This window comes from Chloroflexaceae bacterium, from assembly GCA_025057155.1.
Lineage (GTDB): Bacteria > Chloroflexota > Chloroflexia > Chloroflexales > Chloroflexaceae > JACAEO01.
In genome coordinates this window covers 1-115,343 of sequence record JANWYD010000013.1, presented here as the reverse complement: position 1 = coordinate 115,343, position 115,343 = coordinate 1, and the positions used below count along the sequence as shown (strand labels likewise).

Here is a 115,343-nt window from a genome sequence, read left to right as displayed (position 1 = left end):
TCGCGAGGCGGCGACACCGGCTGCTGCGGGGGAGCGGTAGGTGGTTGTGTGGAGGTGTGGACGTGTGGAGGTGTGGAGAAACGGCAAAGCCGGATGCGCCTGACGATCCGGGTTTCACCTCCACAGCTCTACATCTCTACACCTCCACAAGCTGAAGCGCCCCGATCCGCAACACGCTTTAACCATGGATCTCCACCGGAGCTATGCGCCGTCCCCAGCGGCCCGGCTGCGGCTCGAAGCGCCCCGGAAGCGCGGCCCCGCACTGCTTGCAGCGGCCCTGCCGGTCGAGGTTCCAGCGGCCAGGACGGTACCAGTCGCGCTCGATGAGCAGCGCGCCACACGTGGCGCAGTACGTCGCTTCTCCGGCGGGATTGCGGACGTTCCCGGTGTAGACGTAGCGCAACCCCGCGGCCAGGGCCTGTTCACGCGCCCGGATCAGCGTGGCCGCGGGGGTGGGCGGCACATCGCGCATGCGGTAGTCGGGATGGAATGCGCTGAAGTGCAGCGGCACATCCGGCCCCAGGTTCTCGACAAACCACTCGCACAGCCGGGCCACCTGATCGGGAGCGTCATTATAGCCAGGGATAAGCAAATTGGTTACTTCAAGCCAGACCGCGGTCTCATGACGGATGTAGCGCAGCGTATCGAGGACCGGCGCCAGGTGAGCCAGGCAGATCTTGCGGTAGAAGTCTTCGTCAAAGGCCTTGAGATCAATGTTGGCGGCGTCCATGGAGGCGAAGAACGCTTCGCGGGCCGCGGGACTGATGTAGCCGGCCGACACCGCCACCGTGCGCAGGCCGCGGGCGCGGGCCGCTTCAGCGCAATCAATGGCGTACTCGGCGAAAATCACCGGGTCATTGTAGGTGAAGGCCACGCTGTGGCACCCGGCGGCCACCGCGGCATCGGCCACGGCTCCAGGAGAGGCCCGGGCGCTGAGCCAATCCGGCGAGCGGGCCTTCGAGATGTTCCAGTTCTGGCAGAAGCGGCAACCCAGGTTGCAGCCGACAGTGCCAAACGAGAGCACGGCGGTGCCGGGGTAAAAATGATAGAGCGGCTTCTTCTCGATCGGGTCAACACAGAACCCCGAGGCGCGCCCGTAGCTCGTGAGGGCGATGCCACCATTGCGGGCCTGGCGCACGAAGCAAAAGCCCCGCTGCCCCTCCCGCAGGGCGCAGCCCCGAGGGCACAGGTCGCACCGCACGCGCCCATCGTCCAGGCGATGCCACCACTCGCCGACAATCACGCCTGGCTCAAGAAACGTTCGTTCCGGCATCGTATGGCCCCTCACGCCTGGGAAACCGTTCTTCTTTACCACTCAGGCGCGGCCAGTTCGCGCAACTGGCGGGCGAAGTCGGCCACCCTGGGCTGCGCCAGGCGCGCGAAGTCGGCGTAGGCCATCCCGATCGTCTCAGTATGCGTGCCGGCCTGGAAGATGATGCGCTCCTGGGCCGTCAGTTCTGGAGCGACGTAGACCGGAACGCCATACAGGTTCCCGAAGGGCGGCATCGCGCCAACCTGACAATCGGGGAAGATCTGGGCAAGCTCCCGTTCCTCGGCCAGACGCAGATCATAGACCCCCAGCGCTGCGCTGAGCAACTCCATATCAACATGGTGCGTCGCGGGCAACACCAACATGATCGGCGACTCGTTAGCCATCACAATGACCACCTTGGCCATCATGAACTCGGGCAGGTGCTCGCTGGCGGCGACCTCCCGGGCGGTGAAGGCCAGCGGGTGCTGCTGGAGCACAAAATCAACCTGCTGGTCGCGCAAATACGCGGTAAGCTTATCGAGGCATGCCATGACGCCACCTCCAGTGCTACAGGCGCGGGTACGCACTATCACTACCGGCCCTGGGCCGGAGCACAACCAGCACACGGCACAACGCGGGGCGGGCATGGAAGAAACACAACATCGCGGGAAGCAGCGCCGCGGCCCGCGTAGCATAAGTATACGTTCCCGAGCCGCGTTTGTGCGCGAAGAAGACTTCACGCCGAGAGAAGGTCGGGCTACGCTTGCCGCAGGGGGAACGGAGTTAGGGCAACCCCTGCGTGGCGACAGGGCCCTTCCTGAGCAACCCTTGTTTCTCCCACAAACGGAGAAGGCGCGGGAGAGCGAAGCTCTCCCACATCAGGACTTTGCCATCACTTCTTGAGCGGCTGCCCGGTGTAGGGGTCATACTGCCACTCGCCGGTCGGATCGATGCTGGTCTGCTGGGAGGCAGGCGCGTTCGCGGGCCCCTGCGTGCCTTCCAGGGGCATGATGATCCACAGAATGACGTAGATGAGCGGGCTGAGGCCGCTCAGCACCGCCAGTACAAACACCAGCCGGACGATGGTGGCGTCAATGCCGAAGTAGCGGGCCAGGCCGCCGCATACGCCGCCGAGGATGCGATCGCTCTTGCTGCGCGCCAGTCGATTCGCCATAGAGGTTCTCCTTCTGGTCTATGGGCCGCGTCTGGCGGCCCTGGTTGTTTTCCTGCCCATAAGACGACCGACGCACGGGATTGTTGCGGGATGCCCGCCGCAGCTTTCACAGGAGTCCCACGCCGTCTTCACATCCGGTTCACAGGCGCCGGCTAGACTGAGGGCGTCGGTCCGCCTGGACGGACGACCCGCGCGCGAAGTCAGCGCGCGGCAGGAGAATATGTACAGGAGGTCAAGGTCTATGCGAGGTATGCTACGCTCGGCGCTCACCCGTCTCGGTCTCATCACGGTCCTGGCCCTCACCCTTCTCGTGGCCATTCCCTTTGTCGTTCAGGCTGCGCCCGCGCCGACCGGCTCCCCGGTCGCGGCGCAGCAGGAGTTCTCCCGCCGCGGCGGCGGGCTGGCTGCGGCGCTGATCCGCGCCACCAGCGATCTGACCGGCCTGACCGGCGAGCAAGTACTCAGCGAACTGCGCGCCGGTAAGAGCCTGGCCCAGATCGCCGCCGCCAACGGCAGCAGCGGCGACGCCGTGGTCCAGGCGGTTGTGACGAAGGTCAAAGAGCGCCTGGATCGCCTGGTGGCCGAGGGGCGCCTGACCCGGCAGCAGGCTGACCAGCGTCTGGCCAGCGTGACCGCTCAGGCGACTGAGATGGTTAACGACACGACACTGGGCCAGAAGATTGACACCCGCATCGGGAACCGCCAGGAGCGGGCAGTTATGGCGGCTCTGGTGCAAGCCGCCAGTGAGGCGACCAGGCTGAGCGTGAGCGACATCGTCGCGCGTCTACGCAATGGCGAGAGCCTGGAGCAGATCGTGCGCTCGGCCGGCGGTGATCCGGCAGCGGTGATCAATGCCGCCACGGCAGCCTTTCGCGCTGCCGCCGAGAGCGCGATGACCGCCACACGCCAGGCCCCCTGAGAAGGATGTCCTGGGAGGACGAAGCCCTCCCGGACCCTCCTGCGGAACGCGGGGAACCCGCGGGTTCTCCGTGTTCATAGGTTATGACCCTGAAGGGCCTGGCCCTGCCGGAGCAGGGGCGCGGGAAACCGGGCGTCCCTGTTTTCACGTTGACACATACATTTACAGCCTCTAGCATTTCATGCCATCAAAGAGACATGAAACCAGAAAATGTGTTACAATACCGTCAGTGTTCTGACCAGCAGATGAGGAACCGCGATGGCCAGCGTGGAGCCGCCCGCACCCGCGACCCCCGACGGCGCGAATGCGGGGTCCGAGCCCTCGGTGCGCTTGCGACGCGAGGCGTTTCTGGAGGCGCTTGACGGACTGTGGGCCAGCCCGGATTTGCCCGCCCTGCATGCGGCGCTGGGCGCCCTGTGCGCAGATGTGGCGCCCGGAGGCTGTCTGCGAGCCGCCGACCATGAGGAGGCGGTGGTCTTTCCCGAAGCCTTGCTCCGCTCCGAGCTGGCGCAGATCGGCGCGGCCCTGACCCTGGAACGCGCCCGTTACTACGCCGCACGGCTATGCAAGGCGGCCCGCGGCGCGCGCATGGCGGCAATCAATGAAATTGACCTGAACCGCTGGAAGTCATACGGCGATATTTTCACCGATAGTCTCTGGCTCATTGAACGCCGCGATGGCAGCGGCGTGCACCGCGCGGATTACTGGGGCAATTTCGTTCCACAGATTCCCAACCAGTTGATGCGTCGCTACACGCGCCGTGGGGAGTGGGTGCTTGACCCGTTCGTCGGCGCCGGCACCACCCTGATCGAGGGGCAGCGCCTTGGGCGGCACGTGCTGGGGGTCGAGTTGCAGCCTGCCCTGGTCGAACGGGCGCGCAGGCTGGTGGCCGCCGAGCCGAACCCCTTCGCGGTGGCGCTGCCGGTTATTCCGGGCGACAGCGCTACGCTCGATTTTCGCGCCCTGCTGGCCGAGCACGGGGCCGCCTCCGCCCAGCTTGCCATTCTGCATCCGCCCTATCACGATATTATCCGCTTCAGCGAGGATCCGCGCGATCTCTCCAACGCTCCTTCCCTCGATATCTTCCTGAGCCTGCTGGGGCGAGTGGTGGAGGGGGTTGCCGCCGCGCTTGACCGGGGGCGCTACCTGGCGCTGGTGATCGGCGACAAGTACGCTCGCGGCGAATGGGTGCCCCTGGGCTTCCTGGCGATGCAGGCCGTGCAGCAGCGCGGCTTCGCTCTTAAGAGCATCGTGGTCAAGGACATCCACGGCACTGCAGGCAAGCGGGCGCAGCAGGAGCTGTGGCGTTACCGCGCCCTTGTCGGCGGCTTCTACGTCTTTCGCCACGAGTATGTGTTCGTGTTTCGCAAGCGCTAGGGCCGAAGGATTGGCTGCACCAATCCTTCGGCCCTGCCGCGCGACACGTCCTGGGTCGGGACCAGACGGTTTCTTCCGATATTGGCGCAGCCAATCCTTCGGCCCTGCCGCGCGACGGCGCCCTCAGGTCCCATCAGGCGTCCGCATCGGGGAAGGCGGCGCTGACCAGGGCGGGCAGCAGTTCGCCGGAACGGGCGTGGACGTACATGCGGCGCTCCTCGACGGCGCTGGTCACATCGAGGTTGATCACCGCCACCGTCGCGCCGCTGGCGTAGGCCGCGCGCGGCAGCGAGGCGGCCGGCTCCACCAGCCCTGAGGTGCCAATCGAGAGAAACAGGTCGCAGGTGGTGGCGGCGCGCCATGCCTGCTCCAGGGCCTCCGGCGGCAACATTTCCCCGAACCAGACCACGTCGGGACGGAGGGGCGCGCCGCAGGCCGGGCACGGCGGCGGCGGATCGGCCACCTCGGGCCAGGTGGTGTAGACCGTGCCATCCCTCGAACAACGCACCCGTAGCAGGTTGCCGTGCAGTTCGATCACCGATGCGCTCCCCGCCCGCTGGTGCAGCCCGTCAACGTTCTGGGTGATCAGGGTGAAGCGCGGCGCCAACCGCTCCAGCCGCGCCAGGGCCAGGTGTCCGGGGTTCGGGGCCGCCGCGCTGACCAGTTGCCGCCGCCAGGCATACCATTCCCAGACCAGGCGCGGGTTGCGGCGAAAGGCCTCGGGCGTCGCCAGTTCCTCGGGGTTATAGCGCGCCCAGAGGCCGGTCCGCGCGTCGCGGAAGGTGGGGATGCCGCTCTCGGCGCTCACCCCTGCCCCGGTGAGCGCCACAACGTACCGCGCCTGACGCAGCGCCGCGACCAGTTCCGGGGGAAGAGCATCAGCAGTCGTCATGGCATGGCTCCCGGCTCGCCCAACTCTGTCAGAATCTCTTCTACTCAGAATGCCACATCATCCAGTTCAACTCTGACTATCTCCCACACCACATCCAGGCTGACTCCAAAATAGTGATGGATGAGCCTGTCCCGAACTCGGGCCTTGCTTTTCCAGGGAATGGATGGGCGCTTCTCGCGAACCTCAACCGATACGCTCTTCGTCGCTTCACCGATGATTTCCACGTTGCGCACTACTGTGTCTATGACGGCTTAAACACCAGTTCAAACCGGCGGGTGTAGGCATCGAGGAAGTGCACGTGCCAGATGCCACAGGTGGGGGCGGGGTTGCCGCCGCTGTACACGTGCCGGCTGAGGTCAATCTTGTCGTTGCTCAGTTCCAGCAGCGCGGCGCGAATCGGCGAGCCGTGCGTGACGATCCCGATGCGCGCATAGGGCGAGTCTTCGGCGGCGCTGAGCAACTCGCGGACGCGCTGGCGCACCTGCGCAAAGGATTCGCCCGGCGCATGCTCCTGCACCAGCGCGGTGAACGTCACCGGCAGGCCCAGACGCTCCGCCAGCACCTCGGCCGTCTGGCTGGTGCGGACAAATGGCGAAGCAAACAGATGCTCTAGCTCCCGGCTTGCCAGAAACTCGGCTGCCCTGATGGCCTCGTTGCGCCCGTGCTCCGAGAGTGCCGGACCGGGAGGGGTATGGTAGGGAATGCGCGGATCGTGAACCGGCTGACCATGGCGGATCAAAAACAGATCGCTGAGCACGTAACGCTCCTTGTAAATGGCTCATCGCGCCGGCAGGGTACCACACGGCCCGCCGTCCTGTCAACGGTTTGACGCGCCGTAGCGCAAGAATTACAATGCTAGTGCGTCTACCTCGCGGCGCCTTGCGCGGGTCGTTGCGGGCGCCTGCGCGACAGGGCTTTACGCGCCAGCAGCCATATGCTTTACTCCGGCCGGCGTGACCGGCAGTGCGACTCTAGCAAAAGGAACTCGGACGATGCGGCTGATCCTCTACCTCGGCAAAGGCGGCGTCGGAAAAACCACTACCTCGGCGGCAACAGCCGTGCGCGCGGCGGAACTCGGCTATCGGACGCTGGTCGTCAGCACCGATGTGGCCCACAGTCTCGCCGATGCCCTCGATGCGCCCCTCGGCTCCCTCCCTACGCCGCTCACCGACCGGTTGTGGGGCCAGGAGATCAATGTGCTCGATGAGGTGCGCGAGCACTGGGGCGAGTTGCGTGGCTACCTCTCCACCCTGCTCCGCCGCCGTGGCGTGGATGATGTCGCCGCCGAGGAGCTGGCGATTATTCCGGGCATGGAAGAGGTCGTCAGCCTGTTGCACATCCGCCGCCAGGCCAAGACGGGCGAATTCGACGTTGTTGTCGTTGACGCCGCGCCTACCGGCGAAACGGTGCGCCTGCTGACCATGCCCGAGACCTTCCAGTGGTATGCCGCCCGCGTGATGGACTGGGAACCGACGACGCTCAAGGCCGCCCGCCCGCTGGTCAAACAACTTATGCCTGCCGCGGATGTGTTCGCCACCCTTGAGCGCCTCACCAAGGGCGTTGAGGCCCTCCGCGAGACGCTCACCGACCCGGAGGTGAGTTCGTACCGCCTGGTGGTCAATCCGGAACGGATCGTCATCAAGGAAGCCCAGCGGGCGGCGACCTACCTCTCGCTCTTTGGCTATCCTATTGACGGCGTGGTGCTCAACCGGGTGCTGCCGGCGGACGCCGCAGAGGGCTCGTTTATGCAGGAACTGGCCCGCATCCAGCAGCGCTACCGCCAGATGGTGTACGATCTTTTCCGGCCGCTGCCGATCTGGGAGTGTCCGTACTACGCCCGCGATCTGGCCGGCCTGGACGATCTCGCCCGCGTGGGCCGCGATATCTTTGGCGATATTGACCCGGTACAGGTGCAGTTCCGCGGCAAGACCCAGGAGATTGTGCGCGAAGGCGACGAGTATGTGATGCGCCTGCCTCTGCCGCATGTGGAGGTCGGCAAAATCTCGATGACCAAGCGCGGCGATGAGTTGTTTATCGAGATCGGCAACTTCCGCCGCGATATGATCCTCCCGCTGACCCTGGCCGAGCGCCCCGCGACGCGCGCCGTCTTCCGCAATGGCGTGCTGGAGGTGCGCTTCGGCGCGCCAGACACGTTGCCCCTCGACTCGCCTAATGGAAGCGACGCCGCTTCCTGAACGCCGCCGGCAACCTGCCAGAGGGGAACCTTCACGGTATGGACCCGACGGTCGCCATTATCGGCGTGCCCATTGACCTCGGCGCCGGGCGCCGGGGGGTGGATATGGGGCCGAGCGCGATGCGTTATGCTGGCCTGCGCGCGCGCCTCGAGACGCTGGGTTACCATGTGCGCGACCTGGGCAACCTGCCTGTGCCCATGGTCGAGACCAGCCCGACTCCACCCCCCGAAGCTAAACTGCGCTACCTGGAACCAATCGCGACAGTCTGCGCCGACCTTGCCGAAACCGTGGCCGATATGGTCGCGCAGGGCCACCTTCCACTCATTCTGGGCGGCGACCACAGTCTGGCCATCGGCGCAGTCAGCGGCAGCGCCCGTGGGCGCAGCCTGGGCCTGATCTGGTTCGACGCCCACGCCGACTTTAATACCGCCGAGACCACCCCCAGCGGCAACATCCACGGCATGGGCCTGGCGGCCCTGATCGGTCGCGGGCATCCCCTGCTTACCGGCCTGGCCCGCCGCATTCCCGCCGTGCCCTCCGAGCGTGTGGCCCTCATCGGCGTGCGCGACCTCGACCCCCTGGAGCGCGCCGCGTTGCGCGCCTCGGATCTGCACGTATTTACGATGCACGAGATTGACCGGCGGGGGATGGCCGCCGTGATTGAAGAGGCCGTGCACCACGCCTCGCAGGACGTCGCCGGGTTCCACGTCAGCCTCGACCTCGATGTGGTTGATCCGCGCGAGGCTCCTGGCGTGGGTACGCCGGTCTTCGGAGGCATCTCCCGCCGCGAAGCTCACCTGGCGATGGAACTGCTGGCCCTGAGCGGCGGGGTGCGTAGCCTCGATGTGGTGGAGGTCAATCCCATCCTCGACGAACGCAACACCACTGCGGAACTGGCGGTCGAACTGGTCCTGTCAATCCTGGGGAAACGCATTCTCTGAGGTGAACGTCGCCCCCCAAGCGAGGAGGAGGTAGCCACTCCAGAGACATCCTGGCCCTTTATTAGTTGTAACGTCTGGGGCAAAACCCGGTTTCCCCCTTGCCCCTGCCCGCTGGGAGCAACGCCATGATCCCTACCCGGCTCACGCTCGCCAACTTCATGTGCTATCGCGCCGCGAGCGACACCGAGGCGCCGACGCTGTGTTTCGATGGGCTGCACGTGGTCTGCCTCTCCGGCGAAAACGGCGCCGGCAAATCGGCCCTGCTCGATGCCATCACCTGGGCGCTGTGGGGCGAGGCCCGTGTACCTGACGATGACCTGATCTCCCAGGGCGCCAGCGAAATGTTTGTGGATCTGGAGTTTTGCCTGGGGCCGCAACGCTACCGCGTGCGCCGCGCCCGCCAGCGCGGCGGGGTGGGCAGGCGCGGCGGCCAGACCCCCGGCAAAAGCCAGCTCGATCTGTTCGTGCACGATGGCGAACGCTGGCGCCCTGTCGGCGAGCATGGCGTGCGCGAAACGCAGCAGCAGATCAACACGCTGCTGCGTATGTCGTACCAGACCTTCATCAACGCCTCATTCTTGCTCCAGGGTCGCGCCGATGAGTTTACCGCCCGCACTCCCGCCGAACGCAAGCAAGTGCTTGCGGATATCCTCGATCTCGGCGAGTACGCCGCGCTGGAAACACGGGCCAGGGAACGCGCCAGGGCCATTGACGATCAATTGAAGGGTCTCCGGGGACGCATCAGCCACCTCAGCGCGCAGGCCGATCAGGCGCCCTTCTGGGAAGAGCAGGTGCTGGCCGCGGAGACGCACGTCGCCCGGGTCGAGGAGCGTTACGCCCGGACACGCGATGAGCACGCCGCCGCCGCCGAGCGTCTGCGTCTCCTGGAGACGCGCGCTGAACGGCGTAAGGAAGTGCAGCGTCTCCTGGCCGAACGCCGCGCCGATCTGACGCGGCGCGAGCAGGACCTGGCCGCATTGCGCGCCCGCATCGCCAGCGCCGAGACGCTGCTCGCCCGGAGCGATGAGATCCACGCCGGCCTGCGCGCTCTGGCCGCTGCCCGCGCCGAGGTCGAACGGCAGGATGTCCTGCGCGAGCGCTATGAGGAGTTGTCACGGCGCCACGCCGATCTGCGCCAGCAGTTCGCCGAGGAAAAGGCGAAGCTGCGCGAACGCCTGCACGCTGCCCAGGCCCGGCGGGAGGATCTCGCTCGCAAGGCGATGCGCCGCGAAATGCTCCTTGCCGAACTTGATGGCCTCGCCAGGACCCTCGACGCTCTTGCGCCCCTCGTCGCCGAACGCGCCCGCTGTGCCGGCGAGGCCGAGAGCCTGGCCCGGCAGGCGGCGCAGATCGACGATTTGCTGCGCCGCCGCGTGAGCCTCACCGCGACCCTTCAGGCCCGCCGCGAGGCCCTGCAAACCGCTTGCGACACTCGTCGCGTTGAGCTGGAACGCCTTGAGGCTCAACTGGTTCAGGCGGAGCGCTGGCGGGCCGAGCTGGCGGCGGCTCGCGCCGACCAGACCGCTCTGGACGAAGCCGGTGATCGTCTCGTCACTCTGAGGGCTGCCGCGCAGACCGCGCTTGAGCGCCTCAGCGCCCTGCGCGCCGCCGCGCAGGCCGCCCGGAATGAGCGCGAAAAGCTCGAACGCAACCAGGCCCTCCTCGACGAAGGCGCCGGGGTCTGCCCGGTCTGTGGCTCGACCCTGGGAGCCGAGGGCATCGCCGAGGCCCGCCGCCACTACGAGGCCGAGTTGGAACGCCTGCGGGAAGCCGAAGCCGTTGCGCGCCGCGACGGGCGGCAGGCAGAGACGGAGCTTGCCGCCGCCCGTGACACCATCGCCGAGCTTGAAGCGAAGATGAACAGCCTCCGCGCCTCGGCGGCGCGCGTCGAGAGCCTGGAGCGGCAACTGGAAGCCGTTCCCGCCTGGCGCGCCGAAGCCGCCGCGCGCCGCGCCGAACTGGATGAGCTGCGCGCCAACCTCGCTGCCGATGCGATTGACCCCCCCACCCAGGCCGAGCTGGCGGCCATCGCCGCCGACCTCGACCTGCTGGGCGATCCGCAGGAACTGGCCCAGATGCGCCGCATGCTCGACGAACGCCTGGCGGAACTCGACCGGCAACTCCACAGCCGCGGGCAACTCGAAGGTCGCCAGGAGGCCTATCGCGAGGAACTGCGGCACATCGAGGCCGAACTGAAGGACCTGCCGGCGCTGACCGCCGAGGTTGCCGAACTACAGCGCGTGATTGACACCAACGACTTCGCCCACGCGGTGCGCGACGAGGGTCTGGCCGTGCGCGCCGAGATCGAAGCCCTGGGCTACGACCCGGAGGCCCACGCCGCCGCTCGCGAGCAGGCCCGCGCCCTCCGCCGCTGGGAGGACGAAGAGCGCGCCCTGGTCGTCGCCCAGGAGGGCCTCAATCGCGACCGCGCCATCCTCCTTCAGAACGAAGAACTGCGCGCCCGCGACGCCGCCGATGTTGAGCGTCTGACCCGCGAAGATGCCCTGCTGGAACAGGAGTTGCGCGAATTGCCCCGCACGCAGTCGCAGCTGGCCGAACTCCGGCAGGCCCTGAGCGCCACCGACCGCGAGTTGCAGGCCGCCCGGCGTGATCACGCCGAGAAAAGCTCCTACCTGCGCCAGGCTCGCGCCGCCGCCGCTGAGCTGGAGCAGGCCCGCTCCGAAGAACGCGCCCTGCAGGAACGCTACAGCCTCTTCGCTGAACTCGCCGAAGCGTTTGGCAAAAAAGGCGTGCAGGCCATGCTCATCGAAACCGCCATCCCCCAGATCGAAGATGAAGCCAATCGCCTCCTCGGTCGCATGACCGATAACCAGATGCACGTCAGCTTCGAGATGCAGCGCGACACCAAAAAGGGCGACACTGTCGAGACCCTGGAGATCCGCATCGCTGACGCCCTCGGCACGCGGGTCTACGACGCCTTCAGCGGCGGCGAAGCCATGCGCGCCAACTTCGCCATCCGCATCGCCCTCTCGCGCCTCCTTGCCCGCCGCGCTGGCGCTCGCCTCGAAACCCTGGTGATTGACGAGGGCTTCGGCGTCCTCGACGCTGTCGGGCGCGAACGCATGGTCGAGGCCATCACCAGCGTGCAAGAGGACTTCAAGCGCATCATCGTGATCACCCATATTGATGACCTGAAGGACCGTTTTCCAACCCATATCGAGGTGACCAAGACCCCGCGCGGTTCGCGCTGGGAGATCCGCTAAGGCCATTCTGGATGTTGATTCTGGATTTTCGATTACCGTACTTTGAGGGCTCTGCGCGCATTACGGTCTTATTAGTCTGTAAATGAAGTTTCCTGGCAATTCCGCCCCCCTCCCAACCTCCCCCCGTTGGGGGGAGGCGCCCGGCTCCCTCCTCCAGCGGGGGAGAGTTGGGGAGGGGGCGGGGTTGAGCGAAAAACTTTGTTCACAGACTACATTATGGCGACCCGGCCCAAAAACCTCACCTTCTGGCAGGGGCGCGGGGGGAAACCTGGTTTCCCCAGGTTGCCATCAGGTTCTCCTGAGGTGCATGCGAGGAAAGCGCCATCGCTTCCGGCCGCCGCCGGTGGTACCATCAAGGCGCATCGCGGCTTCCTTCCGCTCGCAAATCTCGGCGCGCTGAAGGGGTCTTGACCGCAGGAGGCCCGTATGTGCCACCGCATGCTTCGCATCGCCGTCATCCTGTCGCTGGCCCTCGTGCTGCTGGCGACCCTGACCGCCGCCGTCCCCGCGCGGGCCCTGGCACGCACCCGCTGCTTCCCCGAAACCGGCTACTGCGTCTCTGGACGTATCCTCGACTACTGGGAGCGTAATGGCGGCCTGGCCGTGTTCGGGTATCCGATCAGCGAGCAACGCATCGAAACCGTTGAGGGCATCTGGACCGGCCCGGTCCAGTGGTTTGAACGCGACCGTCTGGAGGACCACAGCAATGAGGGCCTGGGCGTCCTGGCCGGGCGCCTGGGGGCCCGCATTCTGGAGTTGCAGGCCCGCCCCTGGCAGACCCTGCCCGGCCCTGTCGGTCCGACGCACGGTTGCCGCTTCTTCCCCGCAACCGGCCACAGTCTCTGCGGCCTCTTCCTGCGTTACTGGGAACGCAACGGCGGCCTGATGCGCTTCGGGTACCCCATCAGCGAGCCGCGCGTCGAAACTCTGGAGAGCTGGACAGGAACGGTGCAGTACTTTGAGCGCCGGCGCATGGAGCACCATACCGAACTGGCCGGCACGCCCTACGAAGTGCTGCTGGGGTTGCTTGGACGCGACCTCCTCAATGCACGTAACGTGCCCTCCTGCGCCGACCCCATTCGTCCAGTGGCCTTCGGCCTGGAGGTGCGGATTGCCGAGAGTCGCTTCCGTAACTCGTTGTTTTGCCCTGATCGGGCCTATGCTGGCATCCCGGCGGCCTTTCAACCCTTCCAGCACGGCGCGATGATCTGGCTCGATCTGGGCGAAGGGCGCCGTGTGATCGTCGTGATCAAAGACGCTGGACGTCCTGCGCCTGAACCGTCGTATTTCCTTACCGACGACAGGTATCAGGAAGGCGAACCGCTGCCTCCCGCCGCCGATCCGCCTCCTGGACTGTACGTGCCCGTGCGGGGCTTCTACAAGATCTGGTACGGCAGCCGGGGCCAGGGCCAGTGGATCGGCTATGGCACCGCTCCCGAACGCGCCGAACGCGCCAACGTGCAATTCTTTGGCGGCGGAGGGCTTGTAGTGCACCTGCTGGAAACCAACCAGGTCTGGGTCTTCGGGTCACACTACAGCTACTGGGAACAGCGTTAAGTTCAGAGGCTGCCTTCGTGGCATAACTGCTGCCTTCCACTTCACATAACCGCTTTGTAGAAGTGTAGAGGTGTGGAACTGCCGGGATGAAAACCGGATGGTCCTGCGAGGTGGAACCAGGCCCCCGGCAGAGCGCCTATCGGCTGATCGAGCGCTCTACTGCTCCACACCTGCATACCTCCACACCTCCACACCTCCACACCTCTACACCTCGGGATGGCTCTAGCGCCTGCCGCCGGGCCGTGCTACAATAGGCCACATCGCACTCCTTACATAGCGCGTGTATGCGCCTGTCAGGCGCCTGGTTCGGAGCCTGTATGTACACCCTCGCCCTGATTGTCCGCTATGGCTTCCTTGTCGCTCTGGCCATCGAGGCCATTTTGATTGCGCGGGCGTTCCTGGGCCTTATGCGGGAGAAGGCTACGGCCGCGGCGACGCCGCCCGCCGAGGAGTAGCGCGTGCGCCACCGGATCCTGCACGTCTCGGACCTCCACGCCGGCCCGCCATTTCACCATGCAATCGCCGAGTGTTTGATCCGTCAGGCGCCGACCCTGAAACCGGACCTGGTGGTTATCTCCGGCGACCTGGTGCAGCGCGCCGATATTGCTACTCATTGGCTCGTCGCCAGAGCCTTGCGCGCGGCTCTGCCCGGCCCGCAACTCGTTGTGCCGGGCAATCACGATGTGCCGCTCTACAACCTGCACCTCCGGCTGTTCGACCCCCTTGGGCGGTACCGCCGCCATATTAGCGGCGACCTCAACCCGGTCTTCGAGCGCCCTGGACTCGTCGTAGTTGGCGCCTGCACCGCCCATGGCCTGACATCCGATGGGGGGAGACTCAGCCGCAGCCAGGCAGACGCGCTGCGGCAGCGGCTTCGCGGCTATCCGCCTGAGGTGTGCAAAGTGGTGGTCTGGCACCACCCGGTCGTCAACCCGCCTGGCCAGCGCCGCAACCGGGTGATAAGCAACCCTCGCTCTGCCGTGCGCCTGCTCGACGAACTGGGCGCAGAATTGCTGCTGTGCGGCCACGTTCACGTCGCCTACGTCGGCCATACCCGTGACGTCAGTCCTGATCTGCGCCGGGGGACGATCATCTGCCAGAGCGGCACCACCACCTCGCGACGCGGCAAGGGTCGCGAGCATGGCAAGAACTCCTGCAACCTGATTGACATCGATACTGGGAGCATTCGTATTACCCAACTGTTGTACCAGGCTGGCGCCGATGCCTTTGTGCCTGTGGCAAGCTATAGCTTTCCTCGTCGCAACGGCGATCCCGCCACGCTCCGGCAGATCGTTGATGAAATGGAAGATGTTCGCTCATCCTGGCCGGGACGCGGGGAGAGCCGCTTTTCTTACCCGCCTCCGTCTGGCGCCTGGGGTTATCCCCCTATAACTTCAGGGACGGACAGGTAGGGGCGACCGGCCGGTCGCCCCTGCTATGCCCTGGTAGACGGAAGGAGCGATGTGCAGGAGGCGCCCGTCCCGCTACGAACAAACCGCTCTCCGAGCAGATGTTCTGACCGTCCCGGCGCTCGCGGCGGATAAGGGGCAAACGGCAACCTGGTTTCCCTTCGTGCTTCACGCCGAGGTAGCCATATCTGAGCCATGGCTCATCTGGAGCAACAAATAGACGCGCTGCGCCGGGCGATGGTCGATCCGGCGCCGGTCGCTATCGAAGAACTGCTCATTCTGCGCGATCTCAGTGGCGCTATCATCCGGCCCATGCATCCTCCCCCTGGCGTGACGCCGCGCGAAGCGGCCGTGCTTGTGCTGTTCTACCCGAGCGAAGGCGAACTGTGGATGCCCCTCACGGTCCGCTCTGCCCGCCTGACTACCCACCGCGGCGAGGTCTCGCTGCCGGGGGGCGGCACCGATCCTGATGATGGCGGACCGGTCGGCACGGCGCTGCGCGAAGCCTGGGAGGAACTGGGCGTCCGGCCATCGAATGTCGAGGTGCTGGGCACGCTCACATCCTTTTACATTCCGCCCAGCAACAACCGGCTTACCCCGGTGGTTGGCCTCAGCAGCAGCGAACTCGATCTGCGTCCCGATCCCGATGAGGTTGAGGCGGCCTTCAGTGTGCCGCTGCGCATCCTGCTCGACCCGGCGACCGTTCAGGAAGAGGTCTGGGAACGGCGTGGCCTGCGCATGCGGGTGCCCTTTTTCGCCCTCGAGGGCTACAAGGTCTGGGGCGCCACCGCGCTGCTGCTCAGCGAACTGGTGGCCCGCCTGCGCCGCGCCGGGTTGTGATTGCGCCATGCTCAGTACGTTCCATCTCCGCACATTTCTCGCCGTGGTTGACACGGGGAATTACTCCGCCGCCGCTGCGGCCCTGCATATGACCCAGCCCGCGGTGAGCCAGCAGATCCGCGCGCTGGAGGAGCAACTGGGCGGCATCCGCCTCTTTCGGCGTGTGGGCCAGCGGATGGTGCTTACCCATGCCGGTGAGGAGTTGCTGGCCAGCGCCCGCGAGCTGGTGCGCCTCGCCGAACGGGCTGAAGAGACGCTGATGGCGCTCAAAGGGCAGGTGGCCGGGCGTGTGGTGCTTGGCTGTACACCGGGCGGCGGCGAGCGGCTGCTCCCGCGCCTGCTGGCCGGCTTTCACGAGCAGTTTCCGGGTGTCGGCCTGGAACTCGTGGTTGCCTCCACTGAAGCCTTGCTGGACGGTCTTGCCAACCGCAGTCTGAACCTGGCGCTGCTCCAGGAGCCGCAGCGCCGCCGCGGTCTCGAATCGACCCTCCTCGCCACCGAACCGCTGATCCTGGCGGCCCCGGCGGGCCATCCCCTGCTCAGGCAAGAGCAGCTTCCTCCTGCCACATTGTGTGAGCATCCCCTCATCCTGCCCCGTAGCGGCACGGCCCTGCGCCGGGCGATCGAGGATCTCCTCCGGCGCCGCGGCGTGAATGTGGCTGATCTGCGCCCGTGCCTGGAAACCGACAGCGCCACCGCCCAGTTGCAGGCCGTGCGCGCCGGTCTCGGGCTGGCTTTCTTGCCCCGAAGCTGCGCGCCGATCCGCGGCGAGGGCGTGGGGCACGTCGATCTCGCCGGCGCGTCCCTCAATCTGGGCTGGTTCATCGTTCGCGTTCGCGAGCGTAGCGGCCCCGGACCCGCCCAGTCGCTGTTCACCTTTCTCACCGGGTCCCCGGGTCGGGCGATCATCGCCCGCGCCGGCCTGCAACCAGCCTCCGGGGAAGCCGAGCGCCAGGCGCTGCCGGTGCACGCCGACGGTGCCTGATACGTTGATTTCGCCGCGAGCAGCCGCGAGGGCGCAGGGCCTGACCTTGATAACTCTGTCGTGGTATGGACCGGCTATTGTGGAGCTGTAGAGGTGTAGAGCTGTGGAGGTGTAGAGCATCTTTCAATAGGGAGCATGTCAAATTGGCTCGACATCTAGTTGACACCTCTACATCTCCACAGCTCCACACCTCCACACCTCTACAGACCGGATATGTGGAGCGACGGAGAGACGTTGGAGCATCCGCCCCTGAACCATACCCTGTTACGTCATGATCTACGATACCCTCATCATCGGCGCGGGCGTCGCTGGCCTGGCCGCCGCTCGCGCACTTCAAGCCGCTGGTCAACACATCTGCGTGCTGGAAGCCCGCGAGCGCGTCGGCGGGCGCATCGCCACCGACCGCACCTACGGTCCGGTTGAACTTGGCGCCGAGTTTGTTCACGGCGATCGCGCCTGCACCTGGACGGAGATCCGGGCTGCCGGGCTGCGTACCCGGCCCTGGGGAACCAGTCGCCGCTTTGCTCGCGGCGGGCGCCTGCTGTCGCCCGACGATCCGGCCATTGCCCGCACCTACGAGCTTTTTGAGCTTGTCAACACCTACGATGGCCCCGAGGTCAGCGTGGCCGAACTGATTGCTCGCCACACGACACCTGGCGATCCCGCCGGTGAATTTGTGCTGCGCTGGCTCGCCAACCTCGAAGCGGCCGATCCGGCCCGTCTCAGCGCCGTAGCTATCGCTCGCGAACGTGCCGAGAGCCAGAATGGTTCCGGCAACTTCCACCTCCTCGACGGCTACGATTGCCTTACCAACCACATGGCCGCCGGCCTGCCCATCCGTCTCGGCGCGCCCGTCGCGCGTCTGGTGTGGCGGCCCGGGGCCGTGGTCGCGCGCCTGGCCCGCGGCGAGGCCCTGACCGCCCGCCGCGCGCTGATCACGGCGCCCGCTGGCGTGCTTCGCGCCGGGCGCCCGGCCTTCGACCCGCCGTTGCCAGCCGAACGCCTGGCCGCGCTCCATGCTATCGGCGTCGGGCACGTGACCAAACTGATCCTCTGGTTTGACCGCCAGCTCTGGCCCGAGTTCACTGTGCTCAGCACCGACGGGCAGGTGGTCACCTGGTGGCCCGCGCCCGGCGCCGCCACGCCCACCCTGATGGGCTACGCGGGCGGCCCGGCAGCCCTCAGGCTGGCCGCTCGCGGCGAAGCCGGCGCTATCGCCACCGGCCTGGCCGAACTGACGGCGCTCTTCGGCGCCGATGCGCGCGCCGCCTGCCTGGGGGGGCGTCTCGCTGACTGGTCGCGCGATCCGTGGAGCCTCGGAGCCTATACCTACAGCCCCGTGAGCATGGGCGACGCCCGCGCCATCCTCGCCGCTCCCCTGGCCGAAACCCTCTACTTCGCCGGGGAAGCCACCGTCACCGGCGGCCATCTCGCCACCGTCCACGGCGCCATCGAGAGCGGCTATCGGGCGGCGGCCGAAATCCTCGCCAGCGGCGCGATTCCAACAATCTTCTAACGCACCGCTAGTGTGTAGCAAGTAAAAACCCGTTACACTACCCTCAGCCAGAGTGTGTGGAACCTTCCACGTCTCAAAGAGGAGGAAGTGAAAGTATGGGAAAGATTGTTGGCATTGACCTGGGTACCACGAACTCGGTAGTCGCGGTGATGGAAGGCGGCGACGCGGTGGTGATCCCCAACGCTGAGGGTAATCGCACCACCCCTTCGATGGTCGCCTTCGCCAAGAATGGCGAGCGCCTCGTTGGTCTGACGGCCAAGCGCCAGGCCACCATCAACCCCGATAATACGATCTTCTCGGTCAAGCGCCTCATCGGACGCGATTTCGATGAGACCGAGACCGAGCGCAAGATGCTGCCCTTCAAGATCGTCAAGGGTCCCCGGGGCGATGTGCGTATTTATGTGCCGCAGACGGGCAAGGAGTACGCGCCGCAGGAGATCTCGGCCATGGTGCTGCAGAAGCTCAAGACCGACGCCGAGGCCTACCTGGGCGAGCCGGTGACCCAGGCGGTCATTACCGTGCCGGCCTACTTCAACGATAGCCAGCGCCAGGCCACCAAGGACGCCGGCAAGATCGCCGGGCTGGAGGTGTTGCGTATCATCAATGAGCCGACAGCGGCCGCCCTGGCCTATGGCCTCGACAAGAAGGCCAATGAGACCATTCTGGTCTTCGACCTTGGCGGCGGCACCTTCGACGTGTCCATCCTTGAGGTGGGCGATGGCGTGGTCGAGGTCAAGGCGACCAGCGGCGACACGCACCTGGGTGGCGATGACTATGACGCCGCGGTGGTGAACTGGATCATCGAAGAGTTTCGCAAGGATCAGGGTATCGATCTGAGCAAGGATCGCCAGGCTCTCCAGCGGCTCAAGGAGGCCGCCGAGAAGGCCAAGATGGAGCTGTCGAGCCTGACCGAGACGGAGATCAACCTGCCCTTCATCACCGCCGACGCCAGCGGGCCGAAGCACCTGCAGATGCGCCTGAGCCGGGCGAAGTTCGAGCAACTGACCAATCACCTGACCGAGCGCCTGCGTGGCCCGGTGACCCAGGCCCTCAAGGATGCCGGTCTCCAGGCCAGCCAGATTGACGAGGTGGTGCTGGTCGGCGGCTCGACGCGCATGCCTGTAGTGCAGGACCTGGTGCGGAAGATGATCGGCAAGGAGCCGAACAAGTCGGTCAACCCTGACGAGGTGGTGGCGATTGGCGCGGCCATCCAGGCCGGCGTGCTCGGCGGCGATGTGAAGGGCGTGGTGCTGCTCGACGTGACCCCGCTGTCGCTGGGCGTGGAGACCCTTGGCGGCGTGATGACCCGGCTGATCGAGCGCAACACAACCATTCCCACCCAGAAGACCGAGATCTTCTCGACCGCCGCCGATGGCCAGACCGCGGTGGACATCCACATCCTGCAGGGTGAGCGCGAGATGGCCGCCGACAACATGACCCTGGGCCGCTTCCGCCTGGAGGGCATCCCGCCGGCGCCGCGCGGCGTGCCGCAGATCGAGGTGACGTTCGACATTGACGCCAACGGCATTCTCAATGTGAGCGCGCGCGATAAGGCCACCGGCAAGGAGCAGCGCATCACCATCACTGCCAGCACCAACCTCAGCAAAGAGGAGGTGGAGCGCATGGTGCGCGAGGCCCAGATCCACGCCGCCGAAGACCGGGCGCGACGCGAACTGGTCGAACTCAAGAACCAGGCCGACAGCCTGGCCTACCAGAGCGAGAAGACCCTGGGCGAACTCGGCGACAAGGTGGACAGCGTTGAGCGCGGGCGCATCGAGGGCCTGATCAAGGATCTGCGCGATGTGATCGCCCAGGAGAACAAGGAGCGCATCCGGAGCCTGATGAACGAACTGCAACAGGCGATGTACCGCGTCTCGCAGAGCGTCTACGGCGATGGCGCGACCTCCGGGCAGAAAGGCCCCGGCGGCGGTCGGCGCGATGAGGGCGTCGTCGAGGGCGAGTACACCGTCGAGTAAGGAAGAGGGGCGTGGGGAACTCTGAGTTCCTCACGCCCCTTCGCTTCAGGCAGGAGGTGGGGAAACCCGGTTTCTTCAGCTAGCCGCCTCAAGGCAGCCATTGGCCAGGTTCCAGTGCCCTGCGGCCCGCGAATGGTAATCGAAGTTGCGCGCCAGAAAGTGTTGACCAGATCGTTGCCGCTGATGCTCAGCGTCACCAGGCTGACCACTTCTCAGGTGCAGGGTTTTCCGGCGCATGCTCGCGTCGCATGCGCCATCCGGGGCGTTGGGGCGGCGGGGTGAGGATCGTAAGCGCATTGGAATGTCGAAAACCCCTTCTCGCTCGGAAAAACCCTGCACCTGAGAAGGGTTGACCTTTCTGGCGCGCATCTCCACGCCTCCACACCTCCACACCTCCGCGGACCGGCGACGTGGCGCGACGGAGCGACGGTCAAGCAGGCAGGCCGGGATCTGAACTATTCCTGTCCTGCGGCCTGTCCTATGCCGATCCCTGTTGAATCCGGGGCTGGCCATCATCGCCAGGTCTCGCCAGCAACCCATATCCAGCAATCCAAAATCCCAAATCCAAAATCGCACTACGCTCGCACGCGCCGGAGCACATCAGTCGCCCGCGCCCAGAACCCCGGATAGACGTGGCGTTCGCGCCGGCGCAGCGCGCGCACCAGACGGGCCATGACCACTTCGGGGTCGCCGACGACCACGCCGGGCAGACGCCAGGGCCGCCTGCCGAAGTGGGGGCTATCGAGGATCGCCGTTCGGGTAAAGAAGGGGTAGATCCCGGTCACATCAATGCCCAGAGGGGCCAGATCGCCAGCGAGGGCCTCGGTGAAGCCCCGCAGGCCAAACTTGCTGGCGTTGTAGACGCTCATGCCCGCCACGCCAACCAGCCCCGCCGCCGAACTGATATTGACGATGTGCCCGCTGCGCCGGGCGATCATCTGCGGCAGAAAGAGGTGGGTCAGGCGCATCGGCGCCAGCAGGTTGATTTCCATCAACCGCTCCCAGTGGTCACGGGGGATCTGGTCGAAGCGCCCGTAGACAGCGATGCCGGCGTTGTTCACCAGGATATCAATGCGCGAGCTGATGCGCGTCACGTCGGCGTAGAGCCGCGTCGCCCCCGTTGCCTGGCTCAGATCGGCCTCGACGAAGCCCAGGACGCGCCCCGGTGCCTCTTTCGCCGTCTGTGCCGCCGCCGTGGCGCTCTCCAGCAGCGACGCGCGCTGCACATCGCTCAGGATCAGCAGGCAGCCCTCGCGCAAAAGCAGGCGCGTTAACGCGCGCCCGAAGCCCCCGCCCGCCCCGGTGATCAGGACAACCTGTTCCTTGAGTGATTTCATGCCTGTTCCTTCTGGCATGGTGAGCATGCCCTATCAGAGGGATGTGGGTCAGGCCGTTCCCGATGCCCTGACGGCCCTTTGCACTCTTGTCATCCACGCGCAAGGCGCTGTTTAGGCGGCGTTGAGGTGCACGATGGTATAATTGCTTCTGGCGATCGCTTTGACTGAAGGGAGCGGCATGTCGCAGCCGAGGCGTCTGGCGCTGATTGATGGACACGCTCTTGCCTTTCGCGCATTTCATGCGTTAAAGGACGCCGACCTGCGCTCGTCGCGCGGCGAGCCGACTTATGCGGTGTTCGGCTTTGCCCAGATGCTTCTAACAATGCTCCAGGAACAGCAGCCGGAGTATGTGGCCGTGGCCTTCGACGTGGGCCGCACCTTCCGCGATGAACTCTACGCTGAGTATAAGGCCGGTCGCGCCGAAACGCCGGAGGAGTTTGAGCCGCAACTGGAACGCATCAAACAGCTCGTTCGGGCGCTTAACATTCCGATCTACACCGCCGAGGGCTACGAGGCCGACGATGTGATCGGCGCCCTGGCCCGGCAGGCCACCGCCCAGGGGCTTGAAACGCTCATCCTCACCGGCGATACCGATACCCTGCAACTGGTGGATGAGCACGTCCGCGTGATCCTGGCCAATCCCTACGGCGCCCGCACCACCACTACGCTCTACGATCTGGCGAAGGTGCGCGAGCGCTACGATGGCCTGCTTCCGGCCCAACTGGCCGACCTGCGCGGTCTGAAGGGCGATGCGAGCGACAACATTCCCGGCGTCAGGGGCATCGGCGAGAAGGGCGCCATCACTCTGCTCAAGCAGTTTGGCTCGATTGAGAACCTCTTCGACCATCTCGACGAAGCGCCGAATCGCTACAAGAAGGTGCTGGAGGGCCAGCGCGAGGTGGCCGAGTTCAGTAAGCGCCTGGCGACGATTGTTTGTGACGCGCCGGTGACGCTCGACCTGAAGGCGGCGGCGGTGCACGACTACGACCGCGCAGCGGTGATACGCCTGTTTCAGGAGCTGGAAATCGGCGCCAGTTCCGGTCTGATTAAGAAGTTGCCGCCGTCCTCGGGGCCGGCCGCCGCGCTTGCGGCGCCCGCCGCCAACGGCGCCGACGAGCCGGCGGTCGTCCAGCAAGACATGTTCTCTGCGACGCTGCCCGCGACGCTGTCGCCTGGGCCGGCGGAGCATGGCGGTGTGGAGCAGTTAGCGCTCTTTGAAACCGAACGGCCCGCGCTGGCCACCGCCCCGGCCCCGGTCAGTTCTGGCGATTACCGGCTGATCGCCACCGAGGCCGACCTGGCCGACCTGGTGACGCGCCTCACCGCCGCGCCGGCGTTCGCCTTCGACACCGAGGCCACCGGCCTGCGGCCCTTCGATGGCGAACTGGTGGGCATTTCGCTCGCCATCGCGCCCGGCGCGGCGGTGTATGTTCCTGTCGGCCATCACAGCGGCCCGCAGTTGCCTCGCGCGCAGGTGCTCGCGGCCCTGCGCCCGTTCTTTGAAGATCCCGCCAGGGCCAAGTACGCCCACAACGCCAAGTTCGACCTTGAGATGCTAATGACGGAAGGGATCGCGGTGCGCGGGCTGGCCTTCGACACCATGATCGCGGCAGCGCTGCTCGGCAAGCAGCGCGTCGGGCTGAAGGAACTGGCCTTTTTCGAGTTGCGCCTCCCCGAACCGCCCACCTCAATCGAGGAATTGATTGGCCGGGGGCGCGATCAGCGCAGCTTCGCCGAGGTGCCGGTGGAACGGGCCGCCCCCTATGCCGCCGCCGACGCCGATCTCACCCTGCGGCTCAAGGCGGTGCTGGAGGCGGAGCTGGCGCGCTACGACCGCCTTGGCGAACTCTTCACCCGCCTCGAGTTGCCCCTGATCCCCGTCCTGGCCGATATGGAACGGGCCGGTATTTTACTCGACGTGGACTACATGCGCCAGTTGGCCGCCAGGTTGGAGGCGCGCATCGCGGCGCTGGAAGAGGAGATCTACGCCCAGGCCGGCGAGCGGTTCAATATCAACTCGGGGCAGCAACTCAACCAGGTGCTCTTCGAGAGCGGCAAGTTCGGGCTCGACCCGAAGGCCCTCGGTCTGAGCCGCCTGAAGACAGGCGGCTACTCGATCACCGCCGAGGTGCTGGAGCAGCTTGCGCCCCTGGCGCCTATCGCCGAGAGCATTCTACGCTATCGCCAACTGACGAAGCTGAAGAGCACCTACGTTGACGCCCTGCCGGCCCTGGTCAACCCGCGCACCGGGCGCATCCATACCTCGTATAACCAGATCGGCACGGCCACCGGCCGCCTCTCCTCCGATTCGCCGAACCTGCAGAACATCCCTGTGCGCACCGAGGAGGGCCGCGAGATCCGCCGCGGTTTCGTGGCCGCGCCCGGCCACCGGTTCATTGCCGCCGATTATTCGCAGATCGAACTGCGCGTGCTGGCCCACATCACCCGCGATCCGGCCCTGCTCGAAACCTTTCGCGCCGGACGCGACATCCACGCTGCCACCGCCGCTTTCCTCTTCGGCGTCCCGCAAGACCGGGTGGATAAAAACCAGCGCCGGATCGCCAAGACGGTGGTCTTTGGCATTATCTACGGGATCAGCGCCTTTGGCCTGGCCCAGCGCCTGGGGATCGAACGCGCCGAGGCCCAGACGCTGATTGACGGAGTGTTCGCCAGTTTTCCGGGGATACGCGCCTATATTGACGCGACCCTGGAACACGCCCGCCGCACCGGCTATGTGAGCACCCTGTTTGGCCGCCGGCGCCATTTCCCTGAATTGATGCGCGAGGCGAAAGGCCCCCGCGCCCAGGCAGCCATGCGTGAGGCCATCAACGCCCCTATCCAGGGCACCGCTGCCGACCTGATGAAGATCGCTATGATCAACGTCCACCGGCAACTGCAAGAGCGCGGGTTGGCGACCCGCCTCTTGCTCCAGGTGCACGACGAACTGATCCTCGAAGCCCCCGAAGGAGAAGTAGAGACCGCCGCGCATCTCGTGGCCGAGGTAATGGAACAGGTGTACGCGCTTGAAGTGCCTCTCGCGGTGGAAGTCGAAAGCGGTCCCAACTGGGACGAACTGCGGCCGCTCGCCATCGCCCGCCGCTGAGGGGGCATCGGAGGCGCCGGGCGGCTTCGCCGCACACGAGGTGTGGGGGCGCAGCCCTCTGCCCTTTCACGAGTACGAAATAAGGTCGCGCCGCGAAATCTTGTTCCACTTCAGGTTGGAGGAAAGACTGTTATGGCATTGGTCGCCGAAATGGCCCCCGAACCCCAGCTTGTGACGGAGCCTGGCCCGCCCACCTTCTCGGTGGTGGCCCCGGTGTTTAACGAAGAGGCGCTGATTGAAGAGTTTTGCCAGCGCACCATCGCCGCCCTCGAACCCCTCGGCGAGCCGTTTGAACTGGTGCTGGTCAACGATGGGAGCCGTGACCGCACAGGGGTGATCCTGCGGGCGATCCACGAGCGTGACCCGCGCGTCCGGGTGATCAACTTCTCGCGCAATTTCGGCCATCAACTCGCCATTACGGCCGGAACGGATTACGCCCAGGGCCGCGCGGTGATCGTAATTGACTCGGACCTCCAGGACCCGCCGGAGGTCATCCCCGAGTTGATCGCCAGGTGGCGCGAGGGCTACGAAGTGGTCTACGCCGTGCGCGAGGAACGCGAGGGCGAGACATGGTTCAAGCGTGCGACCGCCTCGGCCTTCTACCGTCTAATTGCCAGAATTACCAACGTCGAACTGCCGGTTGACGCGGGCGACTTTCGCCTGATGGACCGCAAGGTGGTGGATGCGTTGAACCGCATCCGCGAGCATCATCGCTTTATGCGCGGGCTGTCGGTGTGGGTCGGCTTCCGCAGCACGGGGGTCAGCTATAGGCGCCATGCGCGCAAAGCCGGCAGCACCAAATACCCATTCCGCAAGATGCTCAAGTTCGCCCTGGATGGCATTACCAGCTTTTCCTACCTGCCGTTGCAACTGGCCACCTATATGGGCTTTATCGTGGCTGCCATGAGCCTGATCTTCATCCTGGTGGTGTTTGTCATGCGTCTCGGCAGCGCCACGCCCCAGGACGCGGCCTTCTACGGTCAGGCTTCGACGCTGGCCAGCGTGCTGTTCATCGGCGCGGTGCAGCTTATCTCCCTCGGCATCATTGGCGAGTATGTGGGGCGGATCTACGACGAAGTGAAAGGGCGCCCGCTGTACATTGTCGCCGAGACCCTTGGCTTCTCCGAAGCCGAGCGCGCGCGCGTCGAACGTCTGCAACATTGACCCTGAACTCCGTCCGTTTTGCCATCGCGCCTGCCACGCGCGTGGCAGGCGCCTGTCTTCCCCCGGTACGATAGAACCCAGGTTGCTCGCCCTCGCTCGGACTGGCACGGGACTTCCGGAATGTCCGTCTCCAGCAATGGGCGTGGAGCGGCGCGCCGTCTCACAGGGGAGGTTCGGTGATCCTGGCGACGCTGCCAGAATCACCGAACCTCCGCCCGGAGTTCGGGACTTGCCTCAGGTTGGGTAAGCTCTGCAACGGAGGCGTATGAATGACCGTTCGTTGCACCTGATACATATAATAAATAGCGCGCCACGAAGCGCGAAGCACGGAACGGTTCCAGGAGCGCACAGCTTTCCGAGAACCAGAACGCCACGTCGCGCGACCGGAAGGTAGAGGAGGATTGGGAAGGGCGACACCCTCTCAAGCGCTCCATACTACCGCGGGTGCTCTGCGCCTCATGCGCGGCGCCCGTCAACCAGGGTTCAACATTGCGTAACGAAGGAGCCAGAACATGAGCGCAAAGCAGGGTGGAGCGCGCGGTTCGCGCGCATGGACGGGTCTGGTCGGTGTGTTGCTGCTCATCCTGATTGTGGCGGGGCTTGGTCTCTCCACCATGAAATTTGCGCAGATCAACGAAGGCGAACGGGGCATCATTGTGACCCAGGGTCGTGTTGAGGGCATTCAAGAGCCGGGGATCTTTTTCCGGCCCTTCGCTCCCTTCACGACAATCGAGGTCGTGAATGTCCGCCGGCAGACCCGCACCATCTCACAGAACGTTGCCAGCAGTGACAAACAACTCTACGACATTGACATTCAGGTGGACTACAGCCGGCTCACCAGTCCTGATGCGTTACGGGCCAGTTACGGCGAGATCGGCGTGCTCGATGAGCAGTTAATTGTGCCGCTCGATGGTTATATCAACGATGCGCTCAAGAGCGCCAGCACGCAGTTTACCCTCGACCAGGCCCTCTCTGATCGAGGCGGTTTCGCCGCCCGCATTCGCCAGTTTTTGACGACGGGTGAAGCTGGCCGGCGCAGCCCCAGCGAGCAACTCTACATTCAGATCTACGATGTGAAAGTGCTCGATATCAAGGTTGGCGAAGAGTATGCGCGCCTGCTGGCCGAGAAGGCTAATCTGGAGGTGCAGATCGAAACCGAGCAGAAGCGGCGGGAGCAGATCGAGGCCCAGCAGGCCAATAATCTGTTCCAGGCCGAGCAGGAGGCCCAGGTCGCTCTGACCCGCGAACGCGGCAAGACTGCGGCGGCTCTGGAAGCGGCCAATCGCGAGGCCCAGGTGCGGGCCATTGAGGGGCGCTACTGGCGCGAGAATCCTGAATTGTTCGAGTTGCGCAAACGCGAACTGATGGTCCAGATGCTGGATAATGGCAACATCTGGTTTATCGATCCGAATACCGATCTAACTTTGTTGCTCAACCAGATGGGCGAGACCTCGACAGTAGTCACGCCGCCCGCGCGGCCCGATGCGCAGCCGTCTCCCTCAGCGCCCTGACATGACAACGAGATGAAGTTTCGACGGGGCGTGCGGAGGGATGCAGCCAAAACCCGAGTTCTCCGCCCTCGTTCGTGCCGGCATAGGGCCTGTGCGACGTCTGCGTCTCCAGGGCTGGGCCGTGGGTCGGTCCAGCTGCTGCTCGAGGGTTTTGGCGGCCGCGCCGCCAAAACCCTCGAACCAACCAGGTTTTGGGGCTTGCCCCGAAGACGTTGCATAAGCCTTGCTAAACCGGGTGTCTTGACGCAACCTCGCGACGGCGTATAATGAACGGTGGTATACGGGGAGATGACGGAGTGGTTGAACGTGCTCGTCTCGAAAACGAGTAGGGTGTAAAAAGCCCTCGCGAGTTCGAATCTCGCTCTCCCCGCCACGCACGGCGCGCCCTTCCTGAGTCCGGCAGGCGGGGCGCTTTTGTTTAGCGCCCGTCCGGATAACCCGGTTATCCGGTTACGGTCTGGAAGGACTACGCCCTCCCGAACCCTGCGCGCAACCTGGAGGATGACGCTACCGCGGCAGGGTCGTGGGGAAACCTGGTTTCCCCACCCTCCTCCCACCGTTTGGCGAGGGTGCGGAGGACTATGCCTCCCTTTGTCCCTCCAGGACGGCAATGCAGGTATGGACCATATCATAGGAGCGCCATAGAGATGTCTCCCGAAGAACGCATCGCCGAACTGGAACGCCTCAACGCCTGGCTGCAGGAGCAACTGGAGCGCCAGCGGCAGATGAATAGCGAGTTGCGGCGGGCCGTGGCCGACCTTGCCCGCACCTTTCAGGAGTCGCTGGCGGCAGCTTACGAGGCCGGCGAACGCGGCGACATTGAGGCTGTGCGCCGGATCACCCGCGCCAATCAGGCCAACTGGCAGCAGTATCTGCAACGGATCGTGGCTGCCGCCAGCAAGCCGCCGCCAGTGGCCGGAGAACCGTCCGAGTGATGGACGAAGGTTCTCCTGGAAGCGCCGCGCTAACGACCGTCAGGCTGCGCGGTGCGCTGCACCCTGAATGGCAAAGGCGCGGAGAGGTGCGCGTTCATGCCAGGCCCATGAGCACGTCGCGCAGGGCCGCCCGGACGGCCTCGGCAGCGGGACTCCCGTCGGTGTAGATCGCCCCGGCCGCTTCTCTCCGGGCCTGGAAGCGCGTAAAGGCGGGGTTGTGCGCCAGGGTCGCTGTCGACTCCCCACCGGCTACGGCAAGATGTTCCACCGCGGTCAGGCTGTTGGAAAAGACCACATAGTGGTGGATGAGGGCGAAGACAGCGATGGGGCGGGACGCGCCGCCTTCGGCGTAGTAGATCGTTGCCCCTTGCCGCTCGAGGGCGGCGATGGTTTCGCCGCGCGCTTCGCGGGCGGCGCGGTGCCTCTCGAGGAAGGCCAGGGCCTGGGGGTCGTTCTTGGATGCGAAGAGGAACAGCACCTCAGCGTGCTCTAACAAGGACGCGCCGGGATCGGCGCCGCGGAGGCGCGCCGGGTCGGCGCCGCGCACCGCCACGGCGACTTCGCTGCCCAGCCAGGGCGCAATGTGCTCGCGCACGCTTACTCCGAGCAGGGTTTCGATCGGCGCGATCAGGGCGGCGGGTTCGGGCACGCCAAGCCCGTCCTGGAGAACGCTGCGGAGTTGGGCGACTTCGACCACGCCGCCGATATTTGGAGTCGTGGCGGCATAGAGTTGCACGTCGCCAGGGAGCAGTTCCGGGGCGCTCGGGCCGCGTGTGGCCAGCAACAGCCATCCAAAGAGTAGTCCCCCTATTACCACGGCGATGGCGGTGATCGCCAGGCCGCCCGCCAGAGCGTAGCCCAGGCCCCGCTCGCGAGGGGCAGGCGGTGTGACAGTAGACGCGGCAGGCATAGGGAGCTCCGATGAAGGGACAGGCGCCATCTACGTTTCAGGTGTATGGTACCATAATGAAAGCCGCGCCAGTTGCAGTCGGTTCGCAACAGGGCGTCGGGACGCGCCGGAGGGAGCCGAAAAGCGACTACTATGCCCACACGCGCGCTGCCGGTACGCTACGAGTACCACGTGGCGGTCATTCACCCTCAGGATGACAGGTTGCTCCTCCTGCCGGGCGTGGAGGGCTGGCGTCTGCCATACTTTGCCCAGGGCGAGCGCCGGGTCTGGCAAGACGTAGCCCCCGTCAACCAGGGGCTGCGCGAGGTGCTGGGACTCTCCGCGACCACGCTGCGCTGCCTGGCGATTGATTATCAGCGCGAGGCGGAGGTGGTCTCAAAGCTCTACGCAGCGGTCCCTCGCGATCCCTCCTGGCGCCCGCCGCCGGGGGGGCGCTGGGTGGCCCGCGAGGAGATCGGCATCCTGCCGCTGGAGGTGGAAGGCCACCGTCGCCCCCTCACCGAGTGGTTCACCTGGTACGCGGGCGCGCCCCGGCAACGCGCGCCCTGGTATCTGCCGGGCTGGCACGAAGCCGCGACCCGCTGGGCCGCCGCACAGTTGACCAGCGCAGGCATGCCGCCAACGGGACCGGCGGAGCAGTTGCGCTCGTGGCAGCGTTCGGCGATCCTGCGCCTGCCGACCGGAGAAGGCCCGGTGTACCTCAAAGCCGTGCCGCCGATCTTCGCCCACGAACCGGCTCTGACAGCGGCGCTGGCCGCCGCTGACCCCGACCGGTTTCCCCGGCCGGTGGCAGTGGATCCCGCCCGCGGCTGGCTGCTCATGCGCGAATTGCGGGGGCCAACTCTCGATACGCGCTGCGATGATGTGGAGCTGTGGGAACGGGCGCTCGCCGGCTTCGCCGAGGTGCAGATCGCCAGCGCCGCACGGCTGCCGGTCCTGCGCGCCGCCGGGGTTCCTGAACGGCCCCTCGCCACCCTCGCCGCGCGCCTGGCGCCGTTACTGGCCGATCCCGCCGCGGCCATGCCCGCCAGCCCCGCCGGTCTCTCGGCCGATGAGCGCCGCCGCCTGCATGGCCTGGCCGCCCGTCTGGAAGCCCTGACTGCGCGCCTCGCCGCCTATGGCCTGCCCGCGACCCTCGAGCACGGCGACTTCTGGGCCGGGCAGGTGGTGGTGACCGGCGCGGGCTTCGCCTTCCTCGACTGGTCCGATAGCTCGATCAGCCACCCCTTCTTCAGCCCGCTGCTCTTCCTGGTGGAAATCGAAGACTTCTTCCCCCGCCTGCCCGGCGTGCGCGAGCGTTTGCGCGACGCCTACCTGCGCCCCTGGGCCGCCGCGTTCCCCGACCGCGACCTGGTGGCGGCATTTGAACTGGCCCAGCCCCTGGCCGCCCTGCATCACGCCAGCACCTACTACGGCGTGGTGCTGCCCAATATCGAGCTGAAGTGGGAGATGGAGTTGATGCTGCCCTTCTACCTCAAGATGGCCCTGCGCCTGGCGGAGCCGTTGCTGGGAGAAGGGTAAACTCACTCCTCCCCCAGAGTGTCGCGGGCGTCGGGAAAGGTGCTGCTGCGCCGCGGGCGCTGAACGGTGGCGCGGTACAGGGCCAGGCTGGCCTGCATGCGCGCAATGTGCTCGAACTCCTCGGCGTCCTCGATGGCCTGCTCCCGCTCCTTGAGCCGGCTGATGCGCGCCTCAATCTGGCCCAGGCGCAACTTGCGGGCGCACGCCTCGGCCTCGTGGCGGTAGCGCAGCGTCTGGGGGCGTTGCCCGGCCACGGCGAGCAGCCGCAGCGCCGTTTCCCGGAAAGGTTCGTCCTGTCCCTCAGCCCAGGCTTGCACCTCCTCCGGGGTGGCGGGACGCCACGCTGGCGGCAGGGTTGTGAAGTGGCGCCAGAGTTCCCGGTGCAACGGCTCTTCCAGCAGATCTTCAAGCCCGCCTCCAAAGAGACCGCGCATCGAGGGATGGCGCGCCAGACCGGCTTCGAGATAGGCTTCCACCGCGGCGTCCACGCTTGGATGGTAGAGGGCCAGGGCCAGCAGATAGGCTTCGGTGGCTCGCCGGGCGTCAAGGGCAGGGTGCGGGGAAGCGGCGGGCGCGGCGCCGTCCCCGGCAGGGTGGGGAGCCTCGTCGGGGGGCGGCGGGGCGGCGGGGCGCTTCTCGTCGAGCCGGGAGCGGCCTTTGCCCTCGCGGAGGACTGGCCGGCGCGCAGCCGGGTTGCCGCGCAGCAGGTCGAGGATCAGTTCAGCGCGGACGCCGATCACCTGTTCCAGGCGCGACAGATAGACCCGCTGCTGGGTCGCGTCGAGTTCAGCCACCAGCGGCAACAGCCGGTCGAGGGCCAGCCGTTGCTCCTCGGGGCGGCTGAGGTCGAGACCGGCGGTGTAGGCGCTCAGATAGAACTCCATCACCGGCGCGGCCTCGGCCACCAGGCGCTGCCACAGTTTCGGGTCGGCGCGGATCACCTCGTCGGGGTCGCGGCCCTCGGGCATACGGATGATGCGCAGGGCCACGTCGCTCTCCAGGCGCACAATGCCCTGGGCCGTGGCGACCATCCGCCCGTCGGCTTCGGCGCTCTCGCGCAGGGCGTCCAGCCCCTTGAGGGTGGCGCGCTGGCCTGCGGCGTCGGCGTCGAGGGCCAGCAGGACGTTGTGCGACAAACGCTTGAGCAGCGCGACGTGGCCGCGGGTCAGAGCTGTGCCCAGCGGCGCAACCACGTTGCGAAAGCCGTGCTGGTGGGCGCTGATCACGTCAAAGTAGCCTTCGACGACGATCGTGCGGTCCTCGGTGCGGATGGCCTCGCGGGCCAGGTCGAGACCATAGAGCAACTCGCCCTTTTTGAAGACCGGAGTTTCGGGCGAGTTGAGATACTTGGGCTGCCCATCGCCGATGATCCGCCCGCCGAAGCCTACCGTCTCGCCCTTCGCGTTACGGATGGGGAAGATCAGGCGGCTCCGAAAGCGGTCGTAGAATCGCCCGCTCTCATGGCGCACCGCCAGTCCGGCGGCTTCAACCTCTTCGGGCGTGTAACCTTTCTTCTCGGTCAGGTATTCGAGCAGGAAACGCCGCTCATCGGGCGCGTAGCCCAGTTGGAAGGCGTCAACCATCTCCGCGTTGACCTGCCGTTGCTCTAGATAGGCGCGACCCGGTTCGCCCCGCCGGGTAGCCAGCAGGATGTGGTTGAAGACCCGCGCTGCCAGGGCGTTGAGTTCGAGCAGCCGCGCGCGCCGGGCGTCCTCCTGGCGCGCGCTGTCGCTCCGCGGGGCGAGGGTGACGCCCGCGCGGGCGGCCAGCAACTCCAGCGCCCCGCGGAAGTCGAGACCTTGCTTGCGCATCACGAAGTCGAAGACCGTGCCCGAGGCGTGGCAGCCAAAACAGTAGAAGCTCTGCGTTTCAGGGTACACCGTGAAGGCCGGGGTGCGGGTGTTGGGGTGGAAGGGGCAGAAGCCCACGTAGCTGCGCCCCGTGCGGCGCAGCCCCACGCCCATCGAGGTGATCAGTTCCACGATGTCGGTGCGGTTGCGAACGTCGTCAATCTGGTTCATAGCGGTTGGAGGGGGATGAGCAGACCAAGGTTCTTCACCCCCCGCCTGACGGAAGTTTCTCGCCGCTACCCGCCCCAGGTCCGGGGAATAAATACCCGCTTGAAGGTCTCAATCGCGTACCGGTCGGTCATGCTGGCAATGTGGTCAACGACCATGCGCTCGACCGGTTCGCTGCGCTGCTGGTTGATGCGCTGCAATTCTTCGGGGATCTCGTCAGGATGTTTGACATAATATTCGTAGAGCGTTTCGATAATAAAGCGCGCCTTCTCGCTCTCGGCCCTGGCGCGCCGATCCTGGTAGACGGCGCGGAACATAAAATCGCGCAACTGGTTGGTGGCGGCAAGCACGGCTGGACTCATGCCGATCAGTGGCGGGTCAGGCGGGTTCGCCTCGCCGGTGGCCCACCAGTTGAACTGGATCAGGTCGCCGACCATGGTATTGATGCGCTCGCGGTGGCTGCGTCCCAGCACCGCGATGGCCTCGGCGGGCAGATCCTCCTCGCGCAGCACCCCGGCGCGAATAGCGTCGTCAATGTCGTGGTTAATGTAGGCCACGCTATCGCAGATCTTGATCAATTGGCCCTCGAGCGTGCTGGCCGTGCCCCAGGCGGTTGTCATAATGTCGCGACGGGCCTTGGAGTGCAGGTAGATCCCCTCGCGGACGGCGTAGGTCAGGTTGAGACCCTGACCGCCGTGTTCGAGCACCTCAACGATGCGTCGCGACTGTTCGTTGTGGCGGAAGTGGTCGGGGTAGATGCGCGTCAGGGCGGTTTCGCCAGCGTGCCCGAAGGGCGCGTGCCCCAGGTCGTGCCCCAGACCGATGGCCTCGGTCAGATCCTCGTTGAGGCGCAGGGCGCGTGCGACCGTGCGGGCGATCTGCGTCACCTCCAGGGTGTGGGTCAGACGGGTTCGGTAGTGGTCGCCCGGGGGGGCGATGAACACCTGCGTCTTGTGTTTGAGGCGGCGGAAGGATTTGGAGTGCAGGATGCGGTCGCGGTCACGCTGGTAGGCCGGGCGCACCGCGCAGGGCGGCTCGGGGTAGTCACGCACGGCGGCGCTGCTGCGGGCGGCGAAGGTCGAGAGCACCCGGGCTTCGAGGTCTTCCTGGTACTCGCGGGGTGTGCGGATCATGATGCCAGACGTTTTGGGGCCCTGGTCAGCTTCCTGAACGCGAGTTTCTGCGAGAGCGAAGCCCTCCCAGAAACTCTCTTCTCCGACCGCTTGCTCAGGGGAAGATGCCAGATGCGCCACGTATCAGGTCGCAACTGAATTATAGCAAACCCGAATTGGAGGGAGGTGGAGAAACCTGGTTTCCACACGCCCCTGCCTCATGGGAGCGTTCGGGAGGGCAAAGCTCTCCCGGAGGCGCGCCTATCCCGCCTCCGCGGACACAGACGCTGGTGCGAGGGCGCGCCAGAGGCTCAGGCCGGCGCCCGTCAGGGCGTGGATCACCAGCATGGTGGTGAAGTAGAAGCTATGCCCGCTGGCCCGCGCCTCTTCCAGGGTAAAGAAGAGCGTCTCGATGCGCTGGGCGACAAAGAAGGCGAAAAAGTAGAGACAGAAGCAGCAGAACGCCGCCAGCCCCGCTTCCTGCCGGCGGGCGATGATCCAGCCGATGAACAGGGCCGCAGGTGTGGCAAACACCGTCCAGACCAGGGGGCGCACGGCAGCATCGTTGCGCGCGCCACCCGTCGAGGCGAAGTTAAAGGCGGCCCAGCTCACGCCAATGGTGAGAGCCGCGAGCATGATCAACAGCGTGCGGAAATCAAGACGATTGCTCATCGTGTCGTTTCAGGCGACCAGGCAAAGCATCAGCGCAACCTTACCGCTTCCCGGCTGCGCCAGGTCGCAATCCAAAATCCAAAATCGTATCATCCTCGCAAGATTCGCGCGGCCTGCTCCTCCAGGCGCGCGATCTCTGCGCGCTGGCCCGCCTCATCTTCGGCGAGCGCGGCCAGGCGGTTCTCCAGTTCGTTGAGCGTGGCGACGTAGCGCTGGCGCAGGACGCCTTCCTCGCCCTCGCGGCCCAGCGGCTCCAGATTGCTGCGGATCTGCCGCTGGCGTTTGTAGATCTCGTCGCGCTGAAGGCCGAGTTGCTGGAGCTTTTCCCGGGCGGCGTTGATCTGCTGGTAGATCCTGAGCACCGCACCGAGGGCCTTGACAGTAGCCACATCGAGGAGCCGGTCAGCAAGAAACTCGCGCAACTGCTCGCCGGTAAGGCCGCGAACAGACTCGAAGCGGCTCAGCAGCCGTCGCTCGGTCACCGTGAAGCGAATGCGCGCGCGGGGTTCACAGGGCACGCGCCAGCGGGCGAACCCGGCACGCTCCTCCTCAGGCGGGCGCGGCCCGACCACCTCAAAGGCCGGGTTGCGGGCGTGTTCCAGAGTTACCACCACGGCGCGATCAAGGGCGCTGACGAGTTCATAATCGGTGATGCTCGATTCGTGCTCCTCGATCCGCAGATACTCGCCTTCCAGCCTGACGCTGGCGGTACGGCGCTCGCCGCGCCGTTCTTCGGTGACTTCTATCCCCAGCTCCACGGCGTAGGGCACGATGAGTTCATCTCCGGCGCGGGTAAAGGGCAGCACCGCCTCACCAGCGTAATCGCCATTTTCGAGCACTGTCACCGGACCGCGTTCAAGGGTCAGGCCGGTAACGTTGCTGAAGCGCAAAGCGGCAACTGGATGGCGGGGGTGCTTCGCGCCGCTGTAGAGCAATTCGCGCCGGGCGGGCAGGCGCCGGCTGACAATCGGAACCATCGCCGACTGGCCGCGGGCGACGCTCACCGGGTGGGTGATGTGATAGGCAAAGAGCGCGCCGCGCTCGTCGCCGCTGGCGCTCGCGGGTATACCTTCCTCCAGGCGACGGGTCGCCAGGCGCACGGTGGGGGCGAGCGAGGCCGCGTCGGCTTCGGCGTTGCTCTTTGCCATTATCCCCGCGGCCAGCTCCGGCGCGGGGGGCGGCGCTCTGTCAAAGAACAGCGGTCCGGCTACCGTGCGCTCCTCGTCCTCAACCAGCGGGCGCTCGGGGGTGTGGGGCAATGCGAGCCGGTAGCGAAAGGAGATAGGCATACCCGCCATGAGCGTCAACTCGACCTCGCAGAGATCCTCGTCGAGTTGATTATCGAACAGCCCCCAGCCCTGCAACAGCACTTCCGCGGGTGGCGGGGCCGAAGCAGGCTGGTTCAGCCGCTCCTCCTCGTAGAGCAGGCGATAACTCACTCGCCAGGCGGGCGCAGGCGCGATGTAGGCCAGCAGCAGGTCGTGCTCGCCGGGCGAAAGGCGCAGCATGGCGCTCTGGCGCTGCTCTTCGCCGCGAGCGACGCGCAGTGCGTAGCGCAGGTCGCTATCCGCCTGATCGTCGAGCAGATCCAGGTGCGCGAGCTGAACGACCGGCAACACGCGCACCTGCCGCGTTTCGGGCTGGTAGATTGCCAGCGTGGCCCGGCGCAGCGTCATCTCCGGTTCATAGTCCACCCCCAGGAGCAGACCCTCGACCACGCTCTCAGGTCGCTTGTTGCCGCCGTTGAGCGCCACTCGCACGGCGCGGCCGCGCAGATCGCGCAGTAGATCGAGCAAGCGGCGCTCCTCTGAGAGACCGATGCTGACCCGGCCCAGACGCGCCGCCCGATCCTCGGGCGTCTCGAAGTCCACACCGAGTACATAGCCACGGTTGTCAAGCACGATCAGGCTCTTGAGCACATCGTCCGTAGCCTCGCGCGGGAAGCTCAACTCCAGGCGTTCTCCCTGGAAGGATCCGCGGCGCTCAATGTAGCCTACTCCATGCTTGAAGAGCACCAGGCGTGTAATCGGCAATACGGCCATCGGTTGATCCTGCCTGCCGGCAAAGGCTGCTTGCTGCGTTTCCGGGCGACGACTCTCTCAGTTCAATTCCGCCCCACCGGCAGGCGGGCGGAGAAGTCTGGTGTGCCCGCTCTCTTCCACCCGCCTATCAAGGCGCACGGGGTTGTAGGCGGTGTAGGCCAGGCGCGAAAACGCGGCCACGACCGGCGCCATCAGTTCATCGGGCCAGAAGTGCCGCCCCGGAGGCAGAGGCCGGTAGATGTAGATGGCGATGGCATAGGCGCCGTTGGGCGAGCGCACAATGCCCGCGTCAGCCTGCATATCTTCAATCCAGCCGCTCTTATGCTCCACCCTGACCCCTGGCGGCACCCCTGCGACGAGCCGCGTCTGGTCATCGTTGGCGGCGAGATAATCGAGCATCTCCTGGCAGCGAGCGGCGGTCAGGCGCTCGAAGCGTTCCAGAAGCAACCCCTCGTTCGCGGCGCACTGGTCAATCAACTGGTAAAGCCGGGCCATCGAGGCCGGCTCGGCGCGGAGGCAATTCCCATGCTCCGTGTAGGGTTTTTCACCCACGGGGCCCTTCGGCCCGCAGCGAAACTTCGGCTTATACAGCCTGATATAATCTGTCGCCTCGAAGGGGATATACAGATAGGTATGCTTCAGGCCAAGCTTCTCCTGCAGCATGATGCTCATCGCGTCGGCCCCAACGAAAGCGTACTCGGTTCCCCGGCCCCCCGCAGCGGCGGCCAGCAGGTCGTTCGCAGCCAGATTGTCGCTCTCGCCGATCATCTTTGCGAGCAACTCCTGCTCACGCTCGCCGATATCGTCGAGATTGACATACGTGTTGAGCATGATCGCCGTTTTGATGGTGCTGGCCCCGGCAAACACCGTGTGCTCATGGAAGCCGACGCTGGCCCCGGTTTGCAGATCGATGAGCTGAAAGCCAACTACACCCGGCCACTCAGCGGCCAGCGCCTCAACCTCCTCGCGGAGCTGGATCAGTGGCGCCCGCGGCGGCGTCGCGTCCTCGCTCAGCGTCAGAGTGAAGGGGCCCGCGTCGCCGGCGGCAAGACCCTGGCCGATCCGGGCCACGGCAGCGTCAACTTCGAGGATGCGTCCGGGGGTAAACCCGAAGCTCCGTGAGAGCGCCTCGGTGGAGGTGATGACGTGAATAGTCGGCGGCACGGCGACTTCGGCGGCCAGCGCCGCGATCTCCCTGCGGAGGGCCGCCTGATCGTAGTCGAAGGCTGCCGAAACCGTGACGGGCGTTGAGCCGGCCAGGGCCGGCGCGGCGCGGGTGAGCAGTTCTTCTACCGGCACTGTCAGCCCGATCAGCTCTGCGCCAAGCGACCGACGCAGCGATCCTACCCGCACCTCGATTTCCGGCGGGACGCTGAGCGCCGCGCGGAGGCGCCGCTCGGCCTGGTCCAACGTCAGACCGGCCACGGTGATCCCCGCGACGGTGGTTCCGGTGGCGAAGACGGGGGTTGGCGTGGGAGCAGAGGCTTTCAAGACGGCAACGGCCGTCCCAGGCTGGCCGGCAGGTGCAGAGGGGTCCCGCTGCGACGCAACAGGGGCGCAGTTTGCGACCAGCGCCAGACAGAGCAAACTGATCGCGGCGAAACGTGGCCAGGTCATGCGTAATCCCCGGTGGTAAAGGTCAGGTGTCAGGCTCCAGGTAGAACGTCAGCGGGTAACCGGCCTCCCGAGCGGCATGGTGGGCGTTGTACACTCGTTCCCGCGCCTCTTCATACGGCAAGGTCGCCACATGGGCTCGCCCTTCGTAATGAGCTGTCAGCATCACCACTACCGCCCGGTTGAAGCTCAGTCCGAAAAAGACGCGGAGGACGGTGACGACGAAATCCATCGGCGTCACATCATCGTTCTCGATAATCACCCGGTAGGGTTTCTCCAGGTCCTCGCGCTCGGCGACTTTGAAGGTAAGATTGGGGATGACGTGAACGTCCGGGTCCTGTGTGGTCACGTCAACACCTCCGTGGGCGCCGGCCCTTGCGGCGAATATCGCCACGTAGTATAGCATATCCCTTACCACTTTACCGGGAACAGGGCTGATGCAAAGTCTGCCTCCAGCGGAGGGATCGGGCCGGCGTAATCGCTCGATACGGCCATTTCTCGTTGATTCTGGCAGCTACGCCGCCAGAGCCAACGAAAACCTGGGGTTTGGGGCAGGCTCCGGAGACTCTGCACCAGCCGTTTTACCGGGAAGGTCTCCTCTTGCACAAAGCGCCGGCTGCGTATATCATTCACGGCGTTACAGACCGAATGGCGCGTGACGACGTGGTGCCGCGCCGGCGCCGATGATGGGAGGTGAAAACCGTGGACCGTTTTGAATTGCTTGCCGCGCTTGAGGAAGGATTGAAGAACGGGCGTATTTCGCCCCAGACCGCCGCCTACATTGCCGCCGAATTGTTTGGTGTTGACGCCTACGAAACGGGCTATCACGAATGGGACACGCTTTCTCCGCCGTCTGAGGAGCCCGAGCCGGCCCTGTCCGCCGATTAGTTCCGTTGCCTCCACCGGTGAGGATGCCGTGTGGCGGCCAGACTCCCTACCTTACCTGGGATGATTCTGCGGTGGCAAGAACAGGCGACCGGAGGCTGATTGGAGGCGCCATAGTGTCAGGGGCGCAACGTGCGCTCCCCCCTATCAGCAGGAGTTATGCGCACAGCGCCGCAGACGGCCTGCGGTTGATTGTTGAGGGCATAGAGTGCGTCAGGGACTGGCCTGGCCTCTGTGCCCTTTTCGTGTTCTGGATACAAGGGGGTTCCGGGTGACTATTCTCGACCTGGTGCGACTGAACCTGCTCTCGCCGATGGTGCTTGCGTTCGTGCTGGGGGGAATCGCCACGCTGGTCCACAGCGATCTCAAGTTTCCCGAGGAGTTGTATGTCGGTCTATCAATTTACCTCTTGCTGGCCATTGGCTTGAAGGGCGGCGCGGCTCTCTCCGAGACGCCGTTCTCCGTCATCCTATGGCCGGCTCTGGCAACCCTGGCCCTGGGATTGATCATTCCGGTAGTGGCCTATGTCATACTCCGCCGCCTGGGCCGCTTTGAGATCGCCGATGCGGCGGCCCTGGCCGCTCATTACGGCTCGGTCTCCGCAGTGACCTTCGCCGCTGTGCAAACCTTCCTGGAAGCGCTGAAGGTGCCGTATGAAGGCTTTACTCCCACCCTGGTCGCGATACTGGAGGTGCCGGCGATTGTTGTGGCCCTGCTGATCGCCCGCGTAGCGATGGGACATGGAGGCGGTTGGGGCGAGGTATTCCGTGAACTGCTGGCCGGTAAGAGCATTCTCTTGCTTCTGGGCGGGCTGGTAATAGGCCTTCTCTCTGGACAGACGGGTTTGAAGCAGGTTGCGCCTCTGTTTGTGGATCCCTTCAAAGGTGCGTTGACGCTCTTCCTGCTCGAAATGGGCATGGTCGCCGCGCGACGGTTGAGTGATCTGCGCAAGGTAGGCTTGTTTCTGGTAGCCTTTGGCATTCTGATGCCAATTGCTTCGGGCATCGCCGGCATCTGGCTCGGCAGTCTGACCGGTCTCTCGCCCGGAGGTGCGGTGGTGCTGGGCACCCTCGCGGCCAGCGCCTCCTACATCGCCGCCCCCGCCGCCGTGCGTATCGCCTTGCCTCAGGCCAACCCGAGCTATTACCTGACCGCCTCGCTGGCGATCACCTTTCCGTTTAATCTGGCCTTCGGCATTCCGCTCTACTACAGCTTATCAAACCTGTTCTATTAGTGCTACAATGAAAACCATCCCCTGAGGGGCGCTTCGGAGGGGCGAAGTCCCTCTGAACGCCTCGTTTCAGGCGACGTCTCGTTGCACAATTGCTGCTGCGGTGAGGCTTCGCTCGCGAAGGGGAGGCGCGGAGGGGGCCGGCCTCTCCTGAAAGCCCGTTCCGTACCATCGTGGAGGAGGCGCCCGGTGCACAAACTTAAGCTGGTAACCATCGTCGCTGAGGCGCTGCTGGAAGAGCGCCTGTTACGCGAACTTCGGCAACTCGGCGCCAGAGGCTACACGCTGGTGATGGCCCGTGGCGAGGGAACGCGAGGCGTGCACGCCAGCAGTTGGGAAGGTCCCAATCTGCGTATCGAGACCCTGGTCTCGCCCGAGGTCGCCGAGCGGATCATGACCTACGTGGCCGATCACTACTTTGCCGATTATGCTGTCATCGTCTATTGTATGGATGCCGAGGTGATCCGTGGCGAGAAGTATCTCTGAGGCGGCTAAAAACGCCCCCGCAGACACTCTGCGGGGGCGCCGTCCGATCGGCAAACCCGCCTCGGGCGAGGCGGGTCGCCTGGCTGAACAAACTGTCATGATGCCCTGTCGCCCACCGTCGTCGCCGGTGTGGGGTTTGCGGCAGACTGGTCGCCTTCAGGCCTCGTCCCTGTCCGGGTGATTGACAATTGCTCATCTGCCAGGGTGTATGGATGACCAGTCATTGCATTGACGTTTCTCCCCCTGGCGCATACCATGAGCGCAAATGACAAAAGTTGATAGAGATGGTTCGCGTTCCTTGTTGGATTGATAGAACGCGAACCAGTTTTTTTGCCCCACGGGGAAACCCGGTTTTCCTGCCTGCCAATCCGGATCAGGGCGGATGGCGCCCGCCGGAGCGGGGGCAGCGGGCGACCTGTTGGTCCTCCTCCTGCAACCGGCCGCGTTCAATAGGGAAAAAAGTCAGCAGGAAGCAGATGCGCGCCGGACAGGTCCGCGCGCACGGATGTAGCGTCGCGGATGACCGAGCTAATAACGGCCTCGATCCACCGGTCGCCGGCCCGCCAGCGCACAATGTCCCCTGGTCGGAGATCGTAGTGTTCGGGGCGGGTAAAGCTCTCGCTGCAGTCAATCAGCAGTCCCGAGGTTTCGAGCCGGTCCACTGGCAGATCGGTGTAGCGATAGCCGTAGTTGCGCCGGTAGACGCTTACCGTGATCAAGGAAGGCGGTGACATGACATCGTGTGAACGATGGTTGATCGGGCTCCCTCCACCGCCATACGGCAATGGAGATTGGCAAACCTCACCCGGAGAGACAGCATCGCGGAGGGCGTAGCCCTCCGCGCCTGGATAACCTTGCCTGGTAGCCGGGTTGCCAGCCGCCGAGCAGACCGTGCACCGGCGCCCATTGCTCGTGTACCTTCCCCCTCGCAGGTGATACGTTACTTCCCGACGCCGCTTTGTTCCTTGTTCGTACTGATGCCAAAAACGGAGTATAAAGGGCAGAAGCCTACGGCGGCGGTGGTGAGCATCGCCAGCGCCAGCAGCGCCGGTATGATCTGCCAGACGCCCGCGGAAGGGGCAAACAGGGCTATCAGCCCGAACACCGCTGTGAGCACCAGACGGATGTCGCGGTCGGACGTGCCGAGGTTCTGGGGCATAGAAGCGCTCCTTGTGCATGACTTCACGATTTTGTGTCACACGAGGATACCACGGATAGTCGCTGGTGAAAGGTAAAGGACTGCTACGTTGTGTAAAGAGGTGACTACGCGGCAGGCGTCTGCGTTCCTCTGCGCCCCCTCCGGTGCGCAGGAGGCCGGCAGCTCTCAGCGCGATCGTCAGTCAGCCAGCGGGGAAGAGAAGGGTGCAGCCCTCGCGTGCCCGCCCTGCCGCGCTGCGGCAATTCTATGCTACAATAGGGGCGTTTCCGCACCACAGAGGCTCTGGCCAAAGCGATGAGCAACGTAATGTCTGATCGCCCTGACACCAGTTCCGATGTTTTCGGGCTTGATGCCGTGCGCGAAGTGCTGCGCCTGATCCACGAGACGGATATCTCAGAGTTGTTGATCGAGCGTGGCGACGCCAAACTGCACGTCAAGCGCGGCGTGCCTCCGCAGCCGTCCCAGTCTTTTCCTGTGGCGCCGATCCTGCCGACGACGCTGCCTTCGCCCCTGCCGAGTGCGCCGCTACAGCCGGTGTTCCAGTCCGCCCCGGCGCCGGAAGGTCCGCCCGTCGAGACGCCCGCGGGGCATACGGTGCTCGCGCCGATGGTTGGCACGTTCTACGCCGCGCCCTCGCCTAAGGATGCGCCTTTCGTTCAGGAGGGTGATGAAGTGCGCATCGGGGATACGATCGGCATCATCGAAGCCATGAAGATGATGAATGAGATCGAAGCCGATGCCGCCGGCCGTATCGCGCGGATCCTGGTGAAAAACGGCCAGCCGGTTGAGTATGGCCAGCCGCTTATGGTTATCGAGCCGCTCTAAGCCGCACACGGGTCGCCCATGACAGATGTGTGCGGCACGCATCCGGTATCGGTCGCCCGGCCCCCCGCATGTACCAGGCCCTTTCCGTCAGCGAGTTGAACAATTACCTCCGTGAACTGCTCGAAACCAACCCGCTCCTTAGCGATGTGTGGGTCGAGGGCGAAATCTCGGAGTTCAAGCGGCATGCCGCTTCCGGTCACTGCTATTTTAGCCTCAAAGACTCGCAGGCGCTGCTCCGCGCGGTCATGTGGCGCTCGGCCGCCGCGCGTCTCGGCGCCCTGCCGCAACCCGGCGAGGCCGTCCTGGTGCATGGCTATGTGTCAATCTATCCCCAACGCGGCGATCTGCAACTGTACGCCGACATGCTCCTGCCTGCGGGCGTCGGCGTCCTCCATGCCCGCTTTGAAGAATTGAAGGCCCGTCTTGCCGCCGAGGGCCTCTTCAATCTCGAGCGCAAGCGCCCCTTGCCCGCTCGTCCTCGCCGCATCGGCATCGTGACCGCCCCCCAGAGCGCGGCGTTGCACGATATGCTCACCATCCTCGGCCGCCGTTGTCCGCTGGTCGAAGTGCTGGTGGCGCCCTGTCTGGTCCAGGGCGAACGGGCGCCGGACAGTATCGTCGCGGCCCTTACCAGCCTGTTTCAGGCTGAAGTGGACGTGATCATTGTGGCGCGGGGCGGCGGTTCGCTCGAAGATCTGTGGTCGTTCAACGATGAGGCCGTGGCGCGTGCCGTGTTCGCCAGTCCCGTGCCGGTCATCACCGGCGTCGGGCACGAGACCGATACGACCATTGTTGACCTGGTCGCGGATCGGCGCGCTCCGACCCCATCCGCCGCCGCCGAACTGGTCGTGCCCGACCTGCCGGAACTCCTCGCTGAAGTGGCCGGCGCCCGCGCGCGCCTCGATGCGGCCGTAAGCGCCATCCTGGCCCTCCGCCGTAGTCAGGTGGCCGAAGCCTCCCGCTTCGTCGAGCGCCATGCCCCTCTCCGGAGACTGGATCGCGAGCGTCAACAGGTGGACGACCTGCTTCGCCGACTGGAACGCTCCGTAAGCGCCGCCGTTCAGTTGCGGAGCGTCGCCCTCGCCGGTCTCGCCGGACGACTCCAGATCCTCAGTCCCCGCGCCACCCTGGCCCGTGGCTACGCCGTGGCGCGCCGTGCCGATACCGGCCAGGTGCTTACCGATCCGCTCCAGGCCCCTCCCACCACACCGTTGACGATAACCCTGCGCGATGGTGAGTTGCGCGCTACGGCAGATGAGGCAGGTTAATAGTACAATGAGATTTCCCCGTAGGGAGTCTCGGGGGTTAAACTCCCGCCGCAAGCCTCTTTCCGGTGTGGCGCGGAGAAGCCACGCCGCACCGGCAAGGGAAATCGTATGGGGGCTTGTGACCCCCGCATCCCTCGCCGAAGGGCGTTGCGCTCCTGATCTCTGGCAGCAATGCGGAGCAGTGCATGAACGCGCAAACACCGATGGAAACCTATGAGACCCTCTACGCGCGCCTCCAGCAGGTGGTCGCGCGGCTCGAAGCGGGTGAACTCCCCCTTGAAGAGACCCTGGAACTGTACGAGCAGGGTGTTCGCCTTGCCGCCGAGTGCCAGCGCCTGCTCGACGCCGCCGAGTTGCGCGTGCGCCAGTTGCAACTCGCGGAACCGAGTCCTGATCTACTGGCCTGAGAGTCACGGTGCGTATCCAAGAACGCTATCATCGCTATCCGCGCCTCGTCACTGCCGCGATTGCCTGGCTCTCGGCGCTGCTGGTCGTGTTCGCGATGGTGAATCTCGGCGCGACGCTCCTGCGTGGCCTGTGGGGCATCTATGGTCGTAATGATGCCTGGCTCGCCACCGTTCCCTGGTTGCGACCGGTGGTGACCTGGATCGCCAGCGGCTCCGGCGCTCCCGTGACGAGTATCTGGGACCTGGCGCCCACTCTGTTCGGGCCACTGGTCTGGGCGGCGCTGGCCCTGTTTGTGGCACTGATGCTCCGCAATGCCTTTCCGGCTATACGCACCAGTCACCAGGGCTTGCTCGTAGAGTTCGCCGGTAGCTGGCTGCCCGTCCCCTGGGAACATCTGGCTACGCTAAAGGTCACCAGTGATCTGGCCGGTGAACGCTTCGTCGTCCTCGTCGAAACCAGCCCGCGCGATCTGACCGCCTGGCATCGCCTCTACAGCTTCCTGTACCGTTTCAGCTGGCAACCAGGGTTCTACATAACCTCCAATATCAACGAGTTCGAGACCCTGATCAAGACCATCCTCGATGAGAACCGTCGCGTGGCTCGAGCCATCGAAGGCGTTCAGGAAGTGCGTCTCCAGGAAGAGGCGCGATCGCCCCTTTTTCAACTGATCCTCGGTCCCGGGGCCTTTTTCAGCCGCCCGGAAACGCTCCCCGCAGAGCAGCCGCCCCCGCCGGGCGCTCCGGTGCGCGCGGTCTACCCCTTGCGCGTGACAGCCGTCCTCACCACGGTCGTCGCGCTGTTTGCCGCCGGGGCGATCTGGAGCTATCTGGGCTACTGGGTGCGCTTCCTGGCGCTCATGCTGCCCCCGGTGCGGAACATCCCCCCCTTCCGCTGGACCTACGGCGATGCGGGCTATGTCGAGCTGTACAATGCCTACCGGACGCGCGCCGTTCCGCTGTTTGGCGTCGAGGGGCGCCCCGATCTCCCGGCGCCCTGGTGGGTGCTGGTCGCCGCCCATCTGATGCTGCTGGTTGCCATCCCGCTGATCCTGTGGCTCCTTGGTCTCCTGCCGGATCTCGAGTCACGCGAAGAGGGCTTGCTGATCCATCCTCGCTTCCGTCGTCCCTGGCGACTCATCCCCTGGAGCCGTGTGCTGGCCTTCAAGGCGACGGAAGTGTCGGAACAGAGTGCGGTGCTGCTGCTCCAGGTTCGCGGCCGTCCGGGCAGCCGTTTGACCAGTCTGCTCTACGATGGCACTCTGGCGCCAGGCACGCTGATCACGTCGGCCATAGGGATGTTCCGGCCCCTCGTGAGCGATATGTTGCAGCGTCTCGTGCGCCTCGAGCAGGCTGGCGGCACGCCCATCCTGCAACAGGAAGCGCGCTCATGGCTCTTCTGGCTGGCCCTGGGCCGCCGTCCCGCTCTTGATGCGCTGGTGGTCGAAGCCCGGGCCGACGCGACAACGAAGCAGCTCGCGGCTTCGTGGTTGTGGCCCGCTGCCCGCGCCATGGCCATCCTGGCGCTGATGCCCGCCCTGTTGCTGCTGATGCATGGCCTCCTGGGCGATCGGGTTCCCACACCTGGATTGGCGCTGGGCGTGCTGGCGCTCTGGGTGCTGGGAGTCGCGGAGTGGCCGCTGGTGGCTCTCGCCACCATCCTGCTCGACGAGCGCACTGGCGGCGGCGAAGAGGACTATCGCGCCCTGGCGCTCTATCCCCGTAGCCAGATGCCACGCGTCCTGCCCCTGCTGGGCGCGTTTCTGCTGCTTGTTGTCGGCGCGCCGGTACTGCCAGTGCTCGCCTGGGTCGGCGCTATTGTCTGGGCCTACTGGCTCACCGCCGGGCTGTGCGAGGCGCTCTATGAGTGGCGCGGAAGCCAGGCGCTGTTGGGCGGGTTGCTCCCCGTTCTCTGGCAGTTGCTGCTGCTAATCGCCTTCCTCGTCCTCACCAGGTAAGCACGGCCCCCATGCTATAATGCCGCCGCCAATCCGCATGAGGAGGTGATCCATGCAGCGGACCGTAATTAGCACCGAGCGCGCCCCGGCCGCCATCGGCCCCTACTCGCAGGCCATTGTAGCGGGCAACCTGATTTTTCTGTCGGGACAATTACCGATCAATAGCTCTACGGGGGAATTGATCGATGGCGATATTGCTGCGATGACGCGCCAGATCTTTCGCAATATCGAAACGGTCCTCGCCGCTGCCGGCAGCACCCTGAGCAAGGTAGTCAAGGTGACGGTGTTCATGACTGATTTGAACGATTTCCAGGAAATGAACGCGGCCTACAGCGAGTTCTTTCCGCACGATCCGCCCGCGCGCTCGACGGTGCAGGTCGCGCGTCTGCCCCGTGACGCGCGGATTGAGATTGAGGTCATCGCGCTGGTGTAATCGCCAGCCAGCGGACCTGATCTTCCCGCGGCCCGGCAGGCCGGGCCGCAACTCTGTGCGTCCTCCCACGGTACAGAGGTGGAACCCTTTGACCGGAGGCGTGGCGATGACCAGCGGCAGACCCTTGCGGGCCGCGTTGCTGATCGGTATGGCTCTGCTGCTGACCCTGGCGGGCTCGGCCTGGTTCCAGCGACCCGATGGGCGCCTGCGACTGACTGTCTTGCCCGTGCCCGGCGATGCGCTGCTGATCCGCACGCCCGCAGGCCGGTATGTGCTGATTGATGGCGGTCGCGACCCGGGGTTGCTGGCGTTGCTCCTGGGTCGCTCGATGCCGTACTGGCAGCGCGACTTGGAGGCGGCGATCCTTACGCGCGGCGACGGGCGGCGCTTGCCTGGCCAGGTGGCCGCCCTGTCCCGTTACCAGGCCGCTCTGGCTCTGGCGCCGCCCGATCTTGAGGATGACGGCACAGCCGGACAGTGGCGACGCCTGACGCGGGCAATGGGCGCCCGCGTCGCCTCCCTTCGCGCCGGACAACGGCTGAACCTCGACGGCGCGACGTTGGAGGTCCTGGCGGCTAACCCTGGCAAGCACGGCGGCGCCGTTTTACTCTTACGCTACGGTCGCACGCGGGCGCTCCTCCATACCGGCGGCCCTGAGGGCGACGCTGCCGTCCAACAAGTCGCAGCGGCGCTGGCGCCGCTCGACCTGCTGGTGTACCCGTGGCAGCGGCCTCTGGATACGCCGCTGATCGCCGCCCTGCGGCCGCAAGCGATCGTGTTCAGCGCGGCCTATGAAGCGCCGGCGCCCGCCCTGCTCAGTTACGCCGACCGGCGGCGCTACGCCCCCCGGCTCTACCACCCGGAGAACGATGGCGCAGTAAGCCTGATCAGTAATGGGTCCACCGCCTGGATCGAAACCGCGGCGTCTCTTGCTGCTCGCCGCCGGGATGCGCCGTATCTGATGCGCAATCTGCAATCCGCCATCGCGCGAGGAAATCGGGTTGCTCGCCCGGGGCAACCCGGTTTCCTCGCGCCCCTGCCTCTCAGGGAATACGGAACAGGAACGTGAGCCTCCTCTGGCTAATCGGCGGGCTGCTTGGCCTGCTGGCGCTTACCGGCGCCGGCCTGTGGGCCTGGCGATGGTTCTATCGCGACACCCCCGCAAACACCGCTCGCCGCGTCTTCAAAAACAGCGCCGTCACTCTTGCGATGCGCATGGTGGTCAGAGCGCTGGACATGGTGATCTTCTTTATCCTGGCCGGGAGCTTTGATGTCGCGACGTTTGGCGACTATCTATTCGCCATTCTGCTGGTTGGCCAGTATCTGACCATTTTTACCGAATTTGGCCTGGGAGTGCTGCTCACCCGCGAGGTCGCCCGCGATCCCGCTTCGGCGCGGCGGCTCTTCGGCGCTACCCTGGTGTTGCGCCTGGTGCTGATCGGTGCCATCGCGCTGCCGGTCGCCCTGCTGGTGATTGGCGGCTATGCGGTGCTCGGGCAGCCGATCTCGGTGGCGGGCCAGCAGACGATGTTTATCTTGCTGCTAACCCTGATCCCGAGCGCCTTCTCCGGGGCGGTGACCGCGCTATACAATGCCAGTGAGCGCATGGAGGTGCCGGCGCTGATGGAGGTGGTTACTGCGACGCTCAACTTCCTGGCCCGCCTGGGGGTAATGATCCTGGGCCTGGGCATTCTGGGGCTGGCCTGGGCCGCGGTGGCGGTCACCGCCATTACCGCGCTCATCTTCGCCGCGTTGCAATGCCGCGATTTCTTCCCGCCACGTGTTGAATGGGACCTGGCGAGCATGCGCTGGCTGGCGCTTACGGCGCTTCCCCTGATGCTCAACAACATGCTCAGCGCGGTGTTCTTCCGGTTCGATGTCTTTGTCGTGCGCGCCTTCGGCGGCCCGGCTGCCGAGCGGCTGGTAGGGCAGTACAATATGCCCTATACGCTCCTCAACATCGCCATGATCATCCCCCCGGCAGTGACCTTCGCCGTGTTTCCGCTGCTGTCGCGGCGGGCGGGCGGCGATCGGGCCGGCCTGGCCGCGGCGCAGAACCGCACGCTCCAGGTGTTGCTGCTGCTGGCCTTTCCGCTGGCGATGGGCCTGTCGGTGCTGTCCCACGACCTGATTCAGCTCTTTACGCGGCGGCAGTTCCCCGATTATCAGCCTTCGATCACGGTGCTGGCCATTCTCGCCTGGTTCCTGCCATTGTCCTTTGTCAACGGCCTGATCCAGTACGTGCTCATTGCCGTGAACCGGCAGGCGGCAATTACTCGCGCCTTTGTGATCGGCGCCGCCTTTAATCTCCTGGCCAATCTGACGACCATGCCCCTTGCCGCCTACGGTCTTGGCCAGCCGGTCTGGGGCCTATACGCTGCGGCGGTCATCACCATCCTCTCGGAGGTGGTGCTGTACCTGGTGTTCCTCCCGCTACTGCGGAGCGAAGCGCTGGTTCCGCCCTTGCTGGCGCTTGCCTGGCGCCCGCTACTGGCGGCGCTGGCGATGGGCGTCGTAATGCTGAGCGTGATCGCGGCGCTCCCTGAGCACGCCGGGGCCGTCGTCCCTGGATGGCCGGGCAGTCTCGCAGCGGCGCTGCTGGCGCCGCTGGCCTACGGCGTCGCGCTATGGGCCGTGGGCGGCATTGGGGCCGCCGAACGTGATCTGGCGCGGCGGATTTTCAGCAGAGGCGATGCGTGAGAACCTCATTTCCCCGGTCAGGCGCGTTGCAACCTCGTCTCGAGAGTCTTGCCCGCACCTCCACACCTTCACACCTCCACACCTCCACACCTCTACAGGCTGGTCTACTCCAGCACGTAGATCAACGGCTCGCAGCCGTCTTGCATGAGCAACACGACCGCCTCGCGGCTCGGGTCGTAGGTGGCGAGCACTTCGTCAAGGTTCGGCGGCCAGTCATCGCTGCCGGCGTCGGCAGGAAAGTAGGCGATGGGAGCGTGACCTGTCGCAGTGCGGAGATCAATGCCGCGCAGGTCAAGCTCGATCACGCCGCGCCCGTCCCGCGAGTAGGCCAGCCGGGCGAAGTGGAGCAACTGCTCGCTGATCACGCTCACGTAGCTCTCGGCGATGTCGGTGAGGGGCGCGGTTGGATCGTTAAGGAGATGACGCAGTCGCGCGAGGGCCTGTTGCTGCTGATTCATACTGGCGCTCCTGAGGTGTAGCAAACCCTGTTGGCCAATGTGATAAGAGGAGAAGCCGTTTCCCTGCCTGACAGGAAACACTGTGGCGTAATCCTCCGCATTGTGCCCGCAGTTTCCCCACACCGCTATCCGACGGGAGGGTCTGGGAGGACGAAACGCTTCCGGGACCGGTGGTACAGGGCCGTTTTGTTCCTTGCGCTCTATGATACCAGAGGGTCACGCGCTATGCGATGACAGGCTGATCATTGGCAGGGCTGATGCACGGTCTCTGGAGCAAGCTCCACGGACTTTGCATCAGCCCTGAATGGCTTGACGAAGCAACCACCGGTGGAAGGGCTGATGCCAATTCCTCGCGCCCCGTCTGATACCAATTCCTACAGAGTGCATGCCGATCATCGCCCGGTCTCATATACGGCGCTCGAAAATCCAAAATCCATAATCCAAAATCGTATGAGCGTCCCGTAGACCGCCTCTCATACACCTGTCAGCCGCTGGCGATCCCCCGCGCATGGTCCGAACATTCACGCTGCGTTCCCTCCGTCCTACACTGGAAGCAGCACGCAACGCCTGGACAGGGCGGCGCCAGCCCTCTGCGCGGGTGTTGCGCCCTTTCAGCGTTGAAAGGAGGGCCCTATGGCTGGCATCTGGCTTTATCGTCGCGGCGCGCGCCTGATCGCCGCGCTGCTGGTCGGCATCCTGGCGTTCAGCGTCGTCCCCGGCGTCAGCGCCGCCCCCTTCGATGGCAGGCGCGAGCGTTTCGCCGATGAACGCTTTGCCCGCGTCTGGAGTCGCACCGACTCCGAGCTGGTCCGTACCGGGCGTAGCTGGTACTGGGGGCCGGGCCCGTGGTTCGACTACGCCGAGTTCTACCGGCAGGGTGCGAATGGTTTACGCACGGTTCAGTATTTTGACAAGGCCCGCATGGAGCTGAACAACCCCGCGGACCGCTCCGGGCCGAACCAGGGTGTGACCAATGGCCTGCTGGTGAAGGAACTGGTGAGTGGGCGGGTGCAACTCGGCAACGACCCCTTCGATGTCGAGCAACGCGCTCCGGCTGACGTTCCCGTGGCGGGCAACCCGCGCGATGCCAATCTGAGCGCGCCGGGTTATAGCGCCTTTGCCGGGGTTGCCACGCTCGACAACGGCTACCGCGACCCGATGCGTCTCGGGGAGCGTATCGCGACCACAATTGATCGGAGCGGTACGCTCAGTTTGCGTCCAGAACTGGCAACTCCGGAGACCGAGATTGTCCAGTACAACACCATCACCGGTCACAACATCCCCCGCGTCTTCTGGCAGTTTATGAACCAGCAGGGGCCAATCTTCGACGGGGTGGTGCGACGCAGCCCGGTGGTTGACTGGTTGTTCACAATGGGCCTGCCGATTACCGACGCGTACTGGACGCGGGCGGTGATCGGCTTCAGCGAGCGCGATGTCCTGGTGCAACTCTTCGAGCGGCGGGTGCTGACATATGTGCCGGATAACCCGCCCGGCTACAAGGTGGAAATGGGCAACGCGGGCCAGCACTACTTCCAGTGGCGTTACCCCCACCTGGGCACGCCCTGGACTTCCCCGCTCCTCGATCCCCCCCTGGTCTACGCCTCGAACATTGACACAGGCAGCCACTGGGAGCTGTATCTGCCAAACTTCTTCGGCGAGGGCATCCGCATTACCCGCAATGCCGCCGAGACGGTGGCCTTCTCGTGGCGACGTAGCTGGGACCCCGGCCAGATTCGCCTGCTGGTCGACTCGCGGCGCAGTAACCCGAACTACCGGCAGATCTACACCTTCGATCCGCCGGCCTTCTTTGGCGGCGACTTCACGTGGAACGCTGGCGTGACGCGCCTGAGCTACAGCGATGGCACGCAGCCGCCGCCCGATGGCCCCTTCCCAGGCTACCTGCCCAGGGGAACGGCGAGCGACTACAACGCGAGCGTCTCGCCCGACGGAACAAAGATCGTCTTCGTCTCCGACCGCGAGGAGGGGCAGGAGTTGTACCTGATGACCTTCGCTGGCAACTTCCCGGTGCGCCTCACCACGCAGGGCTGTACCAACGAGACGCCCACCTGGTCGCCCGATGGACGGCGCATCTACTGGACGAGCAACTGCGACGGCGATTTCGAATTGTACCAGGCCGATGTGGTGTACTTCTACGATAGCCAGAGCATCGTTGGAGCGCGCCTGGATCGGGTGACGAAGCTCACCAATAACAGCTTCGACGATCGCTTCGCCCGCATCGCGCCCGACGGGCGCGCCATCGCCTACTCGATGAACCCGAACGGCGACTGGGACCTGGCGCTCTACGATCTGAACACCGGGCGCACGCGGGTCCTGATCCAGGGGCCGGGCAATACCGAGGCCCCGACCTGGTCGGCTGACGGGCTCAATCTGGCCTATGCCAGCGACACCGACGGCGATTATGACATCTACACGCTCGGGCTCGTCACCGGCGTGACCCGGCAGATCACCACCAATACCGCGCAGGATCGCTGGCCCCTGTGGGCGCAGTGAGCAGGCGGAAGGCAACTGCACCTTCTGGAGGGTTGGGGGAAGGCGAAACCTCCCCCCAACCCTGTTTCGTCCGGAGCGAACAGGGCAACGAAGAGTGGCGAAAGGCTCAGCCTTCCGCCCCTCCGAACGGTTGCCCTCAAGTCCGTGCGGGGCAGCCGCCTCTTACAGCATTTGGAGACTTCCCGGTCAACCGTGACTACGGGGACGCAATGGCCTAAAGGTCTGGCGTCAATACCACGAATGCATTGCGCCTTTGCGTCAACCTTTCTGAGAAACGCTCTAGCGCTTCACGCGGAAGGCGTTCATCCCCGCGAACTGCGCGGCGGCGCCGAGTTCCTCCTCGATGCGCAGCAACTGGTTGTACTTCGCGACGCGATCAGTGCGGGCGGGGGCGCCGGTCTTGATCTGCCCGGCGTTGGTCGCCACCACCAGGTCGGCGATGGTCACATCTTCGCTTTCGCCTGAACGATGGGAGACCACCGCGGTCCAGCCGTTGCGCTGGGCCATGCTGATCGCGTCGAGGGTCTCAGTAACGCTGCCGATCTGATTCAGCTTGATAAGGATGGAGTTGCAGGCGTCCTCCTCGATTGCCCGCCGCAACCGCGCCACGTTGGTGACGAGGAAATCATCGCCGACCAGTTGCACCTTATGGCCCAGCTTCTGGCGCAGCAGCTTCCAGCCTGCCCAGTCGTCTTCGTGGAGACCGTCTTCAAGCGAGATCAGCGGATAGCGGTTGGCGATGTCAACCCAGTACTCCACCATCTCCTCAGAGGACAGCACCCGGTTGTCGCGCTTGAGGTGATACTTGCCGTCCTCATAGATCTCGCTGCAGGCCGGGTCCATTGCCAGCATCACCTGCTCGCCGAGACGATAGCCGGCCTTCTCGACCGCTTCGGCGATCAACTGTAGCGGCGCCTCATTCGAGGGCAGGCTGGGGGCAAAACCGCCTTCGTCGCCCACGGTGGTGCTTAACCCGCGGTCGTGCAGCACCTTCTTCAGGCTGTGGTAGATCTCCGAGCCCCAGCGAATGGCCTCGTGGAACGACTCCGCCCCCACGGGCATCACCATGAACTCCTGGAAGTCCGTGGAGTTCGCGGCGTGCTGGCCGCCGTTCATAATGTTGAGCATTGGCACAGGCAACACATGGGCGTGGACACCGCCGAGGTAGCGGTAGAGGGGCAGCCCCAGGGCGCTTGCCGCGGCCTTCGCCACCGCCATGGAGACGCCGAGGATGGCGTTCGCGCCAAGCTTGCTCTTATTAGGCGTTCCGTCGAGCGCGATCAACTCGCGGTCAATAGCGATCTGGTCGGTGGCGTCCATGCCGATCAACGCTTCGGCAATATCTTCCTTGACCGCCTTGACGGCTTTCAGCACGCCCTTGCCGCCAAAGCGGGCCTTGTCGCCATCACGAAGTTCCAGCGCCTCGTGAACGCCGGTGGATGCGCCGCTGGGCACGATCGCCCGTCCGATGTCGCCGCTTTCCAGGTGGACGTCCACCTCTACCGTTGGATTCCCGCGCGAGTCCAGAACCTCGCGGGCGACGATCTCCTCGATCAGCGTGGACATGTTCCCTCCGATCTTCAGGCATGACCCAGACCAGCGTGATTCTCAGCAGTCTGTAAACAAGGTCTTTCGCTAAACCCTCGCCCTCTCCTCGACCCTCCCCCGCCGGGGGAGGGAGGCCGGCTCCTCCCCCCAACGGGGGGAGGCTGGGAGGGGGGCGGAAATGCCAGGAAACTTCATTTACAGACTACTCAGCAGTCTGTAGCGGGAGAGGCGGTTCGCGAACCGCCCCTGCCGGTGGGCTGACGCCCGCGTACCTGGTTCAAGGTGGCGCAAAACTTCGTTTACAGACAACTCAGGCCGGCATTGCCGGTACAGAGCCAGAGCGTACCCTGGCAAGTTGGTGCGTCGCCAGTATAGCATAGACGCGAATGCCGCGCCGCAAACGGCGGAGCGTGCGGCCAGGGTCGGGAAAACCGGATTTTCCCGTGTTCCCGCCCATCGGGGAACACGAGCGGCCCGGTCGCAATCGGCTAGTCTGCGTGCTGCTGGCCAGGGCGCAGCACCAGCAGGGGCCGATCAATGCCGCGCAACACCTTATCGGCGACGCTGCTGATCGCCACGCTCCGCACCGCGCTGCGCCCGTGGGTGGTCAGGGCTACCAGGTCAACCGCAAGCTGGTGCGCGGTCTCGATGATCGCGCGAGCGGGTTGTTCGGCGTGCGACACGATGGTGCGCGTACCGGGGGGCGCCAGGCGCGCGGCGACGTCCTGAAGGTACGTTGAGGCGGCGGCCTCCTCGCGGGCCAGGGTCGCTTCATCGGGCCGGTAGCGTTCCGGCAGGGGCAGGCTGATCGGTTGGGGAAGGGTGTCAACGATCCGCAGCAGGGTCAGCGCGCCGTGGTCAATCGCGGCGAGCGCGGCGGCGGGCGCGATGACCTCCTCGGCCAGCGGCGAGCCGTCGAGGGGCACAAGCACCTGCCCGAAGCGCAATGCGGACCCGTTGCCACGGCTCGAAGGGCGCAGCAGAAGGAGAGGCGCATGAGCCTGCCGGGCCAGCGACTCGGCCACGCTCCCCAGCCAGAGCCGGTCAAACCCGCTGCGGCCATGGGTGGTAAGCACAATCAGGTCGGCGTTGACGTCGCGAGCGTAGCGCAGCAGGGTGCGCACCACCGGCCCGGAGAGGCGCACCGCCATCGGTTCCAGGTCGTCGCTGGCGATAGTTGCGGCGACCCGTTCCAGGTAGACCCGTTCGTGCTCGGCGGCAAGGGAGTGGAGGTGCTCGTCAATCACCGGCAGCCCGTTGACGAAGATCGGGTCGCGGGCGTCATCAGCGTGGACGTGCACCAGGTGCAGGCTCGCGCCGCTGGTCCGGGCAATACGCGCTGCGGTCGGCAGCGCCTGCTCGGCGATCTTCGACCCGTCGAGCGGCGCCAGGATGGTGCGGAACATCTTCCAGTCTCCTTGCTGCGATAGAGTTTCGCAATGCATGCGGCGAAGAAACCAGGCTTTCCCGGTTCTCTGCCAGGCGGGAGCGCCGGACCGCTGGTGGCGTCTGGAGAGACGCGGGGAACCCCCAGGTTCCCCGCGTCTCCTGCCGGAGGGGAGGATGGCAGAGCGGCTTTATGCCCCGGCGCAAGGGCCTGGCAGCAAGACCACAAACACCTTGCGCCTTCGCGCTGTTGCGTCAACCGTTCTGAGAAATCCTCTAGCGCGTCGCAGGCGCCGCATGCGAAGGCGATGGATCGCCAGGCGGCAGCGAGACCTCGCCGGGCGCGGGCGCCAGGGCGATGCGCAGCACCTCGTCCATCGAAGAAACCGGGATGAGCGTCAGGTCCCGGCGCACCTTTTCCGGAAGGTCAACGATGTCCTTGGCATTATCCTTGGGCAGGATGAAGGTGCGGATCCCCGCCCGGTGGGCGGCGAGGGTCTTTTCCTTCAACCCGCCGATGCCCAGCACCTTGCCGCGGAGGGTGACCTCGCCGGTCATTGCCACATCGCGCCGCACGGGCTTGCCTGTCATCGCGCTGATCAGCGCGGTGGTCAGGGTGATCCCCGCTGAAGGGCCATCCTTGGGCACCGCCCCTTCAGGGATGTGCACGTGGATGTTGTGCTCCTCGAAGTAATTCGGGTCAATGCCCAGTTCGCTGGAGCGGTAGCGCACATAGCTCATCGCCGCCTGGGCGCTCTCCTTCATCACATCACCCAGTTGACCGGTGAGTTGCAGGCCGCCCTTGCCCTTCACCGGCAACACCTCAATGCAGAGAATGTCGCCGCCGGTCGAGGTCCAGGCTACGCCGGTGGCCACCCCCACCTCATCGCGCTCTTCGGCCAGGCCGAAGCTGAAGCGTTCAGGTCCGAGGTAGACAGGGACATCGGCGACGTCAATGGTGTATGTGCTCTGTTCAGCCGCGGCGCCGGGTTCGCGCGCCGCGGCCACCTTGCGGGCCACCTTGCGGCACAGACTGGCAATCTCCCGCTCCAGATTACGCACGCCGGCCTCGCGGGTATACTCGCGGATCAACTTGATAATCGCGGCGTCGGTGATGGTGAGTTGATCCGGCTGCAGGCCGTGGAACTCGCGCTGCTTGGGGATCAGGAAGCCCCGGGCGATCTCCAGCTTTTCGTCTTCGGTATAGCCGCCGATCTCGATGATCTCCATGCGATCGCGCAGAGGGCCGGGGATCGGCTCGAGCTGGTTGGCGGTCGCGATGAAGATGACCTTGCTCAGATCGAAGGGGATCTCGAGGTAGTGATCCGAGAAGGTGTTATTCTGCTCGGGATCAAGCACCTCCAGCAGGGCCGAGGTCGGGTCGCCGCGGAAATCGGCGCCGATCTTATCCACCTCGTCGAGCACATACACCGGGCTATTCGACTTCACCGACTTGATGCCCTGGATAATCCGGCCGGGCATCGCGCCGATGTAGGTGCGGCGGTGGCCGCGGATCTCGGCCTCATCGCGCACCCCGCCCAGACTGGTGCGGATGAACTGCCGCCCCAGGGCGCGCGCAATGCTGCGACCCAGGCTGGTCTTGCCCACGCCAGGCGGGCCGACGAAGCAGAGGATCGGGCTGCGCATCTTATTGCCGGCCAGTTTGCGTACCGCCAGGTACTCCAGGATACGCTCCTTCACCTTTTCGAGGCCATAATGATCCTCATCAAGCACCTTCTGGGCCTCGGTGATGCTGATTTCAGGATGCGTCTCCTCGCCCCAGGGCAGATTGATCAGCCAGTCAAGGTAGGTGCGGATCACCCCGGCCTCAGGGCTGTTCATGCCCTGCTGGGCCAGGCGCTTCACCTCGTGGAGCGCCTGGGTCTTGACGTACTCGGGCGCGTCCATCTCGTGGATCTTGCGCCGCAGTTCGTCAATGGGGTCGTCGGCGTCCTCGTCTTCGCCCAGTTCACGGCGGATGACGCGCATCTGCTCCCGGAGGAAGTATTCGCGCTGGCTCTGGTCGAGCACTTCCTTCGTATCCTGCTGGATCTTGGCCCGCAACTTCAGCAGCTCGAGCTGCCGGGCCAGCACCAGGTAGGCCCGGCGGAGCCGTTCAGCCGGATCGAGGGTGTTGAGCACCTCCAGGCGATCCTTGAAATCAAAGGCCGGCCCCCAGGTGACGATATCGGCCAGATGGCCGGGCCGCTCGATGCGATGCACGAACTGCACCGCCTCCTGGGGCACCTCGCCCAGGTGGTCCACGAACTCGTCCACCTGCTGCTTGACCGTGTCCATCAGCGCCTGGACTTCCATGCTGTTGATGTCCGGGTCGAACACGGGCACGCAGCGCACCCGGTAAAAGGGGGTAATCTGCACCGCCTCGAAGATGCGGGCGCGGTACAGGCCCTCCAGAATGACGCGCGCCGTCCCATCGGGCAGCTTGGCGAACTCATCGAGGCGCGCGATGACCCCGATCGGAGGCAACTGTTGCGGCTGGCTGCTCTTGTAACCCTCCAACTCAGACTCACGCACAAAGATCAACAGCACTTCGCGATGCTCTTCGTCCCAGGCCCGCTCCATCGCGCGGTACGACTTGCCCTGGGGCACCTGGAGCGGAATGGTCATATGCGGCATAATGACCATTTCGCCGAGCACCACCAGCGGCAGGCGGCGTTCAAGGGACGGATCGTAATCCATAGTATCTCCGCGCCCGACCGCATCGGAAGCGGTGTCGGGATCATTCGCGAACGGACGCTTGTCATTCATCATCGGAACCTCACCTTAACGCGAACGGGTCGCATATCGTTTGCGGCGGAGCCGCGTAAGACTTCTCTCAGGCCCAGCGCCCGCTCTCGCCGTGTTCCAGGACGCGGGTCATCCCCAGCAGCACCCGATCGAGCAACTGGATCAGCATCTCCACCTCCTGTTCAACGAGATGGGCGAGCGCCGCCTGCATCTGTTCCCGGCGCGCCTGTTTGATCTCGGCAATCAGAGCCCGGCCGCGATCAGTCACCACGACCATAACCTGACGCCGGTCAGTGGCGTGACGTTTGCGCTCTACGAGTTGTTTCTCCGACAGGCGATCAACCACGCCGGTGAGCGAGGCGGCCGACTGCTGGGTCGCTTCGGCCAGATCTGACATTTTACACTCGGCTGCAAGCTGGTACAGATGCAGCAGGGTGTAAAACTGGGGCAGGGTCAGACGGAAGCGCTCATCGTCGAGCAGTTGCATAAACTGGCGCTGGGCCAACCAGCTAATCTGCATAATGGACTGTTCAATCTGTTCCAGGGGCCCTCGCTCGCCAGGGATTACCTGCTCGCGAATGTCTGAGGTCATGTCTGCATCTGCCGTTCCTATAGAATCGAGATTATCAACGTCTTTAAGTATATCAGAGGTCTGGCGCCACGGCAAGGGCAATGCCCGCGTTTCGAACCATCCCGCGTTGACGCTGCCGGGGCGCTATGCTATACTGCCGCCGCGAAGCTGATGCATACGACGGAGCGCAGGCATGGCCCAGGTGACGCAGAGCTGGTCTGGAGGTCGGGCGCTGGCGGCGTGGGGCGGCGCGCCCCGCGGCCACCGTCGCCGTTTCCGTCGCCAGCCGGCCCCGCGCCCCGGCTAGCCGTGCTTGCCCGCCGTTTCTGGCAGCAGGCCAGCTTTGCCCGCGGGCAGGCTGGCCTCTTTTTGTGGAGGCATGCCTTCCAATCCGCCGGCCCCGCCTTCACAACGCTACATCTCCACAAGCTCTACAGACCGGTTGTATTAGCGGGTGAAGCAACGCTCAGGCTAAAACATCTGACCTTGAACCCTGTCTTGCGGGCGCCGCGACCGCGGCGCTTCGCGCGGAGTGAACAGCGAGGTGCGCGATGCCGAAGGGCGAAGTGAAAAAAGTGGTGCTGGCCTACTCGGGCGGTCTGGATACGTCGGTGATTGTGCCATGGCTGCGCGAGAACTATGGCTGCGAGGTGATCTGTTTCTGCGCTGATCTGGGGCAGGGCGAGGATTTGACGGGCCTGGAGGAGAAGGCCCTCAAGAGCGGCGCCAGCAAGCTCATCGTGCGTGATCTGCGCGAGGAGTTCCTGCGCGATTATGTGCTGCCCACCATGCAGGCGGGCGCGATCTACGAGCGCAAGTATTTGCTCGGCACCTCGATGGCCCGCCCGATTATCGCCAGGTACCAGGTGGCCGTCGCCGAGGCCGAAGGCGCCGACGCGGTGGCTCACGGCGCCACCGGCAAGGGCAATGACCAGGTGCGCTTCGAGTTGACCTACTTCGCCCTCAATCCCCGCCTCAAGATTATCGCCCCCTGGCGCGAGTGGGCGATTCGCAGCCGCCAGGACGCCCTTGACTACGCTGCCGAGCACAATGTGCCCGTCACCGCCACGGCCGAGAAGATCTACAGCCGCGATGGCAACCTCTGGCACCTGAGCCACGAGGGGGGCCTCCTCGAAGATCCGTGGAACGAGCCGGAGGAGGATATGTACCAGTTCAGCGCCAGCCCCCAGAGCGCGCCTGATGAGCCGGAGTATCTTACCCTCAGCTTTGAACAGGGCGTGCCCGTGGCCGTCAATGGCGAGCGTCTGGGCCTGGTGGAACTGGTCGAGCGTCTCAACCTTATCGGCGGGCGCCACGGCATTGGCCGGGTTGACCTGGTCGAGAATCGCCTGGTGGGGATGAAGAGCCGCGGCGTCTACGAGACGCCCGGCGGCACGCTGCTCTACACCGCCCATCGCGAACTGGAGAGCATCGTGCTCGATAAGGAGACCCTCCGCGCCAAGGACCGCATCGCGATTGATTACGCCGATCTGGTCTATAATGGCCGCTGGTTCACCCCGGTGCGCGAAGCCTACGATGCCTTCGTCCGCGTTACCCAGCGCAACATGACCGGCGAGGTGCGTCTTAAACTCTACAAGGGCAATATCATCATCGCGGGCCGCCGCTCGCCCTTCTCGCTCTACAACGAAGATCTGGCCACCTTCGGCCCCGATATGGTCTACAACCAGAAGGACGCTGAGGCCTTCATCAAGCTGTATGGGTTGAGCGTCAGGGTGCAGGCCCTGAATAGGGGATGAGGCGCCATGGAGAGGGATGGGGAAGGTCGGCTTCCCCTTTTCTCAGGTGCAGGGTGTTCCAGCGCATCCTCACGTCGCATTCGCCATCCGGAGCATTGGGACGCCCAGTTCCCCCCTCTCCCGCTCGCAGGAGAGGGGGTCGGGGGGTGAGGGTCGTAAGTGCATTGGAACGCCGAAAACCCCTTCTCCCGCGAGAAACCCTGCACCTGAGAAGGGTTCCCCATGCCTTTGCCCGGTAGGTGGGTTTGCAAGAGCCGCGCCTTTTCGAGAAATACGCTCTGGCGTTATCCGCGATACGATTGGAGAGCCTGAGGCATGACCCATCTCTACCTCATTCGTCACGGCGAGGCGTGGGCCAATGTGCAGCCTATCGTCGCCGGGATGCGCGGTGATCGAGGTCTGACGCCCCGTGGCATTGCGCAGGCCGAACGCCTGCGTGATCGCCTCGCCCGCGGCGAGCTGAAGGCCGATGTGCTGATCTCCAGCACTCTGCCCCGCGCCCGCCAGACCGCCGAGATCGTCCGTCCGGCCCTGGGCCTGCCGATCATCTTCGACGATGAGGTGCAGGAGTTGCGCGTCGGCGAGGCCGACGGGATGAGCAACCAGGAGGCCTGGACTACCTTCGGCATGCCGGATTTCGCCAATGCTCCGCTGCGTCCGATCGCGCCGGGCGGTGAGAGCTGGGCTATGTTTACCCTGCGCGTCGCTCAGGCCCTTACGCGCATCACCTCCGAGCACGCCGGCAAAACTATTGTGGTCATTTGCCACGGCGGGGTGATTGATGCGTCCTTTGTTCACTTCTTCCACATGCCGGGGATGGTGGTCCCGGCGGCCGATTTTCACACTCGCAACACCAGCATCACCCACTGGGAACTGGTGCAGCGACGCGGGCGCGGCCTCTGGCGCCTCAATTGCTACAATGACATTGCGCATCTCCACGATATCGGCGCGATTGAGTCGCTCCGCTGGGAGGATACCGAACTGACCGGCGACGGGCATCCGGCCTCGCCCGTGCCAACCGAAGAGTAAGGTTCCCCTCGGCAGATCCCTTCCGAACCCGGCGGCAGGGACCTGCCCCGCCGGGGAAGCTCTTCTGTATTCTGGTAAAGGAAGCATTCGCGAGGGCGCAGCCCTCATAGTAGTTCATCCCGTTGGCGTCCGGCACAACCGTATCTGGCGCGGGGGAACAACCATGAACATCGAATGGCTTGAGCACGGCCATGCCGCCAGCCCCATCGGCTGGCAGGCGGCGACGGCTGCGTGCGGCATCAAGTACGCCAACCGCGACGACCTGGCTCTGCTGGTCAGTGAGCGTCCGGCGACGGCAGCGGCGGTGTTTACGACCAATCGGGTCAAGGCGGCCCCGGTGCTCTACGATATGGCTCTGATGCGCCGCAACCCCGCCGGTCTGCGGGCGGTGGTGATCAACGCCGGGAACGCCAATGCCTGCACCGGCCCCGCCGGCGAGGCCGCCGCTCTGGCCATGGCTCGCGCCACCGAGGCGGCGCTGGGCTTGCCCGCCGATACGGTCTTCGTCATGTCCACAGGCACCATTGGCGTGCCCATGCCGGTCGAGCGCGTCCTCGCCGGCATCCGCGCCGCCGCCCGACGCCTCGACCCGGCCCATGGACCGGCGGCCGCCCGGGCGATTATGACCACCGATACGCGCCCCAAGCACGTCGCCGCCCGCGTGACCCTGCCGGACGGTTCGGCGTTCACCATCGGCGGCATGGCCAAGGGTGCGGGGATGATCCATCCCACCATGGCCACCCTGCTCAGCGTGGTCGCCACCGATGCCGCCGTGCCGCCCGCGCTGCTCGACGCGGCGTTGCGCCAGGCCGTCGAGGGCAGTTTCAATAGCATCAGCATTGATGGCGATACCAGCACCAACGATACCCTCCTCGTTCTGGCCAATGGCGCCGCCCCCGCGCCGCCAATCACCGATCCCGCCGGCCCGGCCTTCGCCGCCTTCCTGGAGGGCCTGACTGCCGTCTGTCGCTCACTGGCTCACGCCGTCGTGCGCGATGGCGAGGGCGCCACCCGCTTCGTGACCATCACCGTGCGCGGGGCGCGCAATCATGCCGAGGCGAAGCAGGCTGCCATGGCCGTGGCACGCTCGCTTCTCGTCAAAACCGCCCTCTACGGCGCCGATCCCAACTGGGGCCGCGTGCTGTGCGCCATTGGCTACAGCGGCGTTGAAGTGGACCCCGCGCGGGTTGTCCTGCACTTCGGCGGGATGCGCGTTCTGGAGAACGGCCTGCCTCTGCCCTTCGATGAACGGGCCGCCAGTGACCTGCTCAATGTTCCCGAGGTCGGCATTGACGCCGACCTGGGCCTGGGCGAGGGCGTCGCAACCGTCTGGACCTGTGATCTCAGCCCGCAGTATGTGGCGATCAATGCGGAGTATCGGACGTAAGGGTGAGTGCATTCGGCAGAGGCGTGAGGAAATCGGGTTTCCCCACATCGCTCCAGCCGGCGTTGGCGCCTCTGGGCCAGAAGGAGAGTAGGGAAATCGGGTTTCCGCACCCTCTGGCCCCTACTACTCGCAGGGGCCTGGGATCGACGAAACCCCCCCATAAGCAGGGGCTTGGGGAAACCTGGTTTCCCCATAGTTCACCTCAGAAACCATGGAACACCGACTCTGGGGTGGCCGCTTCGCGGCCCCGACGGCGGAGATGATGCGCCGTTTCAACGATTCGTTCCGCTTCGACATACGGCTGGCCGAGGCCGACATCACGGGCAGCCTGGCCTGGGCCACCGCGCTCCGTGAGACCGGCCTGATCAGCGAGTCCGATTATGAGCGCCTGGTCCAGGGGCTGAACCTGGTGCAGCGTGAGTTCGAGAGTGGCCGCTTCGAGCCTCGCGAGGGCGACGAGGACATCCATACCGCCATTGAGCGCCGTCTCTACGAACTCATCGGCGAGCCGGCCCTCCGGCTCCACACCGGGCGCTCGCGCAACGACCAGGTGGCGACGGCTTTCCGACTCTTCGTCATCGGGGCGGCGCAGCGTATCCGGCGCGGCCTGCGGGGCCTGCAACTCGCCCTGCTGCAACAGGCCGAACGTCACGCCGCCACCCTGATGCCCGGCTATACCCACCTTCAGCGCGCCCAGCCGATCACCTTTGGTCACTGGTGCCTGGCCTACGTGGAGATGTTCGAGCGCGACCGTCAACGCCTGGCCGACGCCACTGCCCGCGCCCGCACCCTGCCCCTGGGCTCCGGAGCTATCGCCGGCAACGGTCTGGGTATTGAGCGCGAACGCCTTACCGAGGATCTCGATGAGTTTGACGCCGTTTCAGCTAACTCTCTTGATGCCGTTTCCGACCGTGATTTCGTTGCTGAGATACTCTTTGACTTCGCTCTCACCGGCGTGCACCTCAGCCGCATGGCTGAGGACCTGATCATCTACAGCAGCGCCGAGTTTGGATTCGTCGAACTTGATGACGCCTACAGCACCGGCTCAAGTCTGATGCCGCAGAAGAAGAATCCTGATAGCATGGAACTCCTGCGCGGCAAGAGCGGGCGCTTGCTGGGCAACCTGGTGAGCGTGCTGACCATGCTTAAGGGTCTGCCTCTTACCTATAACAAGGACATGCAGGAGGACAAGGAACCCTTCTTCGACAGTTTTGACACGCTCGACCTGGGCTTGCAGGTGGCGGCGGCCGCGGTGGCGACCCTGGCGGTCCGGCCCGAGCGTATGGCTGCCGCCCTCGACGATGCGATGCTGGCCACCGATCTGGCCGATGAGCTGGTGCGGCGCGGCGTTCCCTTCCGCGAGGCCCACGGCAAAGTGGGCCGTCTGGTGCGGCGCGCGCTCGAGTTGCAGGTGCCGCTGCGCCGCCTGCCCCTGGCGGAGTACCAGGCCGTGCAGCCCGATCTGGACGCGAAGATCTACGAGGTCTTTGACTTCACTCGCAGCGTGGCAGGCAAGTCCAGCCTGGGAGGAACCGCTCCTGAGCGGGTGCGCGAGCAGTGCGCTCGCTGGCGCGAGATGCTTGGGGGTGCTGGAGAAGCCGATCCTTAGTTCTGGCAAACCTTTCCTTACACCATAAAACCTGGAAGCCGATGACCAGTCCACTCTACTCTCCGCCGGTCGTCTTGCCCCGGCTCAACGTTCGGCCCGATGCAGCAGTGCGGATCCGTCGCGCTCGCGTGAGCGACGTGCCGCGTCTCTACGAGATGATCAACTACTACGCGGCGCGCGGCGATATGCTGCCCAAAACGCTGGATCAGCTCTACAATCGGGTGCGAAACTTTAACGTGGCCGATGCCGATGGCGAGGTGGTGGGTTGTGCCGCGTTGCACGTCACCTGGGCTGACCTGGCCGAGGTCGTAAGCCTGGCCGTGCATCCCGACTTCCAGGGACGCGGAGTGGGGCGTCGTCTGGTCGAACCGCTCTTCGATGAGGCCCGCGAGCTGGGCATTCCCACGCTCTTCACCCTCACGCTGCAGGTCGGCTTTTTCAGCCGCCTCGGCTTTCGCGAGGTGCCCAGGCTGCGCCTGCCGCACAAAATCTGGCAGGACTGCGCCACCTGTTTCAAGCAGGACCGCTGTGACGAGATTGCTATGGTGAAGCAACTGGCGTTGTGAGGGCGCATGGGCGGCTCTCTCAGATCCTCCCCTCGGCTGGGATCTGCTGTAAGGCCGAAGCATTGGTGCAGCCAATGCTTCGGCCTTGCTCCAGGGAGGTCTTAGCCCTCTATTCCTCATCCTCGGCAGGGGCGCATCACCCCCCTCATCACCGAAACGCCGGCAGGCCGATCTGCTCCACGCAGCGACCATCAGGCGAAGCCGCGGGGTTGTCGAGAAAGGCGCGGATCAGCCCGGCGGGACAGGCGCCGCGGCCCACCACGGCATGCCCTGTGTCGCGCAGGGTAAAGCCATAGGACCGCCGCAATCCCTCGGCGGCCCGTTCGCGCCAAGCGGGCGGCGTAATCGGGTCATAAGCCCCCGCCAGCAGCAGCGCCGGCGTGTCCGACACGACCGGCGCGCGCCAGCGCGGGTCGGGCGGCGCGCTGTCGAAGTGCGCGCAGAGGTTCTCGGCTTCGCCCGAAAGCTCCAGGAGTTCCTGATAGAATCCCGCCAGTCGCTCATGCCCCGCCAGCGCCTTCTCGCGCCAGCCGGGTTCGAGCGTTCCCAGGTCCTCGGCGCACTGGATGGCGTAGTAGAGGGCCTGCGCCTGCCCGGCCCCCACGCCTCGCCGCTGCGCCACCAGCGCCCGTAACGGCTCGGCATCGCCTCGCTCCAGGGCCGCTATCGCCGCCGGGAGGCGCGGCACGCTCTGCCAGGCGTACAACTGGCGAAACATGATCCGCACCAGTTGATTGCCCGTCAGCGCAACCGGCCCGTCACCGAAATTCGCAGTCAGCGGATTAGCGTTCAGCGCCGCCACCAGCCGCCAGAAACGCTCCTCCAGGTCGGGGTAGGCCGCGGCGCAGCCCGGCTGCGCGGCGCAATCGGCAAAGAGCGTTCCCAGGGCGCGGTTCAGATTGGCCGGCATACCGGCGTACAGGCTCTCCTGCGGCGGGTAGGGCGAGTCGAGGATCACGCTGCGCGCTCCGGCGGGGTCGTCGCGCAGCAGGGCCAGGGCCAGGCGCGTGCCGTAGGAGATGCCGAAGATATTCCACTGCGTGTAGCCGAGGGCCAGGCGCAGGTCGCGCAGGTCGGCGGCGGCGGCGGCGGTGGTGAAGGCCCGTAACGGTGTGCCGCCAGCAGCAATGCGCTCGCGGCAGGCCAGGAGCGCCGCCGCCTCCCCCTGAGCGTAGGCGCGCCCCGTCAGGCCCTGCCGCCGCGCCTCTGCGGCAAAGGCCCGCACCTCGGGGCAGCGCAGATCGGGCCAGCTCGCCCCCGTCCCCCGCTGATCCACAACGATCAGGTCGCGCCCGGCAACGAAGGGCTGCCAGGCCCGCCAGAGGGCCGGCGCGCCGGCCAGGGCCGGGCTGCCCGGCCCGCCGGACAGGTAGACGATCGGGTCAGGGGCCGGGCGCGGGTCGCGGAAGATGGCGAAGGCCAGCGCCGCACTGCGCGACCCTGGCCGGTCGCGTTCCAGCGGGACGATGAGCGTTCCGCAATCCACCCGCGCCCGCGCAGGCACGGTGAAGGGACAGGGGCCCCAGGCGATCTGCGGCAGCGGCTGGCCGCCGGTCGCCGGGCGTGCCTCGCGACCTAGCAACCCCAGGCGCACCTCCGGCCCGCGGGGGGTGACGTGGATCTCGAAGCGCGCGCGCTCGAACCACTGGACGGTGTAGATGCGCCCGTCGCTGAGGCGCTCTTCCTGCGGGCCGCTCAGGGGCAGGCCGAACAGGGCCGCGTTCTCCGCCTCGCTCCAGCCAGGTCGTCCGTCAAGCTCCAGGCCCTGCGCGCGCCAGGCCGACAGTATCGGCTCGCAGACGCTGTAGCCGCTTTCGCTGAAGAACCGGCAGCCTGGCGCTGCTCCGGGCGAACCCGGACCGGGCGCCGCGCCGCCCCTGGCGGCGAGCGCTTCCGCGCCGAGGGGGCCCGGGCGCACGTCGAAGGGAGGCGCCTGATCGGGGCGCCATTCCAGCCGCGCCCGCTCGAACCACTGCATGCGCGTTTCACCCTCGCCGCTTAGCAGTGGCGAGATCGGAAACCCGAAGATCGGCAGCCCGCCATGGCGCTCCCAGAACTCTGCGATGCGTCCGGCGATGCAGTGGCCGGTCTCGACGAAGCAGCGCGCGCCGCTTGCTTGAGCCGCCACCGGGTTCCCCGGAGCGACCATCGCGCCGAGGAGGCCCAGGAGCAAGGCGATCAACCGTCGCTGGATCATGGCCCTGCCTGCTGTTCCGCGCGCCGGGCCACCGTCCATTGCTTTGTATGGGCGTCATAACGCCAGACGGCCCGGCGGAGCGGTGAGGTTCCCGAAGCGTTGACCTGCAACGTGTAGTTGAATGGTACCAGGTCAACGCTCAACTCGCCATTGGCGAAGCGCAGCTTGCGCGCCCGTTCGCTCGCCGACGCGCCCCCGGCGGTGAGATCGATCATCTCGACGGGCGAGCCGGTGGCATGGCCCTGCCTGTCGAGCGGCACGGCGACGATTGCGGGCCGGCGCGCCAGACCAGCCAGCAGCAGGTAGCGCGTATCCGCCCGCACCACGGTTACACCCATGACGTCCGGACCATCGAGCGGCCTCGCGCGAAGCTGGCCGCCGGTCGTTAGAGCCACAACGCCGCCGCGCTCAACGGTCGGTGTGGAACCGATGACCGTGCCGGCAAAGAGCAGGCCCAGGTCGCAGGCATAACTCAGACCCAGCACGCCAAAGGGGTTGCGCTCGTTGGCCGATCCGGGCAGGGTGACAAACGGCCGCATCACTCCCGTGCGTCCATCCACTCGCCAGAGGGTCGTCGCGCCCGCCGGGGGATTGTCGGCCAGCGATTGGCGCGGCGTCGGCGCGAGATAGATGTTGCCCGCCTCGTCGAAGGCCATGGCGCCCATGTAGCCGCCGTCGTCCCAGCTCTCGTGCTGGTAGCTGCGCCCGCTGCCGTCGAGGCTGACGAGCGCCAGTCCGCGGATGGGCCGGTCGGTGGCCAGCGCCAGGGGGCCGGGCAGGCCGGCGGCAACCTCTTGCACGAAGGGGGGCTGCCGCGCGCAGCCGCCGGTCGCCACGAGCGTGGCTGGCCTCCAGCTTGCCGCTGTAGTCTGCTGCATCCACAGCAGCGCCAGCGTTGCCGCGAACAGTCCGATGGCAATGCCGGCATGACCGATGCCAAATGCGCGCCGGGTGCGTTCAGGGGTTGGATATGGTTTGCTGGCTGGCATATTATCCCCGTTCGGGCAATGGCGTCAGCTCCATCCCCGCGCCGCAGGGCCAGATCCGTGGCACAAGCATGCCGCCCTCCAGAACCGTATCAGCCCAGCAGCGTTGCCGCTCGGCATTGCTGATGCGCGGCACGAACCAGACCACTGCGCCGCTATCCAGCGGCTCGCCATTGACGAATTGCTCCGGTCCCTGTCTGTCGTCCAGGGCGCAGCACGAGCCGATGCTTGGCAGGTCGCCCTGGCCCTCGGCCTGAGCGGGCCGTGTCTGGTAGACATACGCACGTTCCGCTTCTCCCCAGAGGGGCTTCAGGGCCAGCGCGCCGTCTGGTGTGCGGGCTTCAAAGGCGTGGGGCGTATCGGGTCGCCAGGTGGTCTGGCCCTCGTGAGTGAGCCGGGCGCCGCTCTGGTCGCTTAGAGCAGTGCCGGGAGGCAGTTCCAGGCGCAGCACGGGATGGTAGATCCCCTCGATGCCGCAGCCGCGCCCTTCGTTGAGCGCCATGAACTGGATGCTTCCATCGGCGCCGAAGCGGGCGCGGGTGATGTACTGGTAGTTGCAGGGTTGCGGCCAGTTGGGGCTGCGGAAGGTGAGTTCCAGGACAAAGCCGCCATCGGGCGCCTCGGTGATCACCGGCGGAGCGTAGGGGATCACCGCCGCTGCCGAGAACACCGGGCAGCCAATCGCATCGGAAAAGCCCACTCGCTGGTTCTCGCGTCCGAGGTAGCCCACGTGCCAGTCCACCACTTTGGCCGATGTGAGCACCGGCCGGCCCTGGAAGCGCAGATCGCGCAGTTCCAGGCCGTCGGAACTGGTCAGCAAATAGCTCAGACGCCAGCCAGCCCGTTCCAGGACCGCTGGCGTCTCGCACAGGGGCGCCAGAGCGGCATCTTGCAGCGTCGCCTCGCTCCACACCCGTCGCCCGCTCGCGCCCTGGTCGGTCCACGCCGCTCCGACAAGTCGAAACTCGGTCAGGTCCACAATCGTCCAGAGGGCGCTATTGCCCCAGCGGAAGACCGGCGCGACGCAGAGATGCCGGCTGCGCTCGCAACTGGTGGTTTCGAGGGCGGTTTTGGTGGCGCTCATCGTCGCCATTGCCGCGTCGGGGGTCAGGCCGTCGAAGGCGGCGGCGACCTGCGGGTCGGCAAGGGCGATCTGCACGGCGAGATCGGCCAGATTCGCGGGGATTTCGGGCTGGGCGTCGGCCAGAACGTCAACGCCGAGCACCGCGCCGTCGGCGGCGACCAGGGCGGTAACGGTGGTATTGGCGGGATACACGTAGATCTGGACGCGCGCGCAACGCTGCGAGGCGCAGGCGCGTTCGAGCGACGGCGGAACATCGCCGGCATTGGCAGGGCCGAGGGCCATGACCTCGGCGCGCATCGGCTGCCCGTCGGGCGCGTGTGTGGCGGCCTGCACGCGAGGGTCGGCGACGGCGGCTGCCTGGGCCGCGGCGAGCCAGTCTGCGCTGGTATGGGTCGCCAGTAGAATGTAGGGTGGCGTGTTCAACGCAGCCTCCAGGCGCGCCCTGTGCTCGGCGACCGCGGGAAGCTCCGGGGGCGATCCGCTGGCAAGCACCACCGGTGTGCCCGGAGCGGGCGGCGCTGGAGCGGCCGGGCGCGCCGCGCAGGCCCCAAGGGCGCCGAGCGCAAGCACAATAACGATGAGACGAACGAACCGGTTCATCGGCCTCTGGGCAGGAGCGGTCGCTCTGGTAGCGCTTCTGGTCATAGGCTATCTGGTGACGAATCGCGCAGCGCGTCCCGCCGATGTCACGGCGGCGCGGGTGGCCCTGGGCCAGCGTTTGCTGGCCGAGCGGCGCCTGTCGGCGGACGGGCGGCGCAGTTGCTTCTCCTGCCACCAGCCGGAGCGCGGCTTCACCGACGGGCGGGCCGTGGCCACGCCGGGCGGCCTGAACACCCCGCCACTCTGGGGCCTGGGCGAGCGCCAGGTCTTCGGCTGGTTCTCTCCGGAGATGCGCAGCCTGGAAGCGATGGCCCTGCGCCCCCTGGACGATCCCGCCGAGATGGGGCCGCGTAGCGCAGCGATCCTGGCCCGACTGCGCGCCGATGCCGACCTGCTGGCCGCCTATCGCGCGGCTTTCCCCGGAGCCGCGGAGGCGATCACCTGGGACCAGACCGGCGCGGCGCTGGCTGCCGCCCTGCGGGCGATCGAGCCGCCGCCGGGCGCCTACGCCCGCTACCTGGCCGGAGAGCGGGCGGCCCTGAGCGCGGCAGCCCGGCGCGGGCAGGCTCTCTTCATCGAAGTAGGCTGCGCGGTCTGCCACCGGCCGCCGAGCTTCGATAGCGACAGCTTCCACAACATCGGCCTGCCGGCTGACCCGGCGCGCAACAGCGGGCGGGCGCGGGTGCCGGGTCTGCGGGGCGTGCGTTACACGGCGCCGTACTTCCACGACGGCAGCGCGGCGACCCTGGAGCAGGTGGTGCGCCACTACGCCCGTGGCGGCGGGCCGGGGGCCAGCCCGGCGATCACCCCCCTGAACCTGACCGATGCCGACATCCGTGACCTGGTGGCCTTCCTGGAGAGCCTGTGAAGCATCGGTGGCTGTGGGTCCGGGAAGGCGCAGCCGGCCTGGAAACCCTTTGCGCGCTCCACAGATTATACCGTTGGCTCGGGCGAAAGGATTCGCCGGACAGCGCAAGCGCAGGGCCTGGGCAACATCCGCCTCTGGTAGGGGGATCAGAGCGGTGTAGCCGCCCGATAAGGCCTTTTTTCATTAATTTCAGCGGCATAGTCGCCAAAACCAACGAAAAAACCCGGGGTCTAGGGTCTGTCGCCTGGACTTCGCATTGGCTCCGGGTGCACGCGAAGACGGCGCGCTTGAAGATCAGCGAGCAGCGCCTGACCCTTTCAGCGCTATCCATAAAGCGAGGCCGTGTTCAGAGCGAAGAGGAGCCATATACGCGGGCCAGAGCTTCCTGGGGAGAGCGCTGGGTGTGCAACGTATCCAGGGGCATCCCCAACTGGGTCAGGGTCAGCGCCACGCCGGGCGAAATGCCGGTGAGCGTTACCTGGCAGCCAAGCAGCTCAAGGGCCCTCGCCGTCTGCAACAGCGCCTCGACCACCTGCGTATCTACCGCCACGGCGCCTCTGATGTCAATAATGACGTGATGGGCGCGCTGGGCGCTTGTCTCGTGCAGCAGCCGGCTGGTGAGCTGGCGCGCGCGCTGACTGTCAAGCGCGCCGACGATTGGCGCCAGCAGGATGCCATCGGCCAGGGTGATGGTTGGCGTCTCCAGCGTGGCGATAAGTTCGAGCAGGCGCTCCTGTTCGGCGTTGCGGCGGGCCAGTTCTTCGGCCTGCTGCTCGGCGCGGGCGCGCTCGGCCTCGGCGCGGGCGCGCTCGCTCTCGGCTTCGCGGCGGGCAATCTCCAGGTGTTGCGCGTTGTCAATCGCCAGCCGGCTCAGGACCATACTGCCAATGATAATGGTGAAGGTTATCAGGGGAATTGGTTCGATGTACGCACCGCCGCCCGCGCGGACGGCAAACATTGCCAGCAAGGTGAGCGCGCTGCCGAGCACCCACAGCGGGTTCGTCAGTACCAGCGCAATGACGGGTATGGTGTAGATGATGTGGAAAAAGCCTGATTGAAGATTTTCCGCTCGCTCGCCGAATCCTACTAGCAACGTGAGCAAAACGATGAGCGCGTAGCGGCTCGCTTCCCAGCCACGGGCGTATGCCCACCAGAGCGTACCGCAGATGCCAGTCCCAATAACGGTCAGGACGATTGAGATTACAGGGATGTTGATAAACGGCATAATGACCACGGCTATGCCACCAAGAACGGTCAATACGCCGAAGATTCCGTAGTTGATTTGCCTTTGTGTGACCCGGAACATAGCCTGACTTCTGATCTGGTTCAAAAGGATGCTCCGTGATGCTGCGCCTTGTCCTGCCTGGTTGAATTCGAGGGACGAACCTCGCCTCCTGCTACCATTCTTATGATCTTTAAGAATGGCATCCGGTATCGCCGAACGCTGCTGAGTTCCTGCAAGTCCCTGCGGGGCTTCCGCGTCCTGAGCGAGGGCGTTAGCCCGCAGCGGGCGATGCTGTCGCGGCGTGGCGTACCAGATTCAATTCTTCATCCTCATCAGAAAGGCGCGACCCCGGCAAGATCAGGGGCCGAGTTGCCTGGTTCCGGAGTTGCGGTCGTCCGGGCAGGTCCGTCGTTGGATGGGATGGCGAGGCTGGCTATCTCAATTATGTGGAGCGAAAGGACCCTTCAGACGTAAGACCAGTGTACAGGCGCATTCTTACATAGGGATTACCATGGCTGAGTACCGTTGGACTGGAATGCTGGCTCCCTGGTGGTGTTGAAGTTCAGGAGGCTGTAATGGGCAGATGATAAAATGAATGCGCGATGTATCGCCTGGCCTCTCGGGACCTGTCTGTAGCTTAGCATAATTCTTTTAGCGCCACGGAAACTGCTCCTATGGCTGCCATCAGACTCTGCCTGCTCCTTGGAATGCTCCTGGCGCTTGGCGCCTGCAATTCCCCCGGCGCGTCACCTACTGCCGTGGCGCTTCCCGACATCACTCCCACCGCGTCCGCCTCACAACATTTCCGGCGCGTGGCCGCCTGGGGCGCCGGCGCGCCGGAAGCGATGGCCCTGAGCGCCGATGGCGCCACGCTCTATCTCGCCACCGCGCAATCCGTCCAGCGGCACGACGCGCGGAACCTGGCGCAGATCCTCTGGCGCAAGGAGCTAAACGAAACACCCACATCCCTGGCCCTCAGCCCCGATGGCAAGACCCTGGCGCTTTCCTCCAATTCGTCCCTGACCATGCTGGCAACCGACGGTGGAGTCCTCCGCAAGCTCTTTCCATACTCCGCGCCGATTGCCGATGTAGCGTACGCCCCCGACGGGACGCTGATCGCCCTGGCGCTGGAAAGCGGGACACTGGCGTTGATCCAGCCCGAAAACGGCAGCGCCACACGAGAGATGCGCCTGGAGACCGGGGACCTGCTGGCGCCGCCCGGTCCGCTTACCGGTGTTGCCTTCGCCCCCGATGGCAGGACCCTCGTTACCGGAGATCAGAACGGGAACGTCGTAGTGTGGAGCGCGGCGGAAGGACGAATGCTGGCCCACGGCAACGCGGGTATGCGCGTCGTAGCCGATGTCGCCTATAGTCCCGACGGGGCGCTGGTTGCCGCCGCCTCTGAAGGCTGGACCGCCGAGCCGGGCTCGGTCTGGCTGTTTGATGCCGCCACCGGCGCGATGCTAGAGCGGTTGACCATTGATGAGGAAACGCGCTGGCTCGCACCGGTGAAACGGGTGTTGTTTGTGGCTGACGGGAGCGCAGTGGTGGCAGGGACCAGCGACGGCGCGGTGGTGCGCTGGTCGTGGCCTGAGGGTGCGGTGGTGAACGAGATCGCGGCCCATCGGGCGACGGTCACCGCGCTGGCCCTTGCGCCGGAGGGTGACCTGTTCACCGCCGGGCACGACGGCGCCCTGCGTCACTGGGACGCAGCGGGTGCGCTGCGCGCCACGCTCGATGGCATGCCCCCCGTCACTGCTGTAGCCATTGATCAAGGCATTATTGCCTCCGGCGGGGTGGACGGCACGCTGACGTTCTGGACGGAGAGCGGCGAACGGCGTGGCCAGGTTGAGGCGCACGCCGGGAAGATCAACGCGCTGGCCTTGAGGCCCGATGGCCAGTTGCTGGCTTCCGCTGGCGACGACGGTATGATCCGGTTGTGGACGTGGCCCGCCGGAGCGCCGGCCGGCCGGTGGCCCGCTCACGAAGGGCCGGCGCTGAGCGTCACCTTTGCCCCGGATGGCTCGACCCTGGCCTCGTCGGGCGCCGATGGCACGGCGCGCCTGTGGGCGTTGCCCGACGGCGCGCCCATGGCCACCTTGACGGTCATTGAAGCTGACGGGCTGAATGCCACAACCGTACCGGATGTGGCATTCACCGACCAGGGACGCAGCCTGGTGGCGGCAAGCGGCGCAGGCACGCTCTGGCGTTTTATGGTTCCCGAAGGAACGCCACTGCCGGCGCTCGAAACGGGTGCGAACACCTGGCTGATGGATCTGGTCAGCCTGCCCGACCACCGCCTGCTGGCGGTGGATAATACCGGCGCCCTGTGGCTCTGGCATGCCGACGGACGGCTCGCCGGCCGTCAGGGCGCCATGACCGGTCGCAGCGGCGCGCCGGTGGTGCTCGATGAGCGCCGGCTGATAGCGTCCTGGATGGGTTTGAGTCTCTGGCGCCTTGAGGACGACGGATTAGCGTTGATCGAGGCCGTGGGCAGCGTTGGAGGGTGCGTGGCGGCAGCAGCCGATGGCCGGTCGGTGGTCGTGGGTTCGCCCCGCGGGTCCATCGAGGTCTGGCGGGTTGAGTGACCCGTCTCGAAACGCGCCGCTCACGCTCCAACAGTTGCGGCAAGACGCCGGGGGGCCGCGGCGCGGCGTCCAGCGCCTCCGCATACCCTATCCCCAATCCCAAATCCCCCTACCTCCCCTCCGCGGCAAGCGCCCGCTCCAGCTCCACGGCCCGCTGGGGCGCGTAGGCGCCCTCGCCGCGCCAGAAGATGCGGCCGTCCCGGTCAACCAGCAGCACGGTGATGGTCGTCTGGTTGCGGATGCCGAGGGCCGCAGTGACTCGTCCGACGTCGGTATAGACCGTGAGGGTGCGTTCGCGCACTCTGGGGTCGGGGATGGCGGCGGCCATGCCTCCGTCAATGAACGGGCGCGCCACGGAATACAGACTGCTGATCAGCGGCAGTTCATAGGCCCGCAGGTCCGGTCGCATTGACATAAGCTGATCAAGATATGGGAACCAGGAATCAACCAGGGACTGGTGCCAGCGGCGGAAGGCGATCAGCACCACATTGCGCGCGCCGCCGAATCCGGCTGGCAGGTGGATGCGTTTGCCGTTCAAATTGCGCGCTTCTAGGTTCGGAAAGCGCAGCGAGGCTTCGGTAGACATAGGCGACTCCTGTACGAAAATTTAGGAAAACCAGGTGTTCCCATGCCGGCGCCTGTCAGAAGGCGCGGCGACGCAACTCTGCAAGTGGCGGCGGGCGAAACGAGCGTTCTCCGCACCCGGAAGGGAGCAACCCTCCTGCAAAGATCCATCTTGCAAGGTGGCGGAACTGTGCTATGATTATATCAACCCGGAATGATTGAAATGAGGTTCTATCGGCGAATAACTCCCATTCTGAGGCGGAGGAATCTGCATGAGCGTGCGCGTTGGCATCAATGGTTTTGGACGTATCGGCCGGCTGGCGCTGCGGGCGGCCTGGGGGTGGCCTGAACTGACGTTTGCCCATATTAACGAGATCGGCGGTGATGCGGCGGTAAGCGCCCATCTCCTGAGCTTCGACTCGGTCCATGGCCGATGGAACCGCGAGGTCAATGGCGAGGGGTCGCAACTGGTTATTGACGGCACGGAGATCAGCCATAGTTCGATCAAGGACCCTGGCGCGGTGCCCTGGGCCGATGCCGGGGTGGAGATCGTGCTGGAAGCCACCGGCAAGTTTCGCACCCCCGAACAACTCGAGGCCTATTTCAAGGCCGGCGTCAAGAAGGTCATCGTCGCCGCCCCGGTCAAGGGCGAGGTCCTCAATATCGTCATGGGCGTCAACGATCATCTCTACGACCCCGCTCGGCACCATATTATCACCGCCGCCTCCTGCACCACCAACTGTCTGGCCCCGGTGGTGAAGGTGATCCACGAGGGGATCGGCATCAAGCACGGCATGATCACCACCATCCACAGCTCGACCAACACCCAGAGCGTCCACGATCAACCCCACAAGGACCTGCGCCGGGCGCGGGCCTCCAGTCTCTCGCTGGTGCCCACGACCACCGGTTCGGCGACGGCCATCGGGATGATCTTCCCCGAACTGCTCGGCAAACTCGACGGCCAGGCCGTGCGCGTGCCGCTGCTCAACGCCTCCCTGACCGATTGCGTGTTCGAGGTGCAGCGCCCAACTACTGTGAGCGAAGTGAACGACCTGCTCCGCGCCGCCGCCGAGGGGCCGCTCAAGGGGATTATGGCCTACGAAACGCGCCCGCTGGTTTCGATAGATTTTGTGACCGATCCGCACTCGGCGATCATTGATGCTTCCTGTACCATGGTTACGAACGGAACCCAGGTCAAGATCTATGCCTGGTACGACAACGAATGGGGCTACGCCAACCGCTACGTCGAACTGGCGCGCAAGGTGGCCCTGAGCCTGGAGTAACGCCCATGGCAAGCACCGAGACGCTTCCTGTCACCAGTCGCGCGGCTGATCGGCGCAATTATGTGCTGGTCACCCTGGCCTACTGGGCCGATACGCTCACCGACGGGGCCATCCGCATGCTGGTGCTGTTTTACTTCTACCAGCTCGGCTATACCCCCTTCCAGGTGGCCTCGTTGTTCCTGTTCTACGAAATCTTCGGCATTATCACTAATCTATTCGGCGGCTACCTCGGGGCGCGCTTCGGGTTGAAGTCCACGCTCTTTATGGGTCTTGGCACGCAACTCATCGCCCTGAGCCTGCTGGCCTTCGCCCCGCCCTCGCTGCTGGTGGTGCCCTACGTGATGGTGGCCCAGGCACTGTCGGGCATCGCCAAGGATCTGACCAAGATGTCCTCGAAGAGCGCGGTCAAGCTCGTCGCTGGCGAGTCGCAGGGTCAATTGTACCGCTGGGTGAGCATTTTGACCGGCTCGAAGAACGCCATCAAGGGTCTGGGCTTCTTCGTCGGCGCGCTCCTGCTGACCCTGGCGGGCTTCCAGAACGCGCTGATGCTCCTGGCCGCCCTGGTCCTTACCGCCCTGATCAGCGCGATGACGCTCATCAAGGGCGACCTCGGCACGGCGAACAAGAAGGCCAAGTTCACGCAGATGTTCTCGCACAACCGGGCGGTGAACCTGCTGGCCGCTGCGCGCATCTTTCTCTTCGCCGCCCGTGATGTGTGGTTCGTCGTGGGTCTGCCGGTCTTCTTTGTGAGCGTGCTGGGCTGGGATTTCTGGCTGGCCGGCGGTTTCATGGCTGCGTGGACCATTGGCTACGGCTTCGTGCAGGCGTCAACTCCCGGTCTGATCCGCCGGCGCGTCGAGGGCGCCCACGAACCCGATGGGCGCACAGCGATGGCCCTGGCCTTCGGGCTGGCTGCCTTTCCGGCGGGGATCGCTCTGGCGCTGATGAACGGCGTCGCGCCAACCCTGGCCGTGGTCGGCGGGTTGCTGGCCTTTGGCATCGTTTTCGCCCTGAACTCCGCAGTTCACAGCTACCTCATTCTGGCCTACACCGACAGCGACAAGGTGGCGATGAATGTAGGCTTCTACTACATGGCCAACGCTATGGGCCGTCTGGCGGGCACGGTGCTCTCCGGATTGCTTTACCAGATCGGCCTGCGCTACGGCGAAAGCGGCGGCCTGGTGCTGTGCCTGTGGGCCTCGACAGCCTTTCTGCTTACTGCCGGGACGATCTCCCTGACGCTGCCAGTGCAGACGGCGCCGCGCACGCGCCCGATTGTGCTGAGCGATATGGGAGAGTAACCGGCCCGGTTAGCCGCACCTGAGCTTGCTGCCGGCGGCGGACCGCGCATTGGCCGTACATCTGCCCCTCAAGGGTGTACACGACCGCCAACAGTTATGCTACCGCGGCGGATGTCCGTCTGGACCATAAGCTGGAGAAGGAGAGCATTATGGGACTTCGAACCCGAACGCTGCTGGGGTTGGCGGTCCTGCTGGCCCTGGTTGCCGGCTGCGTCCAGCAGCAGGTAACGCCGACGCCTCCGGCGGTGACGCTGCTGTCTGGCGACGCGCTGGCGCCGGTCGATCCGGCCCTGGTCACCGGCTTACTGGAGATCACCGGCTCATCTACGGTCTACCCGCTTACGGCCCGTATGGTTGAAGACTTCAACGCAGAAGGGTCGCGTTCACAGATCGACGTGAAAGTCACCGGCACCGGTGGCGGCTTTCGCAGCTTCTGCAGCGGCGATCCGATAGAGATCGTCAACGCCAGTCGCCCCATCAATGAGAAGGAACTGGAGGCCTGCCGCGCCGTCGGTCGTGAACCGGTGGGGTTTCAGGTCGGCGTGGATGCGCTGGCGGTGGTGGTCAACCGGCAGAATACGTTTGTTGAGTCGCTGAGCTTCGCCGATCTGCTGCAGATCTTTTCGGGCCGCTACCGCGCCTGGAACGAAGTGAACCCCGCCTATCCCGCCGAGCCGATCAAGATCTTCAGCCCCGGTGTTGATAGCGGCACCTTCGATTTCTTCGTCGAAAAGGTGCTCGGTGGAGATAAGTTGCTCCTTCCGGCTATACCCGGCGTCGTCCTCAGTGAAGATGACGTCGAGTTGATGCTGGGAATCGAGAATAACCTCTACGCGATTGGCTACTTCGGCTATTCCTACTACATACGCGACCAGGAACGGCTGCGCGCCCTGGCCATTGATGCAGGCAACGGCCCGGTGGCGCCCACGCCGGAAACGGTTTCGAATGGCACGTATCCCCTGACCCGGCCACTGTTCATCTATACGGACAGGCAAACACTCCAGACGAATCTAGCAGCAGCGGCCTTTATCAGCTACTACTTGCAGCACGCGCACGAGGTGATCCGCGAGGTGGGCTACTTCCCCGTTTCCGACACGGTCGCCGGTGACGCCCAGAAGACGCTTGTAGCCGCGTTGCGCTGATCCCTGGCGTTCGGAAAGTCTACACCTGTGAGGGTATGGGGGAGGCTCAGCCTCCCCTCACATTATTCCAGACGGTGCAAATAACGCGGTACAATGCACCCATCGCCAACCCTTGCCTGGAGGAGCGCCCTATGCGTACCCTGGTCATCAGCACCGATGCGCCCACCGTCCCCGGCCCGACGCAGGGCCGCTGGACGTATGCCGACTGGGAGGCCCTGCCCGACGACGGGAACATCTACGAGATCATTAACGGGGTGCTGTATACGACAGCCGCGCCAAGCAGCTTTCACCAGTGGATCCAGCAGCGTCTCTATCGGTATCTCGGCATCCCGGTCGAAGATAATCGTCTAGGGTTCGTGTTTACGGCCCCCATCGGTCTGTTGATGCCCGGCTGCGATCCCGTGCAACCCGACTTCGTCTTCGTGCGCCGGGCCAATGCCGGCATCATCCGCGATCGGCGCATCCGGGGCGTGCCCGACCTGATCATCGAAATCCTCTCCCCCAACAGTGTGGTCTACGATACACAGGTGAAGCTGGGCGCCTATGCGCGGGCCGGCGTTCCCGAATACGTGATCATCGATCCGCGCGCCCGCAGCCTCGACCACTACCGCCTGCACTCGCCGGGGCGCTATGACGGCCCCCGGAACTTCAGCGAGATGGACGTTGCGAACTTTGAGTGCCTGCCGGGGATTACGCTGCGGATCGCCGATCTGTTTGCCGGCGCCCCTGATTCCTACTCCCTAGAGACAGGTCAACGACCGGGCCAATCTGATCCGGACACTTCGCCCTGTCCTGGCGCAGCACCCGCGAGATCGCGGGCAAGCTCTGGCTCTTCGTAGTCGTCGGGATTGCGCCAGGAGCGGCGATCTACAGCTGCGTGCCCGAGGATGCTCTGGCGGGCATCCCTGGGCGGGAGGCCCGATGGTCGGCGCCGGTAGCGGTGGCCCCGGGCGTGCCGTTGCACTCCGGCGCCGCCGGGATGCTCCCGGTGGTGCAGGCCCTTATCGCCAGGGGCGCGGCGCCGGCCTTCATGATGGCCGTGGCGGCCCTCAGCCTGCTGGAGCTGATCTCCCTGCGCCGGGCGCTCAAGCCGCAACTCCTCGCCGTATTCGTTAGCGTGGCGGCGGTCGGGATCATCGCTATTGGATATCTGTTCAACCTGGTAATCTGAGCGGCGGAGCAGGCAGGGAAACCTGGTTTCCCCGCGCTCCTGCCTGCCAGAGAGGGTATAAGGGAGCGCAGCCCTCAGGAAAGCCCCGGTTTCCCGGTGCGTGGCGCGTGGATTGTGGAAAGGAGCAAGCGTATGTCCAATCCGGCGGCGGTGGTCTCGCGTGAACGAGCGTCTGAAGTTGCCCGCCAGCTCTCGGTGCTCGATCGCTACCTGACCCTGTGGATCTTCCTGGCAATGGCCCTCGGAGTGGGTCTGGGGTATTTCTTTCCCGCAGTCGAGGGTTTCATCAACCGCTTCCAGGTCGGGACAACCAACATCCCCATCGCCATAGGCCTTGTGCTGATGATGTACCCGCCCTTCGCCAGGGTCAGGTACGAGGAGCTGGGCGAGGTCTTTCGCAACCGCAAGGTGCTGGGTCTGTCGTTGATCCAGAACTGGATCATCGGCCCCGTCATGATGTTCGTTCTGGCGATCACCTTCCTGCGGGGCTACCCTGAGTACATGATCGGCCTGATCCTGATCGGTCTGGCGCGCTGTATCGCCATGGTGATCGTCTGGAACGAGCTGGCCAGGGGCGATACGGAGTATGCCGCCGGCCTGGTGGCCTTCAATAGCGTGTTCCAGGTCTTGTTCTACAGCGTGTATGCCTGGGTGTTCATCACGGTGCTGCCGCCGCTGTTCGGACTGCAGGGCAGCGTGGTGCAGATCGGCATCGGCGAGATCGCCCGGAGCGTGTTCATCTATCTGGGCATTCCGATGCTTGCCGGGTTCCTGACCCGCTTCGCGCTCTTGCGCGCGAAGGGCCGCGAGTGGTACGAAACGCGCTTCTTGCCGTGGATCAGCCCTCTAACGCTCATCGCGTTGCTCTTCACCATTGTGTTGATGTTCAGTCTCAAGGGCGAGTTGATCGTCCAGATCCCCCTCGATGTGGTGCGTATCGCCATCCCCCTGTTGCTCTACTTCGTGCTGATGTTCCTGATCAGCTTCTACATGGGCCGGCGCATCGGCGCGGATTATAGTAAAACGACGACCCTGGCCTTTACCGCGGCCAGCAACAACTTTGAACTGGCCATCGCCGTTGCCGTGGCGGTCTTTGGCATTGGCTCCGGCCAGGCCTTCGCCGCGGTGGTCGGTCCGCTGGTCGAGGTGCCGGTAATGATCGCTCTGGTGAATGTGGCCTTCTGGTTGCAGCGGCGCTACTTCGCGCATAAGGCGGCCCCGGCGACCGCCATTGCCGAGGCGGGGGCCGCGGCGGGTTGCGCGCCGCCGGTCAGCGATCCGGGCGAGCGACGCGGGTAGGCTCCTCCGACATTATGGGTTGACGTCAGGATGCTCCTGGGAGGGCAACGCCCTCCCGGCTCCTCCCTGCCTGGACCTTTTCCGCCTCAGCAGTAAGACCCCGCTTGTTCATCTTGCCGCCTTGTGGTACTGTATTAAGGCCCACAAGCACATGCATTTTTACACGGTTTCCACGGGGAAGTGACAGCAGTGAGCGTCCGCCTCGCTGCTGCGCTTGCGCGGGCCTTGTTTGTCGCCTCCGCAAGAGGCAGTGGCGGGAGCGAGGAGCGGAGAGGCGCTGTCTTTCTGGCGTTGATCCCACGCCTGCGCTGGATGCGGGAGGATAGAGAGCAGGCGGCTTGAACAGAAGGCGAGGGCGGTTCATGGCCAAGGCTATCATGGAGTTCATCGGGGCGTTCTTTCTGGTCTTCACGATCGGCATGACGGTGATCGAACCGGGCGCGGGCAACCTCGCCCCCCTGGCAATCGGCTCGGTCCTGATGGTTATGATCTTCGCCGGGGGGCATCTCTCCGGCGGGCACTACAACCCCGCGGTGAGCCTGGCGGTCTATGTGCGCGGCAAGCTCTCCGTCAACGACTTGATCACGTACATGGTGGCCCAGTTCATTGCCGGCGCCGTGGCGGCCGGATTGGTGCTGTTTATGAAGGGCTTCCCTGCGATTACCCCCGGCGAGCGGCAGATCCTCCCGGCGTTGATCGCCGAGTTTCTGTTTTCCTTCGCCCTGTGTTTCGTGGTGCTTAACGTCGCCACCGCCAGAGGCACGAGCGGCAACTCGTTCTACGGCCTGGCGATTGGCTTTACGGTGCTGGCAGGGGCCTATGCGGTAAGTTCGATCTCCGGCGGAGCGTTCAATCCAGCGGTGGCTCTGGGCGTCACGCTGATGGGCCTGTCGAACTGGACCAATATCTGGATCTACCTGGTCGCCAATTTTGGCGCGGCGGCGGTTGCCGGGTTCGCGTTCCGCGCCCTGAACCCCGACGATGTGTGAGTTCACCTAAGACAGGGTTCGCGGGCGCTCCAGGGAGCTCTGCCCCCCTCTCAGGTGTAGGGTTTTTCGAAGGAGAAGGGGGGTTTTCGGCATTCCAGTGCGCTTACGGTCTTCACCCCCCTGCCTCTCAGATGTTTTTGAGGGAGCAGGGGTTTTCGGCATTCCAGTGCGTACGGCCCTCTCCCCCCGCCACCCTCTCCCCCTCGCGGGAGAGGGGGGAGTTGGGCGTGTTCGAGGTAGCGCAACGCCATCTCGCACTCGTACCTCTCCCCCTCGCGGGAAAGGGGGGAGTTGGGCGTCCCAATGCCCTGGATGGCGAATGCGACGCGAGGATGCGCCGGAAAACCTTACACCTGAGAGGCGGTGGAAGGCGAGCCGAATCAGCACAAGACTGTGAAGTGAGCATAGCCCTCTGAAACCGTCTGTCTACGGATGGGAAAGGGCAAGGCCCTTCCTCATCCTCCCCTCAGGCAGATGGACTGAATGTAGCGAATGCGTCCGTCATCGCCGCCACCTGTTCATAGCGCGCCCGCACGTCGGCGAGCACCGCTTCGTCCACCGTGGCCGCATTGCGGTAGACCTGCTTGTCGAGCATGCGCCCTTTCTCGCCCCCGGGCCAGATGCGCCACGAGTCGTTGTCAATCACATCGGCCACCAGCAGGGCGCCCCGCGCGCGCCCGAACTCGATCTTCAGGTCCACCAGGGTAACATCCTGCGCGGCCCAGGCCGCCTCAAGCAGGGTGAACACCCGGCGTCCCGTTTCAATCATCTGCTGCACCTCTTCAGCGGTGGCGAGATTGCGGGCGACAATCTCGGCCTCGCTGATCTGCGGGTCGTGGGCGGCGTCATCTTTAAGAAAGAACTCAACCAGTGGCGGATCGAAGCGTTTGCCTTCGGGCGTTTCGGGATGCCGCCGCAGGTACGAGCCGGTAGCCAGGCGGCGCATAACGACTTCGAGGGGCAGCATTGTGCAGCGCCGGGCGACGGTTATCTCCGGTTCGGGGGCGCTCACGAAGTGGGTAGGGAGGCCGGCCCGGTTGAGCAGGGCAAAGACGTTGGCCGTGGTGCGACCCGCCAGGGCGCCCTTGCCCGGGATCTCGTTGCGACGCGCCCCGTCGCCAGCGGTAATGCCGTCTTTGTGACGCATGATGATCAGGTTGGGATCGTCTGGATGGGCATAGATGATTTTGGTTTTTCCCTCGGTGATTTTTGGTCCAGTTTGCATAGTTTTTTCCTTTGTGAATGTCTAAAAATGGACCTGTGGGGCAACCCTCCGGGTTGCCCCACGGCTTGCCCCGCACCCCCTGCAACTGGCAGCCCGGGCCTACACCAGCCGCACCCCCGGCTCCGCCGTAATCGCCCCCACGCGGCGGGCCTCGGGCACGGCGGCCAGGGCGGTCTCGACGGCTTCGGAGGGCACAATCGCCAGCATCCCCAGGCCCATGTTGAAGGTATGGTAGGCTTCGTGTTCCGACAGTCCTCCCTCGGCAACCAGGTAGGCGCAGATCGGCGGGATGTCCCAGGCGCCTCGTTCGATGGTCGCCCCTAAGCCTGCCGGCAGCGCCCGCGGCAGATTGTCGAACACGCCTCCGCCGGTAATGTGCGCCAGGGCCTTGAGCGGCACGGCGGCGCGCAGGGCCGCCACTTCCGCCAGGTAGCAGCGATGCACGGCCAGCAGCGCCTCGCCCACGCTGCGGCCCGCGAGCATCGCTGGGCGCGCCTCATAACCGCTGCGCGCAGCGATCCGACGCGCCAGCGAGTAGCCGTTAGTGTGCAGCCCGCTTGAGGGCAGGGCCAGCACCGCGTCGCCCGGCGCAACATCCGGCCGCGGAAGCATGGCCTCGCGTTCGACTACTCCGACGATGGTTCCGGCCAGGTCGAAGGCCCCGGGGGCGTAGACATCGGGCATTTCGGCCGTTTCGCCGCCCAGCAGAGCGCACCCCGCCATGCGGCAGGCCGCTGCCACCCCGCCAACAATCGCCGCCACCTGCTCCACTTCCAGCTTCGCCGCCGCCACGTAGTCGAGGAAGAACAGCGGCCGGGCGCCCTGAACCAGAATGTCATTCACGCAGTGATTGACTAGATCCTGGCCCACCGTGTCGTAGCGCCCGAGGGCCGCCGCCACCAGCGTCTTGGTGCCGACGCCGTCAGTCGAGGCCACCAGGACCGGCTGGTTGCCCGCCCCGGCGGCGCCGAGGTCGAAGCAACCCCCGAAGGCGCCCATCCCCGCCAGCACCGCCGGTCCGTGGGTCGAACGCACCGCTGCGCTCATCAGTTCCTTGGCGCGTGTAGCCGCGGCGATGTTTACGCCCGCAGCCGCGTAGGCGTCAGACATGAGGCGCTCCATCAGCGTAACGCGCCCGGCGAGCGGACGCAAACGATTGCGCTATGGGACAACCAGGTTTCCCCGACCAAAAAAACACGTCTTACTCCTCCTCCAGGGCTGCCAGCAGGCGCGTATAGGCATCGCTCTGCGCCTTGAAGACGTGTTGCACCTGCACCGTGCTGATGCTCACCGCACCAATGGCGCGCAGGTGATCCACGGCGGGCAGCAGTTCCTCCTGGGGCACCACAACGTTCACGGCGTACCACTGCGGCGCGTTGCCCTCGCTGGCGTATTTGCTCCACACCGGAGCAATCGTTGGCCCCTGCAGGCCGGCCAGTTCCACCCGCGCGGTAACCCGACGTCCCACGGCCTCAACCGACTCGCCCGTAAGATTGGCGGTGAGCGAATAGAATAACCGCCCGCGCCGGCGCGCCTCGATCAGTTCGAGCAACTGGCGCACCAGGCCCAGTTTCTCGGCGTCGCCGCGCAGGGTGCGCCGGCTGCCCACCAGCACCGCCTGGGAAGTGAGGATCGGCCCGCCGACGATCTTTAGCTTGTTGTCGCGAATAGCGGCGCCGGTCTCGGCGATGTCGGCGATCATGTCGGCATAGCCCAGACCCGGAGCGGCCTCTGTAGCGCCCTGGGAGATGACAATCTCATAAGCGGTGATCCCCTGACTGGCGCAGAAGCGGCGCACTATCGCGGGGTACTTGGTCGCGATCCGCAGCCGGCGTCCCTGGGCGCGCAGTTCCGCCGCCAGGTCGGCCAGATCATCCCAGCCGTGCACGTCCACCCAGCCCTGTGGCACGGCGAAGACCAGTTCCACCCGCCAGAAGCCCAGGTCGTCGAAGAGCACCAGCAGATCCTCGTCGTCGCCGCGCTGCTCTATCACCAGGTCGTAGCCGGTGATGCCAATGTCTATCGAACCTTCGGCGACTTTCTCGACAATATCAGCCGGGCGATGCAGCAGCACTTCGGTGTTGGGAAGACCCCGCAGCACGGCGGTGTACTGGCGCGGATTGGCCCGCACCACGCGCAGGCCGCAACTCTCCAGCAGCGCCAGGGCGCTTTCGTAGCCAGAGCCTTTTGAGGGGAGGGCAAAACGTAGCATGGCCATCCGGATTCTTGATGTGCGCGCAACCCAGATGGTTCGCGCACCCGCAGGGTCAGGGACACGCCCCGGGCAGGGACAGGCCCCTCAGCCGGTCTTTGGCGAGCGGGGCGCAGCCGGGCCCCTGCCGGTCACCTCCTGCCACCAGGCCGCGGTCAGAGCTTCCAGATCGTCGCCGTAGCGCGCTGTCAGGCGCCGGTAGTATTCGCGGCGCCGTGCGTAGAGGGCCTGCAGCGGCGCCGGGTCGCCGCTGGCCAGCAAGTGTTCGACGGCGCTGCTGATACGTTCCAGAGCCAGGTTCAACACGCTGTTGCCGAGCGAGGCCGAGGCGGCTCCCCGCGGGTCGCGGCCCACTACAGGATGGTTAAGCCGGTCCAGCGGGCCGGCCCCAAGGGCTTCCATGTGGATCAAGTCTGGACGCAGGGCGAGCAGGACCGAACTTTCCCAGAGCGCCCCGTGATCGAGCATCTCATCGTCAACCAGAGCCAGCGGCGGAACGGCCAGCACCAGCAGGCGATGGTTGGCGAGCGCCTGTTCGGCGGCGCCTATGAGCAGCAGTTCCTGCCCTGGCGAATAAGATCCGCTGATCACCACGATCACGCGCCAGCCGTGCTTTGCCAGTTCCGCCAGGCTCTCGGCGAGAATGGCCCTGAGCGTCGTGGCGCTCAGCCCCAGCGATTCGCCGGGGTGGGGCATTGCCAGGGGCCAGGTGATCGCGGGCAGCACCACTCCGCCGGTGCGTCTGACGGCCCGCTCGGCAATCGCCTCGGCAATGATCGTGTCCAGCCCCAGAGGGAGGTGGGGGCCGTGGCAGATCAGCCCGCCCCAGGGGAGGTAGGCTGCCGGAGCGCGGGCGCGAAGGGCGGCGAGCTCGTGGGGGCGCAACTCGCTGTAACGCCCCCAGGATGGGGTGTTGTTCATAGGTTCCAATCAACTGGAGGGCCGAAGGATTGGCGCAGCCAATCCTTCGGCCCTAGAGATCCCCGAGCGCGTCCAGACTGAGGCGCCGCTCGTCGTGGCGCTCCAGGTCGCGCCAGACGAAGCTGCGGCTGGTCCGTTCCTCCACGCCGATGATGACGACATACCGCGCGCCGCGCCGCGTTGCATCGCTGAGGTTTCGCGCCAGGGTGCGCCCGCGCACGTCCACACTGACTGCCAGGCCACGTTCCCGCAGGCGCCGCGCGACGTCCTGGGCGTAGGCATAATCGTCATCGGCGACTGGCGCTACCAGGACCAGCGGGCGGCCGGCCGGCGCCGGGGCGGTTGCCGCCGCGACCACCCGCTCTAACCCATAGGCGAACCCCACCGCCGGCACATCCTTCGGGCCGCCCAGGGCCGCGACCAGATCGTCATAGCGCCCGCCGCCGCAGAGTTGCGTGCCGTTGCCATCGGCAATCTCGAAGATCAGGCCGGTGTAGTAGTGCAGACCCCGTCCCAGTCCAAAATCGAGATCGATCTGATCTGGATCAATCCCGTGTGCCGCGACCAGCGCCAGGATCGCCCGCACCTCATCGAGGACGCGGGCCTGCAATCCTTGCTCCTCCAGGAGGGCTGCCAGGGCGGGCAGCGCCCTTGAGGCTGGCCCGTGAACGGTCACCAGGCGCTCCAGCACATCCAGAGCGCGCTCGATGGCGGCGCGCTCATCGCGGCGGCGCAGCTTCCGCAGCAACCGGGCCACCACCTGCTCTCGCGACCGCGTGCCGGTGCTCAGCTCGATCTCCATCGCCTGCAGCGTGCGCAGCAGCCAGGCGCGGGCCTGCTCTTCATCGAGACCGGGCGGCAGGTCAATTGGCGGTTCGCCCGCCCGTTCGTGGAGGTGCTCCCGCACCACCGCCGCCCCTTCTTTGCGGATGCGCTCCAGGCTCCATACCAGCGTGTCCCGGGTGCGCTCGGTGAGATCGAACTGCGCCAGCAGCTCGCGCGCCACGCCCACGTGCCCCATGAGCACCCGGTAGCCCGTCACGCCTACCGCGTCGAGCCCGGCGCAGGCCAGGGCCAGGGCCTCGGCGTCGGCGCGAGGGGAAGGCCCGCCAACGATCTCGATCCCTACCTGGGTAAACTGGCGATGGGTATGGCGCTGGGGCCGCTCATAGCGAAACACCGGACCGCTGTAACTGAGCCGCAGCGGCAGCGGCTGGTCCCGGAGATGGGCCACATACGCCCGCAGCACCGAAGCGGTCCACTCCGGGCGCAGTGCCAGATCCCGACCGCCGAAGTTGAACTCGTAGACCTTGCCCGCCAGTTCTTCTCCCAGCTTGCGCAGGTAGAGTTCCCGCGATTCGATGATCGGCAGATCGATCGGTTCGTAGCCGTAGGCTTCGAAGGTCGCCTCAAGGGCGCGCCGGGCGGCCGCCACCTGCCGTTGCTCGGCCGGCAGCACATCGCGCATCCCCCGCACGGCCTCAATCGTTGCGCTCACCTGCCCCCCTGTACCTGCCTGGCGCGGTTTCTGCGCGAACGTAAGTGAACAGCGTGAGTCCAGACTCTGCCGAAACGCCTTCCGCGTCTGCTATTGTATCCGATTGCCGCACCCAGGACAAGCCGTTGACAGGCCGGCTCGCAACGAGTATCCTGCTTTGGACCGACCTCCGTGTTGGTGTGGAGGTGTGGAGATGTAGAGCTGTGGAGGTGTGGTTCACAGGTGGGGATGCCCGACTGGAACGCCGTTACACACCTCCACACCTCCACACCTCCACACCTCCACACCTCCGCGCCCCCGCACGACAGAAGTGCAGACCCGATTGTCGGCCCTGTCCGAAACTTTATGTGAGCAACCCCATGAATCGTCCCCTCTTACCGTACATCGTGCTCTTTGCCGGCGTTTTGATCGTTTCAACGGCCTCGATCCTGATCCGCTACGCTCAGGCCGCGGGGGCGCCTTCGCTGAGCATCGCCGCCTGGCGCCTGGCGCTGGCGGCCCTGCTGCTCACGCCGCTGGCCTGGTTGCGCGCCGGCCCGGAGTTGCGCGCGCTGCGCCGCCGCGATCTGCTGCTGGGCGTGGCCTCGGGGACGTTTCTGGCCATGCATTTCGCGAGCTGGATCAGTTCGCTGGCCTACACCTCGGTGGCCTCCAGCGTGGCCCTGGTGTCCACCAATCCGTTGTGGGTCGGGCTGGCTTCCCTGCTGTTCTTCCGCGAACGGCTGGGCTGGCGCGCCCTGCTGGGCATCGCCGCCACATTTACCGGCACGGTGTTCATCGGTCTGTCGGACCAGATGAGCAGCAGTGCGCCCGCGCCGGCCCTGGGCAACGCCCTGGCGCTGGCGGGCGCGATCACTGTCAGCGGCTATCTGCTGATCGGGCGCGACCTGCGGCGTCGCCTCAGCGTGCTGGCCTACATCTACGTGGTCTACTCTACTGCTGCGGTCGTGCTGGTGTTCTGGGCGCTGGCTGCCCGGCAGCCCCTGGCTGGCTTTCCGCCCTACGTCTATCTGCTGCTGCTGGGTCTGGCGATCGGCCCGCAGTTGCTCGGCCACACCGCCTTTAACTACGCTCTTTCCTCTCTGTCGGCCACGTTCATCGCCGTTGCCATCCTCGGCGAACCGGTCGGCTCGGCGCTGCTGGCCTTCGTGGTCTTTGGCGAACGCTTCGCGCCCCTGCAACTGGCCGGCTTCGTGCTCTTGCTGGCCGGCATCTTCATCGCCTCGCAGGAGGAGGCCCGCCGGCCTGCGCCGGTCGCCTCGTGATTTTGGATTGTGGATTTTGGATTTTGGATTGCTGGATATGGAGTCTTGATGGAATCGGGCGATGATGGGTTTGCACGGTGTAACGAGGTTGGTATAGGGGCTTTTACAGAAGCGAATCTTGGGTGAGGGGAACGGCTAATGATCATTAAGAAATCCGGCATGGCCCGCGCAGGCGGGCTTCGCAGCGGTAGCCCGCGGCTTCAGCCGCCGGGCTACCGGGCGAATACCGGTTTATATTCTTCGTCGTCCCACCAGCAGCGTGCCACACTCGCACGCGGCGCCTGAGGGAGGTCAGGGCGCCGACAACCCCGCCAACCATACGGCGCGCCTGGTGGGCGAGTAATGCATAGCTTGCAGCGGGAGGGCGCCCGGCGCCTCCTCCCAAAGGCGGGAATGGGCGATCGCCGCCCGAAACGTTTGTCGCTGTGCGCCCATCCGGCTCGCGAGGCGGCCCGAAGCACACGGTTGCGGGTCCGGGCGGCCTCATCCCCTCCATCTCAGTACCCAATTCCTATCCTTACCCCCTTACATCGCTTTACAGTTCGTGCTAGAATAGCCCTGCGTACTATCGGTGCGCAATTCTACACTTCCAATGTCTTTTGTCCGATTCTAAAGCCGCCACTCCGATCGTGGCGTAAGGAGTTCGCGATGTCTCCGCGCAGGCTTTGGCCCCTCCTGCTGTCGGTCCTCGCTCTCGTTGTCGTCCCCTTCGCCGCCCACCCTCGCGCGGAGGCCCAGGGCTTTGATCCGGCCAGAACCTATACCGTAACCAACGATCTTGATAATCAATCAACCCCGTGCGGGCCAGACGCGAATCCCAGCCCCGGCGGTTGCACCTTGCGCCAGGCCATCCTCGCCGCGAATGCTGATAATGGGGAAAGTTTGATCCGCTTTGACACCGGGTTCTTTTCTACGCAGCGGACCATCTCTCCGGTCGGCTCGCCTTTTCCGGCATTAGCAGGGGAAAATGACAGGATTGAAGGCGCAGTGGACGGCTTTGGCCGTCCGCTGGTAGTGATTGACGGCCAGAATGCTTACAGCTTCGGACTGCGCATTACAGGTAAAAACATCACCATCTCCCGGTTGATCTTTATTCGCTTCACTAGTCTGGTCGAGCCTGGTGGCGCGGGGGTGTGGATTACCACCTCCAATGCTACCGGGAACCGCGTTGAGGGATGTTACTTCGGCGTGCTGCCCGCTCAAACCACGGCCCAGCCGAACCGGTACGGGGTGCGCATCACCAATGGCGCCAGCCAGAATTATGTGGGTGAGGATATTACTAATCCGCCCCAGCGGAATGTCTTCGCCGGCAATAATGTCAGCGGGGTCTCCATCGCCGGCGCCAGCGGGAACTTTGTCTATGGCAACTATATCGGCGTGACGCTCGATGCTTCAGGCGGTTTCGCGCCCCTCGGCAACACCGGTTCTGGCGTCGAACTGACCGACGCTACCGGCAATGTGATCGGTGCCAGTTCAACCGTAGGAACTTCCCCCGACAACCGGCGCAATCTGATCTCGGCCAACGGGCAGGCCGGGATTCGCATCAGCGGCGGCAGCGGCAATTTCATTCGCGCCAATTACATTGGCACGAATTTTGCGGGTCAGGCCGCGCTGGGGACCCAGCCCGTCGGGGTGCTGATTGAGCAGGGGACCAGCAATAACCAGTTAATCGGTCTCCCCATAACCGCCCCGCTGGTGATCAGCGGCAATACGCAGTACGGCGTGCTGATGACCGCGAATGCCGCCGGCAACCGCGTGCAGGGCGCGTTCATCGGCACAAATTACCTCGGCGACGCGGCGCTGCCCAATGGCGCCGGCGGCATCCGCATTGAAAACGGGGCCGCGAACAATATCATTGGTCCGGGCACGGTGGTCTCCGGCAACGCGGGCAACGGTATCGAATTGACGCGCGGCGCCGCGCCTACCTCGACGCCGCCGGTGGGCAATCGCATCGAGCGTTCGATCATCGGCCTGAACGCCGGCGCCACCGCGCCCATTCCTAACGCCGGACGCGGCGTGGCCGTGCTCGAAGGGACGCAGGGTACGGTTGTGGGCATCGACTCGACCCCCGAGGCGTTTCTGGGCAACATCATCGCCGGCAATGCCCAGGAGGGCGTGCTGGTCCAGGGCCCGGCCAATCTGAACACGCTGGTGCGCGGCAACGTGATAGGCCTGCGGCGCGCGCCTCCGCCGACTTTTCCTCCCGGGCCGATTACCGTCGCCGAGCCGAATGGCGGCCTGGCGGGCATTCTGGTGACCGGCGGGGCCAGAGGAACCCGGCTGGAGCGCAACACCGTCGGGGGCGCGGCGACGCCCAGTTCGGGCATTCCCGGCATCTGGGTGCGTGGCGATGGCAGCGGCTCGGTGGGTACGCCCAGCCCGACCAATATCGAGAATGTGTCGCTGATCGGCAACCGGATCGGCTGTTTGCCGACCAGTAACGCCAGCCCGCCGTGCAGCCCCGCGCCGATCGCGCGCCCTAACCGCGAGGGCATCGTGGTGAGCGGCGGAGTGCGTAACATTGACCTGATCACCAATACGGTGCAGCTCAACGTCGGGGCCGGCATCCGGCTCAGCGATGTGTATACCGCCACCCTGCGCTCCGATACCAGCAATGCCCGCTCGATAGCCTTTAATACCGGGAATGGCATCCAGGTTGACGGCAATAGCTTCAACGTGAGCCTGCTCGATACGACCGTGCGCGACAACGGCGAACACGGCATCCTTGTCGCAGGGACGACCTCGAATGTGATTGTGCTGAACAACACCCTGCGCGCCAATATCGGGCGGGCCATCCGTCTCGACGGCACGGTCCAGCGGGTAACGCTGCGCAACAATCGCCTCACTCGCAACGGCGCCCCCATCGAACTGGTCGGCACGACCATCAACTTCCCGCCTGGCAGCAATCCGGGCGACCCGAACCGCCCCAACCACGACATTGACCCGCCGATCGTCGATCCGTCCTTCGCCAGCCCGCAGCGGTTGCGCCTGTTCCAGTCGGGGCGCATCGAGGGCTTTGTGTTGCCCTCTACCGCGCCGGCCGATCAACCGCCGAACCCGCCCTCGGCCTGCGTGAACTGTAGCATCCAGGTCTTCGAGCCTGATCCCACGCTGCCCGCGCCCGATGGTCAGGGCTTCAACCTGCTGCGCGCCGCGGCTGACCTCGGCGGCCCCGAACAGGAGACCCTTGCCGTCGCCGCCAACGGCTTCTTCAGAGGCTTCCTGCAACTGAGCGGCGGGCGTCTCCCACGCCGGTTGCTGCTGATCGCCACCGATGGCCGGGGCAACAGTTCGGAGTATGCCCGTTTCGATGTCACCACCGGCCTGGCCCTCGAGGCCATTTCACCGCTGGCGACCAGCCGCGGCCCCGGCGAGACGGTGACCTACACCCTGCGCGTGCGCAACACCGGCAGCGTTGATTTCGATAACCTGGTGCTGGAGACCAGCGGCACCCTCAGCGGCTGGCAACTCAACGCCACGCCGGCCCCCGGCACGGTCTTCGTGCCCGCTCTGCCCGCTGGCGGTACGCGCAATATTACGGTCACCCTGACCCTGCCCCTGGGCAACCACCCGAGCGTGCGCGTGCCGAAGCGCGATGTCACCACTGTGACGGTGCGTTCGCCGGGCGTGGCCACTGCCACTGCCACCCTGGAGACCACCGTGCTGGGCCGCCCGATCATCCGTGTCACGCCTCTCCGCAGTATCGGCGCGGGCCGGCCCACCGAGCGGGTGCCCCACAGCTACGTCCTGCGTAACGATGGCAACGTGACCGTCACCATCGGGCTGAGTTTCTTCACCCGCGATCCGGCGATCAGCCCCGGAATCTGGCGAACGGCGCTGAACGCGAACACGCTGACCTTGCCCCCCGGCGCGCAGCGCGAGTTGCTGGCCGAGGTCACCGTGCCTCCCGGCGCCCAGCAGAGCGTGGGCGGGCAGGTGGTGGAGGCGACGACGTTTATCACCGGCACCATTCCCGCAAGCTCCGAGTTCGGCTATCCGCTCATCACCGTGCCCTTCAGCGCCACTACGCGGGTGAACGTCGCGCCGCGAGCGATCATCTACCCCGACCAGGAGCAACGGGCCGCTGCGGGCAGCGAGGTGCGCTTCGTCCATACCGTCGAGAACAAGAGCAACGGCCCGGCGCGCTTCTGTCTGGCGGCGGTGACGAACCAGCAGAGCAGCGTGCGCTTCGAGTCGGCCACCAATGGGTTCGTGATTGACAGCCAGGGCTGCTTCTCGATGGACACAACTACGGACTTCAGCGCCGGGCGCTTCCAGATCGCGCAGTTCGTGGTGATTGTGCGCACCAATGCTCGCCTGCCCCTCGGCGAGGTCGAGACGATCAACGTCTTCCTGCGTAAAGACTCGCAGGACGGCGAGACCCTGGCCGAGGCCAGGCTGGTGGACCGGATTGTGATCACCAGAGGCGAGCGGTTCCTGTGGTTGCCGTTCGTGCGGAGATAGACAACCACGCTTCTCTTTCTATGAGCCTGTCCGGTTCTGCCTGGATTAGCCAGATTTCTTTCTGGGAGGGCGTAGCCCTCCCAGACCCTCCCCTCAGGCCGGGGCGTGGAGGAAGCTGGTTTCTCCGCCCTCCCGCAGGAGCTATGCGGACAGGCAGTAAACAAGCACAGTGAGGAGAACGCCCGTGCCAAACCTCGCGCGCCGTTGTAGCTTCGTCCTGCTCCTGGCTCTGCTGGTGGCGGCGTTGCCCGCCCCGCGGGCCGTCCTCGCGCAGAGTAGTCTGGTCGTCACCTCCTCCGCCGATACCGATGACGGCGGACCTACGTGCGGCGCCACGGATTGCACTCTGCGCAAGGCGATCCGCCTGGCGAATAGCACGCCCGGTCCGAACACCATTACCTTTGCGTCGGGGGTGACCACCATCCAGCCCCAGACCCAGCCCCTGCCGCCCCTTACCGACAACGGGACGACGATAGACGGCGGCGGCAGCCGTGTGACCATCAGTGGCGTGGTGCTGGCAGCGAATAACGTCTCAGGGCATGGACTGAACATTGTCTCGAACAACAATACCATTCGCGGCCTGGTACTTGTGGGCTTTCCCGCCGGTGGAGGCGCTGCGACCAGTGGCTCAGGCATCTATATTGACGGCAGCCTCAACGGTGGCGACAACAACCGCGTCTACAACTGCTATCTCGGCGTCGAGGCCGATGGAGTGACGGCGAATGGCAACGGGCGCTACGGCGTGGCTATGGCCAATGGCGCCAGCAACAACATCATCGGCGGCACGGGCGCCAATGAGCGCAATATCATTGCTGCGAACCGGGTTGCGAATGTGGTCGTTGCCAACACGGGCGAGATCGCTCTCAACGAGAACAACCAGATTATTGGCAACTACATCGGCACTAATGCCGCGGGCACGGCTCAGCCCACAAATGTGAATACCAGCACGACCGAGGCCGGCATCAGCGTGTCCGTAGGTGCGCGGGGCACGCTCATCGCCGATAACCTGGTCGGCGGGCACACTTCCACCGCGCCCGGCAACCCGATCATCGCGGGCATTACCGTTTCGAGCTTTGAAACCACCTTCAACAGCGCGCTGACGCCTCGCGACACGACCATCGTGCGCAACCTGATCGGGGTCAACAGCGCCGGCACGGCCATTCCCAACCGGGTCGGCATTCTGATCGGTGCGCTCCCCAACCCCAACTACGGCCCCTACAATACGGTGATCGGCGACCCTCTCGATCCTGCCGGGGGGCGCAACGTGATCGCCGGCAATGCCAACCGCGGGATCGAGATTGCCGAGAGCACCCAGAAGTACGGCAACGTCACCATTGCCGGCAACTACATCGGCCTCAATGCCAGCGGCGCGGCGCTCGGCAACGGCGCCGAAGGGATCTTCGTGGGGCGCTACAATGCCGCTGCGGTGGGCGATAATCCGGTGGTGACGATCGGGCCGGCGAACGTGATTTCGGCCAACGCTCTCTACGGCGTCAGGTTCCGCTCCGGGGGCCACGTGGTGCGCGGGAACGTCTTCGGCGCCAATCCTGAGGGTTCATCCTCCACCCTCAGCAATCCCCCCGTAGCCAGCGACACGGCCAATCGCGCGCCCAATATCTGGATCGAAAATGGCAATAACATCCGCATTGGCGGCTCCGGCATTGCCGATCGCAACATCATCGCCTGGAGCGGTTCGGCGGCAGGCGGAGTGGGGGCCGGAATCCTGATTGACCCCGAAGCCTCAGGCTCGCTGAACAACTGTAGCGGCCCCTGCGCCACTGGCGGCCATACCATCGAAAATAACTTCATCGGTGTTCGCCGCGACGGCAACGGGGCGCTGAATGCCAGCACTCCCATCTCCCGCGAAGGGATCCGGGTGCGCCGGAGCGCCAGTAATACCATTCGGGACAACGTGATCTCCGGGCTGGAGATCGGGATCAGGCTGGGCGGCAGCGCCGCCGGTCAGGAGGCGAGTAACAATACTATTGTCGGCAATCGCATCGGCACGCGGGCGAGCGGATCACTGGCTTCGGGCACAGGGATCGGCAACCGGCGCGAGGGTCTGTGGCTGGTGTCTGGATTGAACAATACGGTCCAGAACAACCTGATCGCCTTCAATGGCAGCATGAGCGCGCCTTTTAGCGGTTACCACGGCATTCGCGTTGATGCTTCCAACAATCAAATCGTTAGCAATCAGATGGCCTTTAACGGCGCTCTCGGCGCCGGCGATGGGGTGCGGGTGGACGCCGCGACCGCGGTCAGGATCTCGCGAACCACTACCACCCAGAGCAGCGGCGACGGGATCGCTCTCTCCGGTGGCGGAAACGGCGGCCAGGCGCCGCCGACGCTCACGGGGGTGACCGCCGGCTCCCCGCCGGTTCTGACCGGCACGGCCTGCCCGAATTGCACGGTGGAGGTCTTTACCTCGTCCGTCGCCGAGGATCGCGAGGGGCCGCTCTTCCTGACCAGCGGCACGGCCGATGCCAGCGGCAATTTCAGCATCCCCATCCCCGGATGTCTGCGCTACCTGACGGCCACAGCTACTACCCCTGGCAGCAACACTTCGCCCTTCACCACGGCTCTGGATAGCGGCGCGCTGGGACCTTGTACAACTCCGCCCACGTTCAGCCTTGGCGCGGCCTCACCGAGCAGCCGCAATGTCAATATCGGCAGTTCTACGATCTTCACGCATACGCTGACCCACAACGCCCCGGTGGAGCGCACCTATGTCATTCAGATCACCTCGTCCCTGGGGTGGGCCAGCGGCCCGACTACGGTGACCGTGCCGGCGGCGCCTCCCGGCGGGCAGAGTTCGGTAGAGTTTGGCGTGACGGTCGGCGTGCCTCTGGGCACGGCGCCCAACACCACCCATAGCGTCACCGTGCGGGCCATTTTTGGCGCCACAAGCTCCAATGAAGTAACTGACACTGTTACTGCTGTGCAGCCCACCGTGCAGCCCGCCACCCCGGAGGTCACGCCGATGACCCAGACGCTGCCGCTCTCCGGCGCGTCGGTAACGTTCACGCATACGGTGCGCAATATCGGCGATCTGCCCGGCAATTTTGAGGTCGTCGGGCTGAACTTTGTTGGCGCGCCGCCGGCGGGCTGGACGATTGGCTCGGTCACGTTAAGCCCCGCCAATCTGCCCGCTGGCGGCACGGCCACGCTTACCATCGTGGTCAACACTCCTGGCCCGACCCCGCCTCCCGGCGAGGTGCGCGTCCGCTTCCGCGTAGGTGTTGTCGGCACCGAGCGCCGCACCGATCCGGTGGACGACGTGATCAGCGTCCCGACCATCCGGAGTTTCACCTTCCTGCCCGCCGACAACCCGCTGATCCGCACCGTGCCCGCGGGGGCCGACGCGATCTTTGAGTACACCCTGACCAACACCGGCAACGCGCCTGACAGCTTTATGGTGACGCCTACCCTGCCGGGCGGATCGCCGCTACAGGTGCAGGGCGTCAGCGCCACGCCGCCCCTGACCGCTCTGGCGGCGGGCGCTGCCTCGACAGTGCGCGTGACCATCCGCGTGCCGTCGGGCACGTTGCAGGGCAATTATGACTTCACCGTGACCGCCGCCGCCTCCGGCGGGTCCAGCCCGCCGCCGGCGGTGACGCGCAATGCCCGGGTCGTGGTGACGGGCGGCGGGGCCGCGCGCATTGACCCCGGACCCGGCGCGCCCGACCCGGTGGATGTGCGCAATGCTCCGGGCACAGTTACCTTTGTCAATACCGTAACCAATACCGGCAACGCCCCCGTGCCGATCATCGTGCCCTCCACCTTCACTGGCCCGGCAGGCTGGACGGTGTCAACCACTGCTACCACCTGCAACACAATTATTGCTGCAGGCGGCACATGTGCCTTTACCGTCCAGGTAAGCGTGCCGCAGGGCGTGGACGCGGGCGCGTATCCGATCCAGATCTCGGCGACTGCCGATAATAGCGCGCAGGCGCCGCCGGTGGGCAATTTCACCGCCACGGCCACTATCACCGTCAATGTGCAACGCTTTCGCGGGGTGGAACTGGCGCCCAATCGTGAGGGCGAAGGCGCGCCCGGCGCGGTGTTGACCTTTACCCATACCCTGACCAACACCGGCAACGCCGCCGACAGCTTCGACCTGAGCGTGAGTTCAAGCGAGCCGGGATGGACGGTCGCGGTCTCGCCGACGGCGGCGCTGAATGTGCCGCGCAACGGCACGCGGACGATCACGGTGCAGGCGGCCATTCCGGCGGGCCTGGGGGCCGGCGCGTCAACGACGATAACCGTGACGGCTACGGGCCGCGAGGGTGGACCGAGCGCCAGCGCCACCGACGTGGCGCGCGTCGCCAGCATCACCGCTGCCGACCTGTCGCCGGGGCAGCGCCGCAATCTCAACCCCGGCGAGTCGGTAACCTACACCCATACGGTGACCAACACCGGCACCACCACGACGGCCTTTATTATCGAGACCAGCGACAGCGCAGCCGGGTGGAGTTCGACGGTGACAGGCAGCCCTACGCCGGTGCTCGGCCCTGGCCAGAGGGCCACGATTACGGTGCAGGTGAACGCACCGGCTTCAGCCGCACCGGGTGAGCAGAACACCACCCGGGTGCGGGTGCGCGCGGTTGGAGCAGGCACGCCGGTGCTCGACGAAACGGAGGACATCACCGCCATCGGTCCGGCGCGCGGGGTGATCATCGAGCCGAATCGCAGCGGCCAGGGGCCGCCTAACAGCACGGTGGTCTTTACGCACACGGTGCGGAATATCGGCTCGGAGCAGGGCCTCTTCCGGCTCACGGTGGCCGAGGCCAACGGCTGGCCGGCGATTGTCGCGCCTGATCTGGTGAACCTGGGTCCGGGCCAGGAGATCGAGGTCACGGTGCGGGTCTTCATCCCTGACGGGAAGCGCGCTGGCGACCCGGGTTTCGCGCGGGTGCGGGTGGAACTGGTTGGTGACCCGTCGATCTTCGATGAGGCCGAGGATAGCCTGACGGTGAGCCGGGTGGCAGGGGTGAGCCTGGCGGCGTCGCAGGTGCGGCTGGTGCAGCCGGGCGGCCGCCCGCAAACCCTGAGCGGGCTGGCGGTGACCAACCGGGGGAGCGCCGCCGATGTGTTCGACCTCGCGCCAATCGGCTTGCCCGCGGGCTGGAGCCTGACGATCACCCCGTCAACCGTTCCGGTGGATCGTGAGGGCACCTTCCGGGTCGGGATGCAGGTGACCGTGCCGGCCAGTGTCGCGCCGGGGACGATCACCCGCTTCTTCGTCGAGGCGCGTTCGCGGTTCGACAGCGCGGCGCGCGACCGGGTCGAGGTAACGCTGGTCGTGCCAGAGGCGTCTACAGTGCCGGAGGTGCGCCCGCGGATCTACCTGCCGCTGGTGCGAGCGGCGCAATGACATGCGCGGCCAGCGAAGGCATCAGGGGCGGCCAGGCCGCCCCTGATGCGTTGTCTGGTCACATCTGCGGCGATCAAGCGCAGGAGAAAGATTTGTTGTCCTCACCTGCGGACGTCCGCGGGCAGGGTGGCAGGGAGTTCCAGGTTGCCCACGAAGCGGCGGGGTCGCGATCATTCCCCGGCAGGCGGGGATACGGTGAAACCTGGTTTCACCGTGTTCAGCGGGTTGCTGAAACGCTCATCAACAGGTATAGTAATCAGCGTCGGTCAGGCCACAGGTGGAGGAGCTCCATGAACCTTGATGAAGCCATTAGTGAGATCAGCCGACGGATCCATGCCGCTGCGCCGGGCGCGGTGGTGCGGGTGACGCGCGTGTCGAGCGAAGAAGCGACCATCCGCGCCTATGCGCCGCTCAGTGAAGAGAGCGCCATCAAAGAAGCCACCCACGAATACACGCTGCAACTGCTGGCCGGCGAAGGGCTGGATGTGCAGGTGCTGGTGTACGATATCACCACTTCCCTTCCCCCGGAAGAGTGAATCTCCTTGCCGATGTGATGGGGATTGATAAGCCGGTATTCGCCCGGTAGCCCGGCGGCTGATGAGGATTTAGAATATACACCGGTATTCGCCCGGTAGCCCGGCGGCTAAAGCCGCGGGCTATTGATGCAAACCCCGCCTGGACGGGCTATGTCGGATTTAATTCTTAATCTTCATCAGCCGCGGGCTACCGATGCGAAGCCTACCTTCGCGAGCTATCCCGGATTTAATTCTTAATGATCATAACCCAGGCCCCTCACAGGAGCGTCCAGGAGGGCGCGGCCTTCCCGGATTTACTCTACAATGCGCAGAAACCGAGTTTCCCCGGACACCTGCCCGTCTGGATTTGTCTTCTGCGAAACCGGGGAAATCGGGGGTCTCTGGCGCCTCGTTCGTTCGGCAGTCTGACGGCCCGAGCTTAATGGCTACGAAACCGGAGAGTCCGGCTTCTTGCGATCCTCCCGTTCAGCGATCAGCCACTCGAGCGCCAGCAGGTAGCCGCGCCACCCCAGGCCGGTGATCTGCCCTGTGGCGACCGGAGCGACCACCGAGGTGTGGCGAAACGGCTCGCGCCGGTAGACGTTGGAGAGATGGACCTCGATGATCGGCGCGCTGAGCGCGGCCAGGGCGTCACGCAGGGCCAGCCCGTAGTGGGTCAGCGCCCCGGGGTTGATGATCACCCCGGCGGCGTTCCATGCCTCCCGCTGCAAGAAGTCAATCAAGACTCCCTCGTGGTTCGACTGCACGCTGATCAGGCGCAGGCCGGCGCTGGCCGCGCGGGCGCTCAGGGCGGCGTCAATTTCGGCCAGGGTGGTGCGCCCGTAAATGTCCGGTTCGCGCTGGCCGAGCATGTTGAGATTGGGGCCGTGGATCACGGCGATGGCGTCGGGCATAGCGTACTCCGGATTTCCTCAGGAGAAGCTCGTTCTGATGCTGAATACGGCCGTATGGGCTGGTTCCGCTCCTATTTGTCGGTAATGTATAGCCCCATCGGGTCGAGAAGCCCGCTTGCCTGACCCGAATATGTTACATCAGAATCCACAATCCGAAATGGCATCAGCGCCGCAGGCGCGGCGGGCCAATGGATTGCAACCGGGCGCAGATCGGGTCGCTCCGAGCAAGCGTGGCGCAAATCTGTTCATAGCCGTCAACGGCCCGGTCGAGGGCGCTGTCAGCACCGAGGTAGCCGGCAGCGACCCCGAGATTGTACAGCGCCAGGGCTCGCTGGCCGGAGCCCGAGGGGGCAACCTGAGCAGCCCCGGCGTAGGCGCGGGCCGCCGTTGACCAGTCTCCGAGGCGCGCTGCGCAGTCTCCCTGAAAAAGATAGACGCGCTCATCTCTGGCAGCGAGTTCGGCAGTGGCGGGCGCTGCGGCGCAGAAGCGAGCAGAGGCCTCGCTTCCGAGAAGGGCCTGCCGGTGGGCGATGGAGTGTTCCAGCCAGCGGACGTGATCGAGCGCGGGCGCGGCGACGAGGGCCAGGGCCAGACCCACGGCAATGGTGATCGCAGTCACGCGGGGGAGGAGCTGGCCAGGGCGGATCCGCGCTGCCAGGGCCTCGGCCAGCAAGTAGGCGCCCCACACCACCAGGGTGTAAGTCAGGGCCTCGACCCGAATGAGCCACCGGCCACCGGCCAGCGCCAGCAGGACCGTGGCGCCCCCCAGGCCGCCAATCACCAGCGGCCAGTGCCGGCTCATCTGGAGCGATGGAGGCGCATGCAACGGCCTGCTGGCGATCCAGAAAGCCAGAGGCGCGAGGATGAGCGCGCCGCTCAGGGCCAGGAACCACACTGCCGTGAGCATAGGCAGCGGAATGCCGACGTCGAGACGCAACCAGCCATTGTTCAGACAGGTGACGAGCAGAAGCAATGCCAGCCCCACGCCGACCGAGAGGCCCGGAAGGCTTCGCAACAGGCTGTGGCCAAGCTCCTGACGCTCGATGGGCGGGTCGGGCGGTTGGCGCGCTTCGGCAAGATGGCGATCGATCTCCTGCTGGAGTTCGGTATACCACCCGGTGACGCCTTCAATCGGCAGGAAACAATCCGGTTCCGCCTCCAGCGCCGAGCGTGAAACCAGTCCCAGCGGGCGATCCCACAGCCGGCAGTCAAAGGTGAGCCAGCGGCGCGCGGCGCTCCAGGGCAGCTCAATGCGCAGATTGCCCCAGGCATCGTGGCGAGCGATCGCGCCCGGGCGTATGCTGATGATGTCTGGCAGAGCGCGTTCAATGTGGTTGAGCGGCAGCCAGAAGAGCATGATGGCAGCAACGGCGGCATACACGGCCAGGGTAATTGCCAGCAACGTAGCCACGACGCCGAGCGCGCGCCAGGGATGAAAGAAACTGCCAATGGCGATCAAGCCGTCGGGATGAGGCGTGATCCGCGGCACCGGGGCAACAACGCCGATCAAGAGCACCAGCAGCGGGATTATCAGCACGGCGGTAACCGGCAACAGCCCGATGGAGCGCGGCAGGCTGTGAGCGATGTACCGTTTTTCGGGTTCGGCGGCAAGCAGGCCGGCGAGGGCGCGGCGAGTGTCAACATCAGTGCCGGGGTGCGAGCGCCAGACCCGCACCTGGTGCAGGATGCGCTCACGAGCGTGGGGATCGGGCAGCGTGCGGGCGCGCTCAAGGCCGGCGGTGAAATACCCAAGCGCGCCCTGGATGTCTCCGCTCAGGCGGGCGGCGTGGCCACAGGCGGCAAGAACGCTGGTCTCGCGTCGCACATCGCCGAGATCGCGAAACAAGACCAGGATCGCGGCGAGTGTAGCGCGGGCGGCTTCGACGTTGCCGGCCGCGAGAGAACATTCGGCCATGGTCTGGTGTAGTGAGGCGCGCAGGTAAGGATCGCGCGCGACCGGTTGTTGCAGCAATTCTTCAATCGTGGCTCGCGCCTCGTCGTGGTAGCCATACAGCAACAGGATGCTGGCAAGACGTTGTTCGGCATAAACGGCGTTGCGGGCGTCTTCGAGGTAGCGAAAGGTGTCGCGGGCCTGGATGTACCAGAAGCGCGCGGTGTTGATCAGCCGGATTGAGGGCCAGTTTTGATGATGGGCGCAGTACGCCGGGCGCGGCAGGAGCCGGTTGCCCGGCCCCAGGGTCAGGGCGGCGATCAGAAACGGCAGCGACAGCAGTCCTATCCACAGCGTATATCCAGCCCGCAGGGCCAGATGGGGCGAAGGCTCGGGCACATACCAGGCGCTGGCGCCGAGTCCCTGATAGGCATCGCCGAGAAGGAGCATCGTCCGAGCGAGCGCCGGCTGCTCGCCTGTGCGGGCAGCCAGGGGGAGGCTCTGGCGAAGCGCTTCGATTGCCAGCGCGTAGCGGCCCTGTTCGAGGCGAGCTTCTCCCAGGCTCTGCCCCACCTGAGCGGCCAGATCCGGTTCCAGGTCATCATAGGCGCGCAACGCCTCGAGATGGGCAATCGCCTCATTGAGGCGACGCGCGGCCAACAGGGCGCGGGCGACCAGATACTGCGCCCAGCGACGGTGCCGTGAACCCAGCACTGCGTCGGCAATGGCCGCGCTGGCCACGTGCGCCAGTCGCTCGAGTTCAGCCAGACGGTGAATGGTTTCAAAGTACGCAAAGGTCGCGCGGAGTTCATCGAGGCCCCGATCCGGATCGATGTGCAGCAAGTGGTACAACGCCTCGCGGCGCAGCACATCAGCCTGGACAGTGAGCGGCGCGGCGCTCAGGGCCGTGCTCTCCGGCAGGAGCGGCATAGCTCCGCTCGCGGCGTCGGGGGGGACGGCACGCTGGGCGAAGTGGTGGTAGAGGCGCCGGTGAAACGTCTCCAGGTCATCGGGGCGTTCGCGGCGCCACGCGGCGAGGAGCGTCTGGCGCACCTGATCGGCATAGGCCAGGCGACCATCTCCAACGTCACGCACAAAACTCAACCGGCGCGCCTCTTCAAACAGGGCGTCTGGCTCTATGGACGGCTCGCAGAGGGTCTGGAGCGTCTCGCGGTCAAACCAGCGGGGCAGCGCCGCGCGGCGGAGGGCCTCGGCCCGTTCGGGGCCGACGGCGCGGAAGAGTTGTTCGACCGCCCAGGTCAGTGCGGCCATACCGGCGGTGTCGCCGTTGGCATCGGCGGAGAGGGGGCGATCAAGATGAGTCTTACCCGACATAGACCGGCAAGCGCGCGCTTGCGATATGGAGAGCCCCGGCTTCCGCGCTTCACCTGGCCGGGAGTTCCTGGTCCGAAGAATTATCTGCTCTCTCCAGAGCGTCTCCGATTAACCTCACCAGGTCAGGGCGCCCCCTGGTCAGCGCATAGATGGCCTGCGCCTCGGCGTCGCTCAGGCGTTCGGCGCCGCGGCAGGCGCCCAGGTAGTACGCTGCTTCAGCGGGCGAGAACGCCTCAAGGCTGAGCGTGCGCAGCGCCGAGGTCCAGCTCGCGTCAAACGGAGGTAGCAGACGCCCTGCCAGCACCACTACGGTGTTGCGTAACCGCCCATCGCGAATGCGGCGCAGCAACTCCTGCCGGATCCAGCGATCGGCCACCCCCGACAGCCAGCGCTCGTTATCAAGCGAGGCGTGTTCATAGCTGTCGAAGAGCAACAGAACCGGCGCCTGCAAGGCCAGATCCTCGAGACACGCGAAGAAGGCCCGGGTGACTCGATCGTCAATCGCTGGTAGCAGACACGGATCATCAGATTGAACGACAAAAAGATTGTCTTTAACCCCTGAATGACTGGCGCCGGTGAGCAATGACTGGCCTGACGCGCGCGGGCGGGCGCGGAGGTTTGCAGTCAGTCGCGGCGCGGTCACCTCATTGATGGTCAGCGTTAGAGCATCGAAGCCCGGCGCGCCGAGGGCGTCGCGCATGTGGCGCACGAGCGCCAGGGTATCGTAGGCGCGCCCATCGCTGAAATCAAGCAGACTGACGCGACCCCCGAGTTGCAGCGCGTCATCGGCGAACTGTCGCAACAGCCAGGACTTGCCCATTCCCGGCCCGGCGCGGAGAGCGAGGATCTTCGGCTCGCTGGCGCCGGTCAGGCTCCGCCGGAGCGCCTCGCGCTGCCGGGGGCGATCAATCCAGAATTGGTGTTTCAAGTCACGCCTTCCAGATCTCAGATCACATTCTGCTCAATCTGCTGTTGCCCGGTTTGAAAGCGGCTGATCCGCAGATCGTCAATATTGATGGTATGGGCGCGACCGTCGAGGATCTCTTCGGCAATGAGCATACCGGTGGCGGGAGCATGCATGATCCCGTGACCGCTGAAGCCGCTGGCGTCCACATAATTGGCCAGGTCGGGATGTCGCCCGAGGATAGGGTTATGGTCAGGCGTGATCTCGTAGAGACCAGCCCAGCACTGACTGGTGGCGAGGCCGGCCTGCTGCAGCACCGGAAAGCGATACAGGCCGGCTTCGAGCACGTGGTCGAGCCAGTCCCAGTCTACCGTCGTATTGAAGCTGCTCGGCTCATCGGGGTTGGAGCGGCCCATCAGGAGGCCGGGGCCCTCGTGGCGCATGTAGAAGCCGCTGCCGACATCTACGGTGAATGGGATGGGGTCGGGGATCTGGGGGAAGGGAGTGGTCATATAGATATTGCGCCGGTAGGGACGGACGGGCACGTCAAGACCGGCCAGGGCCGCAACTTCTCCGGCCCATGGACCGGCGGCGTTGACCGCAATATCGCAGGCAATCCCGCCGTGGGTGGTACGCAGGCCGCTCACGGCGCCGCCGCGGATCTCGAACCCGGTGACGGCGACGCCGCGGAGGATGCGAGCGCCCATGCGCTGGGCGGCGCGCAGGTAACCCATGGCGATGCCATAGGGGTCGCAGAAGCCGTCATCGGGGCCGAAGGTCGCGCCGATAAGGTCGTCGGTGCGCATGCCGGGCACGAAGCGCGCGGCTTCCTCGGGGCTCAACACCTCGACGCGCACATCGAGTTGCCGCTGGAGGGCGACGTTGCGCTGGTACTGCTCCCACGTAGCGGCATTGTTAACCAGAAAGAGATAGCCTACCAGGTGCAACTCGGCGTGTCCGCCGACTTCTTCGTCGAAGGTGCGCAGCTTCTGAATGCTGTAGCGCGAGAGCAGGATATTGGTGGCGTTCGAGAACTGGTGCCGGACGCCGGCTGCCGAGCGGGCGGTGCTGCCGCTCACCTCGGCTTCCTCCTTCTCAAGTATCAGCACGTCGGTACAACCCCGAAGGGTCAGATGATAGGCGATGCTGGCGCCGATGACACCGGCGCCAATGATTGCCACCTGTGTGCGGCCTGTCACGGTACGCTCCTCGAACTACAGCCGGAAAGAAGGTTTCCCGAGAGGCGCCACCCTCCGAAACTCTGCGCGCAACCTTGAGGGTTGCGCTACTGGGCGTCCGCCATGGGCAGGGTCTGGAGGAAACCTGATGTCCCTAATCTTTGCTGTAGGGATGTCGTGCATTATACACGCTTGCGCTCATCCTTTGCGGCGGCCGGTTCGTGCCGGGCGCGGTGCTGATGGGGAAGGTTCCGGCGGCCATTCCTGCGGTTCTTCGCCGGAGAGCGCCTGGGGGTCGGGGAGAGTGGGAACAGTGGCGTCATGGTTCTGCGCTGAAGGGGCTTCGTGTTCGCGCTGGCGACGGCGTTCTTCGCGCCAGACGAGGCGCTCGCGCACCAGGCTCTCGAACCCGTGATTGGTCGGCTCGTAGTAGATCCGTCCTTCCAGATTCGGGGGCAGGTGGGCCTGGTCGCTACGGCCCGCGGGCAGATCGTGGGCGTACTCGTAGCCCTTGCCGTAGCCCAGGCGTTTCATCAGATCCGTCGGGGCGTTGCGCAGGTGCAGCGGCACCGGTTCGTTGCGCGTCTCGGCCACATCGCGCATCGCCGCGGCATAGGCGCGGTAGACCGCGTTGCTCTTGGGGGCCTGGCAGAGATAGACCACCGCCTGAGCAAGGGCCAGTTCGCCCTCGGGTTGGCCAAGGAAATGCACCGCCTGTTGAGCGGCGATGGCCTGCGGCAGGGCCGCCGGATCGGCCATGCCAATGTCCTCCACGGCGATGCGCACGATGCGCCGGGCGATATAGAGGGGATCCTCGCCGCCGTCGAGCATGCGCCCCAGCCAGTAGAGCGCGCCGTCGGGGTCGCCGTCACGGACGCTTTTGTGCAGGGCGGAGATGGCGTTGAAGTGCAATTCGCCGCTCTTGTCGTAGCGTGTGGCGCGGCTTTGCAGCGCGTCGCGAATGTCATCGAGGGTGATCAGGCGCTTTTCTCCCAGGGCCGGAGCCTTGGAACGGGCGGCGGCTTCCAGGGCGTTGAGGGCGGTTCGGGCGTCGCCGTTGGCCATGTTCACCAGATACCCGCGCGCATCGGCGGCCAGCAGCACGTTCAGTTCACCCAGACCGCGCTCGCGGTCGGCGATGGCCCGGTCAATAAGCCGGGCGAGGTGCTCGTCGCTCAGGGCCTCCAGGGTAAAGACGCGCGCTCGCGAAAGCAGGGCGCTGTTGATCTCGAACGAAGGGTTCTCCGTGGTGGCCCCAATCAGGATGATCGTGCCATCTTCGACATAGGGCAGCACGGCGTCTTGCTGGGCCTTGTTGAAGCGGTGGATCTCGTCAATAAACAGTACGGTGCGCTGCTGGAACATGCCCAGCCGGTCCTGGGCCTCCTGGATTACCCGGCGCAGGTCGTTGACCCCGGCGCTAACGGCGCTCAACGGCTCGAAGTGGGCGTTGGTGCTCTCGGCGATGATCCGCGCCAGGGTGGTCTTGCCGCTGCCGGGCGGCCCCCAGAGGATCATAGAGAAAAGCTGGTCGTTGGCGATGGCCCGGCGGAGCAGGCGTCCTTCGCCCACCAGGTGTTCCTGGCCAACGAACTCGTCGAGCGTGCGCGGGCGCATCCGCGCCGCCAGAGGGGCCTGGTCGCGGAGGGTCCGGTCGCGCTGGGCGTCAAAGATGGTAGGGCTGCGTTTTGGCGTCATGAGCTTAGGTGGACGCAAGTTCGTTCTGCGTGTATTGTAGCACGACCTGGTCGCACTTCCCACTTCCGTAACCTGGCATGGCTTATGCCAAAGGGGGAAGAAGGAACTATTGTAGCGTGGGAGGGGCAGCGTGTATGCTATGCTCAACGGAAGAACGCGCAGCCAGCAGGGGTTCCGGTCGGCGAGGGTTTCCTCGCAATGCGTTCCACGTGTGTTTACCCCCCTCTCTTCCTCTTCTTCCCCTGACGGCCCCCACCTCGCCTAACGCGAGGCCCTGCGCTTGCGCGTCTCCCGTACTGTGAAGCTGCGTGGCGACCACCACGGTCGCCATTCTTTTTCTAGAGCACTGACCGAAATGCTTGATCCACTGAGGACACTGAACGGTGTAGCTCGCTGCGCCTGCGCTGCTAGCGTTACGGGTCAACCTTTTCGAGAAACGCTATAAGCAAACCGGATGGCCTCCATACCCCGGCTCATCGGAGAGGGCCATAGACCCGACCTTCCAGATTGTGTGTCGGCGAAACCAGGTTTGCCCGCTGCCGGCGCCGGGGCGCTCTGCCGTACGGAAGAGCCGCTGAGGGCAGTCTATTGGTCTATGCTGGCGTTTTGACCATATTCGGGGTATAATGCAAAGAAAGGCTTTGCAAAAAGGTTGCAAATGTTTGATTCGCCGGAAACGCCGTTGATCAGACTGGAGCGAGTCTCCAAAACGTATGCCGAGGCCGGGCGCGATCGGGTGGTGTTGCACGAGGTTACGATGACCTTCGCGCGCGGCGAACTGGTAGTCTTGCTGGGCAAAAGCGGCAGCGGCAAGAGCACCCTGTTGAACCTGGTCAGCGGCATCGATCTGCCTACGAGCGGCGAGGTGTGGGTCGAAGGTCGCGCGCTGAGTCGACTGAGCGAGCGCGAACGGACGCTCTTCCGGCGCCGCAGCATTGGCTTCGTGTTTCAGTTCTTCAATCTGGTGCCGACGCTGACGGTTCTCGAGAACGTGTTATTGCCCCTGGAACTGAACGGCCTGGTTGGCCCGGCAGCGCTGGAGCGAGCGCATGCCATGCTCGACGCGGTGGGGTTGCGCGACCGCGGAGCCAGTTATCCCGACCGCCTCAGCGGCGGCGAACAACAGCGAGTGGCGATTGCCCGCGCGCTGGTGCACGATCCGGCGATTGTGCTGGCTGACGAGCCTACAGGAAACCTCGATAGCGAAACCGGGCAGCAGGTGCTGGCCCTCCTTGACCAGCTTACGCGACAGGCGGGCAAGACGATGCTGATGGTCACCCACAGTCCTGAAGTCATCGGCGTCGCCGACCGGGTGCTGCGACTGCGTGAGGGTCGCCTGGTCGCCGATCTGCCCCTGGTTCCCGGATAAGTGAATTGTTACCGTGATACCACCCGGCCAACAGGCCGGAGTCATGTCAGCGCGCTACGCTGGCGCTATGCATGTATTTGTTCCCGGACTGGCGTGCATAATCTGAGAGGAGGGAGGATACCCGATGAGCACACGTATTGAGACGACCAAAGCGCCGCGCTGGATCACCACCGAGGCCGGGCAGTGGGCCTATATCTTCAATCCCGAGTGGCGCCAGCATGCTGATCGCGCCTTCGGGGTGGCCGAACGCCGGCGCCTGCTTGATGAGGCTGAGCGGCTGCGGCGCGCGGCCGCCACGGATAGCACGACCACCGATGCCGCGTAGCAGGTCTTCTGACAGTTTCCGCGGAGCAGGCAGAGGTTGGCAGGTCGTGGCTCTCCTGTGCACGGCCCGGGCTTGTTTTAGCCCGGACGTTTCACACCCAGGATAATATTGCTGCCTCGCGGAATATAGTCGCCATTCAGGATTCCGGGCCCGTTTTCGATCTGCGCGCTCACGACCTCGTTGTCGGCATAGTTTTCGTATCCGGGGAGCCGATCAGGTCCCTGTTCATCAACAAAAATCAGGGTGAGGCCGGGGGTCGCGCGGAGGATCTGCTCGGCCTGGTCGCGTTGCAATCCGATCACATTGGGGAAACGCACCACATCGCCCCGGCTCACCACAATGGTTACTGTACTACCCACGGGCACGCTCAGCCCGGCGTTGGGGGACTGGCTGATAACAAAGCCGGCATCCACCTCGCGGCTGGGTTCCTCACGCACCTCAACCCGCAAGCCCTGAGCGGTCAGCCGGTCGCGAGCGATCGCCGCTGGAATGCGGGTCACGTTGGGCAATTCAACCAGTTGCGGCCCCAGACTAACCGTGTAGGTGACCGGGCTTCCTGGAGGCAGCAGGCTGCCCGCGGGCACATCCTGGCTGATCACCAGGCCGATGGCCACCTCGGCGTTGTGCGCTTCACGGCGCACCGGTTGCAACGATGCCTGGCGCAGCAGTTGATCGGCGGCTTCGCCGCTGTAGTTGCTCAGATCCGGCACAACGACCGTTACCTGAGGGGTAGGGGTCGGGGTGCCGGTTTCAGGAGTGGGGGTAGGCGTCGCGATCACGCTGCCGCCATTGCCGCCGCCGCCCCATCCCGCGAAGAGTTGCCCGACGGCGCCGGTGCTGATGAGCAAGATCAGCCCCAGCACTCCGGCGAGCACCAGCAAACCGACTACAAAAACGCCACACCCGATCCCGTCCTGGCTGGGAGCACGCGCGGGAGCGCCGCGGGGCGGGGGAATGGGCACACGGCCCGTTGTGCCGCTGGCCGGAGGCGCCGCCGGGCGCCCACTGCCGGGATTCTGAACGCGAGGCAGAGGAGCGGCGGGACGGGACAGCCCGGGGGCGACCAGCGTCTCCTGCTGCGCGGCCCGATCATAGGCCCTGAGGGCCTCGGCGAACTCCAGAGCGCTGGCGGGGCGCTGGGCCGGGTCCTTGGCCATGGCCCGCAGCACCAGGGCCTCCAGCCCGGGCGGAATGCCCGGAACAAGCTGTCGTGGAGGTGCCGGCGGCTCGGTAACGTGCTTCATCGCCACGGCCAGGGCATTGTCGCCGGTGAACGGCAGGCGACCGGTCAACATCTCGTACAGGACCACTCCCAGGGCATATACGTCGGAGAGCGGCGTGGCAGGCCGGCCCTGGGCCTGCTCGGGGGAGAGATAATCAACCGTGCCGAAGGCCACTCCCGTTTCGGTAAGGGCGGTGGACAGGGGGCTTTTGGCGACCCCAAAATCGGTGATGTGGGCCTGGCCATCGGGCGTAACGATAATGTTCTGGGGTTTGATGTCGCGGTGGATCAAACCGGCGCGGTGGGCGGCATGCAGGCCATGGGCGATCTGCGCGGCGAGATCGACGGCGCGGGCGATTGGCAGAGGGGCCTCATGGGTGATGATTGTCTTGAGATTCGTGCCCTCGACATACTCCATCACCAGGTAATGAATATCGCCGTCCTGACCAACATCGTAGACATCTACGATGTTCGGATGGGTCAGCATGGCGGCCGCCTGGGCCTCGTGGCGGAAGCGGCTGAGAAAGTCGGGGTCGCTGAGGTAGTGGCTATGGGGGATTTTAATAGCGACGCGCCGGTTGAGCCGAAGATCGCGACCGGCGTAAACGCGAGCCATGCCCCCCTCGCCGATCAGGCGCTCCAGTTCGTAGCGGCTATCGAGTATCGTTTGCTGCATGAACTGTCGTTACTGTATCACAATGCGGATGGCAGGGACCGGCGCGACAACCGTATGGCCGTCGAGGAGAGCCTCCAGGATCGCCAGATTGACCACATCTTCATAATTGTAGGCCAGCAGCGTGTGCAGCGCGGCCTGGTCGCCCTCAGTCTCGTAGCGTTGCCAGAGGCGCGGGGCGTCCCAGCCGCTGATCCCTGCGGTATCTCGGCGAATGCCGAGGCGTTGCTCCACGACCTTCAGCCCGCCGCGCAACCCGCGCCGGCGGCAGATGTACAGCAGGTCGCGGTGGTCATATTCGGCCCGTAGATCGGCCAGGAGGCGCTTGCGGATGACCGGAAGATCGAAGCCGCTGCCGTTGAAGGTGACAAGCGTGCCAATCCCTTCCAGGGCCCCGTAGAGGTTCACATCGGTAACGCCGCTGCCGACAAGCTGGATGGCGCCGTGGTCGGGGCGATAGATGCCGATGACGCTGATCGCGCCGGTGAAGGTCGTCTCAATGTCCAGATAGGCGCGCATCGGTGACTCGTGGCGCGAAGCTCTTTTCCCGCTTCATTATGGCACGGCGGGGCGTGAGCGTCAACGCGAGCTGTGCGCAGCGAGACATGCGCCGACGCTCGGATGGGTTTTCACCGCAGAGAGCGCGGAGGTTATGAAGAGGCTTGAGGTACACGTAGTGTGGTATAGTAAAAAAATACCTGTCTATGAAACTGACCGGGTGGTACGAGCCTGGTGAAACGGGTTGTCACGGCGCGCAACTCAGATGACTGCGCGGCTGTCTCTTCGTAACCGGCAAAAGTGAGGGCAAAACCGGTTTCTCCAGTCTTCCCAACCAGCCATGCTCGCCGCAACTATCGCAGAAGACGAGGCCCTAATGAACGTTCCTCCTCCCCGTCGCGTGGTGCTCGACACCGATCCGGGAATTGACGATGCCCTGGCCATTCTCCTGGGACTGGCCTCGCCCGAAATTGACCTGGTCGCCCTTTCGGTCGTGCACGGCAACTGCACCCTGGCCGAAGCGGTAACCAACGCGCTGGCGGTAGCGGAACTGGCGGGCCGGCCCGACCTCGCGGTGGCGGCGGGCTGTGACCGGCCCCTGCTGCGCCCGGCGGTAACGGCGCACGACACCCACGGAGCGAAGGGTCTGGGCTACGCCAGCCTGTCGCAGAGCGCAGCGCAGCCGGTGGCGGAGCATGCGGTGGATGTGCTGATCCGTGAGGTGATGGCCGCGCCGGGTGAGGTCACCCTGGTTGCGGTCGGCCCGCTGACGAATGTGGCCCTGGCCCTGCGGAAAGAGCCGCGCATGGCCCGGGCGGTCCGCGAGTGTATTTTCATGGGCGGGGCCTTTCGCGCCGAGGGCAACATCACGCCCCTGGCCGAGTTCAACGTCTTCGTTGACCCCCACGCAGCGCAGATCGTTTTTTCCAGCGGCATGCCGCTGACGATTATGCCGTGGGACATCACCCGCGACGTGCGGTTGACGCAGGCCGATGTGGACCGGCTGCTGGAGCGCGGCGGCCCGATCCCCCGCTTTATCGCCGACGCGACTCGTTACTACCTCGAATTTCATCTGCAAGAGTTTGGCTGGGCGGGCTGCTCGATCAACGACCCGGCGGCCCTATCGCTGGCGTGGTGGCCGGAACTGGCGCAAACGCGCGATCTCTACGTGGAGGTGGAACTGGCAAGCGAATTGACTCTGGGCAAGACGGTGGGCGATTTTAGCGGCAAGAGCGGGCGCGCGCCAAATGCGCGCCTGGTGGAGTCCTTCGACGCGAAGGAGTTTATCGCGCGTTTTCTGCGACGGATGGAGGACCTGGCGGATCGGCTGGCGGCGTAGGTTCTCAGGGCGGCAGGGGGATGGGGAAACCTCTCAGGTGCAGGTTTTTCGAGCGAGAAGGGGTTTTCGGCATTCCAATGCGCTTACGATCCTCACCCCCCCGCCCCCCGCTCCCGCACGCGGGGGCGGGGGGCGGGGGGCGGCCCAATTCCCCAGGTGGCGAATGCGACGCGAGGATGCGCCGGAAAACCCTTACCCCTGAGAAATGGGGAAACCTGGTTTCCCCATCCCCCTGTCGGACAGGCGGGTCTGGAAGGGCGCAGCTCTCCGTGCAGAAACCGGTTTCTGCTACAGGCGCGCCCGGAGGGCGGCGATGAAGAACCCCAGGGCCTCGACGCGCAGGCCGGCGCTTACCGCCAGGTAGAGCAGCATCCCCGCGCCCCCGGCGAGCGTCACGACCAGCACGGCAGGGGCAGCGCCGAGCGCTGTGGCAAGCCCGGCAACGGTCGCGGCCATGAGGGCGCTGGCCAGCACGCCTTTGAATGCCGCTTCGCCCAGGCGCTGGTCGCGCAGGGGCGCTGCACGGCTGAGGAGCGCGCAGGTGATCAGAGCGTGGCCGATCCACTGGGCCGAATTGCCGATCACCAGGGCCAGAAAGCCCAGCCGGGTGAACCAGAGCAGCGGCAGGGCGGTTAAGAGATAGCAGAGAATGGCCGCCCCCTGGATCAGGTTAGGTGTAAGGGTGTTCTTACGGGCGTAGAAGGCGAAGATCAGCACCTGGTCCAGCGCGGCGGCAGGTAAGCCGGGCAGGTAGAGCAGGAGGGCCAGGGCAGTGATGTGCGTGTCCTCAGGACCGAAGGCGCCCCGTTCGAAGACCAGACTGGTGATCGGTGTTGCCAGGACTGCCAGCCCTGTCGTGGCCGGCAGGATCAACAGCAGCACGACCTTCAAGCCCATTGCCAGCGTAGTTTGAAACTCCGACTCGGCGGCCACAGCGCTCTGGCGCGACAGGGTCGGCAGCACGGCCAGGGCGACCGCCGACGCCACCAGGCCGAGGGGGAACTGGATGAGCGTGGTAGCGTAGCGCATCGCGCTCAGGGCGCCCTCGAAGCCCGAAGCCAGCCACCGGTCAATCAACGTGCCGATGATTGAAAAGCCGATCCCCAGCGCTACGGGGGCATACAGGCGCACGATCCGTCGCACGGCGGGGTGTCCCAACCCCAGGGTTGGCCGCAAACGCGCCCCGCGCAGGCCGGGGAGTTGCAGCGCGACCTGGGCCAGCGCGCCAATGAAGGCGCCAACGGCCAGGCTGTTGACGCCGAACCGGTCGTGGAGCGTGACTACCCCCAGGACCATCCCGAGGTTGAAAGCGACCATTACGAAGGCCGGCAGCAGGAAGCGTCGCCGGGCGTGGAGCACCGCTGTTGCCAGCCCTGAGATGCCCATCAGCAGCACCGCTGGCATCAGCAGGCGCACCATCGGAATGGCCAGGTCGCGCAGGACGCTCTCCTGGGGGCGAGTGAGGAGCGCCACGATCAGGGGCGCCTGCCAGAGGGCCAGGGCGACGACGGCCGTCAGCGCAGCGAGAGCCAGGGTCAACACGCCCGAGACGACCCGCCAGAACTCGTCGCGATCACCTTCGGCATACTCCGAGAACACCGGCACAAGGGCGGCGCTCACAGCCCCGGCAATCAGCAAGTCGTAGACAGTGCTGGGAACCGTCCAGGCGATCTGGAACGCATCCACTGCCACGCCGCGTCCAAAGAAGTAGGCGATGATTGGCTCGCGGATGAAGCCGACCAGTCGGCTGAGGATGTTCCCGACCGCGATAAGCAGCGCAGCCGAGAGAATGCCTCGCGCGGCCACGCCGCTCTGGACGGTGTCATTCATGCAGAAAGGCAAGGAAACTTACTTCACAGACTACTAATTACTCTGTGAACGAAGTTTTTCGGCAACTCCGCCCCCTCCCCAACCCTCCCCCGCTGGGGGAGGGAGTCCGGTTCCTCCCCCCAACGTGGGGAGGCTGGGAGGGGGGCGGAAATGCCAGGAAACTTCGTTCACAGACTACTAATTAGTCTGTGAAGTAAGTTTTCCGGTATTTCGCTCGCCCTGTCATGCTGAGCGAAGCGAAGCATCTTCCGCCTCCTGGTGCGGTAGACCCCTCGCTCCGC

Annotated in this window: 89 protein-coding genes and 1 tRNA gene (1 of these 90 running past the window's edge); 51 read left to right on the top strand and 39 right to left on the bottom strand. The window is 65.4% G+C overall.

Annotated elements, in window-relative coordinates; translation table 11 throughout:
* Positions 1-40: the final stretch of a nitrate/sulfonate/bicarbonate ABC transporter ATP-binding protein gene (locus tag NZU74_13410; protein MCS6882324.1), read on the top strand. Its footprint begins 1,292 nt before the window's first position; only the last 40 of its 1,332 coding nucleotides appear in the window; its start codon lies off the left edge, out of view; it ends in the stop codon at positions 38-40.
* A gap of 138 nt (positions 41-178) precedes the next feature.
* Here NZU74_13410 and amrS read toward each other — a convergent pair whose 3' ends face one another.
* The 3 genes from amrS to NZU74_13395 form a co-directional block, all read right to left on the bottom strand.
* On the bottom strand, positions 179-1,273 hold the full coding sequence (gene amrS / locus NZU74_13405; GenBank protein ID MCS6882323.1) for an AmmeMemoRadiSam system radical SAM enzyme: 1,095 nt from the start codon (positions 1,271-1,273) through the stop codon (positions 179-181).
* A 35-nt stretch (positions 1,274-1,308) separates the two neighbouring features.
* Entirely contained in the window at positions 1,309-1,803 is a 495-nt protein-coding gene (locus NZU74_13400) for a YbaK/EbsC family protein (GenBank protein ID MCS6882322.1), read from the bottom strand.
* Between the two features lie 341 nt (positions 1,804-2,144).
* Positions 2,145-2,426, bottom strand: coding sequence for a PspC domain-containing protein (locus NZU74_13395; GenBank protein ID MCS6882321.1), 282 nt, complete (start codon positions 2,424-2,426; stop codon positions 2,145-2,147).
* Between the two features lie 241 nt (positions 2,427-2,667).
* Here NZU74_13395 and NZU74_13390 point away from each other — a divergent pair, with 241 nt between their 5' ends.
* Positions 2,668-3,345 carry a hypothetical protein gene (locus tag NZU74_13390; GenBank protein ID MCS6882320.1) on the top strand — a complete coding sequence of 226 codons (678 nt, stop codon included), beginning with the start codon at positions 2,668-2,670 and terminating at the stop codon, positions 3,343-3,345.
* Positions 3,346-3,603: 258 nt separating this feature from the next.
* Positions 3,604-4,722, top strand: a complete 1,119-nt coding sequence (locus tag NZU74_13385; GenBank protein ID MCS6882319.1) for a site-specific DNA-methyltransferase — start codon at positions 3,604-3,606, stop codon at positions 4,720-4,722.
* 133 nt (positions 4,723-4,855) lie between these two features.
* Here the strand turns inward: NZU74_13385 and NZU74_13380 are convergent, their stop codons facing one another.
* The 3 genes from NZU74_13380 to NZU74_13370 are packed head-to-tail and all read right to left on the bottom strand — an operon-like array spanning position 4,856 to position 6,371.
* Positions 4,856-5,614, bottom strand: a complete 759-nt coding sequence (locus NZU74_13380) for an NAD-dependent deacylase (protein ID MCS6882318.1) — start codon at positions 5,612-5,614, stop codon at positions 4,856-4,858.
* A gap of 44 nt (positions 5,615-5,658) precedes the next feature.
* Positions 5,659-5,847: a DUF86 domain-containing protein gene (locus NZU74_13375; protein ID MCS6882317.1), complete on the bottom strand. Its 189-nt coding sequence runs from the start codon at positions 5,845-5,847 to the stop codon at positions 5,659-5,661.
* A gap of 8 nt (positions 5,848-5,855) precedes the next feature.
* Positions 5,856-6,371 (bottom strand): histidine phosphatase family protein, encoded by a 516-nt coding sequence (locus NZU74_13370; protein MCS6882316.1) that lies wholly within the window; start codon positions 6,369-6,371, stop codon positions 5,856-5,858.
* A 235-nt stretch (positions 6,372-6,606) separates the two neighbouring features.
* Here NZU74_13370 and NZU74_13365 point away from each other — a divergent pair, with 235 nt between their 5' ends.
* The 10 genes from NZU74_13365 (at position 6,607) to dnaK (ending at position 20,257) form a co-directional block, all read left to right on the top strand.
* A complete protein-coding gene (locus tag NZU74_13365; protein ID MCS6882315.1) occupies positions 6,607-7,809 on the top strand; it encodes an ArsA family ATPase in 1,203 nt (400 codons plus the stop codon).
* 38 nt (positions 7,810-7,847) lie between these two features.
* Positions 7,848-8,750, top strand: coding sequence for an arginase (gene rocF / locus NZU74_13360; protein ID MCS6882314.1), 903 nt, complete (start codon positions 7,848-7,850; stop codon positions 8,748-8,750).
* Between the two features lie 125 nt (positions 8,751-8,875).
* Positions 8,876-11,974 carry an SMC family ATPase gene (locus tag NZU74_13355; protein MCS6882313.1) on the top strand — a complete coding sequence of 1,033 codons (3,099 nt, stop codon included), beginning with the start codon at positions 8,876-8,878 and terminating at the stop codon, positions 11,972-11,974.
* Between the two features lie 426 nt (positions 11,975-12,400).
* Positions 12,401-13,531: a hypothetical protein gene (locus NZU74_13350; protein MCS6882312.1), complete on the top strand. Its 1,131-nt coding sequence runs from the start codon at positions 12,401-12,403 to the stop codon at positions 13,529-13,531.
* Positions 13,532-13,848: 317 nt separating this feature from the next.
* A complete protein-coding gene (locus tag NZU74_13345; GenBank protein ID MCS6882311.1) occupies positions 13,849-13,986 on the top strand; it encodes a hypothetical protein in 138 nt (45 codons plus the stop codon).
* Between the two features lie 3 nt (positions 13,987-13,989).
* A complete protein-coding gene (locus NZU74_13340; GenBank protein ID MCS6882310.1) occupies positions 13,990-14,943 on the top strand; it encodes a metallophosphoesterase in 954 nt (317 codons plus the stop codon).
* Between the two features lie 192 nt (positions 14,944-15,135).
* Positions 15,136-15,780 carry a CoA pyrophosphatase gene (locus NZU74_13335; GenBank protein MCS6882309.1) on the top strand — a complete coding sequence of 215 codons (645 nt, stop codon included), beginning with the start codon at positions 15,136-15,138 and terminating at the stop codon, positions 15,778-15,780.
* A 7-nt stretch (positions 15,781-15,787) separates the two neighbouring features.
* Positions 15,788-16,765, top strand: coding sequence for a LysR family transcriptional regulator (locus NZU74_13330; protein ID MCS6882308.1), 978 nt, complete (start codon positions 15,788-15,790; stop codon positions 16,763-16,765).
* Between the two features lie 271 nt (positions 16,766-17,036).
* On the top strand, positions 17,037-18,281 hold the full coding sequence (locus NZU74_13325; GenBank protein MCS6882307.1) for an FAD-dependent oxidoreductase: 1,245 nt from the start codon (positions 17,037-17,039) through the stop codon (positions 18,279-18,281).
* A 95-nt stretch (positions 18,282-18,376) separates the two neighbouring features.
* A complete protein-coding gene (gene dnaK, locus NZU74_13320) occupies positions 18,377-20,257 on the top strand; it encodes a molecular chaperone DnaK (protein ID MCS6882306.1) in 1,881 nt (626 codons plus the stop codon).
* Between the two features lie 575 nt (positions 20,258-20,832).
* Here the strand turns inward: dnaK and NZU74_13315 are convergent.
* Positions 20,833-21,594, bottom strand: a complete 762-nt coding sequence (locus tag NZU74_13315; protein ID MCS6882305.1) for an SDR family oxidoreductase — start codon at positions 21,592-21,594, stop codon at positions 20,833-20,835.
* A gap of 178 nt (positions 21,595-21,772) precedes the next feature.
* Between NZU74_13315 and polA the strand changes: the two genes are divergently transcribed.
* The 5 genes from polA to NZU74_13290 all read left to right on the top strand — a co-directional run bounded on the left by polA (position 21,773) and on the right by NZU74_13290 (position 28,307).
* Complete coding sequence (gene polA / locus NZU74_13310) at positions 21,773-24,697, top strand: DNA polymerase I (protein MCS6882304.1); 2,925 nt, start codon at positions 21,773-21,775, stop codon at positions 24,695-24,697.
* 150 nt (positions 24,698-24,847) lie between these two features.
* Positions 24,848-25,861 (top strand): glycosyltransferase family 2 protein, encoded by a 1,014-nt coding sequence (locus NZU74_13305; GenBank protein ID MCS6882303.1) that lies wholly within the window; start codon positions 24,848-24,850, stop codon positions 25,859-25,861.
* A 512-nt stretch (positions 25,862-26,373) separates the two neighbouring features.
* Positions 26,374-27,372, top strand: a complete 999-nt coding sequence (locus NZU74_13300; protein MCS6882302.1) for an SPFH domain-containing protein — start codon at positions 26,374-26,376, stop codon at positions 27,370-27,372.
* Between the two features lie 282 nt (positions 27,373-27,654).
* Positions 27,655-27,745, top strand: a tRNA-Ser gene (locus NZU74_13295).
* 274 nt (positions 27,746-28,019) lie between these two features.
* Positions 28,020-28,307, top strand: a complete 288-nt coding sequence (locus NZU74_13290) for a DUF2203 domain-containing protein (GenBank protein ID MCS6882301.1) — start codon at positions 28,020-28,022, stop codon at positions 28,305-28,307.
* A 94-nt stretch (positions 28,308-28,401) separates the two neighbouring features.
* On the opposite strand, the gene NZU74_13285 is transcribed toward NZU74_13290, so the two are convergent.
* Positions 28,402-29,217, bottom strand: coding sequence for a DUF3352 domain-containing protein (locus NZU74_13285; GenBank protein MCS6882300.1), 816 nt, complete (start codon positions 29,215-29,217; stop codon positions 28,402-28,404).
* Between the two features lie 132 nt (positions 29,218-29,349).
* Here NZU74_13285 and NZU74_13280 point away from each other — a divergent pair, with 132 nt between their 5' ends.
* Positions 29,350-30,738 carry a phosphotransferase gene (locus NZU74_13280; GenBank protein ID MCS6882299.1) on the top strand — a complete coding sequence of 463 codons (1,389 nt, stop codon included), beginning with the start codon at positions 29,350-29,352 and terminating at the stop codon, positions 30,736-30,738.
* A gap of 2 nt (positions 30,739-30,740) precedes the next feature.
* Here the strand turns inward: NZU74_13280 and dnaG are convergent, their stop codons facing one another.
* The 6 genes from dnaG to NZU74_13250 form a co-directional block, all read right to left on the bottom strand.
* Complete coding sequence (dnaG, locus tag NZU74_13275; protein MCS6882298.1) at positions 30,741-32,759, bottom strand: DNA primase; 2,019 nt, start codon at positions 32,757-32,759, stop codon at positions 30,741-30,743.
* A 65-nt stretch (positions 32,760-32,824) separates the two neighbouring features.
* Positions 32,825-33,889: a deoxyguanosinetriphosphate triphosphohydrolase gene (locus NZU74_13270; protein MCS6882297.1), complete on the bottom strand. Its 1,065-nt coding sequence runs from the start codon at positions 33,887-33,889 to the stop codon at positions 32,825-32,827.
* Between the two features lie 240 nt (positions 33,890-34,129).
* Positions 34,130-34,540 (bottom strand): hypothetical protein, encoded by a 411-nt coding sequence (locus NZU74_13265; protein ID MCS6882296.1) that lies wholly within the window; start codon positions 34,538-34,540, stop codon positions 34,130-34,132.
* 89 nt (positions 34,541-34,629) lie between these two features.
* The gene (locus NZU74_13260) at positions 34,630-36,582 is read right to left on the bottom strand and encodes a hypothetical protein (protein ID MCS6882295.1); all 1,953 of its coding nucleotides are present in this window, start codon (positions 36,580-36,582) and stop codon (positions 34,630-34,632) included.
* 57 nt (positions 36,583-36,639) lie between these two features.
* Positions 36,640-38,199 (bottom strand): class A beta-lactamase-related serine hydrolase, encoded by a 1,560-nt coding sequence (locus tag NZU74_13255; GenBank protein MCS6882294.1) that lies wholly within the window; start codon positions 38,197-38,199, stop codon positions 36,640-36,642.
* 22 nt (positions 38,200-38,221) lie between these two features.
* Positions 38,222-38,545: an ATP-dependent Clp protease adaptor ClpS gene (locus NZU74_13250; GenBank protein ID MCS6882293.1), complete on the bottom strand. Its 324-nt coding sequence runs from the start codon at positions 38,543-38,545 to the stop codon at positions 38,222-38,224.
* Between the two features lie 353 nt (positions 38,546-38,898).
* Between NZU74_13250 and NZU74_13245 the strand changes: the two genes are divergently transcribed.
* The 3 genes from NZU74_13245 (at position 38,899) to NZU74_13235 (ending at position 40,798) form a co-directional block, all read left to right on the top strand.
* The gene (locus tag NZU74_13245; protein MCS6882292.1) at positions 38,899-39,084 is read left to right on the top strand and encodes a hypothetical protein; all 186 of its coding nucleotides are present in this window, start codon (positions 38,899-38,901) and stop codon (positions 39,082-39,084) included.
* 268 nt (positions 39,085-39,352) lie between these two features.
* Positions 39,353-40,315, top strand: coding sequence for a sodium-dependent bicarbonate transport family permease (locus NZU74_13240; protein ID MCS6882291.1), 963 nt, complete (start codon positions 39,353-39,355; stop codon positions 40,313-40,315).
* A 186-nt stretch (positions 40,316-40,501) separates the two neighbouring features.
* On the top strand, positions 40,502-40,798 hold the full coding sequence (locus NZU74_13235) for a transcriptional regulator (protein MCS6882290.1): 297 nt from the start codon (positions 40,502-40,504) through the stop codon (positions 40,796-40,798).
* A 446-nt stretch (positions 40,799-41,244) separates the two neighbouring features.
* Here NZU74_13235 and NZU74_13230 read toward each other — a convergent pair whose 3' ends face one another.
* Complete coding sequence (locus NZU74_13230) at positions 41,245-41,532, bottom strand: hypothetical protein (protein MCS6882289.1); 288 nt, start codon at positions 41,530-41,532, stop codon at positions 41,245-41,247.
* Positions 41,533-41,738: 206 nt separating this feature from the next.
* Positions 41,739-41,957 carry a DUF2892 domain-containing protein gene (locus NZU74_13225; protein MCS6882288.1) on the bottom strand — a complete coding sequence of 73 codons (219 nt, stop codon included), beginning with the start codon at positions 41,955-41,957 and terminating at the stop codon, positions 41,739-41,741.
* 306 nt (positions 41,958-42,263) lie between these two features.
* Here NZU74_13225 and accB point away from each other — a divergent pair, with 306 nt between their 5' ends.
* The 7 genes from accB to NZU74_13190 all read left to right on the top strand — a co-directional run bounded on the left by accB (position 42,264) and on the right by NZU74_13190 (position 49,545).
* Positions 42,264-42,782 carry an acetyl-CoA carboxylase biotin carboxyl carrier protein gene (gene accB / locus NZU74_13220; GenBank protein MCS6882287.1) on the top strand — a complete coding sequence of 173 codons (519 nt, stop codon included), beginning with the start codon at positions 42,264-42,266 and terminating at the stop codon, positions 42,780-42,782.
* Positions 42,783-42,811: 29 nt separating this feature from the next.
* Positions 42,812-44,050 carry an exodeoxyribonuclease VII large subunit gene (xseA, locus tag NZU74_13215; GenBank protein MCS6882286.1) on the top strand — a complete coding sequence of 413 codons (1,239 nt, stop codon included), beginning with the start codon at positions 42,812-42,814 and terminating at the stop codon, positions 44,048-44,050.
* A 185-nt stretch (positions 44,051-44,235) separates the two neighbouring features.
* Positions 44,236-44,457: an exodeoxyribonuclease VII small subunit gene (gene xseB / locus NZU74_13210; protein ID MCS6882285.1), complete on the top strand. Its 222-nt coding sequence runs from the start codon at positions 44,236-44,238 to the stop codon at positions 44,455-44,457.
* Positions 44,458-44,465: 8 nt separating this feature from the next.
* Positions 44,466-46,412, top strand: coding sequence for a hypothetical protein (locus tag NZU74_13205; GenBank protein ID MCS6882284.1), 1,947 nt, complete (start codon positions 44,466-44,468; stop codon positions 46,410-46,412).
* 52 nt (positions 46,413-46,464) lie between these two features.
* Positions 46,465-46,845, top strand: coding sequence for a RidA family protein (locus NZU74_13200; GenBank protein MCS6882283.1), 381 nt, complete (start codon positions 46,465-46,467; stop codon positions 46,843-46,845).
* A gap of 106 nt (positions 46,846-46,951) precedes the next feature.
* Positions 46,952-47,914 carry a hypothetical protein gene (locus NZU74_13195; GenBank protein MCS6882282.1) on the top strand — a complete coding sequence of 321 codons (963 nt, stop codon included), beginning with the start codon at positions 46,952-46,954 and terminating at the stop codon, positions 47,912-47,914.
* A complete protein-coding gene (locus NZU74_13190; protein MCS6882281.1) occupies positions 47,911-49,545 on the top strand; it encodes a flippase in 1,635 nt (544 codons plus the stop codon). Before NZU74_13195 ends, NZU74_13190 begins: the two co-directional genes overlap by 4 nt.
* Before the next feature lie 104 nt (positions 49,546-49,649).
* Here the strand turns inward: NZU74_13190 and NZU74_13185 are convergent, their stop codons facing one another.
* Positions 49,650-50,003, bottom strand: a complete 354-nt coding sequence (locus NZU74_13185; protein MCS6882280.1) for a hypothetical protein — start codon at positions 50,001-50,003, stop codon at positions 49,650-49,652.
* 633 nt (positions 50,004-50,636) lie between these two features.
* On the opposite strand from NZU74_13185, the gene NZU74_13180 reads away from it, so the two are divergent.
* On the top strand, positions 50,637-52,514 hold the full coding sequence (locus tag NZU74_13180; protein MCS6882279.1) for a hypothetical protein: 1,878 nt from the start codon (positions 50,637-50,639) through the stop codon (positions 52,512-52,514).
* 279 nt (positions 52,515-52,793) lie between these two features.
* On the opposite strand, the gene eno is transcribed toward NZU74_13180, so the two are convergent.
* The 4 genes from eno to NZU74_13160 form a co-directional block, all read right to left on the bottom strand.
* Positions 52,794-54,080 (bottom strand): phosphopyruvate hydratase, encoded by a 1,287-nt coding sequence (gene eno, locus NZU74_13175; protein ID MCS6882278.1) that lies wholly within the window; start codon positions 54,078-54,080, stop codon positions 52,794-52,796.
* Between the two features lie 470 nt (positions 54,081-54,550).
* The gene (locus tag NZU74_13170) at positions 54,551-55,468 is read right to left on the bottom strand and encodes a universal stress protein (protein MCS6882277.1); all 918 of its coding nucleotides are present in this window, start codon (positions 55,466-55,468) and stop codon (positions 54,551-54,553) included.
* 256 nt (positions 55,469-55,724) lie between these two features.
* On the bottom strand, positions 55,725-58,220 hold the full coding sequence (gene lon / locus NZU74_13165) for an endopeptidase La (protein ID MCS6882276.1): 2,496 nt from the start codon (positions 58,218-58,220) through the stop codon (positions 55,725-55,727).
* 64 nt (positions 58,221-58,284) lie between these two features.
* On the bottom strand, positions 58,285-58,788 hold the full coding sequence (locus tag NZU74_13160; GenBank protein MCS6882275.1) for a MarR family transcriptional regulator: 504 nt from the start codon (positions 58,786-58,788) through the stop codon (positions 58,285-58,287).
* A 530-nt stretch (positions 58,789-59,318) separates the two neighbouring features.
* On the opposite strand from NZU74_13160, the gene NZU74_13155 reads away from it, so the two are divergent.
* The 5 genes from NZU74_13155 to NZU74_13135 all read left to right on the top strand — a co-directional run bounded on the left by NZU74_13155 (position 59,319) and on the right by NZU74_13135 (position 65,115).
* Positions 59,319-60,524, top strand: a complete 1,206-nt coding sequence (locus NZU74_13155) for an argininosuccinate synthase (protein MCS6882274.1) — start codon at positions 59,319-59,321, stop codon at positions 60,522-60,524.
* A gap of 315 nt (positions 60,525-60,839) precedes the next feature.
* A complete protein-coding gene (locus NZU74_13150; GenBank protein MCS6882273.1) occupies positions 60,840-61,553 on the top strand; it encodes a histidine phosphatase family protein in 714 nt (237 codons plus the stop codon).
* Between the two features lie 163 nt (positions 61,554-61,716).
* Positions 61,717-62,940: a bifunctional glutamate N-acetyltransferase/amino-acid acetyltransferase ArgJ gene (gene argJ / locus NZU74_13145; GenBank protein MCS6882272.1), complete on the top strand. Its 1,224-nt coding sequence runs from the start codon at positions 61,717-61,719 to the stop codon at positions 62,938-62,940.
* A gap of 211 nt (positions 62,941-63,151) precedes the next feature.
* Positions 63,152-64,549: an argininosuccinate lyase gene (gene argH, locus NZU74_13140; GenBank protein MCS6882271.1), complete on the top strand. Its 1,398-nt coding sequence runs from the start codon at positions 63,152-63,154 to the stop codon at positions 64,547-64,549.
* A gap of 41 nt (positions 64,550-64,590) precedes the next feature.
* Complete coding sequence (locus NZU74_13135; GenBank protein ID MCS6882270.1) at positions 64,591-65,115, top strand: N-acetyltransferase; 525 nt, start codon at positions 64,591-64,593, stop codon at positions 65,113-65,115.
* Between the two features lie 148 nt (positions 65,116-65,263).
* Here the strand turns inward: NZU74_13135 and NZU74_13130 are convergent, their stop codons facing one another.
* From NZU74_13130 to NZU74_13120, 3 genes are read right to left on the bottom strand one after another with little or no spacing between them, the layout of a single operon-like run.
* Positions 65,264-67,312: an alpha/beta hydrolase gene (locus tag NZU74_13130; protein ID MCS6882269.1), complete on the bottom strand. Its 2,049-nt coding sequence runs from the start codon at positions 67,310-67,312 to the stop codon at positions 65,264-65,266.
* On the bottom strand, positions 67,309-68,301 hold the full coding sequence (locus tag NZU74_13125) for a hypothetical protein (protein MCS6882268.1): 993 nt from the start codon (positions 68,299-68,301) through the stop codon (positions 67,309-67,311). Before NZU74_13125 ends, NZU74_13130 begins: the two co-directional genes overlap by 4 nt.
* Position 68,302: 1 nt before the next feature.
* Positions 68,303-69,982: a hypothetical protein gene (locus tag NZU74_13120; GenBank protein MCS6882267.1), complete on the bottom strand. Its 1,680-nt coding sequence runs from the start codon at positions 69,980-69,982 to the stop codon at positions 68,303-68,305.
* Between NZU74_13120 and NZU74_13115 the strand changes: the two genes are divergently transcribed.
* Positions 69,960-70,850, top strand: coding sequence for a c-type cytochrome (locus NZU74_13115; GenBank protein MCS6882266.1), 891 nt, complete (start codon positions 69,960-69,962; stop codon positions 70,848-70,850). The two genes, NZU74_13120 and NZU74_13115, sit on opposite strands and share 23 nt — an antisense overlap.
* A 346-nt stretch (positions 70,851-71,196) precedes the next feature.
* On the opposite strand, the gene NZU74_13110 is transcribed toward NZU74_13115, so the two are convergent.
* A complete protein-coding gene (locus tag NZU74_13110) occupies positions 71,197-72,156 on the bottom strand; it encodes an STAS domain-containing protein (protein ID MCS6882265.1) in 960 nt (319 codons plus the stop codon).
* A gap of 593 nt (positions 72,157-72,749) precedes the next feature.
* Here NZU74_13110 and NZU74_13105 point away from each other — a divergent pair.
* Complete coding sequence (locus tag NZU74_13105) at positions 72,750-74,663, top strand: WD40 repeat domain-containing protein (GenBank protein ID MCS6882264.1); 1,914 nt, start codon at positions 72,750-72,752, stop codon at positions 74,661-74,663.
* Positions 74,664-74,772: 109 nt separating this feature from the next.
* Here the strand turns inward: NZU74_13105 and NZU74_13100 are convergent, their stop codons facing one another.
* The gene (locus NZU74_13100) at positions 74,773-75,249 is read right to left on the bottom strand and encodes a hypothetical protein (GenBank protein MCS6882263.1); all 477 of its coding nucleotides are present in this window, start codon (positions 75,247-75,249) and stop codon (positions 74,773-74,775) included.
* A 250-nt stretch (positions 75,250-75,499) separates the two neighbouring features.
* Between NZU74_13100 and NZU74_13095 the strand changes: the two genes are divergently transcribed.
* The 7 genes from NZU74_13095 to NZU74_13065 all read left to right on the top strand — a co-directional run bounded on the left by NZU74_13095 (position 75,500) and on the right by NZU74_13065 (position 82,412).
* The gene (locus NZU74_13095; GenBank protein MCS6882262.1) at positions 75,500-76,510 is read left to right on the top strand and encodes an ArsJ-associated glyceraldehyde-3-phosphate dehydrogenase; all 1,011 of its coding nucleotides are present in this window, start codon (positions 75,500-75,502) and stop codon (positions 76,508-76,510) included.
* Between the two features lie 5 nt (positions 76,511-76,515).
* Positions 76,516-77,811 (top strand): organoarsenical effux MFS transporter ArsJ, encoded by a 1,296-nt coding sequence (gene arsJ / locus NZU74_13090; protein ID MCS6882261.1) that lies wholly within the window; start codon positions 76,516-76,518, stop codon positions 77,809-77,811.
* 149 nt (positions 77,812-77,960) lie between these two features.
* Positions 77,961-78,953, top strand: coding sequence for a PstS family phosphate ABC transporter substrate-binding protein (locus tag NZU74_13085; GenBank protein ID MCS6882260.1), 993 nt, complete (start codon positions 77,961-77,963; stop codon positions 78,951-78,953).
* A gap of 131 nt (positions 78,954-79,084) precedes the next feature.
* Positions 79,085-79,792, top strand: a complete 708-nt coding sequence (locus tag NZU74_13080; protein ID MCS6882259.1) for a Uma2 family endonuclease — start codon at positions 79,085-79,087, stop codon at positions 79,790-79,792.
* Positions 79,793-79,800: 8 nt separating this feature from the next.
* Positions 79,801-80,124, top strand: coding sequence for a permease (locus tag NZU74_13075; protein MCS6882258.1), 324 nt, complete (start codon positions 79,801-79,803; stop codon positions 80,122-80,124).
* A gap of 132 nt (positions 80,125-80,256) precedes the next feature.
* On the top strand, positions 80,257-81,423 hold the full coding sequence (arsB, locus tag NZU74_13070) for an ACR3 family arsenite efflux transporter (protein ID MCS6882257.1): 1,167 nt from the start codon (positions 80,257-80,259) through the stop codon (positions 81,421-81,423).
* A 362-nt stretch (positions 81,424-81,785) separates the two neighbouring features.
* A complete protein-coding gene (locus tag NZU74_13065) occupies positions 81,786-82,412 on the top strand; it encodes an aquaporin (GenBank protein MCS6882256.1) in 627 nt (208 codons plus the stop codon).
* A gap of 466 nt (positions 82,413-82,878) precedes the next feature.
* On the opposite strand, the gene NZU74_13060 is transcribed toward NZU74_13065, so the two are convergent.
* From NZU74_13060 to hisZ, 5 genes are all read right to left on the bottom strand, one after another.
* Positions 82,879-83,637: a phosphoribosylaminoimidazolesuccinocarboxamide synthase gene (locus NZU74_13060; GenBank protein MCS6882255.1), complete on the bottom strand. Its 759-nt coding sequence runs from the start codon at positions 83,635-83,637 to the stop codon at positions 82,879-82,881.
* A 99-nt stretch (positions 83,638-83,736) separates the two neighbouring features.
* Positions 83,737-84,747 carry a phosphoribosylformylglycinamidine cyclo-ligase gene (gene purM, locus NZU74_13055; protein ID MCS6882254.1) on the bottom strand — a complete coding sequence of 337 codons (1,011 nt, stop codon included), beginning with the start codon at positions 84,745-84,747 and terminating at the stop codon, positions 83,737-83,739.
* A 91-nt stretch (positions 84,748-84,838) separates the two neighbouring features.
* Positions 84,839-85,849 (bottom strand): ATP phosphoribosyltransferase, encoded by a 1,011-nt coding sequence (hisG, locus tag NZU74_13050; GenBank protein ID MCS6882253.1) that lies wholly within the window; start codon positions 85,847-85,849, stop codon positions 84,839-84,841.
* 87 nt (positions 85,850-85,936) lie between these two features.
* Positions 85,937-86,770, bottom strand: coding sequence for a creatininase family protein (locus tag NZU74_13045; GenBank protein ID MCS6882252.1), 834 nt, complete (start codon positions 86,768-86,770; stop codon positions 85,937-85,939).
* Between the two features lie 52 nt (positions 86,771-86,822).
* Positions 86,823-88,268 (bottom strand): ATP phosphoribosyltransferase regulatory subunit, encoded by a 1,446-nt coding sequence (gene hisZ / locus NZU74_13040; GenBank protein MCS6882251.1) that lies wholly within the window; start codon positions 88,266-88,268, stop codon positions 86,823-86,825.
* A 359-nt stretch (positions 88,269-88,627) separates the two neighbouring features.
* On the opposite strand from hisZ, the gene NZU74_13035 reads away from it, so the two are divergent.
* From NZU74_13035 to NZU74_13020, 4 genes are all read left to right on the top strand, one after another.
* Positions 88,628-89,533, top strand: a complete 906-nt coding sequence (locus NZU74_13035; GenBank protein MCS6882250.1) for a DMT family transporter — start codon at positions 88,628-88,630, stop codon at positions 89,531-89,533.
* A 648-nt stretch (positions 89,534-90,181) separates the two neighbouring features.
* Positions 90,182-93,997, top strand: coding sequence for a right-handed parallel beta-helix repeat-containing protein (locus tag NZU74_13030; protein ID MCS6882249.1), 3,816 nt, complete (start codon positions 90,182-90,184; stop codon positions 93,995-93,997).
* 184 nt (positions 93,998-94,181) lie between these two features.
* Positions 94,182-99,371, top strand: a complete 5,190-nt coding sequence (locus NZU74_13025; protein ID MCS6882248.1) for an NEW3 domain-containing protein — start codon at positions 94,182-94,184, stop codon at positions 99,369-99,371.
* 290 nt (positions 99,372-99,661) lie between these two features.
* Positions 99,662-99,907, top strand: coding sequence for a hypothetical protein (locus NZU74_13020; GenBank protein MCS6882247.1), 246 nt, complete (start codon positions 99,662-99,664; stop codon positions 99,905-99,907).
* A gap of 425 nt (positions 99,908-100,332) precedes the next feature.
* On the opposite strand, the gene aroQ is transcribed toward NZU74_13020, so the two are convergent.
* From aroQ to NZU74_12995, 5 genes are all read right to left on the bottom strand, one after another.
* Positions 100,333-100,800, bottom strand: coding sequence for a type II 3-dehydroquinate dehydratase (aroQ, locus tag NZU74_13015; GenBank protein MCS6882246.1), 468 nt, complete (start codon positions 100,798-100,800; stop codon positions 100,333-100,335).
* A 163-nt stretch (positions 100,801-100,963) separates the two neighbouring features.
* A complete protein-coding gene (locus NZU74_13010) occupies positions 100,964-104,026 on the bottom strand; it encodes a tetratricopeptide repeat protein (GenBank protein MCS6882245.1) in 3,063 nt (1,020 codons plus the stop codon).
* 49 nt (positions 104,027-104,075) lie between these two features.
* On the bottom strand, positions 104,076-104,954 hold the full coding sequence (locus tag NZU74_13005; protein MCS6882244.1) for a hypothetical protein: 879 nt from the start codon (positions 104,952-104,954) through the stop codon (positions 104,076-104,078).
* Positions 104,955-104,971: 17 nt separating this feature from the next.
* Complete coding sequence (locus NZU74_13000; protein ID MCS6882243.1) at positions 104,972-106,129, bottom strand: FAD-binding oxidoreductase; 1,158 nt, start codon at positions 106,127-106,129, stop codon at positions 104,972-104,974.
* A gap of 177 nt (positions 106,130-106,306) precedes the next feature.
* Positions 106,307-107,725 carry a replication-associated recombination protein A gene (locus NZU74_12995; GenBank protein MCS6882242.1) on the bottom strand — a complete coding sequence of 473 codons (1,419 nt, stop codon included), beginning with the start codon at positions 107,723-107,725 and terminating at the stop codon, positions 106,307-106,309.
* Positions 107,726-108,464: 739 nt separating this feature from the next.
* On the opposite strand from NZU74_12995, the gene NZU74_12990 reads away from it, so the two are divergent.
* Both NZU74_12990 and NZU74_12985 read left to right on the top strand, forming a co-directional pair.
* Entirely contained in the window at positions 108,465-109,175 is a 711-nt protein-coding gene (locus tag NZU74_12990; protein MCS6882241.1) for an ABC transporter ATP-binding protein, read from the top strand.
* Positions 109,176-109,299: 124 nt separating this feature from the next.
* Positions 109,300-109,500 (top strand): hypothetical protein, encoded by a 201-nt coding sequence (locus NZU74_12985; GenBank protein MCS6882240.1) that lies wholly within the window; start codon positions 109,300-109,302, stop codon positions 109,498-109,500.
* Between the two features lie 77 nt (positions 109,501-109,577).
* On the opposite strand, the gene pknB is transcribed toward NZU74_12985, so the two are convergent.
* Both pknB and NZU74_12975 read right to left on the bottom strand, forming a co-directional pair.
* The gene (pknB, locus tag NZU74_12980) at positions 109,578-111,398 is read right to left on the bottom strand and encodes a Stk1 family PASTA domain-containing Ser/Thr kinase (protein MCS6882239.1); all 1,821 of its coding nucleotides are present in this window, start codon (positions 111,396-111,398) and stop codon (positions 109,578-109,580) included.
* A 9-nt stretch (positions 111,399-111,407) separates the two neighbouring features.
* Positions 111,408-111,914: a ribonuclease H-like domain-containing protein gene (locus NZU74_12975; GenBank protein MCS6882238.1), complete on the bottom strand. Its 507-nt coding sequence runs from the start codon at positions 111,912-111,914 to the stop codon at positions 111,408-111,410.
* A gap of 355 nt (positions 111,915-112,269) precedes the next feature.
* On the opposite strand from NZU74_12975, the gene NZU74_12970 reads away from it, so the two are divergent.
* Complete coding sequence (locus NZU74_12970) at positions 112,270-113,232, top strand: nucleoside hydrolase (protein ID MCS6882237.1); 963 nt, start codon at positions 112,270-112,272, stop codon at positions 113,230-113,232.
* Positions 113,233-113,520: 288 nt separating this feature from the next.
* Here NZU74_12970 and murJ read toward each other — a convergent pair whose 3' ends face one another.
* Positions 113,521-115,062, bottom strand: coding sequence for a murein biosynthesis integral membrane protein MurJ (gene murJ / locus NZU74_12965; protein ID MCS6882236.1), 1,542 nt, complete (start codon positions 115,060-115,062; stop codon positions 113,521-113,523).
* Positions 115,063-115,343: the final 281 nt, after the last annotated feature.

Bases quoted from the DNA above. Each gene is read 5' to 3' on its own strand.
- NZU74_13365 (MCS6882315.1), top strand. From the start codon at position 6,607: ATGCGGCTGATCCTCTACCTCGGCAAAGGCGGCGTCGGAAAAACCACT.
- lon (MCS6882276.1), bottom strand. From the start codon at position 58,220: ATGATGAATGACAAGCGTCCGTTCGCGAATGATCCCGACACCGCTTCC.
- NZU74_13020 (MCS6882247.1), top strand. From the start codon at position 99,662: ATGAACCTTGATGAAGCCATTAGTGAGATCAGCCGACGGATCCATGCC.
- NZU74_12995 (MCS6882242.1), bottom strand. From the start codon at position 107,725: ATGCGCCCGCGCACGCTCGACGAGTTCGTTGGCCAGGAACACCTGGTG.
- NZU74_13115 (MCS6882266.1), top strand. From the start codon at position 69,960: ATGAGACGAACGAACCGGTTCATCGGCCTCTGGGCAGGAGCGGTCGCT.
- murJ (MCS6882236.1), bottom strand. From the start codon at position 115,062: ATGAATGACACCGTCCAGAGCGGCGTGGCCGCGCGAGGCATTCTCTCG.
- aroQ (MCS6882246.1), bottom strand. From the start codon at position 100,800: ATGCCCGACGCCATCGCCGTGATCCACGGCCCCAATCTCAACATGCTC.
- NZU74_13350 (MCS6882312.1), top strand. From the start codon at position 12,401: ATGTGCCACCGCATGCTTCGCATCGCCGTCATCCTGTCGCTGGCCCTC.
- NZU74_13065 (MCS6882256.1), top strand. From the start codon at position 81,786: ATGGCCAAGGCTATCATGGAGTTCATCGGGGCGTTCTTTCTGGTCTTC.
- NZU74_13100 (MCS6882263.1), bottom strand. From the start codon at position 75,249: ATGTCTACCGAAGCCTCGCTGCGCTTTCCGAACCTAGAAGCGCGCAAT.
- eno (MCS6882278.1), bottom strand. From the start codon at position 54,080: ATGTCCACGCTGATCGAGGAGATCGTCGCCCGCGAGGTTCTGGACTCG.
- argH (MCS6882271.1), top strand. From the start codon at position 63,152: ATGGAACACCGACTCTGGGGTGGCCGCTTCGCGGCCCCGACGGCGGAG.
- purM (MCS6882254.1), bottom strand. From the start codon at position 84,747: ATGTCTGACGCCTACGCGGCTGCGGGCGTAAACATCGCCGCGGCTACA.
- NZU74_13345 (MCS6882311.1), top strand. From the start codon at position 13,849: ATGTACACCCTCGCCCTGATTGTCCGCTATGGCTTCCTTGTCGCTCTG.
- NZU74_12985 (MCS6882240.1), top strand. From the start codon at position 109,300: ATGAGCACACGTATTGAGACGACCAAAGCGCCGCGCTGGATCACCACC.
- hisG (MCS6882253.1), bottom strand. From the start codon at position 85,849: ATGCTACGTTTTGCCCTCCCCTCAAAAGGCTCTGGCTACGAAAGCGCC.
- NZU74_13385 (MCS6882319.1), top strand. From the start codon at position 3,604: ATGGCCAGCGTGGAGCCGCCCGCACCCGCGACCCCCGACGGCGCGAAT.
- arsB (MCS6882257.1), top strand. From the start codon at position 80,257: ATGTCCAATCCGGCGGCGGTGGTCTCGCGTGAACGAGCGTCTGAAGTT.
- NZU74_13080 (MCS6882259.1), top strand. From the start codon at position 79,085: ATGCGTACCCTGGTCATCAGCACCGATGCGCCCACCGTCCCCGGCCCG.
- NZU74_13285 (MCS6882300.1), bottom strand. From the start codon at position 29,217: ATGCCTGCCGCGTCTACTGTCACACCGCCTGCCCCTCGCGAGCGGGGC.
- NZU74_13225 (MCS6882288.1), bottom strand. From the start codon at position 41,957: ATGCCCCAGAACCTCGGCACGTCCGACCGCGACATCCGTCTGGTGCTC.
- NZU74_13305 (MCS6882303.1), top strand. From the start codon at position 24,848: ATGGCCCCCGAACCCCAGCTTGTGACGGAGCCTGGCCCGCCCACCTTC.
- NZU74_13125 (MCS6882268.1), bottom strand. From the start codon at position 68,301: ATGCCAGCCAGCAAACCATATCCAACCCCTGAACGCACCCGGCGCGCA.
- NZU74_13400 (MCS6882322.1), bottom strand. From the start codon at position 1,803: ATGGCATGCCTCGATAAGCTTACCGCGTATTTGCGCGACCAGCAGGTT.
- NZU74_13325 (MCS6882307.1), top strand. From the start codon at position 17,037: ATGATCTACGATACCCTCATCATCGGCGCGGGCGTCGCTGGCCTGGCC.
- NZU74_13170 (MCS6882277.1), bottom strand. From the start codon at position 55,468: ATGTTCCGCACCATCCTGGCGCCGCTCGACGGGTCGAAGATCGCCGAG.
- NZU74_13160 (MCS6882275.1), bottom strand. From the start codon at position 58,788: ATGACCTCAGACATTCGCGAGCAGGTAATCCCTGGCGAGCGAGGGCCC.
- NZU74_13300 (MCS6882302.1), top strand. From the start codon at position 26,374: ATGAGCGCAAAGCAGGGTGGAGCGCGCGGTTCGCGCGCATGGACGGGT.
- NZU74_13060 (MCS6882255.1), bottom strand. From the start codon at position 83,637: ATGCAAACTGGACCAAAAATCACCGAGGGAAAAACCAAAATCATCTAT.
- NZU74_13095 (MCS6882262.1), top strand. From the start codon at position 75,500: ATGAGCGTGCGCGTTGGCATCAATGGTTTTGGACGTATCGGCCGGCTG.
- NZU74_13135 (MCS6882270.1), top strand. From the start codon at position 64,591: ATGACCAGTCCACTCTACTCTCCGCCGGTCGTCTTGCCCCGGCTCAAC.
- pknB (MCS6882239.1), bottom strand. From the start codon at position 111,398: ATGCAGCAAACGATACTCGATAGCCGCTACGAACTGGAGCGCCTGATC.
- rocF (MCS6882314.1), top strand. From the start codon at position 7,848: ATGGACCCGACGGTCGCCATTATCGGCGTGCCCATTGACCTCGGCGCC.
- NZU74_12975 (MCS6882238.1), bottom strand. From the start codon at position 111,914: ATGCGCGCCTATCTGGACATTGAGACGACCTTCACCGGCGCGATCAGC.
- NZU74_13130 (MCS6882269.1), bottom strand. From the start codon at position 67,312: ATGATCCAGCGACGGTTGATCGCCTTGCTCCTGGGCCTCCTCGGCGCG.
- NZU74_13110 (MCS6882265.1), bottom strand. From the start codon at position 72,156: ATGTTCCGGGTCACACAAAGGCAAATCAACTACGGAATCTTCGGCGTA.
- NZU74_13195 (MCS6882282.1), top strand. From the start codon at position 46,952: ATGACCAGCGGCAGACCCTTGCGGGCCGCGTTGCTGATCGGTATGGCT.
- NZU74_13390 (MCS6882320.1), top strand. From the start codon at position 2,668: ATGCGAGGTATGCTACGCTCGGCGCTCACCCGTCTCGGTCTCATCACG.
- polA (MCS6882304.1), top strand. From the start codon at position 21,773: ATGTCGCAGCCGAGGCGTCTGGCGCTGATTGATGGACACGCTCTTGCC.
- NZU74_13315 (MCS6882305.1), bottom strand. From the start codon at position 21,594: ATGAAATCACTCAAGGAACAGGTTGTCCTGATCACCGGGGCGGGCGGG.
- amrS (MCS6882323.1), bottom strand. From the start codon at position 1,273: ATGCCGGAACGAACGTTTCTTGAGCCAGGCGTGATTGTCGGCGAGTGG.
- NZU74_13335 (MCS6882309.1), top strand. From the start codon at position 15,136: ATGGCTCATCTGGAGCAACAAATAGACGCGCTGCGCCGGGCGATGGTC.
- NZU74_13180 (MCS6882279.1), top strand. From the start codon at position 50,637: ATGGCTGGCATCTGGCTTTATCGTCGCGGCGCGCGCCTGATCGCCGCG.
- dnaK (MCS6882306.1), top strand. From the start codon at position 18,377: ATGGGAAAGATTGTTGGCATTGACCTGGGTACCACGAACTCGGTAGTC.
- NZU74_13395 (MCS6882321.1), bottom strand. From the start codon at position 2,426: ATGGCGAATCGACTGGCGCGCAGCAAGAGCGATCGCATCCTCGGCGGC.
- xseB (MCS6882285.1), top strand. From the start codon at position 44,236: ATGAACGCGCAAACACCGATGGAAACCTATGAGACCCTCTACGCGCGC.
- NZU74_13265 (MCS6882296.1), bottom strand. From the start codon at position 34,540: ATGAGCAATCGTCTTGATTTCCGCACGCTGTTGATCATGCTCGCGGCT.
- NZU74_13260 (MCS6882295.1), bottom strand. From the start codon at position 36,582: ATGGCCGTATTGCCGATTACACGCCTGGTGCTCTTCAAGCATGGAGTA.
- NZU74_13255 (MCS6882294.1), bottom strand. From the start codon at position 38,199: ATGACCTGGCCACGTTTCGCCGCGATCAGTTTGCTCTGTCTGGCGCTG.
- NZU74_13330 (MCS6882308.1), top strand. From the start codon at position 15,788: ATGCTCAGTACGTTCCATCTCCGCACATTTCTCGCCGTGGTTGACACG.
- NZU74_13380 (MCS6882318.1), bottom strand. From the start codon at position 5,614: ATGACGACTGCTGATGCTCTTCCCCCGGAACTGGTCGCGGCGCTGCGT.
- dnaG (MCS6882298.1), bottom strand. From the start codon at position 32,759: ATGAACCAGATTGACGACGTTCGCAACCGCACCGACATCGTGGAACTG.
- NZU74_13150 (MCS6882273.1), top strand. From the start codon at position 60,840: ATGACCCATCTCTACCTCATTCGTCACGGCGAGGCGTGGGCCAATGTG.
- accB (MCS6882287.1), top strand. From the start codon at position 42,264: ATGTCTGATCGCCCTGACACCAGTTCCGATGTTTTCGGGCTTGATGCC.
- NZU74_13120 (MCS6882267.1), bottom strand. From the start codon at position 69,982: ATGAACCGGTTCGTTCGTCTCATCGTTATTGTGCTTGCGCTCGGCGCC.
- NZU74_13030 (MCS6882249.1), top strand. From the start codon at position 90,182: ATGTCTCCGCGCAGGCTTTGGCCCCTCCTGCTGTCGGTCCTCGCTCTC.
- NZU74_13155 (MCS6882274.1), top strand. From the start codon at position 59,319: ATGCCGAAGGGCGAAGTGAAAAAAGTGGTGCTGGCCTACTCGGGCGGT.
- NZU74_13035 (MCS6882250.1), top strand. From the start codon at position 88,628: ATGAATCGTCCCCTCTTACCGTACATCGTGCTCTTTGCCGGCGTTTTG.
- NZU74_13230 (MCS6882289.1), bottom strand. From the start codon at position 41,532: ATGTCACCGCCTTCCTTGATCACGGTAAGCGTCTACCGGCGCAACTAC.
- NZU74_13270 (MCS6882297.1), bottom strand. From the start codon at position 33,889: ATGATCCGCACACCCCGCGAGTACCAGGAAGACCTCGAAGCCCGGGTG.
- NZU74_12970 (MCS6882237.1), top strand. From the start codon at position 112,270: ATGAACGTTCCTCCTCCCCGTCGCGTGGTGCTCGACACCGATCCGGGA.
- arsJ (MCS6882261.1), top strand. From the start codon at position 76,516: ATGGCAAGCACCGAGACGCTTCCTGTCACCAGTCGCGCGGCTGATCGG.
- NZU74_13355 (MCS6882313.1), top strand. From the start codon at position 8,876: ATGATCCCTACCCGGCTCACGCTCGCCAACTTCATGTGCTATCGCGCC.
- NZU74_13085 (MCS6882260.1), top strand. From the start codon at position 77,961: ATGGGACTTCGAACCCGAACGCTGCTGGGGTTGGCGGTCCTGCTGGCC.
- NZU74_13290 (MCS6882301.1), top strand. From the start codon at position 28,020: ATGTCTCCCGAAGAACGCATCGCCGAACTGGAACGCCTCAACGCCTGG.
- NZU74_13280 (MCS6882299.1), top strand. From the start codon at position 29,350: ATGCCCACACGCGCGCTGCCGGTACGCTACGAGTACCACGTGGCGGTC.
- NZU74_13010 (MCS6882245.1), bottom strand. From the start codon at position 104,026: ATGTCGGGTAAGACTCATCTTGATCGCCCCCTCTCCGCCGATGCCAAC.
- NZU74_13105 (MCS6882264.1), top strand. From the start codon at position 72,750: ATGGCTGCCATCAGACTCTGCCTGCTCCTTGGAATGCTCCTGGCGCTT.
- NZU74_13045 (MCS6882252.1), bottom strand. From the start codon at position 86,770: ATGAACAACACCCCATCCTGGGGGCGTTACAGCGAGTTGCGCCCCCAC.
- NZU74_13200 (MCS6882283.1), top strand. From the start codon at position 46,465: ATGCAGCGGACCGTAATTAGCACCGAGCGCGCCCCGGCCGCCATCGGC.
- argJ (MCS6882272.1), top strand. From the start codon at position 61,717: ATGAACATCGAATGGCTTGAGCACGGCCATGCCGCCAGCCCCATCGGC.
- NZU74_12990 (MCS6882241.1), top strand. From the start codon at position 108,465: ATGTTTGATTCGCCGGAAACGCCGTTGATCAGACTGGAGCGAGTCTCC.
- NZU74_13185 (MCS6882280.1), bottom strand. From the start codon at position 50,003: ATGAATCAGCAGCAACAGGCCCTCGCGCGACTGCGTCATCTCCTTAAC.